The sequence below is a fragment of the Paenibacillus sp. FSL R5-0912 genome (assembly GCF_000758605.1).
Lineage (GTDB): Bacteria > Bacillota > Bacilli > Paenibacillales > Paenibacillaceae > Paenibacillus_AQ.
Genome location: NZ_CP009282.1, coordinates 6,688,378 through 6,803,720 on the forward strand (window position 1 = coordinate 6,688,378; position 115,343 = coordinate 6,803,720).

A 115,343-nucleotide genomic window follows, 5' to 3' on the forward strand; every position below is an offset into this window, starting at 1 on the left:
ACTTTGGTGATTCCCCGCATTTCCAGCAGAGCATTTGCCATGGGTCATCAACGCCTTTCAACTTGGGTGGTCTGCAAAAATAGGCAGCTGGAGTTCTCCCCAAGGGAAGAGCCTCCAACTGCAGAGCTGCATAAGCCAATTTCATTATATAAAGCTATCTTTGATCAATCGTCTTAAGGCTTCACGGCATTGCGGATCGCTTCGACTTCAGAGGTTTCCATGCCCATTGCATTGTCGACCGTAATTTCCTTGTTAATCAGCTTCTGCTTCACTTCTTCCACCTTGGCCTGCAGATCTGCCGGGAATACGTCTTTGTATATGTCATTCTCTGCAATCCCTACGCCGTCTTCAACGAAACCGAGCACATCGCGTTTGCCCATCTCAAGCGTCCCGTCCTGCAGTTTTTTCACTGCGCCGAGGATAGCCATATCGATCTTTTTAATCGCGGAAGTGACAATCAGGTTTGCCTTCTCACTATCGGTATCTTTCAGCAGCATCGCCTGGTCGGAATCGACACCGATGGCATACTTTGTCTTTTCCTTGGCTGCATCAAAGATTCCCAGTCCCGTACCGCCGGCTACGTTGAAAATAATATCCACACCAGAATTGTACTGGATCAGCGATAATTCCTTGCCTTTGGCAGGGTTCACGAAATCTCCGGCATAGGATACCGCTACCTTCACATCAGGATCAACATACTGCGCCCCCTGGATGTAACCCACCAGAAAGGCATTAATGCCGGGAATATCCATCCCGCCCAGGAAGCCGATTACGTTCTCCGGGTTGGCGTTTGGCATATCAGACTGGGTAGCAAGTGCCGCTGCCGCCCCTGCCAGGAATGAGACCTCATTGGTCGAATAGGACATGTTGTACATATTTTCAGGTGCTTCCTCGATGTCCGTATCATAGTTGATGAATTTTTTATCCGGATTCGCCTCTGCTGTTGCATTGAACATTTCCGTGATTTCCGAGCCGCCCGAGATGACAACATCCCAATCTTCGGCAGCGATATCATTAAAAGTTGGTTCCCACTTCGTCTTGTCGGCGCCCATTTCAACCACTTTCGTTTCCGCGCCGAGCTCGTCCTTCACTTTTTGCAGGCCGCTGTTCGCCGCATCAAAAAACGACTTGTCGCCTAGCGTTCCCGGAATAAGCAGCACAACCTTGAGCTTGTCCCCTGCAGCCGCCTCTCCGCCTTCAGCATTCGTTCCGGAGTTGACCGTATTTCCATTACCTGACGTGTTGTTTCCGCATGCAGTGACCAGTACCATAACCGTCATCAGTAATAAAGCGAGTATATTCTTTTTCATTTTCTAAGTTCACACCCCTGTTTGTAATAGATCAACGCTCATAAAATAGCATAAAGTTCCAATTACACGTTTTGTCTGACGGATAGCATCGGGCAGCATGAATAAAAGACTGTTGAAATTCTGAAAACAAGCAATTTACTTTGAAAAACAAACATTACATGTTACATTTCTCAAAAAAACCGCATAAATCCGAACAAGATGGCCAGTCCAGTTGAGAATCTTCGGTTTAATTGATAAGATCATAACAAAAGAAAAGATAAATATTTATATATTTTCGGTCATCTTTTTGTACGATTCGGCTAAATGACGATAAATGGAGGCTCATCATGGACCGTGTTCTATATATTGTAAATGCAGAGCATGAAGCAAATACGTATATCCCCCCGCATCAGCATGAATGTTTCGAGCTTGTGTATTATATCCATGGTCATGGGACCTGCAGCATTGGACCGCGCAGCTATCATTTCCGGCCCTTCACCTTTGGCCTGATTCCGGCGGGTTTCAAGCATGACGAGAATCATCAGCCCAGCCCGGAGGTGCTGTTCGTCGGCTTCCACTGCGGCAATCCGATTATCAATACGCTATCCGGCGTTTTTGACGATGATAAGGAACATACCGTACTGCAGACCCTGCAGCGGATGAATGCAGAATTCAAGCGCAAGCGTGACGGGTTCGCCGAGCTGCTGAATCTGCAAATGAGCGAAATTACCGTGTATCTGCAGCGGCTGCTCGCCGCCTCGGATTTCCATTCCCCGGCAGAGGATCAGATGCAGTATGTGCTGAATTATATGAATGAGCATTACCGCCATAAGCTCTCCGTGTCCTCTCTGGCAGAAATGTCCGGTTATAGCTACGACCGCTTCCGGCATCTGTTCAAGGAAAGATTTGGACATTCCCCGCACCGTTATCTTGTACTGAAGCGCCTGGATTATGCCAAATCTCTGCTGCTGCATACCCAAATGCATATTTCCGAGGTCTCTTCCGCTGCCGGATTCGTCAATGATGCCCAATTCTGCAATATGTTCAAAAGAGAGAGCGGACTCTCCCCGCGAACCTTCCGCATCAGAAGTAAGGTCATGTAATATAACATTAGTCATTTACTTTTTGCTTTTTTTCACTATAATGGAACTTAAGCTTACGTGATGATGACTTATACCGGCTGATCCCGATTATATCCAGATCCGCTGCCCCAATATAAGGTTTGCCCCATTTCTGTTCACAGAATGAAGGAAGCCGCGATTTAGAGAATCTTTTTTCTCTATGTCTGCGGCTTCTTTTTTTATTCCCTTTTTTGGAAGGTGCGCGAGTCAAGGCCCGCTGAAGCTTACAACGGCGAGCAGTTCAACAATGAACGAGGTGAAGGAGGTGCAGCCTGGATGGCATTCATGAATATGCGGCAATTGCTGGAGCACTGGGAACGCAGCGGCAGACTGCTGAAGGTCCGCAAGGAGGTGGACCCCAAGTTTGAGCTTGGGGCCGTGATTAAGGCCGTGAAGGGCAGACAGCCTATGGTCTTCCAGAAGGTAAAAGGCTATTCCGTCCCGATGGCAGCCGGTCTTGGCGGCTCCAAAGAGCTGCTCGCCGAGAGTATGGGCATGCAGCCGGAAGACTTGCTGCCACGGCTGATCGAGGCCGTTGTTCATCCGTTGCCTACGAAGAACCAGGAGCAGGCTCCGGTACACGACAACGTCATTACGAGCCGGATTAATCTGCGGGAGCTGTTTCCGGTCTGCACCTATAACGCCTTGGACAGCGGAGCTTATTATGTCTCCGGGGTGATGGTCGTCAAAGGCGCGGACGGGCAGAAGCGCTACACCTCCATCCGGCGGATGCAGCTGCTGGACGGCAACCGGACCAGCATCCTGATCTCCTCCCCTGAATTATTCCAGCAGTACAGGGAATTCGAGGAACGCGGCGAGCCGATGGAGGCGGCATTCATGTTCGGCATCGTCCCGGCCGTCGTGCTGGCTTCCCAGGTCAGCACCCACCTGTTCCATGCCGATAAGCTGGAGGTCGCCTCTGCCCTGCTCGGCCAGCCGCTTGCGGTCGTCCGCTGCAAGACGATCGATCTTGAAGTCCTGGCAGAAGCCGAGGTTGTGTTCGAGGGCCGGATTCTTCCCCGGGTCCGCGAACCGGAGGGTCCGTTCGGCGAACTCGGCGGTTACTACGGCCCGCGCACCGAGCAGCCGGTCGTCGAATTCTCCGCTGTCACCTACCGGAACAATCCGGTCTGGCAGACCATCCTCCCGGCCAGCTACGAAGAGAAGCTGCCGATGGCCATTGCACGCGAGATTGCCCTGCTGGGCTCCGTCCGCCAGGTCGTCCCCGGTGTTACAGACGTTCATATCACTATGGGCGGCGTCGGGCGCTACCATGCGGTCATCCGTATCCGAAAGGTACAGGAGGGCGACGGCAAAACCGCCCTGCTCGCCGCCTTCGCCAGCGACAAGGACCTCAAGCATGTGGTCGTTGTCGACGAGGACGTCAACCTGCTGGACCCGCTTGATGTGGAGTGGGCGATCGCCACCCGTGTCCAGGCTGACCTGGACACCTTCATTGTCACTGGAACAAAGGGTTCTCCGCTTGAGCCCTCGCACAACCTGCGCGGCGTCACCGCCAAAATGGGCATCGACGCCACCTTCCCGCTGGCTGAAGCGGAGCATTACCGGCGGACCTCCATCCCCGGCCAGGAGGAAATTGAACTGGCGAGTTATTTATAGACGATGAAGCCGGATCCATGGATACACAATTTAGCTTAGCAGGAGGTGGATTATGCAAGCGATCGGATTGATCGAGACCCGGGGACTAACTCCGGCCCTTGAAGCACTGGATGCGATGTGCAAGGCAGCAAATGTGAAGCTGGTCGATTTCAAGCGTGTCGGCTCCGGACTTATAACGGTTATCGTCGAAGGCGATGTCGCCGCAGTCCAGGCGGCCGTGGAGGCCGGTATCGCCGCTTATCCCCGGACGGGGGGACAGCTGATTTCCTCCAACGTTATCCCCCGGCCGCACCCGGATCTGGCGCGGATGCTGCTGTAGATGGATTGAATTATAGAACTATATGCATGCACCTAGACTATAGCTAAAAGTCAGCAAATCAGCGGTGACCGGAGCAAGCCTTGGTTATACGGACGGGTAGCAAGGACTGCAAGAAACGGTTCTGCCGCTGTATGTATACAGCCATGAGATACGCTGGCTATACAACTACACGTGGCACTCCACCCAAGGACTAACGCGTTACTCTGCGGCCCGCGGCCCGGCAGCGAAGCGAGCTAACTTAAGTACATCTGTGAGTACTGTGAGTACTACTGCAAGTACATCTATGAGTGCTACCTTCTAGCCGCTACTGTAAGTACGTCTGTAAGTACTGTGAGTACTACTGTAAGCACATCTGTAAGTACTGGCCAAAAAGTTGTACGTTTTACAACTTAGATACCCCGATACTAGGGAACTTGTAAGGATTGTTGTATGAAATACAACAATTCCCCGCTTAGCAGCTTGAATACGGGAGGAATGTTGCCTTTTATACAACAATTACGGATTACGCTCGATTTCACGAGGAGAATGTTGTATTTCGTGTAGGATTTTCGTTAGTGTCTTTAAAGTTTAGCTTGTACTGCACGCTATTTAGGACTCTTCATATGATTAGTGGACGTTTTTCCGTTTGGCAGCACTTCTCTGCGTGTGAACAACACGATCCCAAGTTGTCTGAAAAATTGTCTGAAGGAAACCTATACTGCGCGCATTAATACCTAGTTTAGGAGGTGATTTCCCTTGTCCAATTTCATGAAGAGCATTGTTGCCGAGGTTTTGGAGCGAAATCACCCTGCTGCTGCTGCTCTCACTTCCGTTACTTCACCCGTTACCGTTACTTCACCTGTTCCCGTCCTTGCTGAAGCTCCGGCACCGGCACCTTCTTCTGCTCCCATTCCCGTTCCGGCTTCTGCTCCCTCTCCCGTTCCGGCTTCGACTTCTGCTTCTGCTTCAGTCGGCCCTTCCTGTTCAGCGGGCAACTGGTCGGACTGCCTGGACACTTGCAGCAGTCCCGTGGATTGCCCGAAACCACCGGGCGGGATCAAGCGGATCAATTACCAGAAGGAGCAGGCCGGGAAGCGGCTCGCATTGTTTGGTCTGCCCGGTGATCCCGGCTCGACAGGGTCACCGGGGTCACCGGGATCATCAAGGTCACCGGTATCACGAGAATCACTAGGATCACACCAATCACACGGATTGCCCGGCGCATCCCCTACTCCAGCCCGGTTACCGGCTGCGGATGCGGCTGCACAGCTCCGCACCTCACATCTTTTTCAAGAGCAGCAGGCAGCATACCCAAATACGGCACGATCCCCGGCAGTCAATGTGCCTGGGGATCATCGGAGCTTTGCCGAACGGTATCTGTCCCCTCTGCTCTTGCGCACCCTGCCTGCCGGGAGCGGGCAGGCTTCGATTCCAACCGGTACTCAGCATTCGGGCACGAATTCAACCGGAGATATTCCCTGCCGGTCCGGCGGTATCCCGGGGGCTGGCCCCACCCGGACGATGGATTCACTGGCAGTGTCATATGACCGGAACACTGCTTCACCAGACATTCCAGTCCCCCTCATCCGGGATGGAACTATGGATGCCTGGCTATTCCCGGTAATCAGCAGCAGGCTCCGCACGCTGCTAGGCACTGCCGGCCGCAGCTACAGCTCGGCAGGCATACTAAGCGTTCCTCTCTGCCATCCGGGCCAGCTGTTCGCCGCAGAAGAACTGCTGGGCAGTGACCCTGCTCTGGAAGCAGATATCCAGTGGGGCGCCAGCGGCGGGAGCTTTGAGCTGAGGCTGTTCAGCAACGATTCCTTCAAACTGGACCGCTTGCTGATAGAGCTCACCGGAATCCTGCAGCGGGATTCCACCCGCCGGGTTCGGGTATACACGAGCCTGCAGCCCGGTCCGCTGCTTCGGCGGCATCTGGCTGCAGGCCAGCAGGAGGCCATTGCCGTAATCGATGCCGCCTCGCGCTGGAGCAGCATCGGCCTCGCGGAACAGCTGCTCGGCAGCTGCCCGGATGCAGGCCTCAGCCTCCGCGCCGAGCGCAGCTACTGCATAATCAGCGGAACCCCCGCTCAGATGGCAAGCGTGCTGCCAGGGTTCACACGCTTTGCTGACTAGCAGCAACTCTGAAAAAGCAATCCTGCCCTGTCGCCCAAGCATCTCTAAAGACTAAGCCCATTAATAACAAAGGAGGTGCCGGTGATGCAGGCACTCGGATTAATTGAGACTCTTGGATATACCACCGCCGTCTCCGCCGCAGATGCAGCCTTGAAAGCGGCGGATGTGCAGCTGATTGCGGTTGAGAAGGTTATCGGTGTCGGCGGTTCACTCGGCGTAACCATTCATTTAAGCGGTGATGTCGCTGCAGTCGGCGCTGCGGTGGATGCTGGCAAAGCGGCAGCCCAGCGGATAGGCACAGTCATTTCCGCCCATGTCATCGCCAAGACCCATGAAGATGTAAACAGCAAAATACTGGCCAGATTCCTTCCGGGCCTGCCCGCAGACTCCAAGACGACAGACGCCGGAACTACATCAGACGGAGCCAAATCTGCCGCATCTGCCATACTTGCCGAAGCTGATCAAACCGACCAAACCGGAACTGCCGGAAGTGCCAGTACCACTGCTCCGGATCTGCCAGAAATTGAATAAGCATTAACAATCAACCTATCTATCTGTCTGTCTATCTGTCTACCTATCTACCAATCTACCAATCTACCTACCTACCTAACTAACTATCTGTTCGTCTATCTATCCGTCCGCCTGTCTATCTGTCTTATCCACTTACTGCGTGTCTCGTTTCCGGCAGGGCATTTTTGAATTACAACTAAATTATTGGAGGTTTTTTATAATGGGAGAATCACTTGGATTAATCGAAACTAAAGGTCTGGTAGGCGCAATTGAAGCAGCCGATGCCATGGTGAAGGCAGCAAACGTGGAAATCTGCGGGTATGAAAAAATAGGCTTTGGTCTGGTCACGGTTATGGTACGCGGGGACGTAGGCGCCGTAAAAGCCGCTACGGATGCGGGAGCCGCCGCTGCCAAACGGGTCGGTGAACTGGTATCCGTTCATGTCATTCCCCGTCCGCACAGTGAAGTAGAACGTGCCTTGCTCTCTAAGGGTATTGAATAAATACTCCCATGGACAGCCGGCATAGTACAGTTGCAGAGAATGCCCTGCTGGGATTGTCATACCGCTCCAGAACGGCAGCGCTGAATGAGGAATATCCCCGGGTGCTGGTGCTGCTGGCCGGCCATTTCATTGGTATGGAGGAAGGTTACGCTGCGCTGCGGAGCTTAAGTACGGAGAAACTCAGGCTACGCTTATGGGCAGAAGATCAGCTGCTCGGGACAAATAACGCCGGAGAACTTGCACGCCAAACCGGAGTAGATGACCTGATCCACCCGGGGCAGGCCGATAAACTCTCCCCTGCCGATGCCGACGCCTTGTTGATCCCTGTTCTGTCGCTGTCATTCCTGTCCCGGCTCGTTCAGTTGGATACCGGGCATCCCTTCGTGAGACTGATTGTTGAGAACCTGTGTGCCGGCAAGCCCGTGGGCGCGCTTACTCTTGGAGCGGAGCCGGAGCATTACCGCTGGAGCGAGCAGGGTTTATCTCAGGCCAGTCCGCTGCTGAAAGAGAAAATGCGCAGCATGGTGACCGCAATATCCGGCTATGGGATCAGACTACTGGCACCGTCCGATGCCTTAAGCTGGCTGTCTGCAGGTTCTGCCCCGCTGAGGAGGCAGGTACTGACGGAGGAGGATATCATCGCAGCAGCCAAGCTGGGCAGAACCTCCATCACTCTGAACAGCCCGGCAGTAATTACTCCCCTGGCCAGGGACACCGCCCGGCAATATGGAATTGAGCTTAATCATGCAGGATTTGAATAGAAGAGGTGACCATCACATGAAGCTGGGAATCATTACTGGACACGTTGTGGCTACGCGAAAAGATGAGAATCTCGTCGGAGCCAAGCTGCTGATCGTACAGCCCATTCTCCCTGACGGGACGCCTGCCGGACAGCTGATTATTGCTGTCGACACCGTTGGCGCAGGCATCGGGGAGACCATTATCTATGCAGTGGGCAGCGTCGCTTCGAGGGCGTCAACGCATCCAAATGCCCCTATAGATGCCGCAATTGTCGGAATCGTAGATAGTGTGGATTGTCCCAGAGCAGGAGGATTGTAGATGATGCTGACTACCGATATCAAAGATGCGATTCAGCGGCGACGGATGATTGATGTGCTGCTATCCGGCCAGCTCCATGCCGACCTGGTGCTGAAGGGCGGCTATATTATCAACGTAATCACCCGGGAGATCTACCCCGGGGATGTAGCAATTAAAGGTGACCGGATTCTGCTTGTCGGCGAGGCTGATAAACTGATCGGTCCCTCCACAGTAGTAGAGGATATGCGCGGCAAATTCATCAGTCCGGGCTTCATCGATTCACATATGCATTTTGAAAGTGCAATGCTGACGGTTACTGAGTTCTCCAAGCTGTCGATTCCAACCGGAACAACCACGCTGGTGGCTGATCCCCATGAGATTGGCAATGTACTGGGCGTTCCCGGAATGAAGGCCATGATTGAAGAAGCGAAGACCTTGCCGAACCGCGTGCTGTTCACCGTCCCGTGCCTTACACCCGATGTGCCCGGCCTCGAGACCGCAGGCGCAGATATCGGCTCCAAGGATATGCAGGAACTGCTGAATGACGACCATGTTCAGGGAATCGGTGAACTGCAGGGGTTCAGCAATGTCCATCCTGTATACCGCAACGCTCCTTACCTGATCGATGATCTGCTCGCTTCCGTCTCCTATGCCAAGGCTATCGGCAAAAGCATTGAGGGCAACGCCCCCGGCCTGTTCGGCCAGGAGCTGGCTGCCCATATCATCTGCGGCGGAGGCCATATCTCCTGCCACGAGACAACAACCAAGGAAGAAATGATGGAGAAGCTGCGCTACGGGGTCAGTGTATTCATGCGCGAAGGCTCCTCGCAGCGCAATATGGCGGAGTGCATCCGGGCAATCACCGAGGAAGGTATGGATTCCCGGCGGGCCATTCTGGTCTCCGACGACATGGTGCCGGAGGATCTGCTGAAGCACGGCCATATGAATGATATCATCCGCCGGACGATTGCCGTCGGTATTGATCCGGTTGAGGCGATTCAGATGGCCACGATCAATCCGGCCACCCATTTCGGCTTCCAGGATATCGGCGTGCTGGCCCCAGGCAAGAAGGCCGATATCGCGGTCATCAGCGACCTGACGAACATGACCATTGCCGAAGTCTATATCAGCGGAGCCAAGGTTGCCAGTGATGGCGAGCTGACGCGAGAGATCCCCTCCTATATCTATCCAGACTCTGTCAAAAAGTCTGTGAAGCGCAAGCCGGTTAAGCTTGCTGACCTTCAGCTCTCCGCTGAAGGTGCCCAAGGAACCGTCCGGGTCCGCGTCATCGAGGTCATCCCCGACCAGAATCTGACCGGCTCCGGCATCTACACCGCTGCCGTGAAGGATGGCGTTGTGCAGCCCTCTGTCGAGAACGATCTGCTGCCCTTGCTTGTCGTAGAACGGCATGGCCGCAGCGGTAAGATCGGCAAAACCTTCGTCCGCGGCATGAAGCTGAAGGCCGGGGCCATTGCAGAGAGCGTGGCCCATGACACCCATAATATTATCGTCACCGGCACCAATTACGCCGATATGGTGACTGCGGTCAACCGGGTTATCGCGATGGACGGCGGCATCGCCATGATCGAAGGCGGCAAGGTGGTCGGCGATCTGCCGCTGCGCATTGGCGGACTGATGACCGATGAGCTGACCGGCAAAGAGATGAGCGCAAGAATTGCCGAGCTGCACCGGCTGGCCCGCGAGGAGCTGGGCTGTACACTGCATGTGCCGTTCATGCATCTCTCCTTCCTGTCGCTGGTCACCAGCCCGGCCTGGAAAATCACCGACGTTGGCCTGATCGACGCCGATGCCTTCACCGTGCTGCCGCCGCTCGCCTGAGCCCGCAGCCCTTGCGTCTGCCGTCAGGCTGAGTCTGCATCCTGCCGCTGCGCACGTCAGCCTCGCCTAACATCCGGAGCCGGTCAGCCGGTCATCAGTTACGCAACTAACTAATTCCCCTGTGAAAGGAGCACCTCTTATGGGCATTCAAGTGATAGATCTTTCCCAGGAAATCTACCAGGGAATGCCGGTCTTTCCGCCGCATCAGAAGACGATGATCTTCCCCAATATGAGTCACGAAGAGAGCCGCCGCAGGCTCGGCTTCGAGTTTGCCACGAACAATCTGCTGATTAACGAGCACGGCCCTACCCACAGCGATGCGATTTACGAATATGATCCGCATGGGCCGACGATTGATGAGATGCCGCTGGAGTATTTTTACGGACCGGCTGTCTGCCTGGACCTCTCCCATATTTCACCGGACGCCTACATTACCCGGCCTGATCTGGAACAGGCACTGCGCAAAGACCACCTCCATCTGGATAAAGGCGATATCGTCCTGCTGTACACTGGGCATTATAACCGTGCCTACGGCACTGAAGAATGGCTGACCCGCTATACCGGCCTGGATTATGAAGCGGCGGGATGGCTGGCGAAGCAGGGGATCATTAACATCGGCATTGATGCACCCTCCATCGACAATCCGCTGGACCCGCTATTTTCCGGCCACCTGATCTGCCGTGAGTACCGGATGACCAATACCGAGAATCTCTGCAATCTGCATCTGATCGCCCAGAAGCGTTTCCTGTATTTCGGACTTCCGCTCCGGATCCGCCGAGGCACCGGCTCCCCCATCCGTGCAGTCGCGGTATTCATAGAATAAACAGATTAGGCAGGTGAATGTACCATGACCACCGACAAGGTAATTGAAGAAATCCTGGTACCGGCTTACGAGGGAAGAAGTGCACGCGTACGCAAAGGCCAGACGCTCTACATCATCGATACCGAGGGCAAGCAGGTGGGCGATTTCGTCTGCTATAATGCTGAGGACCCTGACGAGCATGTGTCCCCTGTGCATATGAGATCATCGCTCAGCAGTATAAGGCTCAAGCCCGGCGACGGCCTCTACAGCAACCGCCGCAGACCGCTGATGCAGCTTACGAAGGATACCGTAGGGAAGCATGATTTCTTTTTCCCGGCGTGCGACTATTACCGTTATAAGATCGACTTCGGGCTGGAGGAGCATCCGAATTGCCATGACAACCTGCAGAAGGCACTGCACAAATATCAGCTGGGTCACAAGGAGCTGCCCGATCCCATTAACTGGTTCATGAACAATGCGCTGGATGAGAATCTCGACTACGTCATCGAAGAGCCGCTCTCCCGGCCCGGCGATTACGTTGCACTCCTGGCGCTGACCGATGTGATCGTCGCCCTCTCCTCCTGCTCGCAGGATCTGGCCCCGGTCAACGGCTTCAAGGTAACCCCGCTGATGATGCAGATTACCGAACCTGCTGCAGCCGTATATCCGCCGCACCGTGAGGCTCCCTACCGCTGACCATCCGCTTTCCCGGGTAGCTTTTGTACACAAATCTTGCATTTGTTCACTGCCGGATTATCAAGCCTGTTCACTGTTGTAATCTTGTTCCACTGTCCCGTTCATGCTATGAAGCTTATAATTGTTCTATGAACAATATAGACAGGACGGTATCGCCAGAGTACACAGTGAGACAGGGGGCTTTATATGAGACTGAACAAGATTGGTAATAAAAGAGCACTGTACAGCAGATTATTAGCCAGCATTACGCTTTGCGTCTCCTTAACTTTTCTTGTCTCCACCATCATCTATTACAACTATTATATCGGCGTGGAAAAGAAGCAGGCTTTCCAGTCGGACCTCGGTAACCTCACGCAGACCAGCAGGGAAGTCGTTAACATGACCGATGCTGCGCAATCGCTTTCTTTTCAAATATACCGCAACAGTACGATCTCCAAAATCGTTTTCTACGATAAGCCTGATATCTATGATGTCACGGCAGCCATGTCCGAGCTGGGCAATTATTTAAGCTCCATGCCTTATATTGAGTCCATATATGTCTATAATCCCAAAAGCGGACAGCTGTATATTGCCTCTTCCCACGGGCAGAACGGTGTCTTTACTGAGCAAGAGCTGGTAGACACCTCTATTCTTAATATCCTGGGCCATTATCAGGACTACAAGGCCTTCACACCGATTCCCAGAGTGTATTCCAATGGTGCGCGGGAGAATGACCAGGTTCGTGCTTATACTTTTTTGTGTCTGGATGCCATCGGCTGGGACCGGGCCATCAACTCTGCGGTAATCGTCAACATCTCTGCCCCCTGGATCAATAAGGAGATTACCAGTCCGATTAATTCTGCCAGCGCCACTTACATTCTGGACGATCAGGGGGCTTTCCTGTCCGGCAACAGCCTGCAGCAGCAGGAGCTCTCCCCTGAGGAAGCCGGATGGATCGAACAACGGATCAAAGGACAGGAGGCGGGTTATTTCATCGGGTCCTTCGGAGGCGTGAACTCGCTGATTTCTTATACTGCACCGGATGACTTAAGCTGGCAGTATGTACGGATTACGCCCTACGACATCATTACAGAGCAGACCAACAACATCCGCAACACCACCCTGCTCATTGCAGCACTTGTTCTGGTGGCCGGCATAGGCCTCTCCTGGATCATGTCCAGAAGCCTCTATCTGCCGATTGACCGGATTGTCAGCGAGATGAACATTCTTGAAACGGAGAAACGTGACAGCATGTTCATGATCCGGCAAAATACACTGCGTGATCTCATTCTCGGCCTCAAGCCGTTGCAGTCTATTCAGCAGGTAGAGAAGCTGCGCCAGCTTGGAATTCATTTCACCTTCAATGATGATTTCCGCCTGATCCTGCTAAGGATTGATCACTACAAAGAGTTCAGGGAAGCCCGCTCTTCCTACCTGCTGGCCTCGAAGTTTGCCATTATGAATATCGCTTCGGAAATTTGTGGCCAGACGTACCGCGTCGAGACTGTTGATATGAACGATGACGGCATCCTTGTGCTGCTGAACATTATCGATCCCGTGGAGTATACGGATACCGGGCTGATTGAGGCGCTGCTCCGGCAGATCCAGCAGGCTTGCTCCGATTATCTGAAGCTAAGTCTTACGCTTACCTACAGTCATATTGACCGTAACGCTGGCCAGCTGCACCAGCTCTACAAGCAAGTCCGGGAAGCGTCGAATCACCGCCTGTTCTACGGACATGGCTGTATTATTAACGCCCAGCACATATGCGCTCTTGAGTCCAGCACTTATCACTATCCCACCGACAAGGAAAAGAAACTGGCCGACGCGCTGCTCAGCGGTAAACTGGAGGACGCCGCCGAGCAGTTCAACAGCATTATCCGGGAGACGGAAGCCTTCCCCTTCCAGACGGTGCAGTTAACAGTATCCAGACTCAGCGTGACGGTCAGGGAAATCGCGAATACTGTGCAGAAACGTAACCGTTTACAAAATGACGGAATCAGCGGACTGCCTTGCCTGGAATCCATTGAGACCATTGAGGAGCTGGAGGAAGCCTTCTCCACTCTCTTCACTGCATTGCGCGAACAGCTGGACGAGAAGAAGAACTCCAAGCAGCATGATCTGATCTGCCAGATTAATAACAAGATTAACGAGAATTACATGAAGCCGAACCTAAGCCTCAACCAGATTGCCGATGAGCTCGATATGTCGCCGATCTATATCAGCCGCCTTTACAAGCAGCAGACCATGAACAGTATCGTCGATGTCATGCTGGAGGTGCGGATGCGCGAGGTATGCGCCCTGCTGGAGAATACCGACCTGCCGGTAACTACCATTGCCGAGCGCTGCGGTTTCACCAGCAGCTCTTATCTGCACCGGATGTTCAAGCGCAGCTTCGGTACGACGCCTACGGATTACCGGCGTTCGAAGAATGCTTAGATAGTTGACTCATTAATGTTCCGGGAGTTCGGGGGGTTCGGGTTATGCTGGCATTTACGGCAGTTCTGCTGTAGCAGTACTATTTCCAGCTCCTGTTCCTGTTCCCGCTTCCCTCGCGATTAGCCGCTAGAATGAAGCAAAATGCTGCATTTCATACAACAATCCCCGCTTAGCTGGCGCATATTGAGCTGGAATGTTGTATTTTGTACAAGATTAGTCTCCAGTACACGAAGACCCCTCCCGCTTTGGTGGTTGTTCTCACGCTTTGGTGGTTGTTCTCAGCTTTGGTGGATGTTCTCACGCTTTGGTGGAACACCAAGCCAGTCTCTAGCTACGCAGAGAACTCCCTCCGCTTTGGCCAGTCTCCATATACACGGAGACTGGCTTTTCTGCTCTCCTCCCCCATGGAAGACGGTGTCTAACGCGGCTTTTGCTCTTTGAGTGCTGTGTGCAGGTCTGGCTACCGCTTAAACAGCGGAGAAAACGGAATGAATGTGGAGAAGCGGCAGCGTTCGCCTTTGTGTCCGGATTTTCACCGCTAAGGTAAAAATAATAAAATCCGGACACAACAGCGATCGGAACATCATTCCGTTTTCGGAGCGTTCACCTGGCGCGCCTCCGTTGCACCTGCACCAGCCCCCTGCACTCGCACCTGCACCAGCCCTGCACTCGCACCTGCACCAGCCCTGCACTCGCACCTGTACCCTCACCTACCATCTGCACAACAAAAAGCCCCAAAAGCCGTTAGGCTTCCAGGGCACTCCTCTACTTGATTCCTTTTTCAGCAGTATAAGCATTCCACTGCTTCGTCCACTCCGCCTGAATCTTTTCAAGACCCGCCTGTTTGGCCTTCTGCATGAAGGTTTCCAGCCCTTTGTCTACATCATCCACGAGCCCGGCTTCCAGCGGGAACAGATATTGCTTCTCCACCTGCTCAAGTGCGGCTTTCTCCGCCTGATAGGAGGTGTAATCCTCTGCAAAGCCCAGGAACAGGTCTGGCTTCTGGATCTTGTCTAGCTCGTCAAAGATCGCCTTGACCCCGTCGAAGCCCTTGTCGAACAGCATGAATTCCGGATTTCTCCACGCCCAGCCGTTCATACCCTCACGAGTGAAGCCATTGGAAGTGCTGGTACCGACCAGCTTATAGTAACCGTCTTCTACAGTGTAGTTTTTGCCTTCAATGCCGTATTGCGTCAGCTGGTTATACCGTTTGTCCAGGACCATCTTCTGATAGAAGGCCAGCGCTCTTTCCGGGTTTTTGCTGCTCTTTGGAATGGCAAATCCATTATGAATCGGATGTACCGGTGTAGCGTAGCCTGTAGTTAAGCCGAATGGAGAATAAGCCAGCTCCCAATCCGGATGTGTGGTGCTGATCTTCATTTTCATATCATTGAACCGGTTAGGGTTGTCTCCGAACATGGTGGCCGCTTTACCGGAAGTAACCGGGTCCTGCATCGTATCCTTAATATTTAGCACGTTCTTCGGAATGAAGCCTTTGTCGGCCCAGCGCTTCATCGTTTTAAGCTCTTCTTTTTGCTCATCGGAGCCCCAGTAGGAGTAGACCGTTGTAGGAGATTCATATTTCACGCCCATACCGTAAGGCAGAGCGCCGATCATCTTGTTCAGCTCCGTATAAATGTAGTGCAGGTTATTGCCCACATCACTGTTTAGGGACATTGGCATCATATCCGGCTCATTTTTGGTGATGCCGTCCATATAGGCCTCATAGCTGGCCAAGTCCTTCGGCTCCGGAAGATTATATTTCTTGCGCAGATCCTCGCGGTAGACGAAACCGTTGGTTACATATTCTTTAAAAGTGGCAGGAACCGTATAGATTTTACCGTCTACCTTAACATCCCCCCACATGCTTTCAGGAACGAATTTCTGCAGCTCGGGAGCCGCCTTAGGCAGAAGGTCATCCAATGCCAGGAAGGCACCGCGCTTCGCATAGGATTGATACTGGGTCCAGTCCGCAGTGAAAATCAGATCAATGGCCTGGCCGGAGGACAGCAGCAGCTTGTATTTCTGATCCCAGTCCGTCCAGCTTGTATAATTGAACTTCACGGTTGCATTCAGCTCTTCCTCAGCCATCTTGTTGATCTCGGCCTGGATTGCCGGAAGATCCTTCGGAGCGTCGCCCAGCATGTAGAATTGCAGCTCCACCTTCTTCGAGGTGTCAATGCCGGTATCTGCTGCGGCTGTGGCTGCAGCACCGTCTGTTGCATCCGCAGTGTTGGTTGTATTTCCGTCTGTTCCAGCGCTGTTGGTATTGCCATTGCTATTGCCCCCGCCGCATCCCGCAAGAAGCGATAGAGCGAGCACACCAGTCGTAAGCGTTACCAGAGATTTTCTGCCTACTTTCTTTCTCATTAATGAACCCTCCTAAAAGTTTGGTAAGCGGTACAACTACGCTTCAGCTTCAAGTACAGCTGCTTCGGAAGCGTACACTTGATTGTGTAAGCTACTCTTTCCGTTGGCTTCACAACACTTACTGCGAAGGCATAATCCCGGGCCGGGTAAGCTTACTTCCATCCGTTTTGACTCTATGTTAGCCGAAATAACAGACTCATGATAATGGTACGTTCTGTCAAACGGTTCTAACCTTTTACAGCTCCGATCGTCAGGCCTTTCACGAAATAGCGCTGAATGAACGGATACAGGAACAGAATCGGTCCGGTAACGACAATGGCCATGGCCATCTTGGTAGATTCCGTAGGCAAGTCGCTGCCCAGGCTGACACCGGTACCTGCGCCCATGTTGGCGATGAAGGACGCCGAGTTAATTACATTGTACAAATGGAACTGCAGCTGATACTTATGCGGATCATTGATGAACAGCGAAGAGGAGAACCAGTCATTCCAGTAGGCCAGGGCGAGAAACAGACCGACTGTAGCGATGCCTGGCATCGACAGCTGAAGCACAATTCTCCAGTAGATTTTGAAATCTCCGGCACCGTCAATCTTGGCCGATTCGAACAGCTCCTCCGGAACGGCGGAACGGATAAAGTTCTTCATCAGGATAATCAGGAACGGGGTCATCAGCCCCGGAAAAATCAGCGCACCATAGGAATCGGTCAGATGCAGATATTTAGTGATCATAATATACCAAGGCACCAGCCCTCCTCCGAACAGGGTCGTGAAGTAAATATAGAATGAAAAGGTATTGCGGTATCTGAAATCCTTGCGGGCAAGTACATAACCGGCCATTGTCATAAAAAATAATCCCAGCGTGGTCCCTGTCACCGTAGTGAACAGTGTCACCCCATACGCACGCAGCACCTCATCGGGAAATGTAAACACCGTCTTGTACCCTTCCAGCGAGAACTGCGCCGGTATCAAATGATAGCCATCCTTGATGATCGATTCATTGGCCGTCAGGGAGGCGGAAATAATCAGCAGGAACGGAATCAGACAGGCTAGGGAGCCCAATATGATAACTGTGTAGGCTACTCCCTGCAGCAGCCTGGTATAGTGATCGTCTTTGATTTGCATGTTCGTTTTCTCCTTCCGCATCATGTTCAGCACATTCTAGAACAAGGCATATTCGTCATTTATTTTACGGATAATGTAGTTTACCGTCATAATTAGGAAGAACCCGAACAAGGATTGGTACAGACCGGCCGCCGTTGCCATCCCGACATCAAAGGTAACCTTGAGCGAACGGAACACGTACGTATCCAGAATATCTGTCGTATTGTAGAGCACCCCGTTGTTGCCGATCAGCTGGTAAAAGAGGTCAAACTGCCCCTTCATGATGCTTCCGAGCGAGAACAGCAGCAGCACGACAAAGGTGGATTTCAGCATCGGCACCGTGATATACCAGATGCGCTGAAAAATATGCGCTCCGTCAATTTTAGCTGCTTCATAATATTCATCGCTGATCCCTGTGATGGCCGCCAGGTAGATGACCATGCTGTAGCCGAGATTTTTCCACAGATAGAACAGGATAATCAGGAAGATCCAGATCACCGGATTATTGTAGACATCTACCGGATTGGCTCCGAATTGCGATAGCAGCGTATTCAGGAAACCGTTATCATAATTGAACACGTTATAGACAATAACGCTCAAAATAACGAAGGATACGAAATACGGCAGGAACATAATCGATTGGGTCAGCTTCTTGAACCATTTCACCCGCAGCTCGCTGAGCAGTATGGCACACACAATGGCCAGTATGTTGCCAAGCAGGATGAAAGCCAGATTGTAGCCGATCGTATTGAGCGTCAACTTCACCAGCGTGCCGGACTTCCACAGAAATTCAAAGTTCTTCAGGCCCACAAAGGGAGCATTGAACAGCCCCGAATTGAAATCAAATTGGGTAAATGCATAATACACCCCGACCATCGGAAAATACGAATTGACCAGGAAGAACAGCAGCGTCGGCAGCAGCATCAGAAAAAGAACACGATTATGAACCAGCTCATGCAGAAATCCCTTTTTTCTTTTCTTCCGGGCGCCGGATTCAGTGTGTGGTGACAGCAGTCCGCCCTGTTCCTTCACAGGAAGCTCAATGGCGAGCAGCATACTATTCTTGCGCTTGCGGTGTCTCAAAGTCTTCACTCTCCTATGCCTATATATAAGTTGCGGCGTCACTAACCCCCGAAGCCCTCCTTCCGGAAGACCTGTTGGCTTCGTCCAATGTATGACCTGAGTATAGAAGACACCTCCAGAAGTTGAACAGTGAACCTTACAGCTATTCCTGTATTTTATTGCCAACCCCAGGGTGTACATTTCATACTTTTGTGCAGTAACCGCAGCTTGAACGCAAATAAGCCCCCGGATTACTCTCCTTCAGGAGAAGAATCCGGGGGAATGGTGTGCGTACTGCCTCGCTTATATCATCAGATAACCCTTAAAGCTCTACCGAACATGCCACGTCCGGCTTCTCCTTCACTCCCTGCCGGCGCCCGGCAAACTGCGATTCGGCCTGACTCAGCACCTTCCGTTTCCGCCAGCGCAGCAGCACCAGTCCTCCTCTTGCCGCTTCATCGGCAATCATACAGCAGTAGATCCCCAGCAGCCCCCAGCCGGACGAAATTCCGAGCCAGTAGGAGCCGCCTACGCCAATCAGCGTCATGGAGATCATCGAGACCACCATGGTATAGCGGGTGTCGCCAATCGCATTAAGCGAGTTGCCTATGGCCATATTCAGCATTTTGCACGGCTGCAGCAGCAGATTAAGCGCCAGCAAGGATACGCCGATAGCGACAATCTCCGGATCGGCAGTGAAGAACCCGAGCAGCGACCGGCCGAACAAATACAATAGCAGCACATTGGCGCTGACGATGGCCAGCCCGATGTATAGTGTCCGGTATGCAGCACGATAGGCCTCCTGCGTCTGCTTGGCACCGAAGAGATAGGCGATCTGAATCTGCCCGGCCATGGCGATGGCATAACCCAGCGTGAAGCAGAAGGACTCCAGCGTGTTCAGATAGGTACGCGCAGCCAGCTCCTTGGCACCCAGCAGGGCGAGAAAAGAATAAATCACCAGCTGCGACAATACCCAGGAGGAGGAGTTCAGTCCCAGCGGCCAGCTGATCCTGACGATCTCCGCGAATAATTTGCGGTGGAAGGTCCGGAAATCCGGCAGCCTGATTCTGCGCTCAAAAGCGCTGCTGAACATATACAGCAGTACAGCCACACCGATCAGCCTGCTGATCATCGTGGAGACCGCAATGCCGCTTAGCCCCATCTCCGGCAGGCCGAACATGCCGAAGATCAGAATATAATTGAGCAGGATATGAATAACATTCACAGCCACTCCCGTATACATCGGCCCGCGCGTATTGCCTGTATTGCGGATTGCAGAGCCTAGAGAGGCAGTCATTCCAACCATGAACAATCCGCCGCCCACATAAGTGAGATAGACATGAGATAGCGGAATCAAATCTCCTGAAATGTGAAGCATCCGGGCAACCGGATCGGCATACAGAAACAAGCTGACACTGAAGGCAACCCCCAGGATAGTGCTTACGGTAACTCCCATGATCGCAATCGTACGCGCCTCTTCATTGCGGCCGGAGCCGAGCCGCTGCGCAATCAGTATACCTGCACCTCCGGCGAACGTGGTAAACAGTGTTATCAAAGCGCCAAATAACTGATTCGAAATGCCTACCACGGCAACGGCATCATCAGAGATCCGGCTGACCATGATAGTGTCCACTGTCCCGAGCAGCGTTTGCAGAAATATTTCAATAAATATTGGCCAGGCCAGCATCCACAGTCCGCTCTTCCCACCCATGGGTTTCATGGAATAAACCCTCCTCTGCCAATATGCGGCTGCTATAACCTGTGTAATCAAGCCTTGCAATTCAAGCTTGCTCGAAATAAATTATAGATGATATACTCTGGAAAATGTACCATATCTCAAACCTAAACTTTCAATAATCAAACCATCCTGCTGGAGGCTACCTAATGAATCCGCTCCTATTCCGCATTCCTCCCCTGCCGCATTATATTGCAAGCGGCTTCAATCACTACCCGCCCGGCTATCAGCATCCGAACCGCCAGCATATCAAAGTATTCGATCTGCTCGTCGTCCGGCAAGGCTGCCTGTACATCGGTGAAGAGGAGCGGCGGTTTACGGTGAAGGCAGGAGATGCCTTAATCCTTCGCCCGGACTGCCACCACTTCGGAACCGAGGGCTGCCGGGAGGAGACAGCCTATTATTGGCTTCATTTCCAAACCTTCCATGACTGGCCCGCACTACCCGGTTCCGCGCTGGATTACGGCAGCCCGAATGAGCCGGTTGGCGGCCTGCCCGCTTCGTTCTTCAATATCAGCTTCTTTAACCTCGCGCTGTCGCAATTCGTCACTCTGCTGCAGGCGGCCAAGGTAGAAGAACTGTTAGCCCAGCTGGGGCAGCTGCAAGCCACTGCCCACCTGGAATCGGTCCGCTTCCGGCAGCAGACTCTCTTCCAGGACATTCTGCAGCTGCTTGCTGCTTCCGTGAAGCCGGAGCAGCACAGCTCCCAGTCCACTGTATGCGCCGAACAGGCCGCCTCCTTTCTCCGCGCCCATTACCGCGAAGAGATCACTACGGCGATGCTCGGAGACAGCCTTAACTTTCATCCGGTCTATATTGCCCGCTGCATGAACAAGGCGTATGGCTATTCACCGATGGAATATCTGCTCCGTTACCGGATCGAGCAGAGCAAGCTGCTGCTGATGCAGACCAGCTTCCCTATCGCCCGAATTGCCGAAGAGGTCGGCTTCAACCAGGCGCCTTACTTCAGCTCCACCTTCATGAAGCTGGAGGGACTGTCACCGCGGGAGTACCGCCAGCGCTTCTCATGAGAACAGGCCATCAGCGGTTTCCTCCGCTGATGGCCTGTTTCACTGGTTAAGAATGTATATATTTCGGGGTCTCCGCATAGTACCTGAGTAATCATCGAAGCCAAAGTCCCACTTTGCGGGGTTATTTTACTAATGCTTACTCTGTCTCCGGCACCGCCGCAGTCATCCAGAACTCCCATTCCAGCTGCTGGTCCGCAGGTATCCGGTATTCCGGATGCACCGGCGCGCCCCAGCTGTCATCACCGCCGACACCCATTTGCTGCGCGGCAATGGTGACAACCGTGTAGTGCACCTTGGGCAGCTCATAAGGATGCGCTGCCTGCTCCAGCTCGAACGCTGTGTATGGCGACAGCGTACATTCCAGCGGCTCTCCCGCAGCCGCCTGAATCTGCAGCCCGCGGCCGCGCTCGTCCGTAATGCGTACCTGGCGTACGCCGGTACGGTTGCCGGACTCCTGCGGCACCAGATAAGGTGACGGCAGCTCCGTCACCTTACGCCGGAAACGTCCCAGACGCGCTCCAGACGCGCGGTCACTGTAATTCTCTTCCGGCCCGCGGGCATACCAGTCCGACTCTCCATAATCGGCGGACATCCGGAAGGACACGGCCACAACCGGTACATCCGGCAAGCCGGCTGTTCCGGTATAGACCATACGGACCCGCAGTTTGCCGTCTGCGTAGACCGTATATTCAATACGGGTCTTCAGCTCCCGGCTGATGCTGAATTCATAGTCAAAGCTCACCGTGGCCCGGTCCTTCCCGGTCTCAAGCCTTACCGCCACACAGCTGCGGGCAAGACTGGCCGCGAGCCAGCCGCCTGCGTGGTAAGCAAGCGCAGTTCCCTTATCATTGTCCGTGGTTGCCCGCCAGAACAGCGGAGCAGGCGGAGTAGCAATCATCTCGCGCCCCCCGTAGCAGAGCGACACCAGCGAACCTGCCTGCTTGGAGAACAGGGCAGTGAATCCGCGGCCGGTTACGCCAATATTCACGTCTCCTTCGATCACCCTGAACGCTCCGGCCGCAGGCAGCATCACATCCTCCTGATCCGCTGTAGATTCAGCCGCTTCAACCCGGAAGATGTATTCCCCGAAAGCTGTCTCGAATCCCGCCTCAGCCCACAGCTCCGCTTCCTTCAGCAGCAGGCTTGCCGCCAGCGTGTACTCTCCCGGAGCTCCTGACACCTGCGGCAGCGCAAGCGGAATCCGCGCCTCTGCCTGCGGCGCAACTGCAATCTCCTGCTGCCCCTTGAAGATCTGCCGCCCTTCCCGGTACAGCCGGAACTCCAGCCGTAGCCGCTCCGTCCCCTCGAACAGATTACCGTTGATGATCTTCACTGCATCCCGTTCAGGCATAATCCGGATGTTCTGGTAGAGGAACTTCACCTCCTGCATCTTCGGCGTCACGGTCCGGTCGGCGTAGACAATCCCGTTGCCGCAGAAGCTGTAATCCGTCGGCCGGTCATCAAAGTCACCGCCATAGGCCAGATATTCTTCTCCGTATCTGTCTTTGGCCACCAGCGCCTGGTCGATATAATCCCAGATGAAACCGCCCTGATACTGCGGATACCGGCTCTCCAGCTCGATGTATTTATGGAGCCCTCCTACCGAGTTGCCCATAGCATGCATATACTCGCAGCTGATGTATGGCTTATCCGGCTGACCTTCCAGGTATTCTGCAATATCCGCAGGCTTGGCGTACATCCGGCTCTCCATATCACTGGTGTCATTGTATTTACGGTTATGGAACACCCCTTCATAGTGCACCAGCCGCCCCGGATCGGTCTTGCGGAAATAATGGGACACATTCAGAATCACCTCACCTGCATACGATTCATTGCCGCAGGACCAGATGAGGATGGACGGATGGTTCTTATCGCGCTCCAGCATCGACATTGCACGGTCCATTACAATATCCTGCCACTCCGGCTGATCACCGGGAATGTTCCAGGACGGCTCAACCGCGCCCATCTTTTGCCACGAGCCATGGGATTCCAGATTCATCTCGTCAATCACATAGACACCGTACTCATCGCACAGCTCATACCAGAGCGTCTGATTCGGATAATGGGAGGTCCGCACAGCATTGATATTATTCTGCTTCAGGATGATGATGTCCTTAATCATGTCCTCTCTGGAGATGTTCCGTCCTCTGCGGCTGTTGAACTCATGACGGTTGACCCCTTTGAATATAATCCGTTTACCGTTCAGCAGCATCAGCTTGTCCTTCAGTTCGAACACGCGGAACCCCGCCCGCTGCACAATCGCCTCCACCAGTTCTCCGCGGCCATCGAATACAGAGATACAGACGCTATAGAGATACGGATTCTCTGCGCTCCACACCGATACCGTACCTGCCTCCAGGGTAAACGCCGCCTTACCAGCCGCAACCTGCCCCCCGGTTTCCGCCACAACGACTCCGGCCGCATCCTTCAACCCGATTTTCACAAAAGCGTCCGCCGCCGTTGCCATGCTAAGCTCAGCAGTTAACGTTCCCTCCTGGAAGGCAGCATCCAGCCCCGCGTGAATCCGCAGATCCTGCACATGGAGCTCCGGCACCGTATACAGATACACCTCGCGGAAGATACCCGAGAACCGCCAGAAATCCTGATCCTCCAGCCAGCTGCCCGTGCAGCGCTGATAGACCTCAACGGCCAGCTTGTTCACCCCCTCCTGCAAATAAGAGGTCAACTCAAACTCTGCAGGTGTGAAGCTGTCTTCACTGTAGCCGACGAATTGTCCATTAAGCCAGACATAACAAGCCGCCTCTACGCCCTGAAAAGAAATAAAGACCGGTCCGTTCTCCATATTCGCCGGAACTTCAAAATACTTCACATAACTCCCCACCGTATTGCTCTCCTCCGGAATCGCCGGCGGCCGCACAGCATCAAGCCCGTCCCAGGGATACATCGTATTGGCATATTGCGGCTTGCCGTACCCCTGAAGCTGGATATGACCGGGCACCTGAATGTCCCCCCAGCCTCTGGCATCATAATCCGCCTTATAGAAATCCTGAATCCGGCTGGCCGCATTCACCGCGTAGCTGAATTTCCAGTCTCCGTTCAGGGAATGACGCAGCTCCATTGGGACTTGTCGCTCCGCTTCCTCCATGGTCTTGTAATAACGATGGTCCGAATGCGCTTCCAATCGGTTCACCTTAAAAACCGAAACATCGCATAACCATTCCAGACTGGGCTCGTTGCTGAACATTATATTTTCCTCCTTATTGGTCTCTCACAATGATTTTGTTCTCTTCCATGATTCCCTTACCTTCTGCGTCAGCAGTTCCAGCTTCATTTTACCCAAGACCTTCGCAGGTTCATAGTGCAGGATCACAACTAAGGTGCACATAGCTGACTTTGAGGCATTTGACCCTGGCCTCTTACTGCATCTTAAGCTTTTAGCAGCCGCTAATGGAATAGCATATTTACCGTTTTTACTGGATTATTTATCTGTGTATTAAGAGGAACACCCTCCCATCCGCCTTCACGCAAAAAGCCCCAGCTGAGCGGCACCGCCGTACAGCATGGAGCTTTTATAGTATCAGGTTCAGTCTTTCAGTCTTTTAGCCTTTTATCCTTTTAGCCTTTTACAACAGCATTAACCTCTTTATACTCGGCCAGGGTCAGCACTTCTCCAAAAATCCCGATATCCCGCAGACCGGAAATATGCATCTCCTCATCCTTGGAGGCGCAGCAGTCGCTGATACACTTGACCTTGTAAGTGTGGTACATCGCGTCGGATGCCGTAGAGCGGACACAGACGTTGGTCCATACCCCAGTAACTACAACCGTATCAATCCCCTCCTCACGGAGAAAAAGATCCATATCCGTATAGCTGAAGGCGCTGTGTCTTCTTTTCTGCACGATATAATCGCCCTTATCCGGCTGCGGAGTCAGCTCGGCAATGAAATCCGATCCCCAGGTACCTTTGATCGCGTGCACCGGTCTTACCCTGAAGTCAGCATCATTCTGCCGGTGCGCCTCCTGCACGAAGATCACCTGAATATCATTCTCGTGGCTGAATTCGATCAGCTCTTGAATTGCTGGCACGATTCCCGCACCGTTCGGACAAGTCAGCGCTCCATCCGGATGGATGAAGTCATTCAGCATATCAATAATTACTACCGCGTGTTTAGCCATTATGCTCACTTCCCTCTCTTGATTTCCACTTCGTATCCCATCAGCCTTCTGCGCATTCCCCAACCTCTCCGATGCTACCGCCCTAGTATTTAAGCAAACGCGGAAGCTCGCTGATCGTCTGCCGTTTAACGAACTCGCCATAGCCCGGTTTACCGACCACACCAAGCTCGTCATCGTAGACTAATGTGCCTCTGACAATGGTTTTATCCACCTTGCCTTTCAGCTTCATTCCGTGGAACGGGGTGTATTTCGGTTTGCAGTGCATTTTATCTTTGTCGAGCGTCCATTCCTTCTCCAGATCGACAATCGTGAAGTCGGCATCGGTGCCGATTTCAAGGGCGCCCTTCTTCGGATACAGGCCATAATGGATGGCCGGATTCGTACACAGCAGCTCCACCAGGCGGGACAGGCTGAGTCTGCCTTTGTTGTAGCCTTCACTAATCATAATCGGCACCAGCGTTTCTACACCCGGAATCCCCGGGAAGGAAGTCCAGACATCCATGCCCGGCGCATCCTTTTCCGTAGCAATCTCATAAGGAGCATGGTCGGTAGCCATGAAGTCAATCGTTCCGTCCACCAGCCCCTGCCATAGCGCTTCATTATCTTCCGGACGGCGCAGCGGAGGTGCTATTTTGGCAAAAGTCCCAAACTCCGTCATCGCATCCACCGCATTCAGTGTAAGGTAATGCGGACAGGACTCCGCGGTCACCTTCACCCCTTTAAGCTTCGCTTCCTTGATCAGCTGATTGCCTGCCGCCGTACTCATATGCACGATATGCAAGCGGGCTCCTGTTTCCTCCGAGAAGCTGATACCCAGCTGGATCGCCGCTTTTTCCGCCAGAATCTTGCGCGCTTCAGCCCATGCCGGATAATCCATCCGTCCTTCCTTCTTCAGCTTCTGGGTATAGTAATCGCAGATGGCATAGTTCTCGGCATGAATTCCGATTGGCATTCCAGTTTCGGCTACAGCATAGAAGGCTTCGAGCATCTCAGGGTCCGTCACACGCGGGTAAGATGGTACAGACGGTGTCATATATACTTTAAAAGCAACAACGCCCTCAGCAGCCTGCTCCTTCACAATATCCAGCACATCATTGCGTACATCCTCGCCGGTAATCCCGCCCCACATGGCGTAGTCGACGATTCCTTTACCTTCGAGCGCATTTAGCTTGTTATGCAGGTTCTCCACCGAACGTACAGACGGTACGCTGCAGCAAGGCATATCGACTATCATCGTTACCCCGCCGGCCGCAGCGCTGCTGGTCCCTGTAACGAAGTCCTCACGGTGTGTGAACCCCGGATCATTAAAGTGGGTATGCGAATCAATGACCCCAGGCAGCACCAGTTTGCCCTGTGCATCAATAATCGTATCGGCCTCCGCGTCAATATCCTTGGCAAACCCCACGATAACGCCATTGTTCACCAGAATGTCCGTCAGCACCTGTCTGTCGCCTTGCGGAATACTCGCATTTTTAATGATCAGTTCATAACCCATCAGTACACACCTCTTCTTTATGATTTGGTTGAATCCTCACTCTGGCCGGACGGGACAAGATCAGCTCCACGCTTCTGTACACAACAAAAAACCCAGGGTACAAAAGGCACATAATAGTAAACACTGCCTCACACGGATTCCTCCGCACAGTGAAAAGCAATTCCTATCACGTACCTCCTGTAGCCTGGGGCAATTTACGGTCGCCTGGTCGAAACGCTCAAACCAAATTATTGAGCTTATACAAGAGCAAGAGCTTATTTGATTAGTCCATCTGATAAACAAGCAGCCCCGGCATTATCATGTTAATTAATATAACGTAATATCCGGAATCGGCATCCTTAAGTACCTTTATCATATCATCAAGAGGCTTCCCGTCAAGATTATAAACCGCATTGTCAAGAAATAGTCAATTTATATGTCACTTAACATTACATGAGCAGTCTTTGCATTCCATTTTCCTGGATATCCCGTTCTTTCTGCTGCCCTTCTATATACTCTATAAGCAACTAAGGATAACCCGGGAACCCGGTCTCCGCAAGGATTTCAACCCAGTATAAGGCCTTACTCTATTTATAATTCATCTCATTCTTATACCGGCTTTGCTACAGTTTTAAGTACTGGCTGCAGCATTTCCAATCCTTCATTGCAGCGACAATAATCATACGGCCCTACGGCTCAAGATTAGGGTCTGGCAGCCTTCGCTTCATTCTCCAGTGAGGCAAAATAAGCGATTTTGTGATCAACCTTTTGCGCAAAGCTCTGAAAGAATTTAATCTTCTCATCAATATGCACTTTATGCTCCTGCAGCAGTCTGCGCTGATCGGGCAAAGCACTTACCCCTTCTTTGGAAAGCGCAATGAATTGTTTGATATCGGCAATCGCCATCCCTGTATCCTTAAGACAGCAGATTAACGAAATTAACTCCAGATCCTCATCGTCAAAACACCGGTTTCCGTTAGCATCTCTTGCCACAACCGGCAATACGCCCTCCCGTTCGTAGTAACGCAGCGTATATTGGCTTAGTCCGCTTTTTTGTGCTATGGTTTTGATGCTGTATCCCATTATTGCAGCTCCCTTCTGTCAGCTGGTATCGGTTTCACCTCTTAAGGTAACACCATTTGGTTTCTATGAAAAGCCGCTCTATAAATCTATTGACTTACACCTAACTCTAAGGTCTAAGCTTAACACTGTACCTTCATTTAAGGAGTGAATAATTAATGGTAAAAAGAATTAATGTTGCTAATGGTGCGCTTGAGGTTGCTGAAATCTCCCTGGGCTGTATGCGGATTGCAGATCTGTCGCCACAAGAGGCCGATATACATATTCACAGCGCCCTGGAGGCTGGTATAGACTTCTTCGACCATGCTGATATTTATGCCGGGGGTAAAGCTGAAGAAGTGTTCGGCAACGTTCTGACCGCCAATCCCGGCATGCGGGATCGTATGATGATTCAGGCCAAATGCGGTATCCGCAACGGCTTCTTCGACTTCTCCAAAGAGCATATTGTAACTTCGGTTGAGAACAGCTTGAAGCGGTTACAGACCGATTATGTCGATGTACTTCTCCTCCACCGCCCTGACACGCTGATGGAGCCTGAAGAAGTAGCCGAAGCCTTCGATGAGCTGGAAAGCAGAGGTTTGGTTAAACACTTTGGCGTTAGTAACCAGAATCCCCTGCAGATTGAATTGCTCAAAAAGAACGTCAAGCAGCCCCTGCTGTTCAACCAGCTTCAGCTTAGCATTATGGTTACCGGCATGATTGACTCCGGCTTCAATGTCAACATGACCAACGCCGGTTCTGTAGTCCATGACGGAGGCATCCTGGAATACAGCCGTCTGCATGACATGACCATCCAGCCTTGGTCCCCGTTCCAATACGGTTTCTTTGAAGGCGTATTCCTCGGCAATGAGAAGTTCCCGGAGGTGAATGAAGTCATTAACCGTCTGGCTGCGGAAAAAGGTGTAGCAGATACCGCCATCGCAATCGCCTGGCTACTGAGACATCCGGCTAAGATGCAGCCGATTGTCGGTACCACCAACACTAAGCGTCTGCTGGATATCGCCAAAGCTTCCGATATAACCCTCAGCCGCCAGGAATGGTATGAGATCTACCGCGCGGCAGGGAATGTGCTTCCTTAACCAAGAAGGCAAAATGAAAACACCGCCAGCTTTAGACGAAAGAGGTCGGGACTGCCCCCCGTTCGTGAGACAGGGATCAAAACACCCTGCAAGTTCAAGCAGCCAGTCGCCGGAAATCCACCGGTGACTGGTTATTTAGTTTCGCCTGAATCCGAATTGAGTTATAGTAAGTGATGTAGTCTCGAACGGTCTGTTCAACGATTGCCGTCGTTGTACACATGAGATCTTCGAGGTAGAACGTTTCAGACTTTAGGGTGGAATGAAACGATTCGATGGGGGCATTATCGGCGGGCGTTCCCTTGCGGGACATGCTCATGGTAATGCCTTTTCCTTTGACTGCAGTCTGGTACATCTGAGACGTATATACACTGCCCTGGTCGCTATGAAGCAGCATATTTGCCCGTTTTGGAAGTTGATTCAGTGTATGCAACACTAAAGATGTGTCTTGCTTGTCCGCTATACTGTAAGCTACAATCTCCCCATTGTATAGGTCCAGAATGCTCGAGAGATACAACATCTTCCCTCCAAACGGTAAATAGGTAATGTCCGTGACGAGCTTTTGCAGATGCCCCTCTGCATGAAATTGCCGCTTCAGCAGATTTTCTGCTGGATGTGCTGGCTGCCCCGGGGCCTTACGTTTCTTCCTCCTTACACGGCATTGTAGCCCTTCACGCTGCATAATCTGTTGAACTCGTTTGTGGTTTATGGGTTCTTCTGCCCGAAGGAGTGCGGTGATTTTCCGGTACCCATATCGGAATTTATGCTGTACGCAAAGCTGCCTTATCTTCTCCGCTATAGACTCTGAAGGCTCGGTTTCTACTGCGGCTTTCCAGCGGTAGTATGTGGCTCTTGCAATCCCAAGCCATGCGCAAGCCTCTTTCACCGTTACTTCTTCTCGAATGGACTCGATCCAGGTAATAACGACTTGCGGTTCCACCTCCTTTCCAGTTCCCTGTACTTTTTTAGCACGTCTAGTTGCTGCTTTAAGAAACGATTCTCCGCCTTTACTCTTTCCAGCTCCGTAGAGTGTTCTGGACCTTTTCCGTAGCTGTACTGTTTGCCCACGGGCTGCTCCAGACGATGCACTTCGCCTTTTCGATACCACCTCATCCATGTCTTTAACTGTGTGTTATTCCGTATCCCTAGCTCCTCCATAACCTCTCTGACCGGAACTCCTGCCAACCTCATCTCAATGGCTTTCATTTTGATTTCTACCGGGTAACTCACTCTCGTTGCCAACGCAAAAACACCTCCAAGATTATCTCCCTATCTTACGACAGGGTTTCATTTTCTTGTAGGTGTTTTGATTTGTCTCACGTTATGGGGTCAGTCCCGTCTAAAGCCAGGCGGTGTTTTTTTTAACTACCTCGCAATTGGGCTTGCCTTTTTACCCATCATATAAATTCCAATCCAGGCAAACATTAATACTATCTGAGCTAGAACGACCAACCACAGTACTTCCGTGTAGCCTCCTATAAGGCAAAATATAGTATTAACCAGGGGGAACCCCAAGAACGTAAACATGATCGGAAAATCTTTTTTGGGAGTGATTGAATAATTCACCTTCCGGTCCCAGAACTTTAGGAAAGCTAATGCTAAAACTCCGATTGTAATTACAGAAAGTGCAATCAAATTCACCCATTGCATATTTGAGGTTCTTTCGAAGAACGGCCCCATATAATTAAAGAAGTTAGATAAAGGTGAGAACATACAAGCCAATGACGCAATTGCCGCCAGAAACGGATAAATGTAACCAACGGATTTACTGTAGCCTTTCTTTTTATGCCACCATTCACCAATTAGAATAAAGACTGTCCAATATCCCGCTATATAAATCCATCCTGTAAAATTCATCACAGGTTCCCCATAGATTTGAGGTTCACCGGCCAGCGGATAATACGTCCATCTTGCAATGCTTCCTTCCATGGTCTGAAATATCTGTTTAACGGCCACCGGATCCAATGAAAAGTCAAACACCATAGCGCTTAATCCCGTAATAAAGGGTTTAGTCCAGGACGGTATATTTACAGACTTTAGAACACGCAAAGTTGAATAAATGATCAGAAACTCAATTATAGGGACAGTAATAGGTATATTAAATAACATTAAAATACTCCGCCCATAGGCGTAGAAACCTTCCCCAAGAGATGACGCAGTAATTTCAAAAACAGCTGCGTAAAAAAACACAAAACCTATAAATTGCATTAGAACCGTTTTAGGATGTTCTTCCTTATCAAGGATATAGAAAACCATTAGAACAGCAGCAATTAATACCATAATATCTTGAATAATCCATACAGGGACTACAGTTATATCTCCCATATTTTACCTCCATTTAATTTAATTTGAATCGAACGTTCAAATAAATTATAATATCACCATGTTAGTAAAACAACAGGCTGTTCGTTTGAATTATGTTAGTTATCATACAAATCACATTAGTTTTGTTCATTTTTTATTTTATATGGGGAGGATATTATGGCAGACAAAAAAGCAGATCACAGAGTGAGATATACAAAAATGGTTATAAAAGAAAGCTTGTTGAAGCTTTTGACAGAACGGTCTATCAATAAAGTTACAGTGACCGACATTTGCAGCGAAGCAAACATTAATCGCAACACCTTTTATTCACACTATGCTAATCAGTTTGAGCTTCTTTCAACGATCGAGAATGATCTTTACGAAGAAATTAAGCAACTTGGGATTAATTCTTCTGACGTTAAAACTCCTGAAAAGCTATCTTATGAATTATGTAAATATATAAAAGCGAATAAAACGATTTGTGAGGTTCTGTTCTCAGAGCATGGCGATAAAGAATTATTAGAAAGAATCCTTTATATCAGTCACGATTTAACCATTGAGCGATGGAAGCAGGAATTAAAATATTTTGATCCACAATTATTTGAGTCTTGGTATACGTTTGCCGCTCATGGCAGTATAGCCATTATAAAAAAGTGGGTGAGTAGTGGTTTGAAGGAAAGCCCCAGTAAAGTTGCAGCTTTTATTGATAAAGCCACAGAGGCAGTATCCAAAGCATTTTATTCCGAAGAATTATAAATTATTTAAAATGAAGCGGACGCTCATTTTTGAGGGCCGCTTCTCTGCTCTTCTGCTGAAGACCAGGCAAGGGGATGGGACTTATGTCTGCTCCTCCAGTATTTTGGGGTCAGTAATAAGAAAAGTGATTCAGCATACCGATAAGTTCGAGAGCCTGGAGGTCAGAACATGGTTTTGGAAACGAAGCAAAGATGCGGCTTTTATCTCGACTCCTATGACCTGATTTATCAAGCCATTGCCAATCAGGATGGTCATAAAGCTGAGGAAGCTGTCCGTCTCCAGAACCGGTATTCGCAAGCAAGCGACACTCTGGTTCATGATCGTAGGAATTATTTTTATCGCAGCGAATTTGCGTGCTCCCCTCACATCGGTGGGACCATTGCTGTTCAGTCGTAATCGGGCGGAGTGACCTTGTATGTTGGAACTGCAATTCTGAGGTTTGCTATTCCCCTATGTAATGTATTACTTCCGAGCCTGATCAAACGGGAGTTTCCGCAGCAAATGGGTACTATGGACAGTGGGATATTCTGTTTCCCTGAATCTATGCGGGGCGGTAGCTTCCGGTATTAGTGTTCCCTTAGCTGTGGGGGCAGGCATGAGGTATCGTTGGTCTAGGTGCGGCTAGAAATCAATTTGTTGGTTCTGATAAAGATTGCCTGGATCTTGATAGTTCTACGCATAACTGGAGTAAGAGAATACAGCTCAAATAAAAAGAAAAAAGAGCCCACCAGAGAATATCTCTGATGAACTCTTTTAGCAGATACCGGCGAGAGGACTCGAACCTCCACGGTTTCCCACTCGATTTTGAGTCGAGCGCGTCTGCCATTCCGCCACGCCGGCATATACATATTATTTACAATTGATTCTAAAATAAAATGGAGGTGCCACCCAGATTTGAACTGGGGATAAAGCTTTTGCAGAGCTTTGCCTTACCACTTGGCTATGGCACCAAAAAATGGAGCGGACGACGGGAATCGAACCCGCGACCCTCGCCTTGGCAAGGCGATGCTCTACCGCTGAGCCACGTCCGCATATAATGGCTGGGGATATAGGAATCGAACCTATGAATGACGGAGTCAAAGTCCGTTGCCTTACCGCTTGGCTAATCCCCAACATTTGATTTAATAAAATGGGGCGACTGATGGGTCTCGAACCCACGAATGCCGGAACCACAATCCGGTGCGTTAACCCCTTCGCCACAGTCGCCATATGAAGCTTATTTAATTGCAATGCCTTATAACTCTTATAAAAGAAATGGGGCGACCGATGGGTCTCGAACCCACGAATGCCGGAACCACAATCCGGTGCGTTAACCACTTCGCCACGATCGCCATATTAAATTTTATAGGATATTACTTGGCAGGGGCAGCAGGAATTGAACCCACACCAACGGTTTTGGAGACCGTTGTTCTACCTTTAAACTATGCCCCTAAAAATGGTGGAGGCTGATGGATTCGAACCACCGAACACGTACGTGAGCAGATTTACAGTCTGATGCGTTTGGCCACTTCGCTAAGCCTCCGAGGATGGTGCCGGCGAGAGGACTTGAACCCCCAACCTACTGATTACAAGTCAGTTGCTCTACCAATTGAGCTACACCGGCGTATTAAGTTGTAAGAAATATGGTGGCGCGGGAGGGAATCGAACCCCCGACACAAGGATTTTCAGTCCTTTGCTCTACCGACTGAGCTACCGAGCCGAACATTTTTTCATAAAGATGGCGGAACCGACGGGATTCGAACCCGCGATCTCCTGCGTGACAGGCAGGCATGTTAGGCCAACTACACCACGGTTCCAAATTGGTTGCGGGGGCAGGATTTGAACCTGCGGCCTTCGGGTTATGAGCCCGACGAGCTACCGGGCTGCTCCACCCCGCGTCAATGTTAAAGATCTATTCTATTAAAAGATAGATGGTGGAGGCTGAGGGGTTCGAACCCCCGACCCTCTGCTTGTAAGGCAGATGCTCTCCCAGCTGAGCTAAGCCTCCATATATGACTCGTATGAGATACTCTCCACTCCGTTACGAGATTGCGATGTATTCCTTACGATGCCTATGCTTCAACGAACCCAGGGAATTCTCATCCCATTAATCGAAGAAGAAATTGGTGACTCGTATGGGATTCGAACCCATGTTACCTCCGTGAAAGGGAGGTGTCTTAACCCCTTGACCAACGAGCCATGCTGTTAACTACTTGTAAAGTAAAGCTACGGAGAGAGAGGGATTCGAACCCTCGAGACGCTTGTGGCGCCTACACGATTTCCAATCGTGCTCCTTCGGCCAAACTCGGACACCTCTCCAAATGGCTCCCCGAACAGGACTCGAACCTGTGACAACTCGATTAACAGTCGAGTGCTCTACCAACTGAGCTATCAGGGAATATACATATCAAGCTTGATCGCCTGAAAACTGAATCCGAAACGAATCTGCGCTCTAAGAAATTTGGATAAGCCCTCGACCGATTAGTATTGGTCAGCTCCATGCATTGCTGCACTTCCACCTCCAACCTATCTACCTCGTCGTCTTCAAGGGGTCTTACTAGTTGGGAAATCTCATCTTGAGGGGGGCTTCACGCTTAGATGCTTTCAGCGCTTATCCCGTCCGTACGTAGCTACTCAGCCATGCTCCTGGCGGAACAACTGATGCACCAGCGGTACGTCCATCCCGGTCCTCTCGTACTAAGGACAGCTCCTCTCAAATTTCCTGCGCCCACGACAGATAGGGACCGAACTGTCTCACGACGTTCTGAACCCAGCTCGCGTACCGCTTTAATGGGCGAACAGCCCAACCCTTGGGACCTACTTCAGCCCCAGGATGCGATGAGCCGACATCGAGGTGCCAAACCTCCCCGTCGATGTGGACTCTTGGGGGAGATAAGCCTGTTATCCCCAGGGTAGCTTTTATCCGTTGAGCGATGGCCCTTCCATGCGGTACCACCGGATCACTAAGTCCGACTTTCGTCCCTGCTCGACTTGTAGGTCTCGCAGTCAAGCTCCCTTATGCCTTTGCACTCTGCGAATGATTTCCAACCATTCTGAGGGAACCTTTGAACGCCTCCGTTACTCTTTAGGAGGCGACCGCCCCAGTCAAACTGCCCGCCTGACACGGTCCCCGTACCCGCTTAGGGTACCAGGTTAGAACCTAGATACGATCAGGGTGGTATCCCAACGGCGCCTCCGCAGAAGCTTGCGCTCCTGCCTCACCGGCTCCCACCTATCCTGTACAGATCGTACCCAAATTCAATATCAAGCTGCAGTAAAGCTCCATGGGGTCTTTCCGTCTTGTCGCGGGTAACCTGCATCTTCACAGGTATTAAAATTTCACCGGATCTCTCGTTGAGACAGCGCCCAAGTCGTTACGCCATTCGTGCGGGTCAGAATTTACCTGACAAGGAATTTCGCTACCTTAGGACCGTTATAGTTACGGCCGCCGTTTACTGGGGCTTCGGTTCACAGCTTCGGGTTGCCCCTAACCACTCCCCTTAACCTTCCAGCACCGGGCAGGCGTCAGCCCGTATACTTCGCCTTGCGGCTTCGCACAGACCTGTGTTTTTGCTAAACAGTCGCTTGGGCCTTTTCACTGCGGCCCCCTCGGGCTATTCACCCTACCGAGGCACCTCTTCTCCCGAAGTTACGAGGTCATTTTGCCGAGTTCCTTAACGAGAGTTCTTCCGCGCGCCTTAGAATTCTCTTCTCGCCTACCTGTGTCGGTTTGCGGTACGGGCACCTTCTCCTGGCTAGAGGCTTTTCTTGGCAGTGTGAGATCATGACCTTCGCTACTACAATTTTCGCTCCCCATCACAGCCCAGCCTTAATGATGTGCGGATTTGCCTACACATCAGCCTCACTGCTTAGACGGACACATCCATCAGTCCGCGTCACTACCCTCCTGCGTCACCCCATCGCTCATAGCGGATTACGGTGGTACAGTAATTTCAAACTGTTGTCCTTCGACTACGCCTTTCGGCCTCGCCTTAGGTCCCGACTTACCCTGAGCGGACGAGCCTTCCTCAGGAAACCTTGGGCTTTCGGCGGATCAGATTCTCACTGATCTTTTCGTTACTCATACCGGCATTCTCACTTGTATGCTGTCCAGCGCTCCTTACGGTACACCTTCAACCTACATACAACGCTCCCCTACCCCAGATGCAAAGCATCTAGCCATAGCTTCGGTGGTGTGTTTAGCCCCGTTACATTTTCGGCGCAGAGTCACTCGACCAGTGAGCTATTACGCACTCTTTCAATGGTGGCTGCTTCTAAGCCAACATCCTGGTTGTCTGTGCAACTCCACATCCTTTCCCACTTAACACACACTTGGGGACCTTAGCTGATGGTCTGGGCTGTTTCCCTTTTGACAATGGATCTTAGCACTCACTGTCTGACTCCCGGCAAGAAGTTAATGGCATTCGGAGTTTGACTGAGCTTGGTAACCCTTGCGGGCCCCGCACCCAATCAGTGCTCTACCTCCACCACTCCATTCACCGAGGCTAGCCCTAAAGCTATTTCGGGGAGAACCAGCTATCTCCGAGTTCGATTGGAATTTCTCCGCTACCCCCACCTCATCCCCGCATTTTTCAACATGCGTGGGTTCGGGCCTCCAGTGCGTGTTACCGCACCTTCACCCTGGACAGGGGTAGATCACACGGTTTCGGGTCTACGTCCACATACTCATTCGCCCTATTCAGACTCGCTTTCGCTGCGGCTCCGTCTTCTCGACTTAACCTTGCATGTTAAACGTAACTCGCCGGTTCATTCTACAAAAGGCACGCCATCACCCAGTAATAGGGCTCTGACTTTTTGTAAGCACACGGTTTCAGGTTCTATTTCACTCCCCTTCCGGGGTGCTTTTCACCTTTCCCTCACGGTACTGTTTCACTATCGGTCGCCAGGTAGTATTTAGCCTTAGCAGATGGTCCTGCTGGATTCATACGGGGTTTCACGTGCCCCGCACTACTCGGGATCCGTCTCGGAGAGAACACAGTTTAGGCTACAGGGCTTTTACCTCTATCGCGGGCCTTTCCAGACCTCTTCGCCTACCATATTCCTTTGTAACTCCATGTGAGACGTCCCACAACCCCAAGGGGCAAGCCCCTTGGTTTAGGCTGTTCCGCGTTCGCTCGCCGCTACTGACGGAATCACTATTGTTTTCTCTTCCTCAGGGTACTTAGATGTTTCAGTTCCCCTGGTCTGCCTCTGCGTATCCTATGTATTCAGATACGAGTAACTGCGAATTACCACAGCTGGGTTTCCCCATTCGGACACCCCCGGATCAAAGCTTGCTTACAGCTCCCCGAGGCAGTTTCGTTGTTCGCCACGTCCTTCGTCGGCTCCTGGCGCCTAGGCATCCTCCGTGTGCTCTTATTAGCTTAACCAATCGCTCCGGTATTGGCTCATTCGCTCATCTTGTTTTAAACAGCGCTTCCGGATGAATCCGTCCGCTAGTCTGTTTAAAGCCAAAAGTCGCTCATAATCCAAAACCATCGCTCAGCATGACTAATAACTATTTCAACTTGCTTACACAAGTTTCAGCTAAAAGATGTTCTAAAACGCAAATTCGTTTCGGTATCCAGTTTTCAAGGATCAAGGTGCTGAAATTTCGGTACAATCACGACTGTGATGTTCGAAAATTCAGACAGTTTAAAGATGAGAGTTTGAGCTCTCAAAACTGACCAACGAGTGAGTGTTTGAACCCTAAGGTTCGTTGTGGAAGCTTACGCTTCCGATTTGAATGTCACCGTTGCAGGTGACGATTCTCCATAGAAAGGAGGTGATCCAGCCGCACCTTCCGATACGGCTACCTTGTTACGACTTCACCCCAATCATCTACCCCACCTTCGGCGGCTGGCTCCCTTGCGGGTTACCCCACCGACTTCGGGTGTTGTAAACTCTCGTGGTGTGACGGGCGGTGTGTACAAGACCCGGGAACGTATTCACCGCGGCATGCTGATCCGCGATTACTAGCAATTCCGACTTCATGCAGGCGAGTTGCAGCCTGCAATCCGAACTGAGACCGGCTTTGCTGGGATTGGCTCCACCTCGCGGTTTCGCTTCCCGTTGTACCGGCCATTGTAGTACGTGTGTAGCCCAGGTCATAAGGGGCATGATGATTTGACGTCATCCCCACCTTCCTCCGGTTTGTCACCGGCAGTCACTCTAGAGTGCCCAGCTCGACCTGCTGGCAACTAAAGTCAAGGGTTGCGCTCGTTGCGGGACTTAACCCAACATCTCACGACACGAGCTGACGACAACCATGCACCACCTGTCTCCGATGCTCCGAAGAGGGGCACTATCTCTAATGCTTTCATCGGGATGTCAAGACCTGGTAAGGTTCTTCGCGTTGCTTCGAATTAAACCACATACTCCACTGCTTGTGCGGGTCCCCGTCAATTCCTTTGAGTTTCAGTCTTGCGACCGTACTCCCCAGGCGGAGTGCTTACTGTGTTAACTTCGGCACCAAGGGTATCGAAACCCCTAACACCTAGCACTCATCGTTTACGGCGTGGACTACCAGGGTATCTAATCCTGTTTGCTCCCCACGCTTTCGCGCCTCAGCGTCAGTTACAGCCCAGAAAGTCGCCTTCGCCACTGGTGTTCCTCCACATATCTACGCATTTCACCGCTACACGTGGAATTCCACTTTCCTCTTCTGTACTCAAGTCACCCAGTTTCCAGTGCGACCCCAGGTTGAGCCCAAGGTTTAAACACCAGACTTAAATGACCGCCTGCGCGCGCTTTACGCCCAATAATTCCGGACAACGCTTGCCCCCTACGTATTACCGCGGCTGCTGGCACGTAGTTAGCCGGGGCTTTCTTCTCAGGTACCGTCACTCCGGTAGCAGTTACTCTACCGGACGTTCTTCCCTGGCAACAGAGCTTTACGATCCGAAAACCTTCATCACTCACGCGGCATTGCTCCGTCAGGCTTTCGCCCATTGCGGAAGATTCCCTACTGCTGCCTCCCGTAGGAGTCTGGGCCGTGTCTCAGTCCCAGTGTGGCCGTTCACCCTCTCAGGTCGGCTACGCATCGTCGCCTTGGTGAGCCGTTACCCCACCAACTAGCTAATGCGCCGCAGGCCCATCCCCAAGTGGCAGATTGCTCCGCCTTTCATTCTCTCTTCAGGAGAGGAAAGAAATTATCCGGTATTAGCTACCGTTTCCGGTAGTTATCCCAGTCTTGAGGGCAGGTTGCCTACGTGTTACTCACCCGTCCGCCGCTAAATTCATTTAAAAGCAAGCTTTCAAATGAACTCCGCTCGACTTGCATGTATTAGGCATGCCGCCAGCGTTCGTCCTGAGCCAGGATCAAACTCTCCAAATTGGTTTTAGAAAGAGCGATTGCTCATTTTGAAACATCTGACGAGAATTTTCATTCTCTTTTTTGGATCTCGCCGAAGCGATCTCCCACTCACTCGTTGTTCAGTTTTCAAAGATCAATGTCTCATCTTTTGTCGCCGTTATTTGTTTCAGCAGCGACCTTTATAATATATCACAGCGCCCTCGTTTTAGTCAACCTTTTTTTTGATTTCTTTTTTTGGCTGATTTACGACTGCTTTGCAGCGCATCGTTATGTCAGAGGGACGAGTTATAATTTATCACATAAGTTGCGTCCTAGTCAACCCTAAATATTCCCCTCATTATCTGCGCTCATGCAGCAAGGAACAAATAAAAAAAGAGAGTACACTACCTCTCTCCATCCTCCTGCTTACTTTTTCTATTATAGGTCTATTCATGTCCGTGGACAGCCACCTAACTAAAGGGTATACCGAATTGCATGTCCGTCCCCGGCCTCTACAGCCCAAGAAGTAATTTCTCTAATTAATGAACGCGATACAAGCTTGCGCAGAACAAGCGGTAGCTCTGCCTGGAGCTGGCTCAGTCCTGAATGCTGCAGAAGTTCCTTGATACTCCAAGCCTCCTTGCGGCTGCTCAGGATATGGAGCAGCATGGCGCAACAATCCGCCATTTTTGACATTAACGCAAACTCGCAGGCCAGCAAAATCAGTTCGACTCTCTGCTCCAGCGTTTCTGTACTTACTGTCAGTTCTTCATATAACTTATGAACCGGAGAATTCAAATTTTTGACCTGTCCCCACACTGCGGGCTCCGGAAAATATCCGGCCTCGCTCACTTCAATACGTGCCCAATGATACAGAGCGATCAGCACGCAGTTATAAGCATCCATAGTACAGCCTGCTTCAAGGTAACGTTTCGACTTCACATACATATGTAGGAACCGGGAGAATTCCATAAACAATACCCGCTCTTTCAGCGGACCTTGGAACTGAATGAGTTCCTTCCGCATCTCCGCCAATATTCCCTTAGGGTCCCAGATCACCTCACCGGACATTAAACTGGTAAGGAGTTCATTATTGTCCCCTGCCATCACAGCGCGTTCCAAAGCAGATAGACCCACATGCACGGATTGCGTCCGCCGGTCCCCGGCAATGGTGTGGGTTATAATTCGCTCTGTCTCCTGTTCCTCATGCAGCATGAGCACCATCATATCAAAGTCATGCAGCAGCGCGCTCTGAAATGTATCATTGCCTCTTTGCCGCAAAGCAACGGCTCCAAGAACATTCTCATCAAATGTCTCCCCACTTAATAGGGTCAAATTGGACAGTTCCATACTTCCCTCCATCAAATTTGGCGATTTTGCATCCAGTCAGTTATAATTCTCTTTACATAAATGATATTCTACATATTCATGTCAGTTCCTCCTGGATAACCGAACTATATTTCAGTTAGGAGATAATACTCATGAAATTTAAATCGGCCAAAATCAACGCTTTTCGTACATGGGGACTGCTTCTTACGATGCTGGGTATGGGCCTTATGATTATGGGAACCGCAGGCATTGTATTCTGGGGGTCTGCAGGCAAGGTTGTCGCTGCTATCGGTCTCGTCATTGGTCTAATCTCCATGATGGCCAGTCTGGCCATCTACTTCTGGGCGGGCATGCTCTCAACCAGTGCTGTCCAGGTGGAATGTCCCGAATGCCATAAGCTGACCAAAATGCTTGGCAAAACGGACCGCTGTATGTTCTGTCACACCATCCTCACGATGGACCCTGCACAAGCCACAATTACCGCTGAAGAACTTGAAGTCCAGCAATTGAAGCAATAATCGAATTCATATGTCTTTACAGAAATAATCTCCTGCCGAATACAAACAAAAACGGGTGTCGTCCTCTACTGGACGACACCCGTTTTATATTTAATCCCCCTAAGCATTATTCAACAATCGCTTTGAGTGCTTCCCACGCTTCCGGATTGGCAAAGCTCCGATTCCATGAGGCTACCCCGCCAAGGCCGAAGGACTGCGCCAGATCGACTCTGGCTGCCAGCGAAACTTTATCCTCAATCCATATTTTGCGCAGAGCACCCTCTTCTTTGTATTCCACATAATTCTGTCCTGCTTCCTTATCAAGAACCGGTGTCAGCTTCTTCTCGGCAAGTATCTCCTGAACCGCATTCATACTGACGGCCTTGGAACTTACTTTGTTTTCACCTTTCTCGGTCTTCTCGGTCCAGATACGAGTGTACAATGGCACCCCCAGAATCAGCTTCTCGGCAGGCACTTCATCCTCTTCAATAATCCGGCTTATAGAATTCCTCACCCACGGCAGGGAAGCTACAGAACCGGCAACCGGACTGGCCGCCCAATGCTCATCGTAAGCCATCACAATCAGGAAATCCGACACGGCTCCAAGCGCCCGGCGATCCAGGAACAAGGACCACATTTCACTGTTTGATTTCGGTGTTACATCAATAGAGACAATCAGATTCCGGCTCTGTGCCATGGGCTTCAGTTCCCGCATGAACTGGGTTACATTAGGTCCGTCCTTGGTGTATACATTCTCAAAGTCGATATTAATACCGTCCAGGTTGTACAGATCCGCATACTTCAGCATTTGCACAATTGTATTCATCCGTCTGTCATACGTGGATAGTGCCTCCGTAGTCAGGTCTGCCTCAAAGCTGTTGCTGAGCAGTCCCCATACCTCCATGCCCTGGGTGTGAGCCCACTCTACATAGGCGCTGTCAGCCTGGCTGCGTACATTACCATTAACATCGATAATGCTGAACCAGGTTGGACTAACCACATTAATTCCTGGCAAATCAGCAAATTTCGCAGGATTCGGCTTGCGTTCGTAGACTGCCTCCCAGAACATATTAACGGGCTTTCCTTTCCAGCTGCGTTCGGCACGGGTAGGAGCCACAGGCTGCTGCACTACTGTCCTATTCCCGTCTGCTAGAATATCGTCCGCCTTGACGAAGCCTGTATATCCGCTCTCCAGCTGCACATACAGCCAGCCTTTGATGTCTGAATTCCAGATTCTCACTGTGGCTCCCGGCGGCATATCAGCAAGGATTGGCGCATGTACGGAGTCTCCGCTGCGGAGCGCTTTGGTCCGTCCGCCTTCCTTACCCTTCACTTTGCCTAACGGCACCGTTTCGCCGGCAGTCATTAACAGAACGGCACCGGTACTGCTATCCTCGTCTACCTCAAAGCCATATAAGTCCTCCAGTGTATCTGCCGGAAGATATGTCACCCCATCCTTCTCTTCAGGCGCAAGACGAAGCTGCAGGGGCTCATTGTTCAAACTTGCTGCTGTTGAATCCTCCTGCATATATAAAAGACTGCTGTCTGTCGACAGAATCACAGACTTGCTCTTTTCCTCGTAACGGATAGATGAATCTACGTATTCCTGTAATAGCGGCAGTGGTAATAGCAGGCTGTCCCCTGTACCTGAGGCTGAGTATCCGGTAAGCTCTCCCTTAACAAAAACAGGCTTCTCCAGCCCCTTCCAATCCGGATCCAGATGCTGACGGTTCGGTAATACATAATAAACAACCCAAAAGGCTGCGGCAGCTATAATGACAAGTCCCAATAAGCGGCGAAAAAGACTTCCACGCTTTTTGACGCGTCTTTGTCTCTGTCTTCTGTCCAATATATATCCTCCAAACAGTATGATAAATTTATAATCAGATAGCACTTCTGTTAAGTATACGACATCGCGGCCCTATTGGTTGCGCCAAACTGCTGGAAGCTTTGTATTTTTGTAACAGCTCCATAGAAAAAAGCGTGTACAATCCGCATTCGGATTCTACACGCCTGCAATTCCATATCTTAGTGCTGCTTCTCGTTGCAGCATTTGCAAACACCATACAGTTCCATACGTAATCCATGAATCTTAAAGCCTGTAGCCAATTCGGCACGCTCCTCTACCTCATGGAGAGAAGAATAGCTGAAATCCTCAATCTTACCGCATTCCTGGCAGATGACATGATAATGATCAGACACATTGGCATCGAAACGGCTGGAATTATCACCGTAGGTCAGCTCGCGGACCATACCCGCTTCTATAAACATCTTAAGATTGTTATACACCGTTGCCACACTCATACTGGGAAACTGAGGCTCAAGCGCTCGGTAAATATCGTCTGCCGTAGGATGATTCATCGCTTCCATCAGGTACGTAAGAATCGCATGACGCTGAGGCGTAATACGGACACCGGTTGTCTTCAGTTGCTCCAATGCATGCTGTACGCCACTACCCATCCATGCCACCGCCTTTAATTATACAACTTAATAATAACTCTAATGTAATTGTAAGACCGGGCTTTCAATGTTGTCAACGAAGTCCTTACATTATATTTATTATTATATAATAAAAATTACTTAATTCAATATTTGCTCACATTTAGATTGCTGTTTCCATCCACACGAAGCTTGAACTCACCCGTTCCGCTCTGGCCGGAGAGGTTTTTTTTGTCGATTACAAGTCCCGGCAGGTCCGTTACAATATCCCCGTACCCGCTTGAGCCCTCCACCGTATAATTACCCGTAAGCGGCAAGTAGAGATCGATATCTCCGACAGCACTGTAGATATCCCAGTCTCCGCCGAAGTCGTTCGAACGAATGTTGATTCTGCCATTCAAAGATTCGGCATGCAGCTTCGATCTGGCTCCGGCTACCTCCACATTGCCGTTCTTCGTGGACAGATCCAGCGCATCTCCGCTATCCGTTGCCGATATATTACCAACTGCCGATGAGAGCTTCAGAGCCCCGCTAACCTCCCAGGCCCCCATATCACCACCGCTTGTAGTCAGTTCAACACTCCCCTGTACGTTTCTGGCGCGTACTGCTCCATTGAGGGTTTTACCTTTTACATTGCCGTAAATACGGTGCAGAATAAGTTCCCCGTTCCCTGTCTCCAGAGAAATATCTGAAATAGCCTCCACGTTCTGCAGAGTAATACCGCCGTTCATCGTACGGACCCCCAGATCAAACCGGCGGTCCTCGGGGAGGGAAATGTCCAGATCTATCCGCGGCTGGCGTTTGCCGGATTCACCGTACGCCTTCCCCTGGGGAGTGATCTTGATCGTCGTGTCTTCTGTCACATCGACAAAAGACTGATCCGCTATGGATTCGGCAAGTACGCCGTCCAACTGATCCACCCAGACTGTTGCTGTAATCTCAATATCCTCCACTGGAGCCCGGTGGATCAGAATATCTCCGTTAATCGCATCAATGTTGATTCCAGACGTATTCAGTTCAACTGGAACAATAAGCGGAGCCTTCTCATAACGGCTTCCTTCAGCTTCTCCATAATCAACTGCCGCTACAGTCAAATTAAGACTAACCCGGTTCCACAGATGCAGATAATGCTCCTGCTCCGTTACGATAAATACGCATGCCGAGAGCAGGATAGCCGAGAACAGTCCGCGCAGGTCCATACGGGCTCTGGCAATAGTAGCATTCTGGCTGCGGCGGCGGGAAAAGAAGTGAATTAACAAATACTCCGCTCCCCATAATACCGGAATGACAGGCCACCATTTCAGCAGCAGCATCATATAATCTGTTCCTTCACGCCAATCCACGAGCAACAGAACTCCGACAGCAATCAGTACTGCGGATGCAGTGTATCTGCCCACACGCCGGCTCCGCCGTTCCTTGCTCAGACGTGCGCCTGAGTCCTTAGCAATCTCCCGTACACCCAGCAGCAGGCCCAGAATCATCAGCAGAACCGCTACGGTTGCACCAGCGGAGTTCTCAATGAACACTTGAAGCCAGGGCGGCTTCTGGCGGAAGAGGAAGAGCAGTGTCCCGCCAAAGAGCAGCAGCAGACCAAAGGAAACCCCCGGCTCGCTGATTCTCACCCGGCGCCCTGCATTCTTCGCAGAATCCTTCATATCCGATAGTTCAGGGTCATGCTCTTCAGGGAAGCGCAATATCCGGTCTGCAGACTGGAGCACATCGAACACATTATAGAAGTACAATGCCGGGATCAGGAGCGCCAGCAAAATTAGAAGCGGTACATTGATCTGCATCCCGATAGATGAGAAGTACAGTAGCGCTACAATATCCAGCAGAATAAGAAAAATAAACGAAATTCCTTTACGGAGCAGCCCGAGATACAGATGTCCCATGCCGGGAATAACTGCAGCCAGCAGGCCGGCTATAAATTTGCGTTTGCGGGGACGCCGCTTTTGGCGGGGAGGGATATAAGGGGCCTTAGGTTCTCCGCCAGCTTCAGCTTCCTGCAAATCAGCTTCCTTCTCTTCATCCTGCACGGGATTATTCTCATGATCATGTTGACCTGAATTCATCTCGGCACTCCTCCTTTCAGAACGTTTGCTCCGCTTCTCATTCAATCCTGCCGCTCCGGTGAAATTCTATCAGCTCCACACCCGGAGCTACCTCTTCAACACCTGCAGGAATAAACCCGTGTTTGGTGTAGAGCGTTACTGCCGGAATATTCAGCTTCCCCGTTGATACGATAAACTGTTCCATTTCCCCATAACGGGCAAAGATAAATTCTAACATTCTGCCCGCCACCCCTTGGCGAAAATGATCCGGACTTACCATCATGCGTGTAACGGTCAGCTTACCGGGAGCCTCTTCCATCACTGCAACAGCCCCCATGAGCTCCTCATTGTCGTCGAGACAGCCGTAGAAGTCCTCTTTAACCCGGCTCAGCATGTCTCTCGTCTCCAGCAGCGGCGGAATATCACGGAACCCTATGATCTCCGCTTCCAGGCGGTACGCCTTATGCTGAAGACTCCAGAGCTCATCCAGCGTTATCTCATCCTGCAGATCCAGCTTCACTATTGTATCCATCCGTACAGTCCCCTTATATACTGCAGAGGGCCTGCCGTTGCCGACAAGCCCTGTGCTCATGATTCTATGACTTATTACCCAATCTATTACCCAAAAGCAGTCCCTAGCTGTTCAATACGTCAGCGAGCAGTGTGTTAACAAGACCGGGGTTTGCTTTTCCTTTGCTTTCTTTCATAACCTGGCCCACGAGGAAGCCGATCGCTTGTTTCTTGCCGGCCTTGTAGTCTTCGACAGATTGCGGATTAGCAGCGATCACATCCTGGACAATTTTTTTGATTGCCCCTTCATCACTGATCTGGACCAGCCCCTGCTCTTCAACAATAACTGTCGGCAGCTTACCGCTTTCCAGCATTTCTTTGAAGACGGTCTTGGCAATTTTGCTGCTGATGGTTCCGCCTGCGATCAGGCCGATCATCTCACCCAGCCCCTGCGGCGTAATCTTCACCTGGGATAATTCCAGATTATTGCTATTTAAATATCCCAGCAGGTCTCCCATCATCCAGTTAGCGACAGCTTTGGCATCCTGGGTGTAGGCCAGACTGCCCTCAAAGAAATCAGCGAGCGGTTTGGATGAGGTAAGCACTCCGGCATCATAGGGAGTCAGGCCAAATTCTTCACTGTAACGGGCCTGCCGGGCATCCGGAAGCTCCGGAATGGTGGCACGGATCTGTTCCTTCCAAGACTCGCTAATATGCAGCACGATAAGATCCGGATCCGGGAAATAACGGTAGTCATGCGCTTCTTCTTTACCGCGCATAGACAAGGTCTTGCCTCCAGCTTCATCCCAGCGGCGGGTCTCCTGCACAACGATCCCCCCGTCGTCCAGAATCTCGCCTTGACGGAACTGCTCATACTCCAAACCTCGGAGTACGCCGCGGAAGGAGTTCATGTTCTTCAGCTCTGCCCGGATGCCGAATTCCTCCTGGCCTTCCGGCCGCAGGCTGATATTGGCATCGCAGCGCATCGAGCCCTCTTCCATCTTCACATCGGATACATCGCAGTACTGCATAATGGCGCGGATTTTCTCCAGATAAGCACGCGCCTCTTCGGGCGAACGCAGATCAGGCTCTGAGACAATCTCAATAAGCGGAGTACCCACCCGGTTGAAGTCAACCAATGAAGCAAATCCACCGTCCACATGAGTCAGCTTACCGGCATCTTCCTCCAGATGAAGACGGGTGATCCCGATCCGTTTGGTCTCTCCATTCACTTCAATATCAATCCAGCCGTTCAGGCCGATAGGCTGGTCAAATTGCGAAATCTGGTAGGCCTTCGGGGAATCGGGGTAAAAATAGTTTTTGCGGTCGAATTTGCTGACATCGCCAATCGTACAGTTAAGCGCCATTGCGGCTTTCATCGCGTACTCTACGGCCTGGCGGTTAAGAACCGGCAATACACCGGGGTGGCCGAGACAGACCGGACAGGTATGTGTATTGGGCGGAGCGCCGAATTCTGTGGAGCACCCGCAGAAGATTTTGGACTTGGTATGAAGCTCCACATGAACTTCCAGCCCAATGACCGTTTCATATTTAGACATAGATAATCTCATCCCTTAAAAGTTTTGTGGGCATATACTTCAAACTGGCAGCTACAATTGGGGGCGGGCCTTGTGATGCTCTGTATGTTGTTCAAAGGCATGCGCAACGCGCAGTACCGTACTCTCGTCAAACTCCTTGCCGATAATCTGCAAGCCGACAGGCAGGCCTTCCGCGAAGCCGCAAGGGATGCTGATGGCAGGAATACCGGCCAGACTGACAGGAATGGTAAGGATATCATTCAGATACATGGTTAGCGGATCTTCAGTCTGCGAGCCCAGCTTAAAGGCTGTCGTAGGCGCAGTCGGACCGATTACGACATCATATTTCTTGAACACTTCATCAAAATCCTGCTTAATCAGCGTGCGGACCTTCTGTGCCTTCAAATAGTAAGCATCATAATATCCGGAGCTCAGTGCATAGGTACCCAGCATAATCCGCCGCTTGACTTCAGGGCCGAAGCCTTGACTGCGGGAGTTATGGTACAGGTCAAGCAAACCTCCGCCATTGTCTACACGAACCCCATAGCGGACGCCGTCAAAACGGGCCAGGTTAGAGGAAGCCTCCGAAGAGGAGAGCAGATAATAAGCGGCTACGGCATATTCAGTATGCGGAAGAGAAACTTCTTCCCACACGGCGCCAAGACCTTCAAGTACTTTAAGCGCTGACAGCACAGATTCGCGGACCGATGCATCTACGCCTTCGCCGATGTATTCCTTCGGCACTGCAATACGCAAACCGGAGATATCGCCGGTCAGCGAGCTCAGGTAATCCGGAATGCTGACCTTGGCCGAGGTGGAATCCTGGGCGTCATAGCCTGCAATCGCCTGCAGTACATACGCGGAATCCTCAACGGTCCGGGTAATCGGGCCAATCTGATCCAGTGAGGAAGCAAATGCCACCAGACCGTAACGCGACACTAACCCGTACGTTGGCTTAAGGCCGACCACTCCGCAATAGGAAGCCGGCTGGCGGATCGAGCCCCCGGTGTCGGAGCCGAGGGTGAAGAACACTTCTCCGGCCGCAACCGCCGCTGCCGAACCACCACTCGAACCGCCGGGAACACGCTCCAAATCCCATGGATTACGCACAGCGCCGAAGCTGGAATTCTCATTCGAGCCGCCCATGGCGAACTCGTCCATGTTCAGCTTGCCGATCGTTACCGCATCGGCCTGGCGCAGCTTGGAAACTACCGTGGCATCGTAAACCGGCTGGAAATTGGTCAGGAACTGGCTGGCACAGGTGGTGCGCAGACCTTTGGTGACAATATTATCCTTGATTCCGGCAGGAAGTCCGAACAGCAGACCGCGCGCGGCTCCGGTAACCATCTTGTCGTCTAGTGCACGTGCTTGATCACGGGCACCCTCTTCATTCAGTGTCAAAAAAGCATGAACCTTACTGTCATGCTCCGCAATGGCAGAAAGCGACGCTTCCGTCAGCTCACTGACCGAGACCGCTTTACTGTGCAGCATGTTATGTACTTCAGGTAATCGATATTGAAACAGGCTCAACTTGCTTCCTCCTCTCAGGCTTTAGTTATTCCAGAACAGCGGGAACCTTGAAATGTCCTTCTTCATCTTCCGGCGCGTTAAGCAGTGCTGCCTCCTGGGACAGGCTCTCCTTCACCACATCGTCACGCATCACATTGCTGACCTGTAGCACATGAGTGGTCGGCTCTACATTCTCCGTGTCAAGCTCATTCAATTTCTCGGCATATTGTAAAATAGCATTCATTTGTTCGGTGAAGGTAGCCTCTTCTTCCGGGCTTAATTGCAGGCGGGCCAGCTTGGCCACATGCTGCACATCTTTGACGGTGATGCTCATAATGAATATCCCTCCTGTTTAAAGGGCTAAAGCGCCCGGATAACGTTTTTAATTATATTGTAGACGGCCTTACAATTCAATGCGCTTGTCGATGGAGGGCGATATATGAGGTGCAGGCCGGGTGGCGGTGGGTGCGAATAAGGCGGGAACGGTGTGCTGGGACGGTGCGGCGGAGCAGAGTGCCGAATAGCGGGATCGCGGGGAACATTGGAGTTGAAAAAGTATGGATCCGGGGATATGAGGGGCACTAATGCTCCTCATTTGCCTCCTACGGGTAACGCACAGGATAATCAGTGGGATTTTCCCCTTTGATTTTCCCGCAACGCTAACTATCAGCGGAATCAGTGGGGTTCCTGGAATATCATAATTTCCTAAATAACAAAACAAAAAGCCGGCTTTCGCCGGCTCTACTTAAATCCAAGCGCGAAGATTCACCTGTTTGATGAAATCCGCCTGGGACAAACTTTCTTTGGATGTTGTCTCCAGCTCTTCCGCTTCAACTTCCTCACCGTTCATCAGATGATGGAACAGCTTCTCGTTGTACGTCGATAGAGCATAATCTATCAAAGCTTCGTGCGTGGCTCTTTCAGCTTCTAGTACCAGCAATTGCTCTTCGGCCTCAATATCCTCTGCCGTAACATAGAAATTTCTATTGGCCTCGGGAACACGAATGACATAATCAAACGCATTATCTGGATTGCGGTCGTAAGCAATTAGGTAGCCGTAGTCTCCGATAGGAAGACTCTGCTCAAAAGCGTCCGCGACAATGACAATCTTCTCTCCTAAACGCAGCATCGTCCTACCTCCTGACCAAAATCTATCATGGTTCTGCTTGTTTCAACAGTCTACTAAAAAAAGATAGAGCTGTCCAGCCGCAGGAGAGTAGTCCGATGATTTTTCTGTGAAAATACGTCTGGCACTGCGATAAACGCACGGCCTACGCGGCGCACCCAGTCCAATTGTGTTCGGTTTTTCGATTACATTTGGCCTACGCGGCGCACCCAGTCCAATTGTGTTCGGTTTTTCGATTACATTTGGCCTACGCGGCGCACCCAGTCCAATTGTGTTCGGTTTTTCGATTACATTTGGCCTACGCGGCGCACCCAGTCCAATTGTGTTCGGTTTTTCGATTACATTTGGCCTACGCGGTGCACCCAGTCCAATTGTGTTCGGTTTTTCGATTACATTTGGCTTACGTGGCTTACCCAGTCCAATTGTGTTCGGTTTTTCGATTACATTCGGCTTAAGCGGCGTACCCAGTCCAATTGTGTTCGGTTTTTCGATTACATTTGGCCTACGCGGTGCACCCAGTCCAATTGTGTTCGGTTTTTCGATTACATTTGGCTTACGTGGCTTACCCAGTCCAATTGTGTTCGGTTTTCCGTTAAAATATGTTAAATAAATGAAAAGACGATGTTCTGTTTTTTAGCCACGCTGCTCATTTTCATGCTGGAGTTGTGCCTTGAAAGACATGTTTGTTTTCGCAGAAAATACTCTGAAAATTCTTGAAAACGTGCTATTCTATTGCAATTTTATCAATTCGGCAATTTATTCCTACGAATGAGCAGCGAAGCTCCTGCAATACAAGCAACGATTAACAGCACTGCTGAGATCATCGGCCCGCCGGTTACGCTGCCTTCTGCAAGCAAGCCGGCAGACATTCCGGGCAGAGCGGCAGGCAACCAGGCAGTCCTGGAAGGCAGCAGGCTGTGGGCGAGACTCATCCCCGCAGCCAGCAGGAGAGCAAACCCGGCAGCAGCAGGTCCGCGCAGCCAGGCGCTGAAGAGCAGCGTAAGTGACACCGCACACAGCAGCCAGAGTGCATAGAGTCCGGAAGCCGCCGCAACTGTGCCCCAGGCCAAGCTCCCCATAAGCTGCACTGTATAATAAGCCGCCCCCGCTACCCCCAGTACCAGTGCAATTACCAGCACTGTAAAATTTGCCGCCCATTTGGCAACAACGATCGATACCGGTGAAACAGGTCTGGCCATCAGCAGCTCGGCTGTCCCGCTGCTCCGCTCGCCGGCCAGGCTGTTCATTGTCCCCAGCGTCAGAATCAGGATGCCAATCGTGCCGTATTGGCCCAGAGCCTGGGCCATTACCGCAGCAGCACCAGGCATCTCGTAGCTGTCCATAAACCCTGCCGGGACATTTGATGAGGCTGCCAGTATATCAGCCATATAAAAGGTGACTAGCGGCTGCATGATGCCTAGAATAATGAACACTACAGGTATCCAGATCAGCTTATAGCTGCGCACTGCCTCCAGCATCTCTCTCGAATACAGGGCCCAGAGCTTGCTCATGTTCCCACCACTTTCATAAACAGATCCTCCAGCGTTGAAGAACCTGCTTCAAATTGCAGCAGCGGAATATCCAGCCCTGCTGCTTCCTGCAGAATCATCCGGCGCGCGAGCCCGACATCGCTTACGTTAAAGACTGCCCTGCCGTCCGAAATACTTGCTTCTTCAATAAAGGCTTTGTGCCTAAGCTCCTCCAGCCACCGGACAGCCTTGTCTTCCTTCGCTATGGTTATTCTGATAACCGGAAGACTGTACTCCGCCCGGAGACGGGCCAAGGTCCCCTGCACAGCTATAGCTCCCCGGTTCATTAATATGACGTCATCACATATCTCTTCCGCATCATGCAGCACATGGGTGGAGAAAATCACAGTTGTCTCTTCCCGGATGTCCCGCAGCAGCTCCATCACTTCCCGGCGCCCTATAGGATCAAGCGCGGAGACAGGCTCATCAAGCAATAGCAGACGCGGGCGGTGCACTAAGGCCTGGGCCAGCCCCAGGCGCTGCTTCATACCGCCGGAATATCCGCCGATCCGGCGGCGCGCTGCAGAACTAAGCCCCACGCGCTCCAGCACTGCGCCCGACACCGCCGCAGCTTCTTTGGCGGCCATGCCGCTAAGCTTGGCGGCAAAGATCATATATTCGAGACCGCTCATCCAGCTGTAAAAAGCCGGAGACTGCGGCAGATAACCAAGCTGCCGGCGGTAATCCGTTCCGGGAGGAGCGCCGCCAAAGGAGATGCTCCCGCCGGTAGGCGGCAGAAGACCGGCAAGCATGCGCAGTGTAGTGGTTTTGCCGGCTCCATTGGGTCCCAGTAAAGCGACACAACGCCCGGCTTCGGCCCCGAAGCTGATGCCGTCCACGGAGGGATGTCCGCCAAAGCTTTTGCGGAGATTCGTAACTTCAAGCAGCGGCATCAGAGTTCTTTCCTTCCCAGTGTGAAATAAGCTATACTTCCTAGCAGGTTGCCAAATACCAGGAGCAGCACCCACATCCATTTGGGCCCGCGAACCTTATCTGTCCTGGCCAGCGAGATCAGACCCACAACCGCCAGCAGAACCTGCAGCGCCAGCAGCGGCGCAATCAACCCCCAATCCACTTTATCCATCTGTACACCCTCCATACTCCAGTTTGCTATTCTGAGACCGCCTTCCCTGTCCGCCTTCAGCGCTTCTGCCCGGCCTTCCGCCTGCCCGGGAGAACTACAAACAGCAGATAACACAAAGCCGGTGACGGGAAACCGGTAAGGCCCCAAATTCCCCAGAACCAGGCCATTCTGCCCTTCCCTCTGCCCTGAGCATTACGGAACAGCCAAGTCCCCTGCAGCATCAGTACAGCAGCTATACAAAGCCACAGCCACAAAGGCGCCTTCTGCAATTCACTCACTCTTCAGCATCCTCCCGTCCCAGCCTGATCCGTGCTACTCCCAGACTGCCAAGTGCTGCCAGCGGAAATAGCGCCTGCAAGCCCCAAAACAGTGCCGGGGCAGAGTTTAGAATAGACAGCACTACGCTGAGCAGGAGTAGAGCCACCAGAGAGAATATCAGCAGTTCCTTGCGCTGCCGCTTCACTCGGCGGATTGCTTCTGCCGCAATAAGCTGCTCCAGCTCCGGCAAGGAGGGAGGCGCCACATCGTCGTAATGCTGATCCAGAATCTCCAGTTCTGCTGACAGCTTATTCAGCAGCTCTTCATCACTGTTAAACCTCATCCTCGTCCAGCTCCTTTCGCAGTTGATTCAATCCGGCTGCTACCCTTGATTTGGCCGTGCCGGAAGGGATCTGCAGCATCTGGCCGATTTCATCATAGCCGTATCCGTAATAATGCTTCAGCAGTACAGCCATTCTGTGGGCAGTAGACAGGCGGGATAAGGCATCAAGCACTTCACTCCACTCCATATTCCGGCTCTCAAACCTCCAGCGGATACTGCGGCTCCCCTGCTCCTCAGTCTGCTCCTTCTGCCACTTCAACTCACGCTTCCACCGCCGCTTGCGGTCGATGTAGAGCCGGCTGGCAATCGTTATCAGCCATGAAGAAAATGCAGAGGTTCCATTGTAACTCCCCATCTTCTCCAAGCATCTGACCATTGTATCCTGAGCCAGCTCTTCCGCAAGTGAAGGGTCCATTGTAGCTTTAATCAGATACTTGTACAGGAAGGGATAATGCTCCCGCAGCAGCATAGCTGTTGCCTTGGCATCCCCCTGCTGCGCCAGTCTGATCTTCTCCAGCGTCCCGTCGCCCATAGTCCCTCCTCTTTCTCTTCCTCACCTCTGTAATACGATTATGTATTGTAGATCGTTCATTCAGGGTCAGAATTATTCTGCAATTCCCACAGCCTGCGCCTCCATGGCTGGACGGCTCCCTTGCCTCTGGGGAAGCGCCAGAATAGAGAGATCTTATTATCCCCATTCTCTGCAGCATACTCTACGGAATTCTGCTCCGCCACACCTTCCCCGTCTAGTCTCAATTCCCCATAGTCCAGTTGGTGATGCATATCTTCCTTCATCTGCTTCCTCCCATGAAATTAAAGACATATAGACAAAAAAAAGAACGCAAACCGGGATTATTCCACAGTCTGCGTGCTTCGCGAGGTAAATGTTACATTTAATTAACATTATTGTAGCAACTCTGTATCTTTTTGTCCATGTCTAATTTCCCGAATTATGTCATAACCGGCATAAACACGTCGTTACATAGGAACGTATGGGTTATTTAGCTTCTCAAACCCGATAGAGGTGCGCGGACCATGTCCTGGAAATACCCTCACTTCTTCATCCAGCCGGTACAGCTTACCGCGGATCGAATCAAACAGATCACGTTCTCTGCCGCCGGGAAGATCGGTGCGTCCTACTCCCATTTTGAACAATACATCACCGGAGAACAGATCATTTCCGCACAGGAAGCTGACACTCCCCGGAGAGTGTCCAGGCGTATGCAGCACCCGGAAGGTTAAACCGAGCAGCTTCAGAATCTGGCCTTCCGCCAAATCGTATTCAGCCGGATCTGTACTGACCGGAGGAGATGATTCGGGCCACATCAGCGAGCCGTTCAGCTTGGGACTGCCCAGCCACTCACTCTCCAGAGCATGTATATACACTGGGGATTTCTTGGCCTTACGGACCTCATCCAGTCCGGCAATATGATCAAAGTGGGCGTGAGTCAGCAGGATAGCCTCTATTTCCATACCTTCAGCAGCACGGAGAAGGGCAGCCGGATTGGCACCGGGATCAATAATCACACCTTTGGCAGGGTCGGCTCCTGTCAGCAGATAAGCGTTCGTCTGAAGTGGTCCAAGATTATAAGACCTTATATTAAGCATCGGCATTAGAATCCGGAGATCAGACTGCGCAGCTCTTTGGCAATAACCGCGTGTGATTCCGTTCCTTCTCCGTAGGCTTGGCCCATGGCTTTGCGCACTTCGGTGATTTTGCCCTCATAATCCGCAGCCTCGCGGTCCGGGTTCTCCTGTTTGAACTCTCTCATCAGTGACTGTACATGCTCCGGACGCGGTCCCCAATGGCCCAGCACATAGCCGCCGGTATCGGCAAAAATCACGATTGGAACCGAACGTCCACCCATGGTCAGGAAGTTATCCATAACATCCTGATTCTCTTCCAGAATCAGCACTTCAGTCTTAATGCCTGCCGTCTCCAGGATGCGGAACACCACAGGGACATTACGAACCACATCTCCGCACCAGTCAGCAGCCAGAATCAGTACCCGCAGATCATCCCGGTGATTCAGGCTCTCGAAATATTCCCGGTCACTCTCATCTGCCCAGGCAAACTTCTCATACCAGGATTCAAAAGCCTGCTGGTTCTTCGTCATGCCTTCCACGAACTGGCGGGGCGTCAATCCCTGACCAAATTTAGAAGCAACATTCTGTTTCATACTGCACTACCCTTCTTCTTGGATTTGTACCACTTGAACAGGAAATACAGAACAATAACCGCAAGTGCGGCAAGAATGATTTCATGCGTATACTTAGCTGCGACTTCATCAATAGTCTGCCATTTATCGCCGAGAGTATATCCGAGATATACAAACAGTGCACTCCATGGAATAACAGCCAGCGTGGTCAGCATAGTGAACTTACCCAGCGGCATGCGCGAAATACCAGCGGGAACAGAGATCGCATGACGGACAACCGGGATAAAACGGGCGGTGAAGATTACGCCGGTCCCGTATTTCTGGAACCATTCTTCAGAATGGTCAATATGCTTCTTTTTGATAAAAATATACTTGCCGTACTTCTCCAGCACCGGTCTGCCGCCATAACGGCCGATCCAATACACAAAAATCTGGGCGACTACCCCGCCAATTGTACCAAACAAAACCGCGCCAAAAAAATTAATATCTCCCTGCGAGACCAGATAGCCGCCAAAAGCCAATACAATCTCACTTGGTATGACTTCAATCATCAGGCCAATCATTATTCCGAAGTAACCCAAACTCTGAATCCATTCAAATAATTGCGAAATCAGTTCAGATATAAAATGCAACTGCAGCTCTCCTTCCGTGTGTTGCGTAATCAGCCTGGCATTCTGCAGGCAGAATCCTAAGCCTCGTCCGCTCTATGTATCCAGCTTCTCTTAGCCTATTCTAGCATATGCGGGCTTACGACTTCTACTTATGGAAAATGGACATTCGGTTCTCTGCTATAGAAAAGCAGGTATTCCAGCATTGACAAAGTGTGGAATAAAGATCTATTATGCATTTAGATAATTACCTAAATATTGAAAGGGGCTGCGGAGTTGAATGAATCCTTCAAGGCGCTGGCCGATCCGACCCGGAGGCAGATTCTCCGCCTGCTGCGGGAAAAGGATAGGACGGCCGGGGAAATTGCCGATTTTTTCAATATGTCCAAACCCAGCATCTCCCATCATCTAAATGCATTGAAGCATGCGGGACTGGTGCAGGACGAACGGAAAGGCCAGTTTATTCTCTATTCGCTGGACTCCACCGTGCTCGAAGAGGTGCTGGGCTGGTTCCTGGAATTGACGGGTACGGGTAAGGCCGGTACGGAGAGTAAAGCAGTTGCGGATGAACCGGCTGAAGATTCGTTAGGCTTAAAAGGCGCAGGTTCAAAGGGGACCAGGGGACGGGAGCGATATTTTGACACGGAGGGTGAATCAAGATGAAGGATTTCCAATGGAAATGGCAGGACACACTGATTGTAATTCTGGGATTGTTCTCGCTCGGCTATGCACTGTTGAATTACGGCAAGCTGCCGGATCAGCTTCCTGCCCAGTTCAGCATTACAGGCAAGGTTAACACTTACTGGAGCAAGGGCTCCCTCATTGCTTTTTTCTCCTTCATGGGACTGATCTTCCCAATAGCCATGCAGTTTATGCGTACAATTGATCCCAAAAGAGAGAACTACACTAAGTTTCAAAGCGCTTATAAAATGATCCGCCTGGCAGTGGGCATCATATGCGATGCTGCACTTGTGCTGTCGGTCACACAAGGTCTGGATGAGCAATTTGCCGCCGGGAAGTGGGCTACTGTGAGTATTGGGCTGCTGTTTATAGTGATTGGAAACTTCATGCCGCAGATCAGGGATAATTATTTCACGGGTGTCCGAACACCCTGGACGCTGGCTAACCCTGCGGTGTGGCGGAAGACCCACCGTCTGTCCGGAATGATGTGGGTGATTGGCGGACTGCTGATTGCACTGGGGGCTTTTATGCCAAAAGTGCTGTCGGTCAGCATGATCATCACTGCCCTGGTTATCGCCATTATCGTGCCTTATGTGTATTCGTGGCTGATCTCGCGGAAGATCAAGGTCTGAAGCTGGCCGCCGCACTGCACCGAGATTCGGAAGAACGCTACTGGAGATGCACATCTAATGAATTCAGCCGACTGAGTGCCTGCTTAGTGCTTCAGTGTTCAGCCGGTCACTAACTTCTTCGGCTCATCCTGTATGGCTAGCGCCTGCAGAGCTCTCAGCCGAAGGTAAACCCCTTCGGCTTGTTCATTGATCCCGAAGCCGCGGTCATTATGCCGCCGGCCTGCGCTATGCTCCCTGCCGGCAAGCAGGCTGTATTGCCGCAGCAGTTCCAGTCCGGCAGCTGCGCTGTCTGCAGCCCTCTGCCTGTTCCCTTCCGCCAATCCGCGTTCGGCCATTTTAAGCATCCCTTCAATCGCCGCCAGTCTTTTGGCGGCGTTAAATATGTCGGCCTTCAGGCTGCGGCGGACCCAGTACAAGGCCTCTCCCGGATCGCGGCCTTGCAGATAACGCTCTGCAAGTTCCCAGTGCAGAGCAGCATCTCCGGGGGAGAATTGCATACTGCTCTGCAGCAGGTCCATTCCCTGCTCCTCTGGAAGCAGCCGTGATAATGCGGCCGCCGTCTGCGGCTCTCTTGGATTCCACGCCAGCGATTGCCGCAGCAGCACAGTTTGTGCGGCAGGATCAGTGCTTGTACGGGCAGCCTGCTTATACAAAGCAGCCCCCCTCATCGCCTGATAGGATAGGATGCTTAGCATGAAGGTCAAGGCGCAGAGAACAGCGATTCCTGCATACGGCCATGATCGACGCAGCCGTGTAAGGATGGCGGTACCCTCCGCAACTTGCCGAGCTATGGTTTCTGCAAGAGCCCATGCAGGCAGCAGCAGGAGCAGCATCCATATCAATCCGTAGCTCCAGTCAAAATCAACTGCGCTATGCAGGATGATGACAAGCAGAGGCGGAAGCAGCCTAGGTGACGCCTTGAAGACGAGCCAGCCTGCGGCCAGCAGCAGCAGGAGGACAGCAGCCAGACCGGCTGTCCCCAGATTGAGCAGGATGTCGAGATAACCGCTGTGCACCTGGCTGCCTACATAGGGGCGGGACTGGGCGGCGAGGTACGAATGCCGCCAGGTCTCGCCCCCGCGCCCCAGCCAGGGCGCCTCTGCCGCGAGCTTCCAGGCATCGCGGTAGAAGAGTCCGCGCGCGGCGGCCGTCGGGGACGGCCCCGTGATCCGCGCGCGTACCTGCAGCAGGACGGCGCTGGCGGCCGCCGTCCAGGCCACCGCCGCCAGCGCCAGCATGGCGGCGCGGTGCCAGCCCGCCGCGCGGCAGCTGCGGCGGTGCAGCCATAGGCCGGCCAGCAGCGCGCCGGCCCAGAGCCCGGCCAGCAGCAGCAGGCCGGGCAAGGGCTCTGCCGCCAGCCCGGTACGGGCCAGCTGGCGGTACAGGAGCGCCGCGGCGGCCACAGGCGCGGCGCCGGCAAGCAGAAGCGGCGCGGACAGCTGCCGCTTCCAGAGCAGGGCTGCGGCGCCGGCGGAGGCCGCAGCCAGCCATGCGCCGCGCGACTCGCTGAGCAGCAGCGCGGCGGCGTACGGGAACAGCGGCAGCAGGCGCGCCGCTGTCCGCCGTAGCTCTGCGGACCAGCCCAGTGCACGGCCCACTCTGCCAGCTATAGCGGTCTCACCCGCTCTGCTTCCCGCTCCACCCTCCGCTTCACCGCTGGCTATGTTCTCCTGCTCCGCTCTGCTTACCGCTCCACCCCCCCCTTCACCACTAGCTATGTTCTCCTGCTCCGCTCTGCTTATCGCTCCACCCCCCCCTTCACCGCTGGCTATGTTCTCCTGCTCAGCCCGGTTTACTGCTCCACGGGATGCTTCCACCTCTCCCTCTGCGCAATCTTCTCCACTCACGGTTCCCGAAGGACCGGTCAGCCTGAAGCCATAAGCAGCAGCAAATAGCCGCTCCAGCAGAAACACAGCCATCACCGCGCCAAAGGCATTCGGATACTGAAGCAGTCCGGCCAGCCGGGCACCGGTAGCACTGACCTCAGGTGACTGGCTGTAGGCTACCGCGTAAGGAACCGGCAGGCCACCGCATACCGCCAATAAGGCAGACAGGCTGATCACTAGACCCAGTAGATGCCAGACCGCTGCAAGAAGAGTTCCTCCCCGGCGGTTTCCCGCCACAAGTACAGCGAAGAGAGCAAAACTGGTGTAAAATCCCCAGCGCAGCAATTCATTCAATGTTCCCTGCGAGGATAGGGGGCCACGGAATGCATGAATAGCGTAAAGAATACAGATAACAATGCAGCAGCCCGGCAACAACCATACAATCGCCCTCAACCTCGTAACTCTACTCATACTGCCATCCAACATACGGCCACTCCCGGACACTGCCTCATCTGCAGCCTGCGTTACAGCAATCTTCCCGGCATTATCTGTCACCAACTGCCCACTTCCGGCTAATCTCTCAGTTTTAGCTATATCTCCCTTTACGTCCCCTCCAGGTAGCGCCCGCACGGTCTCCGTTTTCCCCGCCGGCACCCCCTGCGGCTTTAGCCGCTTTTCCCATCCGGAGGCGGCATACAGGACAACTCCTCCTAGGGTGAGAACTCCGCACAGCGCAAACCATACGGTCAGGAAGAGATACATTTCCTTGGCAAAAAAGAATCCTCGCAGCACACAGGCCGCACCGCCCGCTGCTATCAACGCCAAACTGCAAGCCAGAGTGACCGCCATTCCTCTGTACTGCTGAAACCGATTTATCCGCATTTCTAAATCCCCTATTCCTATTGTTGCTTACAGTCTTCCCATATCTATAGCAATGCAAAAGAAAGTCGCTATATGAACCACACTTAAGTCTAAGATTGGGGAAATAAACGCTTAAGAGCTGGTAGTCAAGCGGGATTATTCGAAATGTTGTAAGTATTACAACTTTGATTCAGGTATAGCCGGGAGTTTGTACAACAATTCCCGATTAGAGGCGGCATAATGAAAGAATTGTTGTATTTGATGCAAGATTCTAATTCAGGGCATCACAGATGGCCCTACAAAAGTACGAAAACAGCACTAAAATAGCACTAACAATACGAATTCACTACAGATGCGCTACAGCAGCATCACAATATCACAGTTAGCACTACATCAGCACTACATCAGCACTCCATCAGCGTCTACAGCAGCACCACAGCTGCACTCCATTAACACCACAGCAGCACCTTAATAGCGGCCGAAGCTTCCAATAGCAATCCCAAGTGGAAACGGCTTTGCTGTCTTTTGAACGGTAACGGTTCAGCGAGAAATAGAAGGATAAGTTATCAAGTGCAACTTATAATTTCTTATATTTGCACAAAAACAGCCGCCCCCCGCAGGAAGCAGCCGTTCTGTCACACTTTGAACTATTAAGCTGATTAATTAAGCTCCGCATTTCCCACGGGCAGCAGATCAGAGCAGACGCGCTCCAGATAAGGCTTGGCACCGAGAAAATCGCGGAACGCGGTGTACTCGCGCCATTTGGCGGCGTTGTCGCCGCTGTCGCTCCGCACGGCACGGATTAGAATGTTCTTCGGTGTATGCTCCATGTCGATGAATTCCAGCAGCTGGCTGCGGTAACCCATCAGATCGAGCAGCTTGGCCCGGATTGCATCCGTGGCCAGTGCCGAGAAGCGTTCCTTCAGGATTCCGTGTGACAGCAGCGGACTCAGCACATCGCTCTGCACCTGGGCGAACAGCTCATGCTGGCAGCAAGGCACCGAGAGGATGACCGATGCGCCCCAGCGTACTGCCTTCTCGAGAGCGGCATCTGTCGCTGTATCACAGGCATGCAGGGTAACAACCATATCCACCTGGTCCAGTTCATTATAGTCAGCGATATCACCGACCAGGAACCGGAGGCGGTCGTAGCCCAGCTTGGCAGCGAGGGCACCACAGTGCGCAATGACATCCGCCTTCAGATCAAGACCGACTATTTTCAGCTCCCGCTGCTCACGGACGGCCAGATAGTGGTACAACGCAAAGGTCAAATAGGATTTGCCGCAGCCAAAATCAACAATCGTCAGCGGACGGCCTGCCGGAAGATCACTGAGCACATCCTGGACCATCTCCAGGAACCGGTTGATCTGGCGGAACTTATCATATTTCTTAGCCAGCACTTTGCCTTCGCTGTTCATGATGCCAAGCTCCACGAGAAACGGCACCGGTTCTCCTTCGTCCAGAACATATTGCTTCCGGCGGTTATGCGCCAGGTCCGGTGCCTCCTGTTTGCTGGCAGACTTGGTCAGAATGGACACCTTGTATTTTTTGCTGATCAGCACCTGGTAGTCGGCACTGGCGGTACAGAGCAGGCCTTGGCGGAAGGTCTCTCTCAGCAGAGTCAGCATTTCTTCAGCGGCATCCTCTGCCGGAATATTGCGGTGTTCGACCTTGGGGCCGATATAGTAGGCGAACTGATAGTGCAGCTTGCCCTTTAATTCAACAGGTTTGATCTGCACTTTGCTGTAGGTGACCCCACCCTTGCTGCGCAGCTGGCTTAGCGTAGCCGTAATCAGCGTACGGCCGGTAATCACTTGATCGATCAATGCTTTCAAAGATTCCACTGGGTACATCTCACTTTCGAATTTATAAATGGAGCACGCTGTCTCCTGAATATCGTTATATTATAGCATTAACCGTAAGCTTGCTCCATTCTTCCCCGCCTTGCTGCACTTCCTCCAGAGGAAGTCCCCCCTGGGCCAACAGCTCCGGACTCAACAGCAGCAGCCGTCCGTACAGCTCCCTGCCCTCCGCCGCAACATCCTCCCCTTGCTCCCATAGCCGGTACAGGCTGTTCTCCGCTTTGGCGTAATGTCCCAGGGATTCCTGGTAGGCCATCAGCAGCCGCTCTGTTTTGGCCGGGAGGCGGTAAGGCTCTACTTCCTCTAATAGCTCCTTGATATCGCCCGTCATGTTCAGCAGCTCACGGTCGGCACCATGCAGATCCGCATACAAAAACAGATGCAAGGACCGCATCTCCCTGAAGAGGGCTTGATCCTGATCCCCTTTTGCCGCGTAAATACCGCCTTCCTCCTTCAGCAGCCGGGCTACCCCTTGCAGCTTATCGGACTCCAGCACACCGCCGAGACGAAACATATCAATAATGTCCTCTACGGACAGCGAATTGAGCAGACGGGAATTTATGCGGAAATGCCGCATCAGCAGCTCGTCCACTTCCCACAGGGCTTCTGTTGTTTTTTTATCCTGCTTCAAGGTCATTACCTTGGCAACCATTGCCGTCATATCCTCGATCATGCGTACGATATAATCTCTCCGGAACATGCTTGCTCACCCTTTCGCCTTTGAAATCATCTTAAACCATTCCACCCGCCTGCGCCACCTGGCATAACCCCTGTCCTTCAGCCAACACTTGTTATCACTGCTACTGATTGTTCTTGACATAAAACTGGGGCTCAAATACAATACAAACAACCAATCTGGAATCCAGATCATACTGTTACACAGATCGATTATAGGAGGAAACGTGATGTCACAACCCGCCGACCCCGGGCAAAGCCCGCCGGAAGCAGTTGCTTCAAGCTATTCTCAACTGGAAGAAAACGTGCAGCCTTTGAAGGTCACCCCGGAACAGGATAAGCTGCTGGAAAGCGCCTTGCGGATTAAGATCATGCATACGCTGGCGGGGGAACCCCTCACGTCCAAGCAGGTTGCAAGGAAGCTGAACAAGACACCGGGGAACATCCACTACCACATCGTCAAGCTCTATGAGGGCGGGCTTCTGGAGCTTGTCCGCACCGAAGTGGCGGGAGGTATCATCCAGAAATTCTACCGCTCCAAGGGGACGATGTTCCGCTCGGAACAGCTTAGCGGCTTCCACTTCCGCAAAGAAGACCAGGTGGAGCATTTCATCACCAGACTTACCCTCTCTCCTCCGGAGCTTGCGAAATTCCATCAGGAGATGCTGAAGCTGATCACTGCCTGGGAATCTAAGGTTACTGCCGGCGACGAGTATGGTGTTGAAATCGTGATGGGCCGCCTGCAGTCTGCAGAGCCTGTTCCGGAGCCGAATACAGATGCGGAGGTACAGGAGTAGATGAATACCGCCGCTCCTTCCGGACAGGAAAGGCGCAATCCGCTGCAGGGTTTCGCTGCTCCTTTTGTCCGTTCACGCGCCTTTCCCTATCTGTGGCTGGGACATTTAATTTCATTCCTCGGCAGCTCGGTGACGATGGTCATCCTGCCCGTCCTCGTCTATTCACTGACCGGATCAACCACCACGATGGGTCTGGTCATGGCCGCTTACATGCTGCCGAATGTGATCATGCTTCCGGTATCCGGACATATCGTGGACCGTTACGACCGTGTGCGGATTATGATGCTGGCGGATATTGCCCGCTTTGCCGTGATGATGATCACGGCAGTCTTGGCCCTGACCGGAATACTCAGTATCCCGCTGCTCTATATCCTGGTAGCCTTCTATGGTCTGCTCGATGGTCTATTCCAGCCTGCCTATGCTGCAGTCCGGGCCACAGTATTCACTCCGGACATACGCGTGGCTGCGAATTCTCTGACCCAAATCACTACCCAGTCCGTACGCCTGATCGGCCCCGCACTGGGCGGTCTGCTGATCACTCACCTGTCCGCAGGTGTCGGCTTCGGACTGGATGCATTCACTTATCTGATCTCCCTAGTATGCCTTGTCTACCTGCGCAGGGTGCTGATTGTCAAATTGCAGCCCGGACCCGCCGCAGATTCCGCGGCCTCTGTTCTGCCGGATACTGAAGCCCCGGATACTCCTAACTGGAAAGAGGATTTCATCGAGGGAATCTCCGTTCTGCGCAGCCACCCTTGGCTGTGGATTACGATTCTGGCCTTCTGCTTCATCAACATCTGCTACGCGGGGATCAGCAGCGTCCTTCTTCCCTGGCTCTTCAAGGTCCATCACGGCTGGCCTCCTTATGTCTACGGGCTTGCCGTTACCTTCTCCGGAGTAGGCGCAATTATCGCCGGCTTGCTGTTCGGACTGCGGCCGAAATGGAAGAACCGCGGCATTATGGCTTATGGCGGTGCTATGCTGGGGGGTGTGGCTCTGCTGCTCATGCCGTTTGCGGGTACTCCGGCTGCAGCCATCGGTTTCTTTGCCCTTGAAGGCTTCGGGCTGATGATCTTCGGACTGATCTGGGAGATCAGCCTGCAGGAGCTGGTCCCGAAGGAAGCCTTCGGACGGGTAGCCAGTCTCGATTTATTCGGTTCCTTCGCCCTGCTGCCGGTCGGTTACATCTTTGTCGGCTGGCTGGCCGACCTGATTGGCGGGGTTCCGACCATAATTATTTTCTCTACTCTGGGACTGACCTGTGTCGCTCTCGTGCTCAGTGTTCCGGCTATCCGTAAATTTCAATAAAAGCCGCTGCGCGGCCAATACAAAGAGGCAGCACTCCGCCATCCGGCGGGTGCTGCCTCTTTGTATGCTATAAGAATTACTTCTGCACAGGCGTGTGTACGAAATCCTTAATAATCTGCGACAAATGCTCCGGGGCCTCAAACATGCTCATATGGCCCACTCCTGATATTGTCACCTTGGTAATATTCGGATTGTCCGAGGTGAAGGTCCGTTCTGGAGTCACCTTCGAATCCTCCGCTCCGGCTACCAGCAGCACCGGCAGCGCGGTTGCCGAGATGACATCCCTGCGGTCCGGACGCTCACGCATGGCCATGGCTGCCCCTGCGGCACCTTGCGGAGGGGTCTTATAGCCTATCTCCTTGGCGCGTTCCAGAAGCTGCGGTGCTGCACCAGGAGCAAAGAGCCCAGGCACCAGCTGGTCTACAAAAGCAAAGATGCCTTCATTCTGGATAGTACTCACGCTTTTCAGCCGGTTCTCCCTCGCTTCCTCACTGTCCGGATAGCCGGAGGAATGAATCAATCCGAAGCCCTTCAGCCTGGAGGCATGGCGCTGGGCAAACGACAAAGTAATGTAGCCTCCCAGGGAATGTCCAAGCAAATAACACTCAGGAATCTCCAGGGCATTCAGCAGTGAAAGAACATCATCGGCCATCTGTTCGATCGTGTAGGCTCCGAGCGGAGCATCTGAAGATCCGTGCCCGCGCAAATCAGGGGCAATGACCCGGTAATTGGCGATTAAGCCAGGAATCACCTTCTCAAAGTATTCCGAGCTCCCGCAGAATCCATGCAGCAGAACAATGACATCACCTTTACCTTGATCACTGTAACAAATGTTGCTTCCTTCGCATCGAACATTTTCCATGGCTGCTTCCTTCTTTCTATGTAGTATCCGGTTGAAGACCGCGGCTTGTCTTTATTATTAAGCTAGATCAGGTACCTTTGAAACGCTCTCAGCCCGTGAGCCCGAAACCCTGGGCGGCAGCACGGGCAATCTGGTCGGCCATAACGATTACCCGGTGAAGCGGTGTGGTCTGCAGCGTACGATAAGGCCGGGGACTGTTCACATCGACAATCGCTGCCAGACTGTAGTTTCCGACTGCGGGCAGCAGCAGTCCGACAGACTGTGCCGGACGAAGCGGCTCCGCAGCCGCAAAGTAATACCCTAGAGCAGCAGGCGGCCCCAGGCAGGCATCCACAGCGATAATAATCTGCCCTTCCGGAATCTCTGCTATCCGCTGGATCAGATTATCTGCATCGCAGGGTGCCGGCAGCGTACCGGTAACATGGGGGAACCCATATTCCAGCAGACGGCTGCCTGTCAGCGGCCCCAGAGCATCACCAGTGGAGCGGTCCGTTCCGATGCACAGAAAGGTCAGCTGCTCTGCCGGATGCAAGGCGGCGATCTCCCGGAAGAAAGAAGCCAGCCCGTCAGCATCCATTTTGCGGCGTTTCCTACTCTCTTCTTCTCTGATTGCCAAAGACTTCTCTCCCCCTCTTTCTATTGCCTGCGAATTATTCCCTCTAATTTAACATGTTTTCTGTGATCCAGACAAAAAAATGGTCTTTCCCTATCCAAACATGATAAAATACTTGAACTGTGCAAGATGGACTTAAGAATGCAATGGAGCATACCTTAAGTTCATTCTATATCACTTAGAGAGGACTGTTATACCCCATGGATTTATCGAAACCAAGCCAGGAAAATGTTGAGTATATGATCGAGGGTATCAAGAACAAGCTGAAAATGGCCAGCGCTGCGGCTATGCAGGCCTCGGCTTTTTCGGTGGAGCATTATGAGGATATTCAGGATATTTATGAGGTTGCCATGGGCAGCGACAGGCTCAGCATCTCACAGGTGGAGGCGATTGTCTCCGAACTTGGACGCTTACGCAAGAAATAAACCGGCCAGCCGGCATGATAAAAGCCCTTCTCTCCGACCCGTCCGTAGGAATGGACCGGGAAGCTGAAGGGCTTTTGTGCGTTGATGCTCGGTTTAGGAAGGTCTGCACCTGTCATTTACGGCAGATCAATCAGGATGAACTCTGCATCTCCGCCATTGCTTGTCCCTTTAATGGTCAGATCACAGCTCTTGCGGATACGCGCCGCATCTCCCTGCTGAAGCTGAAACACGCCGTCTGAGCAGCTAATCTCCAGATTCCCGGAAATCAGATAAATATGAGTGCGCCGCTCCTCTTGCTGCGGGTAATGCAGCTCCCGGTTCGTCTGCAGAAGGGACAAATAGACCGTAACATCCTCGCCCAGCTTAAGCGCTCCCTTGTCCGCTGATCCGGAAGCAACCGGAAGCAGGTTGTTCAGCTTAAGCTCGTCCGGAAAGAATCTCGCGTCCCACCTCGGCGTCATTCCCGGACGGTCCGGCAGCAGCCAGATTTGCAAGAAACGCACATTCGAGCTTAGGGACGGGTTCGTCTCCGAATGATTGATGCCTGTACCCGCGCTCATCATCTGTACACTGCCGGCCTGCAGATCCGCATGATTTCCAAGATCATCCTGATGCTTCAGGACTCCGGAAACTACATAAGTAATAATCTCCAGATCATGATGCGGATGCTCATGCATGCCTTGCTCCGGCTTCAATTCATTGTCGTTATGGGCCAGCAGTGCGCCAAAGTGGGCATTGCTGGGGTCATCGTAATCTCCAAATGAAAAGCTGAATTCACTGTGTATCCATTCTCTAGTCGAAGTATGACGCTCTGCTGCTGTGACTACTTTAATCATAAACTTTGCACCTCCATAGATGTTGGAACCTTCTCCATATCTTAACCAGGGGATAAATGCTCCTTATATGAGATGTGTATAGGCACTGTGATTTAGTATCTCTTACCCCCTTCCTTTCTTCATCAATCAAGCGTTTGTAAAGCCGTAAATATAGCCGTTTATATATAGAAAAGATCCTCTATTGCCTGGATTCTTCCCTATACTCCGTCAATCTTTCCCATGCTCACCAACTGTTTCAGTATATACCCCTACGTTTATATACGAAGTAAGATACTTCAGGCTATCCTGAATTTGAATGACGGCAGGCAGCATAGCTGCCGGAGTTCAAATCATAATAATCTAATGAGGAGTGATTGGTGATGAACAAGGCAGAAACGGAATATCCAGTAGAAAGCGGCGGCACATTTTTCAAGGGAATTTTCATAGGTGGTCTGCTTGGGGCTGCGGCGGCACTGTTGTTCGCACCGAAACCGGGCCGTGAAATGCGCAGTGATTTGTCGGACAAGCTCTCGATTGCCACTGACAAAACCAAAGAGGTTGCAGGAGCCGTAACAGACAAGACCAAAACACTGGCAACTACAGTCAGCGAAAAAGCGACTGATCTGGCAGGTACAGTATCTGCTAAAGCCTCCGACATCTTCACAACGGTCAGCGACAGCAAACAACAAATTGCTGCTACATTGTCGGAAACAGGCAAGAAGATTGGTGAAACCGTAAGCGAAGCCTCGAAGGATGTGGCCGGTGATGTTAAAGACGCTTCCAAGGATGTCTCGAATGAAGCTAAAGAGGCTTCCAAAGACATAGCTGATGAAGCTAAGGATGCTAAAGAGGAAGTTAAATCCTCTTACAAGTCCACTTATTAAAAAACGGCGATATACGGCCTATTTGAGGCAGTACAAGAGAGCAGCCAGCTCGCCGTAGCTGGCTGCTCTCTATTTATGCATGCCTTTTTTGGGCGTATAAGTCCACACTAAGCCCGAAATGAATTATACCCTCATACACTCAATAAAGCCTGTTCCAGGCTATAGAAAGCAGGTACGCCTTATGGGAGAAGCGGACAGCAGAACTAATGCTTATGAGGTTGATGAGCATCCCTTCGAGCTGCGGCATGAGGTCAAACGCTTGAATGCACGGCTCGACAAAATCGCAGATTCACTCGAAAAATCCGAATTCAAGGATATCCTGGAAAATTATACGGACCCCAAGAAGCGGATCATTACCAATCTGATGGCTGGCGTATCCAGAGGCCTGGGGCTTTCCCTTGGTACGTTCGTGATCCTCGGTTTACTGGGCTATATTCTTAGTTTGTTTCTTGATGTGCCAGTTATCGGGGAATATCTTGGAGAAATCAAAAAATATATTGATGCCAACAGCTAGATAGATCTCCCGCTCACCCCTCCTGCAGCCTACTCCCGCCAGAATAGCCTGCAGGAGGGGTGTTGCACGTTGAACCGCGGGGAATTAATCCTGCCCATAGCAAAACAAGCCCTATCCCCGGCGGGGAAGGGCTTGTCCTGCTATTCAATATATTGGCATACCACTTAGCTTAATAAGAAGAATTAGCCATAATCTGCTTCAGCTTCTCGGTAGCACGCTTCTGTATGCGGGAAACACTCATCTGCGATACCCCGAGCTTCTGGGCGATGGCACGCTGTGACTGGCCATCCTGGAATGCCAGCAGCAGTACCTGCTGCTCCTGCTCCTTCAGCTGTCCCAGAGCCTGCTGGAGATCCATGCGTTTCTCCACAGTCTCATAGTCATTGGCGTCAGAGCTGATCAATTCGCCGAGTGTAGCACCCGTCTCTTCCTGTGAGAGCGGTGAATCGAGCGAGACATAATGATAACATTCCCTGCCGGCCAGTACTTCCACAGTTTCTTCCACAGTAAGATCCAGATAATGGGCAATTTCTTCCACCGCAGGGGAACGTTCCAATCGAATGGTAAGTTCATCAATGGCCTGCTGCACAAGTGCGCCTTTTTCTTTGATCCGTCTTGGAACCTGTATGTACCAGGATTTATCACGCAGGAAATTCTTCATATGTCCGATCATGCTTTTCATCGCATAGGGCTCAAAAGGTATACCCAGGCTAATATCATATTGCTGCAACAGCCGGATTAGCGCCATTTGTCCCACTTGATACAGATCTTCATAGAGATCTGGACGGTTACGGGCAATTTTGCCGGCTGCCATCTTCACCATAGGCTCGTATTTACGGATGAGCACTGTAGCTATTTCATTGTCTTTCGTCTGCTGGTATTCCCAGATCAGGCTTACTGCTTCATTCATGGACTCTGGGGGAGTCACTTTGTCGTTCATACTTTCTCCTCGCTGTAATTAAGCCGCTTAGTCAGGGTAACGACTGTCCCTTTCCCTGCTTCGCTGACGACGCTAACGTCATCCATAAGCGCCTGCATTAAATAAAATCCCAGTCCGCCCACCTGAACATCATTCAGCTCCTTGTCATGCAGCGTCATACGTTCATCAGACGAATCCAACCCGTCAAAGCTCTCCCCCTCATCTTTGACAGTAATGGACAAAGCACTTGATCCTACTTCAAAGATTACATCAACCAAACCGTCTTCCTGCCCGTAAGCATAAAGCACGGAGTTGTTACAGGCTTCCGAGACTGCTACCTTCATATCCTCAATATCTTCATAAGTGAAACCCATCTTAGAGGCAATGCCATATAAATTAAGTCTGACGATATCGACATATTCTGCACTGGCGGGTAACTGAAGAACTACTTTTTGCACGTCATCACTCATCCTTAGTTCGATCCTTTCCTAGTGGGAATTCTCTTGGGGGGCAAAAAACTTGGAAATGCCGGTCATATCAAACAACTTCTGTATTTGTGGAGGAACTTCCTCAACGGCAAATTTAACTTCCATTCCGTGTCTTGCTTTGAGAATCGACAACAAAATCCCGATGCCTGTGCTGTCAATATATCTCAAGTCCTTAAGATTAATCACGAGATCAAGCCCTGTATCTCCTACCAGCGGTTCCATGACCAGACGGAAATCAGGAGCTACAGACAAATCGAGCTCTCCAATCAGATAAACGGTGCATACTGTGCCTTCTGTTTCGGTTTTTGCGTGGAACTTTTCACTTTTATGTGTATTCATAGACAACTCTCCTGATAAATGTTTTCTTTACCAATAACCCTAATGGTACTCTGTTGAAACAACTATTGGGACTTAACGGCTGTGGTAATTACTGGATCTTGCATTAAAAAGTGAGGTGTTCCGCTGGGCAGCGGGGTTATCCTTGACAGAATACCTGGAAATAATCTGCTTGATGCTGCTAAGCTTGAGCGGTTTGCTGATATAGCCATCCATTCCGGCAGCGGTACATCGATTCTGGATGCCCTCCATGACATTCGCAGTCATGGCAATAATAATTGTCTTGTCCGGGGAACCGCCGCTGTCCTCGCGAATCCTGGAGGTCGCTGTAAGCCCGTCCATCACCGGCATCTGCAGATCCATGAATATAAAATCGTAAGCAGAGTTCCGGGCCATCTCTACAGCCTGGCTCCCATCCTCGGCAACCTCGGCATTATAGCCCAGCTTGTCCAGCATGCTTACCATCAGGCGTTGGTTGATCGGATGGTCATCCACGACAAGCACCTTGCTGCGCCAATGCCGGTCAACCACTTTCCCCGCACTCTGCTCCTCCTGGCAGTTGTCTGCCAGTTCATCCTCCGGGACAGCTACCTTTATCGTGAATACGAATGTAGCTCCCTTCTCTTCCATCGATTCCACACGGATATCTCCGCCCATCATCCCAACAAGCGACTTACAGATAGCGAGCCCCAGGCCCGTCCCTCCGTATTTGCGGGTCATGGATGAATCAAGCTGAGAGAAGGGCTGGAACAGCCGGTCACATTTCTCCGGTGAAATTCCAATGCCTGTATCTTTCACTGTAAATTCCACTACCAATTTATTATCCGCTGTAGGCACGCTGGACGCAACCAAATATACGCCGCCCTGGTTGGTAAACTTGACCGCATTGGCCACCAGATTAATTAATACCTGGCGCAAACGGGCCATATCCCCGTAAATAAGCTTGGGCAGCTTCTGATCGATGAAATAGGCCAGCTCCAGATTCTTTTTGCCTGCTTCCGCAGAAAATAAGCTGAACACCTCCTGGATGGTGGTTTGTAGCTCAAACAACTGCTCTTCCATTTCCATTTTGCCTGATTCCATCTTGGTGAAATCAAGGATATCGTTAATGACTGTAATCAGGGTATCTGCACTTTTGCGGATGATCTCCGTATATTCCTTCTGCTCAGGAGCAAGCTCCGTCTCCATCAGAAGATCGATCATACCCACTACCCCGTTCATTGGCGTACGGATCTCATGGCTCATCATCGCGAGGAATTCGGTCTTGGCATTAGCGGCAATCTCCGCCTCTTCCTTGGCTTTGACCAGCTCCCCGTTAATCCGCTCGAGTTCCTGCGTCTTCTGCTGCAGCAGCATAGACTGAAGCTGCTGCTTCTTGCTGGTCAGATACATGTTAACAAAGCCTTCGATCTTGGACTTGAGAATCTGTGGAATAAATGGTTTGACCATATAATCAATGGCACCGGCAGAATAACCCGCGAACAGATGCTCCGCCTCCTTGCTGTTGGCAGAGATAAAAATGATCGGAATATCCTTGGTTTTCTCTCTGGCTTTGATTAATTTGGCGGTTTCGATTCCGTCCATACCCGGCATCTGAACGTCCAGTACGATAACTGCAAATTCATATCTTAATAAGCACCGCAGTGCTTCTTCACCAGAATTGGCTTTGACAAGCTTGTAATGCTGACTCTCAAGCACTGCTTCCAGTGCCAGCAGATTCTCGGGACGGTCGTCAACCAGCAGTATATGAATCGGTTCCTGAACCCCCATAGGCCCTCCTTACCCGCTACTTATTCTTGCGGTATATTTTTTCCACCCTGTCCAAAGCTTCGTAGCTGTCACTGTATTTCGTGAAATGAATGGATTCCTTGGAACCAAGGACCAGCACTCCGAACCGGCTGAGACTTTCGTGGAATAAGCCATGAACATGATCGCGGAGCTCATCGTTGAAATAGATCATTACGTTGCGGCAGAAAATAACATTAAATTCATTAAATGAAGTATCTGTCGCCAGATTATGCTCGGCAAAAATAATATTCTTGCGCAAGTAAGGCTGCAGAATCACTGAATTATACTTCGCAGTGTAGTATTCCGAGAACGCGCGTGTACCGCCCGCCTCCAGATAATTCTTGGTATATTGCTTCATCTTCCCGATCTCATACACGCCTTCTTTGGCCTGCTGCAGGGAACGGGCGTTCATATCCGTTGCATAAATCCGCGCCTTGTCGTAAAGCCCTTCCTCATGCAGCATAATAGCCATGGAATATACCTCTTCGCCTGTGGAACAGCCGGCATGCCAGATCCGGATATACGGATAGGTCCGCAGCAGGGGGACCACCTTCTGCCGGAAGGTCAGGAAGAGTCCCGGATCGCGGAACATTTCCGTTACAGGGATCGAAAGACTGTATACAAACCGTTCAAAGCAGGCACGGTCATGCAGCACTTTCTCCTGCAGGGCGGATATGCTGGGCACATTCTCGGCATGGACATGATGCCAGATGCGCCGTTTCAATGAAGGCAGCGCATAATTCCTGAAGTCATATCCATATAGACGGTGTACCCCGCTAAGAAGCAGCTCAATTTCAATCTGTTCAAGCTCCTGTTTGCTCCCTGCCTGAATAGCCTGCTCCTCATATCCGCGTTCCATAGCTGTCATTGTTATCAATACTCCCTTGCCTAAGCCTTATTTACGGACTCGTTCCAAATGGTACTGTATAGCTATTACCCCGAAATCGCCCTTACGAATACAACCAGACACGCATTAATGAAAGAAGCTGATCTGTACTGATCGGTTTCTTCATATAATCGGAGGCTCCGGCCTCAATACACTTCGCCCGGTCCTCCTTCATCGCCTTGGCCGTAAGTGCAATAATCGGCAATTTCTGGTACTGCGGCATTTGCCGGATACGCCGCATCGCTTCGTAGCCGTCCATTTCCGGCATCATCATATCCATCAGCACCAGATCAAAATCCGTATGCTCCACCAGCATATCAATGGCCTCCCGCCCATTCTCGGCGAACTTCACTTCCATATGATATCCTTCAAGAACACTGGAGAGGGCAAAGACGTTTCGGATGTCATCATCGACGAGCAATATTTTTTTGCCGTCGAACAATTCTTCTTTATTGTGCAGCTTTTGCAGAATTTTACGCTTATCCTCCGGAAGATTAGCCTCTACCCGGTGCAGGAACAGCGTAGTTTCATCCAGCAGCCGTTCCGGCGAGCGGACATCCTTGATAATGATCGATTCCGCATATTTACGCAGCTGCGTCTCTTCTTTGCTGTCCAGATCTTTACCCGTATAAATAATGATCGGCAGATCATTCAACTCTTCATCATCCCGGATCTGATCCAGCAGCTCGAATCCGGTCATATCCTCCAGCATAAGATCGAGGACCATACAGTCATACCTCTGCTTGCGCAGCTCGCCCAGGGCTTCATGGCCGGTGGAAACCGCAGTAATGGCTACATCATCATGCCCGATAAGCTCCATGATGGACCGGCGCTGGATATCATCATCTTCTACAATGAGCAGATGCTTAAGCGTGCTGGCGGTGTAGTTCTCAATTTGCGAGAATGCCCGGTCCAGCGCTTCGCGAGAAGAAGGCTTTCTTAAGTAGGCCATCGCGCCCATCATGAGGCCCTGCTTAATCTCGTCGTTCACGGAGATCACGTGCACAGGAATATGCCGGGTCTGGGAAGCACCCTTGAGTTCCCTGAGTATTGACCAGCCGTCCATGACCGGCAGCTGGATATCGAGAATAATCGCGTCAGGCAGATAGGTCTTGGCCATCTGCAGGCCGGTATCTCCCTGAAGAGCCACCAGTCCCTTGAAGCCGCGGCCGCGGGCCATGCCGAGCAGTATTTTGGCAAAGCTCTCGTCATCTTCGATAATGAGCAGAACCTTGTCGCCGGCAGTAAGCGATTCGCGGTCGTCTTCAACAATAACCGGCACGAGGGGCGTAGGTGCCACATTGCCGGTTTCATTCCATGTACGTTCGTCCCGGTACTCTTCAAGCGTCGCCGCATCCCGTGCGGCGGCGGCTTCTGCCACTCCCGGCAGCAGGCTGTAATTCCCTTTGACCGGCAGATACAAGGTGAAGATGCTTCCTTGTCCTTCGCGCGATTCCAGTCCAATTGCCCCGCCCATCAGACGGGCAAGCTCGCGGCTGATCGACAGCCCGAGACCTGTGCCCCCATACTTGCGGCTAGTTGTCCCGTCGACCTGCTGGAAGGCCTCAAAGACTATATCCATCTTGTCGGACGGGATGCCGATTCCGCTGTCCTTGACAGACATTGCAATGTATTCATATTCATGCGGCAGATAGGAAGGCAGCTGCTTGGTATCCGCCCGGCTGACAGAGAACTCCACATGTCCTTCACTGGTGAATTTGAACGCATTAGACAAGAGATTGCGGAGCACCTGCTTCAGTCTGTGGCTGTCCGTGAACACATGGTCCGGCAGTGGCTCCTCGAAGGATAAGCGCAGCGACAGCCCCTTCTGACTGGCCAGCGGCGCAAAGTTCTGCTTCACGAAGATCTTTAGCTCTGTAAGCGGAATCTCTTCGTAATTAAGCTCCATTTTGCCGGCATCCACCTTGGACAGATCGAGAATCTCATCTATCATCTTGAGCAGGTCCGCACCTGACATATAGATGGTATGGGCGAATTCCACCTGCTTGTCGCTCAGATTCCCTTCTTTATTCTCCGTAAGAAGCTGGGACAGGATTAACAGGCTGTTCAGCGGCGTCCGCAGCTCATGAGACATATTCGCCAGGAACTCGGATTTGTATTTGCTGGTCACCGCAAGCTGCATCGCCTGCTTCTCAAGCTGGACGCGGGCATGCTCAATCTCATCCTTCTTCTCTTCAACCTCCTGCACCTGCTCCTGCAGAGCACTGGTCTTGGCGAGCAGCTCCGTATTATAATGCTCCAGTTCTCCCTGCTGCCGCTGCAGCAGCTCCTCGGAACGCTTCAGCGCATCCGTCTGTTCCTCCAGATTCTCGTTGGAACGGCGGAGTTCTTCCTGCTGGGTCTGCAGTTCCTCTGACTGGCATTGCAGCTCTTCGGTAAGCGCCTGCGATTCCCGCAGCAGCTCTTCAACGTCAAGCCTGCGGCTGATATTATTCAGAATGATGCCCAGATTATTCGAAAGCTGATGAAGCAGCTCATTCTGCAGCACCGAGAAAGGAGTAAAGGAAGCGAATTCCACTACCCCCATTAGCTCATCTTCAAATAAAAGCGGATGAATAGAAATGTAACTCGGATGTGATTCCCCGAATCCGGAGGAGACGGAAATATAGTTATCCGGCGCCTCTGTCAGATTGATCGGCAGCTTGTCCAAGGCGCTTTGTCCGACCAGCCCCTGACCGATTTCGAAGCTCTCCTTCGGTGTGACGCCTTCCTCACCGGCATAGAAAGCGCTGCTGACCAGCAGGTTCGGATTGTTCTGATCCTTCAAATATACAGCACCGTACTGGGCTCCCAGCACAGGCGTGAACTCACTGATAAAGGTCTGTGACACCTGTTCCAGTGAGCTGACGCCACGCAGCAGCTCCGTTACCCGGGCTATGTTCGCGTTCAGCCAAGCCTGGTCACTCTGCGCCTGGGCATAGGACTTTTCAAGCTGCTGCTTCTGCTCAATATCCTCAGCCATCTCCTGGAACACGCGGGCTACATCACCAATCTCATCTTTGGATTTGACCTTGATCCGCCGGATCGCCCGCATCTTGCCGTTGCCGAAGCTGGTAATCATCATGGATACTACACTTAGACCGCGCGTAATACTCGGGATGACCCATAGGATCACCCCGAGCCCCAGCAGCAGTCCCACAATCATAATCAGGGTCACTATCTGAATCGAACGTTCGGATGCCTCCTTGGCTATGGCGGTCTCATCAGTCATCCGGAAGGCATTATAATCGGAAAGTGCATTCAGACTGTTCAGTACCTCGTTCTGGATATCTTGTCCTTCTGCATTACGGTAAGTATTAGCATTCTGGAAGTAGCCGGCAGTCAGCATCTCCAGCACTTTACTCTGATAATTCTTATACGCAGAATAAGAAGCCTCAATCTGCGATAACAGCTGCAATTCTTCTGTGGTATTCATGGAGTCCTGCATATTCTTCAGATGCTCCTCAGCTTTGAGCACCTTGCTGTTAATTTCCGCCTTCTGGGCATCCACAGAAAGTGTGTCCGCGTTAAGCATCGAGGTGGTTAAGATCCGCGCCATATCATTCACTTCACCGCGAAGCCCTGAAGAGGAGCGGCCTTTGCTGTACCTCTCCTGGAAGCTGTCAAGCTGTCCGCTCATATAATGAAGCCGGTCATACCCGATCATGGTAAGAGCCAGCATAATGGCCAGCATGGCACTGAAGCCGATTAGCAGTTTTGCCTTTATTTTCATTCCCTATCTTTTCCTTTCTTCAGCGAAATCCATACCAGACACTTATCGTCATCGCGTTCCTGATTCACAGGCTCATTCAGGAAAGCAGTGCGCATAACCTCTTCCTGCCAGTCGTGGCCTGCATTCAAATGCCCGACCATGAATTCGAGCTGCTCGGCCTGCTCTCCCTGGGCCATCTCCAGCAAGCCGTCTGTAAACAGCACCAGATGGCCTTCTTCCTCATAGCTGAGGCTCTGCGGCTGGATATCAATCCGGTCAAACAGCCCGACCGGGTGGCAGTTGCTCTCCAGCAGAACGGGAGTTTTAGCCTCTCCTTCGAAGAGCAGCGCCGGCGGGTGCCCGGCATTCACATAATCAATCCGCTTCATCCGTGTATCAATAACGAGATAAATTGCCGTGAAGTAATACTGGACCAGCTGCTTCTCAATGTAGAGCTGATTGAAGCGTCTGTTAAGTTCTTGAATAACCTTCTCCGGCTCAACATAGGTAGTCACGGTATCCTTCAATACCGAGGCCAGGAACATACAGAACAGCGATGAAGAGATCCCGTGTCCCATCATATCCAGCAGAATGACAGCATAACGCCCGTCACCCAGCGGATACCAGGCGTATAAATCACCGGCCAGCTCAAAGGACGGCTGAAAAATGGCATGCACCTCAAACGTTTCATCGGTAAGCGGCAAGCTGAGTACTGCATTCTGCACTAAAGCAGCAAGCTTCAACTCATCCTGGATGCGCTGATCCCGCTCCTTATGCCAATCTTTCTCGCGTTTCAGCCGCAGGGCCAGACGGATGCGGGCCATCAGCTCTACCTTATTAATCGGTTTCGTAACATAATCTACGGCACCTGCATCCAGTGCTTCTGCAAGCTTCTTGGAATCTCCCACAGCGGTGACCATAATAATGGGAATGTCCTTCAGATGCTCATATTGCTGAACCACACGGCAGGCCTCAATCCCGTCCATCTCCGGCATCATCATATCCAGCAGTATCAAATCCACATCCGACTGCTTAGGTTGCTTCTCATCCGCGCCAGAACCCACGCCAAGCAGCTTCAACATATCTTTAGCGGACGAAGCCGTTATAAAATTCCGGTAATCTTCTTTTTTCAGGATTTCACGGATAATGATTACATTGGTCGGATTATCATCTACAATTAAAATTCTCAAGCTTCCTCACCTCACACGAATAGTATTAGGACCGTAAATCCTGTAATTCTATCACTCTATCATACGATATTTGAACAGCCTGTTTCCATATAGCAAGATATTGGAAGAGAATCAGGCCCTCGTCTTCAACAAAGTAACCTCCAGTCCCACTGCTTGCAGTGGGGCTGGAGGTTACGCTATTGGACTATAGAGGTCACAGAAGGCTGACCGGCAATTATTTCGGATTTCTTTTGGCGATAACGAGAACTTTGCCTAAATCGAGCTCCTTCTCGTAAAAAGCCGCTTCCGCGCTACTAAAGCCGAGCGAAGTAATCTTAAACCGGAGAGCATCGCCGCGTGAACGGAAAAGGTTAGCAATCGCACCAAATAACCCTTCTTCGCTGAGCCCGACCTCATTCACGTCTGCAGCATCCACGATACGGCCTTCACGGTTTTCATCGTGACTGATCACGTAGAGGTCATCTCTTGTATAGCCGGTGCTACGCAGCCGATTCACTTCTTCTATCGCCTGAACACCATTCTCCAGCAACTTGGCATATGCCTGTGTACCGATTGAATCCATGAAATCACTCTCCTTGTATTGTTTAAGAGGGCAACGCAGGTAAAAGATGACTGAGCATTCATTAACCTTAATTGCCGCTCTTGAAACAGCCTCAGAAAGAATTTCCGTCAAATAAATCAATACCCTCCCATTCTCCGGTGTTCATATTACGGTAGACTTTGAGCGCTGCACTTCCTCTAATATATACATCGCCGTCCTCGGCTTCAAAATCCGGTGCCCCCAATGTCTCCTGCAGGCTGGCAGTCACCGGATTCAGTTCCTGACCGTTAAGATTCAGGCCGAACTGTTCTGCCTGGGAAGGTGAAGCATGCACATAGAGGACAAAGCCCTCACAAACACCGGCGGAGACGTCAGCGTATTGATATTCCAGGCAATCTCCCCAAGGGTCCGGAGTAATCTGAGGCGGGATACCTTTGGTCTGCAGCAGCGCTTCCTCCGGCATATACAGGGTGACCCCGGCCAGAGACTCGAAACTGCTTATGTAGGGAACTGTATTGACACTATGCTCAAAGGCGAGCATTACCGGCGGTTGTTGCACGGTTGCCGAAGAAGCGGCAGGGACAGTCTCAGCTTGCGGCGGAATGGTGATAAAGGGAGAAAGCAGACTAAGCAAAAGAATAACGATTTTCATGTAAACTCCCGCCTCTCATAAGCTGAATTGCCCTTGGCCTGAACCCTGCGCTACTTAACCTGATTAATGGCGGAACTTCTGCCAGATGGCGGCTGCAGCATCCACGCCCTTAAGCGCTGTTGCTATTTTACCCTTGGACTTGCTTTCGTTTACCGCTTCATAGGATTGAATAGTTCTTTCTTCGGACGGAGTAAGCGGAACTTCTGCAATAGATACGGATTTGGCCTTATCCTTCAGTTCACGTGATTTGCGGAATTTCTCAATGACGGTTACCGATACCTGCTTCACGGTCAGTGTCAGTTCATTCATCACATCACCGAGGTTCTTCACAGAATCGACAATAGGATCAATCTTCTGAATTTTGCCCTGAACATCGGCAGTGATATCATTGGCATGTCTGACCGTTGTTTTCACTTCATACGTAAGCTCATCAATGGTCTTTTGTACTTCCTGCAGAGTCTGACTGACCTTGTCGAGGGATTCCTTCGCTGATTTCAAGGTTTTAATTAAGAAGAATACGAGGACTGCGAATGCAACAGCAACTAGTGCTACGCTAAGTTCAATGATCATTTCCATAACCCCTTCCGAATGTCTTATAATGTCGTTTGGCTCTGTCTGATACTGCATAGTTACCCTTACGGAATTAGGCCGAAACAAATTGTCAAGCGCCTTAAAGACCATCCCCTTCTGTTTGTTTCAAAATGATAGGCACCGTTTAAACAATGACTACATCACCACACAGAAAGGATGACATCTCATGTTAAGATGGTCAGTAATTCTGCTGGTAGTTGCTCTGATTGCCGGTATCTTCGGTTTCTTCAATATCGTGGCGGCCGCTGTAGGCATTGCCAAAGTATTGTTCTACATCTTCCTTATTCTCTTCGTTGTTTCGCTCTTTATGGGACGAAGAGGACGATCAATGTAGTCATTCATTCCGCTAACCCCAACCCAAGCAATGCTGTAGAGCCCGAGGCTTCCACGAGAAGCCCGGGCTTATTTCCATATCTGCACATTATTCCCCTTGATATATCCTATTCACCCTTCAGAAAGTATAGGCCTTTCCTCTCAGGATGTCACTTGTCCTCAGAATCAGAAATACAAGGCTCCCTGGAATAAAACAAAAAATATTTAATCCCGATGTTTGGTTCATTACATACACTTTATGTTTACATGCTTATTAGCACAGCACGAACATGTTAAAGTACACTACTAAACCAAAATCAGGAGGAATCATCGATGAAAAAATTAGCCAGCTTAACAGTAGCAATGGGTCTTATGGCTTCCATAGCAGCAACCGCTTCAGCTGCTGAAGTAACAGGTACCACTACCACTACTCCTACTTCTGATGCAGCAGTGTCTGTAACCGGAAGTACATACATGGAGCCATTCGACACTGTAATCACACCAGCAGACATCAAACTAGCGACTCCTCAGATTATCCTAACCAAGATCACTGCTTTCCACCTTTCCGTGGGCAGCATGGCTCCTATCGGCTGGCTGGGTGCGCAGACTGTCGACACTACAGGTGTAATCATGACCGATACTTGGGGCAATGAGTGGAGAGAAGTATATACTTGGCTGGGCAAAGCTTGGCTCAAGGTTCCTGCATCCGCTTATATAATTACTCCATAAATACTTAACGATAAGCGAAGTCATAACAGCTGATGTGCTACCTTTGCTATGACTTCGCAGTTGGTTATACTCAAGAGGCCCATGGACCTTAGTCCTGACGGCCTTTTTGCTGTGTTTAAACGGAAAAGGGGTTATCCTTTCAGTAGAAGAATCTACTGAAAGGATAACCCCACAAAACATCCGCCCTAGTTCGTTTACCCGTCACAAACTTGTACTACTGCCGCTTCATGCTCTCTATATCTATTGTTATATTAGCGGATGACCGAGCCTCCATAAAGGAAACGATTCATCCAAGAAGCGCTTAATTTGTCTACTCTTACACCGCCGGAAGATACGGAATACGTCTGTAATAACTGCCCGTCCCCCAAATACATCGCTACATGCGTAATTCTTGCTGCAGACTTGTCGATCCCCGCATAGGCGGAAGCCGAGCTTCCTTTATAATCCATGAAGAACATCAAATCACCGCGTTTCAACCCAGAAATGTCCGTTACTACATTACTATTCTGCTTCACCCAGTCTCCCTGCTGACGGGAGTCGGCAGGCAGCTTCAGATTTGCTGCATCCATGAAGATCTGGCGGATGAAATCCGAGCAGTCGAACGTGCTGGTATCACTCCGGCTGGACCCGTACTCATACGGTGTACCGAGGTAGCCCATGCCTGCCGCAATTACACTTTCAATCACAGCAGCCTGCGGCGGAGCCGTAGGTACTGGCGTTGGCGTAGGTGTTGGCACCGGTGTCGGTATAGGTGTCGGAGCAGGTGCCGCCGTTGCTTCAATGTATTGATCCGCAGAGCTTGTATATCCGGTTGTACCGTTAGCTGTTCTTACTTTGTACCAATAGCTATTGGTTTCTTCCATGATTGTTACCTGGTCATTCTTGTATAGGTATCCCAGCACTTTACCGCTTGTGGAAGGTGTCTCCCGAAGACGGACTGTGGACTGGATGACTGCTGTTTGTACTGCAGGTGTAGCCACCGGAGCCGTAATCACACTGATGTATTGGTCTCCCGCACTGGTATAACCGATCTCGCCGTCTGAAGTTCTGACTTTGTACCAATAGCTGTTAGTCTCTTCCAGGATCGTTACCTGTTCTCCCTTACTGAGGTACTTCAATACCTTACCGCTGGTAGAAGGAGTCGTGCGCAGGCGGACCGAGGATTGAATTACACCTGTCTGTACCGCTGGCGCAGCCAAAGACGAAATGTCAGAAGCCGATGCAGCGAAGGACTGCTGAGGACTTAACACTCCCAAGGATAATGCCAGTGTTGCTGAGACCAATAACGATGCTGCCAGTTTCTTATGTGATACGATCATAGCGTTCCCCCGCTTAGCGTATTGAGAATTCAACAACGGCGCGCGCTACGTTTGTTGCTTTCTGCCCTCATTATAGGCTTACCCGGGATTTGGAACATGCTCCAAATTTCACAAATAACCTTTCCATCTTATGGTAACATCCAGGTCTATAGTCTCGATTTCTCCTTGGATTTGGTGGAAATTACAGCTAACTAGGAGAAATTAAGGAATGTTAATCTTTGGGTTCAACGTGAACCTGCACATTCATGATGTTATGCAGCTTGCTCATCCGCTCTTCGATGGAGTCACTGATGGCATGGCCCTCCATTACCGTCATCTGTGCATTCACTTGTACCACTACATCAACCAGCACATGATTGCCATGAACCCGGGCTTTCAAATCCTTAATGCCCTCCACACCCGGTGTCCGGGCAATGGTGCTGCGCAGATCAAGCAGTTTATCTTCGTCAAAGCCGTCAGTCAGCCGGTAAGTGGAGTCGCGGAATATATCCCAGGCCGTCTTGGAGATCAGCAGTCCTACCGCAACAGCAGCAGCTGAATCGATCCAAGGAAGGCCGAACTGGGCTCCGACAATTCCTACAGCAGCTCCGATACTAACCATGGCATCCGAGAAATTATCCTTGGCTGCAGCCATCAGCGCGTTGTTGTTAATCTGCTTCGCCAAACGCTTGTTATATATATATACCCCCATCATGGCTACGGCACACACCAGGGCAACTCCCGCCGACCAGAGCTGCGGCGTTGCCTTCGCCCCTTCAAACAAGGATCGCACTGCTTCCACAATAACCTGGATGCCGACCATCGCCATGATAAAAGAAGCCATTAGCGCAGCAACCGTCTCGGCCCGGAAATGCCCGTAGGTATGATCTGAATCCGGCGGCTTCCGTGAGATGCGCAGACCAATCAGCACGGCCAGTGAAGCAACAATATCGGTCAGATTGTTAAAGCCGTCTGCCAGGAGAGCGCTGGAAGCGAACAAGTAGCCGCAGACCAGCTTGAAAGCAGACAAGACCAGATAAGCGACAATACTGACCAGTGCGCCTTTTTCTCCTTTGCGTATATCTTCATAAATATCGGCCATCCCTGCTACCCCCTGTCAATCTCCATCCTTGTCACATAAATACAGGAAAACTTTCTTTGAGTTATTCTTGCCCTTGTGGCAGCATTTAAAAACAATTAGAATAAGGAAAAGGACTTGCTGCCTAAGGGGGTTAACATAATGAGCGAGAACAATGATAAACCAAAAATTAATTTGGCCGAGGCGATCCGCCAGAAGCTTGAACAGAAGAAACAGCATGCTTCAGGTAAACCGGGTTCAACTTTTCAAGCCGGTTCCGCGAAACCGCTGAAAAGCCAGAACAATAAGAAGCCAAACAATCAGCGCCGTCGTACAGGCGGATCCTAGGCTTCTTACACTCTTATATGTGAACATAAACGGCTGCGTTATCCCTTCCGGGACGACGCAGCCGTTTTCGTATGAACTCATTACCGTTCATCCTACCACTATCTAGTTCTTAAGCCTCTACAGGATACATGCGTGCACGCATTTCCTTAATTTCCGGATTCTCCAGATATTCATCATAGCTCATCGAGCGGTCGATGACACCAGCCGGTGTAATTTCAATAATGCGGTTGGCGATTGTCTGGATAAACTGATGGTCATGGGAAGTGAACAGGATAGTGCCGTCAAAGTCGATCAGGCCGTTATTGAGCGCTGTGATCGATTCCAGATCCAAGTGGTTGGTTGGCTCATCGAACACGAGCACATTCGCCCCGTTCAGCATCATCTTGGCCAGCATGCAGCGGACCTTCTCGCCCCCGGACAGTACGCTCGCCTTCTTCAGCGCTTCTTCACCGGCAAATAGCATCCGGCCCAGGAATCCGCGCAGGAAAGTTTCATCCTGATCCTTGGAATACTGACGCAGCCATTCTACCAGATTCATGTTCACACCGTCGAAATAACTCGAGTTATCCTTAGGGAAATAAGCCTGGGTTGTTGTAACGCCCCAGGTATATTCACCGGCATCCGCTTCCTTCTCGCCCATTAGGACATCGAACAGCAGTGATTTCGGCTGGGAGTATGGACCTACAAAAGCAATTTTATCGCCCTTGTTCACGACAAAGCTGACTTCATCCAGCAGCTGCTCACCGTCAACCGACTTGCTCAGTCCGCTGACCGTAAGCAGCTGTTTGCCGGCTTCACGTTCAGGCTTGAAGTTCAGGAACGGATATTTACGGTTGGAGGGACGGATATCGTCCAGTGTAATCTTCTCCAGCTGCTTCTTACGGGAAGTAGCCTGTTTCGATTTGGAAGCATTAGCCGAGAAGCGCTGGATAAAAGCTTGCAGCTCCTTCATCTTGTCTTCCTTCTTCTTGTTCGAGTCGCGCTGCAGGGCCTGGGCCAGTTGGCTGGACTCGTACCAGAAGTCATAGTTGCCGACGTACATCTGGATTTTGCCGAAATCGATATCTGCAATATGCGTGCAGACCTTGTTCAGGAAGTGACGGTCATGGGATACCACGATAACGGTGCCTTCGTAGTCCATAAGGAAGTTCTCCAGCCAGCCGATGGATTCAAGATCCAAATGGTTGGTAGGCTCATCGAGCAGCAGGTTGTTCGGACGTCCGAACAGGGCTTGCGCCAGGAGTACCCGGACCTTTTCGTTGCCGCTGAGTTCGGCCATTTTCTTGTCATGCATTTCGCGCATAATACCAAGTCCGATCAGCATCGCAGCAGCATCCGGCTCTGCATCCCAGCCGTTCAGTTCAGCGAATTCGCCTTCCAGCTCACCGGCGCGAAGTCCGTCAGCTTCCGTGAAGTCGCTCTTGGCATACAGGGAATCCTTCTCCTTCATGATCTCATAAAGGCGGGTATGGCCCATAATTACCGTTTCCAGTACCAGGAATTCGTCATACTCGAAATGGTTCTGTTTCAGTATAGCCAGACGTTCACCGGGTGTAATATGCACATCGCCGATGTTGGCTTCGATCTCTCCGGACAGGATCTTTAGAAAGGTCGATTTGCCGGCGCCGTTCGCGCCAATCAGACCATAGCAGTTGCCGGGTGTGAATTTTATGTTTACGTCCTCAAATAGTGCGCGTTTTCCGTAGCGGAGTGTTACGCCGCTTGTGCTAATCATTAAGCATTACCATCCTTTTCACTTAGGGTTCCGGCTCATTATAGCATAAAATCAAGGCAAATGGCCCGTAATTGTAGCCCTTTAAGGGGCATCTTTGCCCTTTTCCAGGCAAATATCTTATCAAGTGGAAACAACTTTGCCGTCCTTTTAAGGAAGGCACCGTTTCAGCGAGAAATAGAAGGATAAGTTATTGTGTGAAACATATAATTTCTTATATTTTTAAGTAGAAGGGTTATGCGGGCCTCCTACCGGTCAGCCGCCGGCAGTTATTGTCCGGGCGGGCGCTCTTCGGGATGCACTACCAGTGTTTCCCCATAACCTAATGTACGGATACGTTCCTCGCTGATCCCTTGTGCAACACGCGCCAGCTCCATTCGGTCCAGCGCTTCGCGCGCGGTGTCATCAGCCAGCCGGAACGTCCCGAAATGCATCGGAATCATGATCTCTGCCCCTACATCCAGAAATGCCTGCACAGCCTCCTCGGGATTCACATGCTGGGAGTTCATGAACCACTCCGGCTCATAGGCCCCGATGGGCATCAGTGCGACATGCAGCTTAAAGCGGCTGCCAATCTCCTTGAAGCCCGGGAAGAAGCCGCTGTCTCCGGCAAAATACAGATTCGGCGGAAGCTTGCGCTGCCCCTTGCCCTCATCACCCTCCGGATGCTTCCGCGGGTCCGCCGGCTGCAGCACATAACCGCCCCAGTGCGAAGAATTCGTATCAAACGGTGTCCGCCGGGTCCAGTGCTGGGTCGGGACAAAGGTCAGCTTGACGGCACCGAGCGTAAGCTCCTGCCACCACTGCATCTCCAGGCAGTCCGTGAATCCTTTGCGGAGCATTTTGCGCTTGAGTCCTTCCGGGACCACAAGGGTCGTCGTACCTGCCCGGTACAATTTGCGGATGGAAGCGATGTGCAGATGATCATAATGCGAATGGGAAATCAGAATAAGGTCTATCGGCGGCATATCGCCAAGGGGTATGCCCGGCTGCCCGATCCGCTTCTCAAACCCCAGTCTGCGCGCCCAGATCGGGTCCGTAATGATATTAAGCCCTTCATATTGCAGAAAAAAAGTGGAGTGCCCGATCCACGTAATCGTTGTTTCCAGCCGGTTCCCGGCCAGATAACTCAGCTGCGGCGGATGATTCGGCACCTTATAGGTGTAATCCTTCTTCTTCCTGCGGCGTTCCTCGCGCCATTGACGGAATTCCTTAAGCGTTTTATCGGTACTTACATTATCGATGTTGTTGTAGCGTATTTTAGCCATGGTTGAAACCACTCCTTATAACCGCTCTGCCGGATCTCTCTGGTGCGGCAAATCAGATACTCTTAACTATAGGGTTCCACAGAGCTATTTGCAAAATCACAGAGGTGTGCAGGTGTGCGTACATGAGTGTACCGATGTGTAATGCCACCCCTTACAAATGTTACCCATTTGGCCCAAACGGAAACGTCAGTGTGAAATAGAGGAGTAACAAATCTGCCGCTGACAGCGGTTATGAATCAGCAAATCTGGAGGCAACAGCGGCCACAAGTCCAAATGTACACCGCAGTAATGACTGGGCTGGAAGTTATTAACTTATGTATATCTTATCTATTCTAATATTTTAAATTTTAGCGGGTTTAGACCTATGCCCTTTTGTGTTCCACCGCTGAAATGATGTAAAATGCGGGTAAAGCGCACGGTGCTTATGCCACTTATCAAAGAGGAGCTGACGTATGAAGATTACCTTTATTGAACCGACTCCGAGTCCAAATACGATGAAGCTTCACCTGGACGAAACCCTTACACCCGGCATCCGCCGGACCTACACGCCGGAAAGCCGGCGCTCTGCCCCTTCCTGGGCGCAGGATATGCTGGAAATCCCGGGCGTCACCAGTATCTATCACGCTGCCGATTTCGCCGCCCTGGAACGCAAGGGCAGTGCTGATTGGGCCGCTATTCTCCGCGAGGTCCAGAACCGCTTCGGCGCGGACGGCCTCGCCGCCGATTTCAGCCTGGAGGATGAGAACGCCGGCGCCCATTTCGGGGAAGCCCAGGTGTTCGTGCAGATGTTCCGCGCGATCCCGATTCAGATCCGCGTCAAGACCGGCGCGAAGGAGGAGCGCATCGCGTTGTCGAGCCGCTTCACGCAGGCGGTGACCGATGTGGCCAGCGCCGTGCTGATCAAGGAGCGCAAGCTCACCGATTACGGCGTACGCTACGGCGAGCCGCCGGACATTGCGCGCGAGGTCGAGCAGGAGCTGGAGGCGGCGTATCCGCAGGAACGCCTCGACTCCCTCGTGCAGCAGGCGATCGCGCACGGGGCTGCCGGCGAGTTCGTCGAGCAGCGGCACAAGAAGGAGCAGGCCGAGCTGCTGCGAGACCTGCATGATGAGGACTGGCGCGTACGCTACGCCGCGCTGGAGGATCTGGCGCCGAGCGAGCAGCTCCTGCCGGAGCTGCGCACGGCGCTGCATGACCCCAAGCTGCATATCCGCAGATTGGCGGTCGTGTACCTTGGCGACATCCGCACGCCAGGGGCGATGGAGCTGCTCTATGAGGCGATGCAGGACAGCGCCCCCGCCGTCCGGCGCACCGCCGGCGACACGCTGTCCGACATCGGCGACCCGGCAGCGACGCCGGTGATGACGGCGTCGCTGAGTGACGCCAGCAAGCTGGTGCGCTGGCGGGCGGCACGCTTCCTGTATGAGGTAGGGACAGCCGAAGCCCAGGAGGCGCTGACGGTTGCAGCCGATGATCCTGAATTCGAGGTAGGGCTGCAGGCTAAGATGGCGCTGGAGCGGATTCTGTCCGGCGAAGAGGCCGCGGGCACCGTCTGGCAGCAGATGTCGGAGCGCCGGCGGACCTGACGTCAACCTGCCGTATTTTGTCATTGCCTGCGAGGCAAAGTTGCATTATACTGATTCCTGTTGTTCATATCGTTACAAGATAGCCTCATCATACCTAGGATGAGGTAGAGGTCGCGGATATAAAGAGTACGCGCGTGGAGATGCCTAAGAGCCATCTATGATACGTGCCGAAAGGAATATCCGCCGAAATCCGGGCTGCTGCTCTTAGTTTAGCAGCGCGGATTGGGGCCGTCAGCCGAAAGGCGCGGAACTGTCACCGTGTACTTGCCTGCCAGGAAACTGCGGGAATTGCACCGTGTTGCGCTATCTTAACAGGGAGTATGATGCGGAGCCTATAATCAGGAAACCGCAGCGTCCGTCTGCGGTTTTTTTGTGTGCATAACGCTAAGCAGAAAACACAGGGCCAAGCAGGCTGCAGCAACTCCCCGCTGTGAACCGAACCAACAACTTAAAGGGAGTGTCCTATTCATGCAAGCGAAGCAAGAGAAGCAGCCGGCTGCACAGGCGGGTAACGCCAATACTCCGGGCCTGCGCAAAACATTCAAAGCAAGACATCTGACCATGATCGCCCTGGGCGGTTCCATCGGAACCGGGCTGTTCTTGGCCAGCGGCGGTGCGATCGCCTCCTCAGGTCCGGGCGGAGCACTGCTTGCCTATACCGCAGTCGGCATTATGGTCTATTTCCTGATGACCAGCCTCGGTGAGCTGGCTACCTATTTGCCGGATTCCGGTTCTTTCAGCACGTACGGAACCCGGTTTGTCAGCCCCGCCTTCGGCTTCGCCATCGGCTGGAACTTCTGGTACAACTGGGCGGTAACGATAGCAGCGGAACTATCGGCTGCTACCGTCATTATTAAATACTGGTTCCCGGACAGCCCTTCCATGCTCTGGAGCCTGTTGTTCCTGCTGATCATGTTCGGCCTGAACTTCCTCTCCTCGCGCGGTTATGGCGAGTCGGAATATTGGTTTGCCATCATTAAAATCATCACCGTCATTGTCTTCCTCGTTGTCGGTGTCCTTATGATCTTCGGTATTATGGGCGGTAAAGCGGTGGGATTCAGCAACTTCCAGCTGGGAGGCAGTTCGTTCCATGGCGGCTTCTTCGCCTTCGTCGGCGTCTTCATGGCCGCCGGATTCTCCTTCCAGGGGACAGAGCTGGTCGGGGTCGCTGCGGGAGAGAGTGAGAATCCCCGCAAGAATGTACCGGTGGCCATCCGCCAGGTATTCTGGCGCATCCTTATCTTCTATATTTTCGCCATTCTCGTAATCGGTCTGCTCATTCCTTATACCAATCCCGATCTGCTCCGCGGCGGGATCGATGATATCGGTGTCAGCCCGTTCACGATCGTCTTTAACAAAGCCGGACTGGCAATTGCGGCTTCCGTAATGAACGCCGTCATCCTCAGCTCCGTGCTGTCTGCCGGTAATTCCGGGATGTACGCCTCTACACGTGTCCTGTACGCCATGGCGAAGGACGGCATGGCTCCTCGTGCCCTTGGCAAGCTGAACCGCAGAGGCGTGCCTGTAGGCGCACTGCTCGTGACCACAGCTGTCGGCATGCTGGCCTTCCTCGCCTCCTTCTTCGGAGACGGCGCGGTTTACAACTGGCTGCTGAACGCCTCCGGGATGTGCGGCTTCATCAACTGGCTCGGGATTGCCGTCTGTCATTACCGCTTCCGCCGCGCCTTCGTCAAGCAGGGGCATTCGCTGGATGAACTGCCTTACCGGGCGAAATGGTTCCCGTTTGGTCCGCTGTTTGCCTTCGCCCTCTGCATGGTGGCCGTATTCGGCCAGAACATGGGCGCCTTCACCGGATCCAAGATCGACTGGTACGGCATTCTGGTCTCTTATGTCAGCGTACCTCTGTTCCTCCTGATCTGGCTGGGCTACGGCTGGTTCCGCAAGAGCAGCATTGTCCCGCTGGACAAATGTGATCTGAGCACTCACGCAGAGTAACTCTTTGCAGGTCATATATTCAAGCGCCAAGCCTATATACAACAATTGGAAACGGCTACGCCGTCCTTTAAAGGACGGCGTATTTCAGCGAGAAATAGAAGGTTAAGTTAACATGTGAGCCATATAATTTCTTATATTTTGAACAAAATCACCCTTACGGGTGAAGCAAGCTGAGGGCTTGTGCGGCTTATGCGACCTGTCTCGCATCCTTGGAAATCAAGGGCACTAATGCTCCTCATTCCCTCCTTTGGCCAACGTGTGGCGGAATTAGTGGGATTTATCCCTTTGAATTTTCACCAGACTACTTCTGGCGGATTCAGTGCAAAGACCGGTTTCGACCACATCATCGTGGTCTGAACCGGTCTTTTTTTGCGTCAGGAGATTAAGTTAAGTATGCTTTTGTACTGAAGAACGTCCCCTTGGAGCTGTTGGTTATGCCCAGGTTGTGATTGTCTCAACCGGCAGGCGGTAGGAAGGGTAACCTTCTTTGGCTGCTTTCCCTATCGAGATCAGCATGACCGGCTGGAACCGGTCTTTGTCCAGGCCAAAAGCTTCAGCAATCTTGTCCTTCTCATAACCGGCCATCGGGTTGGTGTCATATCCATGGGCCCGGGCAACAAGCATCAGCTGCATCGAAATAAGCCCCGAGTCAATCAGATTCACATCACGCAGCTCGGATGCAGATATTCCCGCATAATAAGGCTTCACTTGTTGCAGCTGTATATCCTTGACGTCGCTCGGCATGTAACCAAGCTCCACCGATTTTCCGAAAATCTCGTCTATATATTCAACATTCTTTGCATCGTAAAATACCGCAATAACTGCCGAGGAAGTCAGAGCTTGCGTTTGGTTGAAGGAGGCCAGCGGTGCAAGTTTTTCTTTGCCTTCCGCACTGTCAATAACAAGGAAACGCCATGGCTGCATGTTAATGGCAGACGGTGCACGGGAGGCTTCCGCCAGAATCTCGGTCATTTCCTCCCGGCTGATTTTCACTTCAGGATCATAGGCCTTCACGGAACGGCGCTCCAGAACGATTTCATTGAAATCGTTGGTTGTATGGTATTTCCCGGTCATTGTACTCATGTTGATTTCTCTCCTTTATTTATAGGTTTATCTTCACTACAAGAATTCTAAACTATGAAGTATACTTTATAGCAAGAGGGAAAAACGGGGGGATTTAACATGAAGATTAGTGAAGTCGCAAAAATTGTTGACCTGCCTATATCAACCATCCGGTACTATGAGAAAATGGGCATTATCACGGATGAATATATCCTCAGGGAAGAGAACAATTACCGGAATTATGATGTAGAGATCATTCGTCACTTGGGTGTTGTGAAAAATTGTTTAGCTGTCGGTTTTTCAATTAATGATATCAGATCCATGATCTCTAAAAATGGAATCTCCAAAGAAGAACAAACACGTATTATCAAAGCTAAAATAGCAGATATTGAAGCTGCAAAAAAAAACCTTGAGGATTCCAAGCAATCTCTTTATGACCTTCTTGAACAGGATATAACGTGCGAGGACGGGTTCGGAAAGTACTCTTGAGCGCTTCCGGCGTTTATCCGGAATTACAACAAGCAGGGATGTCCCGCAGCCTATCGGCGCGGCAGACATCCCTGTTTGTTTGCTGTCCTGATGTAATTTTTATTTTGGGGGCAAGCTAACACATATTCACAATCTGTAATCTAAGGAGACAGCCATGAAAAAAATTTGGATCACCGCTCTGCTGGCGCTTCTCTTCACCCTTAACAGCCCGGTGAGTTCAGCCGCTCCTGAGTATGCTAAATGGGGTATCGTAGCTGTGAAAGCAGCGCAGCAGAAATACAATGCCGAGGTTATTGATTATAAGCATGTAGGCCGTACTCAAATAAAGCCAACGCTTGCGGAGGAGAAATTCAAGCTGTGGATCCGGAGCAAAGACGGCCGGGAATTCGGCATATTCGTTATGGTCCGCTTTGACCCGTCAGACGATCAGCTTCAAACCATTCTTTTCTCGGAGACGGATCAATGGAGATAAAGCTATACTGTATCCCTTTCAGTACTCTTATTTCCAAGTCACATACACCTTAAGGTCCCCTGTATTCTCAAAAGGTGAACTGTTGAATGCCAGATTATCCAGCCCTATTTCATAGAGGACCTGCAGGTCCTGCCTCAGCAGCTTCTCACTGCCCCGGTATCGGAATAGCAGTGAGAACTGGCCTGAATCCGCCGCCTGCTGCGCAAGCTTTTTCAAGTCTGCCGCCGAAGCGATCACTTGATCCTCCTCATACAGCCTGTAATCCAGAACCTCCTGCAGCTTCTTGTATCCGTCTGTCCCCTGTCCGCCCCGGCTGACCAGCTGTGACAGTGTCTGGGCATAACCGGTTGAAGCAGCCGGATACGTCTTGGTCCAGCTGTGGTCACGGCGCATCTGGGCATCCGTTCTCATGTAATACACCGTACTGATCCCGCCCTCCGGACTAGGCTCCGGATCATCCCAGGTCGTATCGAGATGATACCAGAGTCCATCCAGATGCACGAGATTCCAGGCATGCGACTGGGCAACGCCCCCCTCGGGCCTCGCCGTACCCTCCACAATTCTATTCGGGATACCCGCTCCCAGCAGCAGCTTATAGGTCAGCAGGGAATACCCCTGACATACCGCACTGCCCGTCTGAAGTCCTTCATACGCCGTATATTTACTGTATGAATTATCATATTGCAAATGCAGCACCACCCAGTCGTGGATGACTTTGACTTTCTGATGGCTGCTCATCCCCGGTGTAATTAATTCCTGCAGAACAGCCTTCACCTGCTTGTTAACATATGCTGTCTGCTGCAGCGTCTCCCGGTACTCCACCTGAACCGTCACATTGGCAGAGCGTGTGCTCCCCCGGTAAGAAAACGCATAGCTGTCAATAATATAATAGAGGTACGGATCGCTCCCCATCGCCTGATCGATGGCCGTCTGCACCTGGCTCTTCAGCTTATTGGTCTTGCCCTGATAAGTGAAGGTAATTGTCTCCCTGCGGTTGCTCATCGCCCCGGTCAGCTTCTGTGTCATCTCATTGACAGAATGCAGCACCACAGAATCAGCAGCAGCATAGGCATGCTCATACCCCCAGTATGTTGCGGGAGGGATAGCAGCAAAAACCAGCATGCCGCAAATCACGGTCTTCATCAGCGATATACGTCTCTTCCCCATAGCCTTCAAGTGCCTCCTGCAATCTATATAATGGATGATTAGCCGTTTACTCTATAGTAAATGCCGGAAATCCCCTGTATACAACTCCAACCCCCGAAACCTTTGAACCTGAACCTGAGATACCTGCTATATTCCTTATTATCGGCCCGGCACACCCGGCGCATAAGTACCCGCCCCATAAATATTATCATGACAAGCACTGGTGGGCGGGTGAGTGGGTGGGGGGCTGGCGGCGGAGTGTGCCGGGGCAGGCAGAATGCTCAGGAGGTATGCGGGCGTGAAAATGGATCATTAAAAAGCCGCTGCCTCCCGGTCCATCTCCGGGAAGCAGCGGCTTCGTCTGCACTTATCTATGAATTGTATCCGGCGGCAAAAGCCTACACTTAAGCGTTCGCGTCACGTTCACTGCTTACAGCCTAGATCGTCACAAGATATGTCACGCCTGCCTTAACCTCAATGGCGGTATCTACTACCTGCGCGCTGCCGTCAGGAAGCAGCAGCTTCAGCGATTGCGCATAGCTGAGACGCAGCCTCCCATCGTACTTCGCTGTGATCCGGGCGGATATCAGCATTCCATCCTGCCAGTCCATGTCAACCACATAGCCGCCGCGTGCCTTCAGGCCGCTAATCCGGCCGTTCTTCCAGGCTCCGGGCAGCGCCGGAAGCAGCGCAAGGTCACCCAGATGACTCTGCAGCAGCATTTCCGCAATCCCCGCGGCAGCGCCGAAATTACCGTCAATCTGAAACGGCGGATGCGCGTCGAACAGATTCGGATAGACCGAACGGGTTAACAGCGTACGGACAAAGCCATAAGCCGACTCGCCGTCCTCCAGCCGGGCATACAGATTAATCAGCCAGGCGCAGCTCCAGCCGGTGTGACCGCCGCCGGAAGCGATCCGCTTCTGAAGCGATATACGGCTCGCCTCCAGCAGCTCCGGTGTATCCCGTTTGTTGATCCGGTTGCCCGGATAGAGACTGTATAAGTGCGACACATGACGGTGTCCCGGCTCGGATTCAGTGAAGTCATAGATCCACTCCTGCAACCGCCCGTCCTCAGCAATCTTCAGCGGTGACAGACGGGAGAGCGTCTTCTCCAATTCAGCCTGGAACTCCGGGTCCACGCCGAGAATCCGTGCAGCCTGCAGGCAGTGCTGCATTAATTCATTGATCAGGCTCATATCCATAGCCGAGCCCATGGATATGCTGCTGGCTCTGCCGTCTTCTGTTACAAAACGGTTCTCCGGTGAAGTAGACGGGCTAGTCACCAGTTGGCCGTCCGGCCCTTCCACCAGCCAGTCCAGGCAGAATAGCGCCGCTCCCTTCATCAACGGATATGCCGTCGTCTCCAGATAAACGGCATCCGGCGTAAATTCGTAATGCTCCCACAGGTGGCGGGATAACCAGACGCCGCCCATTGGCCAGAAGGCCCAGCTAGCATCTCCGCCGGAAGGGTTAGATGCTTTCCACAAATCGACATTGTGATGCGCTACCCACCCGCGTGCCCCGTAATGAATGGCAGCCGTTCTGGCCCCTGTCTCACTGAGCTCCTTGATCAGCTCAATTAACGGCTCATGAAATTCACTGAGATTACAGACCTCTGCCAGCCAGTAATTCATCTGCGTATTAATATTGGTCGTATAATTGCTGTTCCATGGCGGCTGTACATGATTATTCCAGATGCCCTGCAGATTGGCGGCCTGCGTTCCGGCCCGCGAGCTGCCCATCAGCAGATAGCGGCCATATTGGAACAGCAGCGCTTCCAGTGCCGGGTCCTCCTGGCCGTTCTTATAGGCGGCCAGACGTTCATCGGTCGGCAGGTTGTCCGCTTCATGACCGCCCAGATCCAGATCCATGCGGCGGAATACCGCCTGATGATCTGCTGTATGCCGTCTCCGCAGCTCCTCATAGGACTTGTCCGCAGCAGCGGTCAGCCTGCTTGCACACACCTCCGCAGGGCTTACAATAACTGCGGCCCCCTTCGCCGCTCCGGCTTTCTTATGGCTTGCTCTGGAACGCACCTCTTCATAATCTGTGCCGGCCGCAAGCAGCAGCAGTACACGATCAGCGCCGGATATGACAAGCCTGCCATCCGAATGCCGGATGCTTCCCCCGGTTACCTGCACCTGCAAGTGCAGCTCGAAGGCAATTCCGAGACCATCCTCATAGCGAACCGCCACCGGATGATCCTGATGATAATTGTCGGAAATATGCGACGGGGAGCGGCCTTGGAGCACCAGCTCTTGCGCGCCTCCCGGGCTGACCGTATGCTTCAGCTGGCTGCTGAGAGCAAGCTCAAGCTGAAGTCCGCCCGGCTGCTCACTTGTGAGGTGAACGACACCTACCTTGTCCGGAGCACTGATAAAGACTTCCCGGGTAAATGCCCCCTGCTCATTCTGATACCTCACCTTGGCAATCCCGCTGTCCAGATCCAGTTCACGTTCATATGACGTGCAGTTCTCTACGCCAGCCTGCTCCAGCAGCAGATCACCCAGCGGCATATACGCCTGGGCATTCACTCCAAGCATATGCGCGTTGACCATATCCTCAGCTTCACCATATTTGCCGGAGGATACCAGCTCCCGTACCTTCTTCAAATACCGCAGGGCTTCATAGTTGTTCGTGTCCCGCGGAAATCCCGACCACAGGGTATCTTCATTCCACTGGATCTGTTCTTTGGAGGTTCCGCCAAACACCATGGCGCCCAAGTTCCCGTTCCCGAGCGGCAGCGCTTCTTCCCAGACTGCCGCCGGCTGGCCGTACTTTAATTTCCACGGGTGATGCCTGTTGTTATCCATTCTATTCTCGCCCTCCGTCATAGTATCTGAGTACGGCAAAAGGCCCTGACCTAAGTCGGGCCTTCGCTGTATGGAATGACCTACATCCAATTATTGATTAGAATGTTTTACCAGTCCACAGGGTTACTCTCTTTTTCACGAGCTCTGTGAATTCTTTTTCCATATCCTGAGCGCCTGCTTTGTCCAGCTCTGCCAGGAAGGCGTCATACACTTTATCGAAGTCTGCCGGTTTCGACAGGATGGCTTCAGGAATACGTTTGCGGATGATATCCTGTGTCTTCTTGAAGATTACCTGATATTTGCCGTCAGTTGGAACCGGCAGGTTGTACAGGGCGCCTGTTTCTTTGATCGGGAATTCATCTTCTTTAGGGAACAGATCTTTCCATGTAGTAGCCTTGTATCCTGCAAGTGATTCCTTCTCAGCATCGGAGTAAGAAGCTACGATCTGTTCCGGGAAGCTTGTAGTGTAGTAGTTGTCAGTGGAATCCTTCACACCATCACCGTAACGTGCACCAAAGATAAGGTACTGGCCAATCCCGGTTTTTTTCTGGGTGTTTGCGGTATCGTTAGCTAATCCGTCGCTGATTTCAGGAAGAACTTCGCGTTTACCATCTGCATTTACAGTGTAGTGCGTGCCTTCAATACCCCAGGCTCTAAGAATCTGACCTTCATCGGAAGACATCCAGTCCAGCCATTTGATGATCCGGACAGGGTCTTTGGCTGCAGTAGTGATCGCAAGACCGTAGCCGTCGATACCTGTCTGCATGAAGGAATGATCTTTATACTCATCGGATAGGGTTACAGGGAAGTGACCGTAAGTATATTCGTCTTTACCGGCTGCTTTCAGAGCATTCTCACCATCGGAATATTCCCATTCCTGCGAGATCAGGCCGAGTACACGGCCGCTGGCGACTTTAGCTTTGTATTGATCGTCTTTTTGTACGAAGGTATCCTTATCAAGCAGACCCTGAGCGTACATTCCGTTCAACCAGCGGAAATATTCTTTTTCAGCCGGACGTTTGTAGTGCAGCTGTGCTTCATAGGTTTCAGGATCTACATAATACTCGCCATCATCCGGTGCACCTGTTGTAGTGAAAGCCGGGTTTGTAACTGTGATCATGATTTTCCAGTCATCAGCGTTCAGCGTCAGCGGAATGGTAGGCTGACCGTCGGTTTCCGGATGCAGAGCCACATAATCCTTAAGCACTTTCTCATAATCTGCCAGTGTTTTGACTTCAGGATAGCCTAGCTCCTTCAATACGCGGTGTTGAATTTCAAATCCGCCTGTAGCATCGAAGGCTTGTTGGCCTACACCCATATTCGTAGGAATCTGATAGATCGCTTGGTCATCCAGGCTATATTTCAGACGGCCCATGTTTTCGCCGTAGACCTTCTTGAGGTTCGGAGCATATTTATCAATCAGTTCCGTCATATCAATAACCAGGCCGGCATCCACCAGGGTGCTCAGATTTCCTTTGGCGAAGATCAGATCAGGTACGTCGCCGCTGGCAGCCATCATCGGGATTTTTTGGTCGCCGCCGCCGCTGCCTACATCAAATTCAGCGTCAATAGTTACACCTGTTTTTTCAGTAATGGCTTTACCGACTTCATCCTGCATTTTGTTCCAGTTCGGACTGGCGTCACCGCCGAAGAATGAGATCGTAAACGGAGAGGTATCTAATGCGGTATCATCTGCTGCTGTATTAGTTGCTGCAGGTGTATTTCCTGTGTTGTTAGAAGTCGTGTTATTGGCCGCATTATTGTTATTGCCTCCACAACCGGCGATCAGCATAGAGCTCATAAGCATGAGTGTAAAGATTGTTTTGGTACTCTTGCGATTCATTGTATATCCCCCTTATTAGTATGTTTCATCTATGCATATCAGGACAGACCTGAATATACCATTGTTAACGCTTGCAAAACTACTATAAATATAAATTCCACTATTTAACAATAACCCTGGAGTTGGATAGCCGCCTGATCCTGCACTGAACCAGGCAGCTGTTCCATTTCAATCTATTAGCAGGCTTACGCTTTAACTGCACCTAGCGTCATACCGCCAACGAAGTACTTTTGCAGGAACGGATATACAACCAGAATAGGTACAGTTACGACAATCGTAATCGCCATCTTGATCGATTCAGGTGAAATCTGCGCCATCTGCCGCGCCATATCGTTGGCATTCACCATGCCGCTGCCCTGATTGGTAGACGACAATACCTTCATAAGTTCATACTGCAGTGTAGTCAAATGCGGCTTGTTACCGTTATACAGATACGTTGTGAACCATTCATTCCATTGGCCAACGGCCAGGAACAGCGCGATGGTTGCCAGTACCGGTTTACAAAGCGGCAGGATGATCTTATAGAAAATCATAAAGTCATTCGCCCCGTCCAGCTTGGCAGATTCCTGAAGAGCAAAGGGAAGCCCATCCATAAAGGAACGGATAATGAAGACGTTAAATGCAGAAACCATACCCGGAAGGATGTAAATCCAGAACGTTCCGATCAGATTCAAATCTTTCATCAGAATGTACATAGGCACCATACCGCCGGAGAAATACATCGTCATGGCCAGGAAAGTTGAGATGAATTTTCTCGCTCTGAATTCCGGGCGGCTGAGCGTAAAGGCCAGCATGGAAGCACTGATCAGACCCAGAAGTGTACCTGAAAGGGTACGCAGAATGGATATCTTGAAGCCCTGAATCAGGCCGGTATAGCTGAAGATCCGCTGATAATTCTCAAGCGTCCAGGCTCTCGGGAAGATATAGATGCCGCCCCGAACGGTATCTGTAGATTCATTGAAAGAAATCGCCAGTACGTTCAGGAAGGGATACAACGTCACAATCATGATTAAGGTAAGAGCAGTGTACAGAAAGATGTCGAATGCACGTTCACCTTTCGTCATTTGAAATGCTTTGCCACCCATTTATGGTCCCCTCCTTACATAATGCTTTCTTTAGTGAATTTCTTCATCAGACCGTTAGCCGTGAACAGCAGGATTACACTGACTACTGAGGTGAACATGCTTATTGCAGTACCATAAGAGAACCGCATGATCTGAATACCATACTTAAGCGCATACAAATCCAGCACTTCCGAATAATCGGTGACCAGGTTGTTCTGCAGCTGGAACTGTTTCTCGAAGCCGATACCGATCAGGTGGCCGATATTCATAATGAGCAGCACCATCACGGTTGAACGGATACCCGGCAAAGTAATATTGAACACTTGCTTAATTCTTCCCGCACCATCCACTTTTGCCGCTTCGTACAGCTCTTTATCAATCCCTGTAATCGCTGCCAAATAGATGATTGCACCCCAGCCTGTTTCTTTCCATATATCGGATGCAGTTAAAATCCCCCAGAAATATTTACCTTGGGCCATGAACTGGATCGGCTCATCAGTGATATGAAGCCACATCAGCAAATCGTTCACGATTCCGCCGTCGATTGCGAGTGTCTTGTAGACAATCCCGCCTACAACGACCCAGGAGACAAAGTGAGGCAGATAAGATACCGTTTGAACCGTTCTCTTGAAAATACTCCCCCGCAGCTCATTGAGCATAACGGCAAACGTAATTGGAACCACGAAGCCAAAGATCAGTCCGAGTACGCTCATTGACAGGGTATTTCTTAATACGAGATAGAAACGTTCGTCATGGAACAACTCCTTGAAGTTATCCAGTCCGACCCACTTCTGTTCGCCGAATGACTTAGCCGGCTTATAATTTTGGAATGCCATCAACCATCCCCATATGGGCACATAGCTGAAAATAAATACCCAGATCACGAATGGAAGAGACATCAGATATAAGTACTTTTGCTGCAGTACGCTTTTCCAAAATCCACTATTCCGTTTCGCAGGTGGGCGGGGGGTTACGCTTTCATTTGCTGTAACACCGTTTTCAGTGAGCGCTTTCACGATCATTATTCCCCCTTCGTTCTTATAGTCTTATCTTACCGCAGCACTCCGGGAGAGAATACCCAACAGATTTCACGTAAAATCCTGTCTAAATTAGAGATTCTCCCAGGCCGCGCTGCTTAAGACTTGAACTCGCTTTCAACGGGAATAGAAAACGCTATCTCGGTACCTTCTCCTGATCGGCTTGTAATTCTCAGACCATGCTCCTCTCCGTAATATAGAGTCAGCCTCTGATGCACATTGCGCAGGCCGATCCGTCCCCGTTCCTCTTCCTCCACTTTGCTAATCACATCTACGATCTCGGACAGCCTTTCCTCTATCATGCCGATGCCGTCATCTGTCACAAGCACCTGAACCTCCTGATTCTCATCCAGGGTTATACTGACGCTGACATGAACGGTACCTTGCTTATTCTCCAGCCCGTGGACTACGGAATTCTCTACGAGCGGCTGGATAATGAGCGGCGGGATCATAACTTCAGCTGTTCTAGGGTCAAACTTAATCTCATACTCCAGCCTGTCCTCATACCGGAATTTCTGGATCTCCAGATAAGAACGGATCATCTCTACTTCTTCCTTGATCGGTGCCCGTTCGCGGCCTACTTCGAGGTTCTTGCGCATAAGCTTACCAAGCAGTCTGACGATGTTCGCAATCTCCTTCTCGCCCTTAAGATGCGCATTCATGCGGATCGATTCCAGTGCGTTGAATAGGAAATGCGGATGGATCTGGCTCGCCATCATCTTTAATTTGATCTCCCGCTGGGCGATCTCCAGAGCGCTGTTCTTCTCATTGCTCTCAATAACCTGGGTGATCAGCCGGTTAATACTTGCCACCATGTAATTGAATTGCCGCGACAGCTGGCCGATCTCATCCGTGCCGTCAATCCGGGAGACGATATTCAGATTGCCAAGGGCTACCTGATTCAGCTGGCGGCTCAGGCGCAGCAGACGGTTGGTGGTCAGCAGGGAGATGGTGTATACAAACACAAGGGCAACCAGCAGCACCCCAATAACGATCAGGAGGCCCAGCTTACTGACATTATTGGCATCGCTCAGAATGCTTTTCGTTTCAAATATAGAGATAATCTTCAGCTTGCTGCTGCTCAGCTCAGGAGACATTTCATCAATAATGACGTAAGAATCCTTGCCCTTCACCCTGGTTTTGAGCACACCCTTGGACTGCAATTGCACATCGACGCCAATGTCAAAATCATCGACTGTGCTGCCTACAAGCTGCGGATCATTGGCCGACACAATATAACCCTGCTCATCGATGATTAACGTATCAAACGGCTCCTGGTAGAGCATCTGATTCAGTTCGTCCTGAGAAACCTGTACCATCAGTATTCCGGATTTACCGGATTCCCGGTAGTATACCTGACGGATCAGGCTGAGCTTGTTGATCGTTCCTTTGGGGCTGTTGAAATATTTTTCCTTGTCGGAAATGTACATCCAGTAAATCTCTCCGCTCTGCATGGCCTTCTTGTACCAGGCTCTGGACTCCAGCTCCGGAGTCAATGGTGCAATCGACATATCATCCACCAGGCTCGGATTATCAATGAAAAAACGGATATTGGAAATTTCTCGGTACCGCAGAACAAATACTCGGATATCCGTGTAACTCAAATAAGCCTTTGTAAGCGCCAGTGCATCCGGGTAATGCGTAGTGACCAGCCGCTCAAGCTCCTCGTCAAAATAGAGCAGATTAGAAATATCCGTAGGAACACGCAGCTTGCTGGACAATTGGCTTTTGATCTTCTCCACGTTGTTGGTGGCCTGATCAATCGCTCTGTTCAAGGCTCCCTCACGAAAATAGCTTGTAAGAATAATACCAACAATCAGCACAGGTATCATGACGACAATAATGTAGAAAAAAATCAGCTTATATTTCAGCTTCATATTATTGATCATTCGCACCAGCTTCTTAATAACACTTCCCCCTTCCGTTCAATGGAAAACAGGCTGCTCCCTTATCCTCTGCAGATAGGGAACAGCCTGTATATCATAAGCCTCACGCTGAACGTTCGGCAAGTTCACAGTTCTAACCGCCCATACTGCTCGCGGGCCTGCCCGGCAGCCGGGGTATTAATTCTCTTTGCGGTAGGCCGACGGAGACACTCCGACATATTTGCGGAACTTGGCATTAAAATAATCGGAGTTCATATAACCGACCCGTTCTGCAACCTCATAGACCTTCATGCCTTGGGTCAGGAACTGCTTGGCTTTCTCAATTCTGACTTTATCCAGATACGTGTTGAAGTGTTCTCCCACCTGATTCTTGAACATCTTGCCCAGATACGCGCTATTATAGTTGAAAATTTCGGAAAGCGAGCCCAGCTTCAAATTCTCATTATAGCGGCGCTGGATCAGGTCCGTGATCCGCTTGATTTCATCTCCGCGCCCGCCGCTGCCGATCAGCCCGGAAATTTGCTCCATATAAGCTGATACCAGCTGCTCCACATCATGCAGGTTAGCGCTGCTGTACATTTCACCCATAGGCGAGGCTTGACCGGCAATCAGTGCACGGATGTCCGGATTCGCTGCCTCCAGGCGGGCAATGGTACTGCTGACAATCCGCATCAGGTTATCCTTGATATAAGCTTCTTCGCGCCGGGCATGAACCAGCTGGCGGACAATTTGCCCTATAAGCCCGCGGGCCACCTCACCGCTTCCGGCCTCAACAGCAAGCAGCAGCTGTACCTCCACATCCCGCTCCGGGTCCGGCTCCTCCTCGAATTCTCCCGTCCTCTTCACGGGTTCATTCCAGTTATCCGGCTTCCCGCTTAGCAGCGTGTCCTTCTGCCCGAAAAAAGACTCGTCCAGCCGGCTACGTGCTGTGGCGAACGACAGGAACGCCTCTTCCGGGCTGCCTGCTGCACCGCCTGCTGCCGCCTGAAACTCCAGTCCTTCCTTCGCTGTAATCGAATGCAGCTCCTGCCATAGCGACTCCCGGGCACTGTCATTTGCAAGCGGTTCCTTCAAAAGAATCCCCATATACGGGGGAAGCGTGAAGAATAAGCCGCGCTCTTCCTCTTCCAGCCAATGCCGCTCCATCAGGCTCTTCACCTGTTCCTCACGGCTGTCTCCTCCTTTGTTAAGCCCTTTCAATTCCAGCAATATCACTTCGCAGCTGCATCCTTCGAGACCCAGCTGAGCCGCAGCCTCTGCGGGGGCCTCTCCGCCTTCCTTCGGCTGCAGCAGCTCGCGCAGCAGCACTTCGGTGGTCTTTGCCGGCTCCCCTGACTGCCATTCGATTATCTGTTCTTCCAGGCTTATCTTCTCACGCAGCTCCTGCAGGTAGGTGATCAATTCCTCCTCATCGACCGGCTTAAGCAAATAACCGTCGATATGGTAGGCAATCGCCCGTTTGGCATATTCAAAGTCAGCATAGCCGCTAAGAATCAGCACATGGCAGTTAGGGCTCTCTTTGCGGAGCTCGGAGATCAGTTCCAGACCGTCCATCCCGGGCATGCGGATATCTGCAATCACAAGGCCGGGCGCGAGCGCCTTGAACTTATCCAGTGCTTCGTATCCGTTCGCCGCCGTCGCCACTACGGTATAGCCCTCTTCTTCCCAGGGAATCAGCGTCCGCATCCCTTCTCTTAGCTTGGGCTCATCATCTACAATCAGTACTTTGATCAATATGGGTTCACCCCCTTATTTAAAAAGAAAACAGCTGCCACCCTGAAAGGAATGGCAGACATTAAGTGCTGGATATAAAACTTTATTAATTGAATAGAGCTATCTCCAATGGAGATTCCGGCGTAACTGCACACTCTCATCTTCTTATTGTCTTTAAATACTCAAAATTATACAGGTGGTTATTTAACTCTTTATGTGATTGTTTATATTTTACACTAAATTATTTACGATACAAAGCCAGCTTCTCATTCAGCCCGCGGGTCTGGCTGTACACTTCCTGGTACAAGGCGAAGATGCCGTCGTAGATTGCAGCCTGCTCTGCATTAGGAGTGTAGGTTTCAGCCGGACGGATGAAGGCTTCCGCGCACGCTCCCAGCGATTCAAACCAGCCGGCACCGTAAGCAGCCAGCATCGCCGCGCCCATCGCCGGACCTTGCTCACTCTCCAGCTTGATGATCGAAGCGCCGAAGATATCAGCCTGCATCTGCAGCCAGGCTTCATTCTTGGCGCCGCCGCCGATCGCCACCACCTCGGTGATCTCTTTGCCGGATTCGCGTACAATCTCAATCGATTCACGCAGCGAGAAGGTGATGCCTTCCAGCACAGCGCGTGTAAAGTAGGGCAGTGTATGGCCGGAATCCATGCCGATGAAGCTGCCGCGGATGTTCGCATCCGGATGCGGTGTACGTTCTCCGCTGATATACGGTGTGAACAAGAGGCCGCTGCTGCCGGCCGGGATATCATTAACGCCGTGAAGCAATTCGTCGAAGCTCTTCTCGGCGGCAAAGGTCTCCTTGAACCAGGTCAGACTGTGGCCCGCCGCCAGGGTAACGCCCATGATATAGAAGGCATCCTGCTCACTGTGATTGAAGAAATGGACTTTGCCTTCGAGGTTAAGATCCTTGTTGCTCTCATAAGACAACACGACTCCGGAAGTCCCGATGCTGCACATCGTCCGGCCTTCACCCAGAATTCCGGCACCGAGTGCGCCGCAGGCATTGTCTGCACCACCGGCGAACACCTTGGTAGAAGGCAGCAATCCGGAAGCTTCGGCAATCTCCGGAAGCAGCGTTCCGGTCTGCTCGAAGGATTCCACAAGTCTAGGGCAGATAGAGAGCGGCAGACCGAAGGCTTCGGCAATCTCCGGGCTCCACTCCTTGGAGCCTACGTCGAGCAGCAGGGTTCCGGCTGCGTCTGAATAATCCATAGCATAGTCACCGGTCAGGCGGTAACGCACATAATCCTTCGGCAGCAGGAACAGCTCAGCCTGCGACATTACCTCTGGCTCGTTCTCTTGAACCCATAGAATCTTCGGAAGCGTGAAGCCTTCCAGCGCGCGGTTTCTGGCAATTTCGATCAGCTTGCCGCCAAGCGTCTTCTCAATCTTGCGGCACTGGGCTGTTGTGCGTGTATCGTTCCACAGGATCGCCGGACGCAGAGCCTTGCCTTCGCCGTCAACCAGCACCAGTCCATGCATTTGACCGGAGAAGCTGATTCCATCGACTTGCGAAGAATCTACACCGGATACCTCCATCAGCCGTTTCAGGCTGACGATCGTTCCTTTAACCCAGTCCTCGGGATTCTGCTCACTCCAGTTCGGCTGGGGTCTGCTAAGCGGGTAAGCCTCAGAGTGCTCGAACGCTACTTTGCCCTGGGGATCTACCAGTACAGTCTTCACTGCGCTGGTTCCGAGATCGACACCGATTACATATTTCATAGTTATCCTCCTAAAAGTTATATGAAGCATTACTTCTATTGGAACATCTCCGCAATATAACTCGCCTCGTAAGCATAATCTTAAGTTTTGCGAGCTTCTGCTTCCTGAATTCACTTCAAGCAAAACTCGCTTCGTAAGCATCTGCTTAATTATATGAAGCATTAACCCTCTTACTGAAGCCTGTGCATTGCACAAAATACATCCATAGAGCCATTCTCCGCCGTGCACATCTTTTCTCCACCAATAAAAGGGGGCTGCCGAAGAATGCTCTCTTCAGCAACCCCCGTTGCGTTTATCCTCTGATGAATCTGCGGCAGTCACCGCAGACCCGGTACAGTCTTATTCAGCAGTCAGGATGTACTGGTTAAGTGTAGCTCTCAGCAATTCCTGGCGTCCGGACTTGTTCGGACGCGGGTTCTCGTTGTTCAGCGCATAGTCAGCAAGCGAAGCAAGTGTCGCTTTGCCGGATACGATGTCAGCGCCAATGCCTTCATTGAAGCTGCTGTAACGCTCAGCAATGAAGTTCTCGAATACGCCGTCTTCCAGCAGCTTCGCAGCTACCTTCAGGCCCTTAGCGTAGATGTCCATACCGGAGATGTGTGCCAGGAACAGATCCTCAGGCTCGAAGGAAGGACGGCGTACTTTGGAGTCAAAGTTGATTCCGCCTTTGCCCAGACCATCGTTCTTCAGTACTTCGTACAGAGTCAGAGTAGAATCGTAGATGCTTGCAGGGAATTCATCGGTATCCCAGCCGAGCAATGGATCGCCCTGGTTCGCATCAAGCGATCCCAGCATGCCGTTGATACGGGCTACGTGCAGCTCATGCTCGAAGGTATGGCCGGCCAGTGTAGCATGGTTAGCTTCAAGGTTCAGCTTGAAGTGCTTATCCAGGTTGTACTTCTGCAGGAATGCGATACAGGTTGCTGCATCGAAGTCATATTGGTGTTTGGTAGGCTCTTTCGGTTTAGGCTCGATCAGGAACTGGCCTTCGAAGCCGATTTCCTTAGCATAATCAACAGCCATGCTGAACAGACGGGCAATGTTGTCTTGCTCAAGGCTCATATTTGTATTCAGCAGTGTTTCGTAGCCTTCACGGCCGCCCCAGAATACATAGTTGTCAGCGCCCAGACGTTTACCCACTTCCAGACCTTTCTTCACCTGTGCAGCAGCGTGTGCGAACACATCAGCGTTGCAAGTGGAGCCTGCACCGTGCATGTAGCGCGGGTTGGTGAACATATTGGCCGTGTTCCACAGCAATTTTTTGCCGGAAGCCTTCATGCCTTGTTCAAGGATATCTACGATTGTATCGATGTTGCTGTAGAACTCACGCAAGGACGCGCCTTCTGGAGCGATGTCCACATCATGGAAGCAGTAGTACTGCAGATCCATCTTCTCCATGAACTCAAATGCTGCTTCTGCACGGGCCTTGGCCTTGTCCAGTGTGCTCAGCTTGTCCCAAGCGCGGACTGCTGTTTCAGCGCCGAAGGGATCGGAACCGCCAGCGGTTAATGTATGCCAATATGCCATTGCAAATTTCAAGTGCTCTTCCATAGTTTTGCCGGCAACGATTTCTTTAGGGTTGTAGAATTTGAATGCGTAAGGGTTAGTGGAACGGCTTCCCTCGTAAGAGATCTTGCTCACTGTTTCAAAATAAGCCATTTGTAAAATCCTCCTCGATATTTTGCTTCGCCCGCAAGCGTTTACAGCAACATCTTAACACATCTTTCGGACTTTGTATATTGGTTAAACAAAGTTTTTGAGAATTTTTATTTTGTCTGTTTTTTATCCTGTCCCGGCAGAGCAGCCACTCTCTTCTCCCTTTATTTTCACTATATGATGCTGAACATAAAGTACCCTCCGGCAGTGCAGCCTATGCGTATAACTGTAATTCCCCCGCCTCCCCCGGACGTTAATCTAGTTGCTTTTTGCCGCTCTTCATTCTAGACTAAATGGCATACCTTCTCCGCGTAAACGCTGCCTCAAGGCTTATTGCATTACGTATGCGGGAAAACCGAAACCTATAAGCTCTGCCCTGATTGAGTGCCTTCCTCATTTATGTGCCGTACTCAGCAGGCCGGATCGTCTTATATTTCAAAAAAGGAAGTGTGCTTCTTGAAAGTTACCGGTGATCAGGCGCTGGTCAAAAAAATTAACAAATCGATTATTTTACATACGATCCGCATGCAGTCCCCCGTCTCCCGGGCCAAGGTGTCCGAGATGACAGGTCTTAACAAAGCTACGGTCTCCAATCTAGTCGCCGAGCTCTGCGGGCAGGAGCTGGTTACCGAAGCCGGTCCCGGAGAATCCAGCGGGGGACGCAAACCGCTTATGCTGCATTTCAACGAAATGGCCGGAAGCGTTATCGGGATCGAACTGCGTGTTAAACAGCTTAAGGCCGTGCTCTGCAATCTGGGAGGCGGCATTCTTCATGAACGGGATTGTGCGCTGGCAGCCCACGACTTCCCTTATGTACTGGGGCAGATGCAGCAGATGATCTCGGAGCTGATTGCCGAGGCGCCTCCTTCACCCTATGGCCTCGTCGGCATCGGAGTCGGCGTGCCGGGAATGGTGGATGAACACGGAGTCGTGCTGTTTGCGCCCAACCTTGGCTGGGAAATGGTCGATCTGCGGTCGATTCTGGAAAGCGCCTTCGCGGTTCCGGTCACCATTGACAATGAAGCCAATGCCGGGGCACAAGGGGAGCTGAACTTCGGGGCGGCGCGGGATGTGCGCCATCTGCTGTACATCAGTGCAGGCTCGGGGATCGGGTCCGGAATCATCATCGGCGGAGAGTTGTATAAGGGCGCACGCGGATACGCCGGGGAGACCGGGCATATGACGATTGAGGCGGAAGGCAAGCCCTGCAGCTGCGGCAGCCGGGGCTGCTGGGAGCTCTATGCTTCGGAGAAAACGTACGATAATCCCGGCCTTTCCCTGCCTGCCCGTACCACGACCGAACTGGTGGCGTATGCGCTGGAGGGGCAGCCGGATACCCTGCAGCACTTTAGCTCCATCGGGGAATATCTGGGCATCGGGGTCACTAATCTGATCAACAGCTTCAATCCGGAGCTGATTGTCATTGGGGGAGCTCTGTCTGAAGCTGAACCGTGGCTGGGCGAGCCGCTGCGCCGGGTAGTAGCCGAGCGTACGCTTCCTTACCACAAGCAGCAGCTTGAGATCACCTTCTCCAGGCTGGGCAGCCGCGGAACGATGATTGGCGCAGGCTTTTCTGCAGTCATGCACTTTCTCGGCAATATCCGGGTAACCCTATAGAAGGATGATTTCAGCGTAAAACATATAAGCTCTTATATTTTCGTAAAATTGCCGCATTTGCAGCAGCATTTCCTGCACTAAAAGGAATAGCAATCCTATATAATAAGGATATACGTGTGACATTTGTCACCATACCCCTTTTTCTGAAATGGAGAGAGCGTCCATGACCTATGTTGATACGTCAGATATTTCAGCGAAGATGTTCATCACCGTGCTGCTGCTGCTGCTTGTTATCGCCCCACTCATCAGCCTTGGCGTCCTGCGCCTGTTCCAATCGAGGAAGAAATCCGGATTCATGCTTATTAGCAGCGGTATTGCCGTATATGCTGTTTTTCAAATTGTCATGTCGTTTACTCATACTTAGCCTAGCGGCCTCCAAACGGGGTTCATGCTTGCAAGACAGCGGTATCCTGTATCTCCTTCATGTATCTGTTTTAGCAGGAAATACAAAAAGCAGCCTGGATTCAATGACTGCTTTTTGATATATCCGTTGTTCCCCGGGTGCGCAGTACACACTCAAACCGCTCAACCCTGGATATTTTTCTCCCAGACTGTGAATCTCAAACCCTGCCTTGCTATAAAAGCCCACCGCATCCTGATCCGTATCTGCCCTGATCAGCTCTACCTGCTCCCATCCGGCAATTTCTGCGATCATATTGCTGCCAAGTGTCCGTCCGCGCCAACTCTTCTGTACAGCCAGATGTCTGATCTCCACCTCATGTGCAGCAGCGCAGCTGATTCCGGTGATTCCGGCCAATTCCCCGTTAACTCTCTGGTCATCCGGCCACATACATTCTGCAAGCAGGCTCTTCACCGCATCGCTGTCCCAGTAATTCTTTAAGCTGATTAACAATTTCCCTTCTCCTCTAAGTTCAGGACAACGAAAAAACCGCCTCCGGAGGGAAGCGGCTAATATATTCTCCTTAAGTCCGGCCAGCTATTCCTTAAATCGTAGCCAAAGCCTTGTCGAACTTGGTTTTGTTCATGCCGACGATTTTGAACTCACCGATAACCGTAATAGGAACAGCTCTCATGCCCATATCCCATACCTGCTGCGCATAATCATCGTTCTGCTCGATGTTGCGCTCTTCGTAGGCTACACCTTTATCGTTCAGGAAGCTCTTCACCTGACGGCAATGCGGACAATTGGTTGAAGTGTAAACAATTACATTCTCCATAGTATGATCTCCTCCTAATTTGTAAGTATAAGAATCTGTGATCTATTGTAGCACCGGAGTGCCTTCTATTCCAAATGGAATCTTACAGAATAACCGCGCTGTGCTCCAGGCTCTCGATATATTTCTCGGCATCCATCGCCGCCATACAGCCGCTGCCTGCAGCCGTAATCGCTTGTCTGTAACGGGTATCCTGCACGTCACCGCAAGCAAACACGCCGGGAATATTCGTCTCAGAGGTTCCGAGATTTGACACAATGTAGCCGCTAGCATCCGTAGTGATTTGTCCGCCCAGGAAAGAAGTATTGGGATGATGGCCGACAGCTACGAATACACCGCTGGCTTCAATGAATTCTTCTTCACCGGTCTCATTGTTAATCACCTTCAGGCCAGTCACACCTTTGTCTCCGGCAATAACTTCAACAGGCGTACGGTTGAGTCCCCAGGTAACTTTGGCATTGTCGCGTACACGATCCTGCATAATCTTGGAGGCCCGCAGCTCTTCGCGACGGTGCACCAGGGTTACTTTTGACGCGAATCTTGTCAGGAAGCCCGCTTCCTCCAGCGCCGAATCGCCGCCGCCGACAACCACGATTTCTTTGCCGCGGAAGAAGAATCCGTCACAGGTTGCGCAAGTGCTGACACCGCGTCCGATATTATCCTGCTCCCCGGGAATCCCGAGATATTTCGCTGTAGCGCCGGTGGAAATAATCAATGTATCTGTAACCAGTGTGCCCATGCCTTCAACATTCAGCTTGAACGGACGTTCGCCCAGCTCTACACTGTTCACCCAGCCGGTAACGAACTGTGCTCCGAAACGTTCAGCCTGCTTGCGCATATTGTCCATCAGATCCGGACCCAAAATGCCTTCCGGGAATCCTGGGAAGTTCTCGATCTCTGTTGTAGTTGTAAGCTGTCCGCCTGGCTGCGGACCTTCGATAACGAGCGGGTTCAGGTTCGCCCGGGCCAAGTATATGGCAGCCGTCAATCCGGCCGGTCCAGTACCTACAATAATTGATTTGTACATGATTATATCCTCCTTGAGATGGACGGCAAAGACGCCATTTCTTAATTAAAATTATTATAATGTAGTATTTATTATGATCATCTCAAGGGAAGTTGTCAATATGCCAGACACGGTGAAAACGCACCTATTTTGTGAACAATTCAATTTTAAGCAATTAAATATTTGGCAGGGCCGGATAAACGGTCTTTCTGGCTTTTTTTAGCGCAACAGACGCAGTCCGTTAAGGATTACAAGAATGGTGCTGCCCTCATGGCCCACCACGCCAAACGGCAACGCAATCCCCTGTACAAAGTTGCTGATCATCAGTGTGGCGATTACGGCCACAGCAAAAATCATATTCTGCTTCACAATCCGCTGCGTACGGCGGGCCAGGGCAATCGTAGAAGCAATCTCCTCGATATTATCGTTCATCAGCACCACATCGGCAATCTCCAGCGCGGCTCCGCTGCCTTTCATGCCCATTCCCATACCTACTGTTGCTGTAGCCAGCGCAGGCGCATCATTAACACCGTCACCCACCATAATCACATGGCCGTATTGTTCACGAAGTGCTTTGATATGCGATACCTTATCTTCTGGCAAAAGACCGGCGAATACCAGGTCCACTCCGGTCTTCCCGGCAATCACCTGTGCGGTGGCCTCACGGTCCCCGGTAAGCATCGCTACCTTAATGCCCAGCTCCTGCAGCTTACGTACGGCTGTCTCCGCCTGGGAACGTACGGTATCCTGCAGCGCAATCATTCCGGCAATGGTATCACCGGCGAGAATCAGCGATACTGTCTTCCCTTCCTGCTCCAGCTCGCTGCGCAACGCTCTCCAGTATTCCGAATCCCCCTGCGGTGCAGTACCGTGCACTTCATCCAGCAGATTGGACTTGCCGATCCGCCACAGGCGGCCGTTAATGGTCCCCTCAATGCCCCAGCCGGTAACCGATTTGCTCTCTTCGATGGTGAGCAGCTCTACCTGCTCGGCTTCAGCAAGCGCAACAATGGCTTCCGCGAGCGGATGGCCGGACAGCTTCTCAATCGAAGCACTGACGGCCAGCAGCTCTTCACGTCCATACCCTTCTCCGGCGATGAAATCCGTGACCTGCGGAACCCCTTCCGTCAATGTGCCTGTTTTGTCAAAAGCAACTACAGAGGTGCGTGCCATATTTTCCAGATGGACACCGCCTTTGAAGAGAATCCCTTTGCGCGCACTCTTCGAGATGGCCGACAGCATGGCCGGCATAATGGAGGATACGAGTGCACACGGAGAAGCCACTACCAGGAAGACCATTGCTTTATAGAAGGTATTGCTCCAGCTCCAGTCCAGCAGAAACGGCGGCAAAGTGATCAACAAGGCCGTTGCGGCTACTACTACGCGGGCATAGACGGATTCCAGCCGTTTGATAAAACGCTGCGAATCCGGCACCTCATTCTCTGCTTCTTCAACCATCCGGATGATCTTGGCGAACAAGGTATTCTCTGCCGATTTGGTAACTTCAATATATAGCGGGCCTTCGCCATTGACTGTACCGGCGAAAACTTCACTTCCGGCTGCCTTATCTACGGGAAGCGATTCTCCGGTAATGGACGCCTGATTGACGGAGGATTCCCCACGGCATACCTTGCCGTCAGCTGGGATAAGCTCCCCGGGACGGACCAGCAGCAGATCTCCGATGGCCAGCAGATCAATCGCCACCTCATTCATTGCCCCCTGCTCAATGCGTACTGCCGTGGCAGGTTTGAGCGCCAGCAGCGAGGAGATATCCTTCTTACTGCGCTCCATCGTGTAACTCTCCAGCGCCCCGCTCAGCGCAAAGATGAAGATTAGCATCGCGCCTTCATTCCAGTAACCGATGGAAGCTGCGCCGAGAGCCGCGGCAATCATCAGCAGATTGACATCCAGATCGCGTTCCTTGACCAGCGTCTCCACGCCTTCCTTCGCCTTGATCCAGCCGCCTATTGAATAGGAGATCACATAGAGAATAACGGATATCGTCTCAGACCAGCCGCTGGCGGCCCAGGCGATCAGCATCATCAGCCCGCTTCCGAGCGCTGCCTGCATTTCGGCATTTGAGATCATAGCCAGCGGATCGAAGCGGCGCGGCTCCGGCGTCCGCGGCTGCTTAGCGCCTCCTTGACGCGCGATCGATTTAGGCATTTCTTTCGAGGTTGAATGCATGATAAATCACCTTCCTGATTGTATTTGTATAAGAGCACACTTGAGAATGAGAGCCAGAATGAGAACCATTATGACCCGACTGAGAATGAGAGCAGAATGAGAACCATTATGACTCGACTGAGAATGAGAGCAGAATGAGAACCATTATGACCCGACTGAGAATGAGAGCCATTATTAAGACCCTTAAAATGACACATGCTGCCCCGGCTTAGCCGGGACAGCATGTTAAATGAGAATGATAATCATTGTTGCGATAATGCAACTATATTTCCTCTGTGCAACTTATAGCTATACTATATCACGCCCAGCGGAAAAGTAAACCCACAAACAAGCCTGTTATTTCGGGAGGGTTGGCCTCCACCTTGGGCAAAGCCCGCACGCCTGTTGGGGGATGTTAGAGAAGTTGAGAGAAGTTGAGAGAAGTTGAGAGAAGTTGAGAGAAGTTGAGAGAAGTTGAGAGGGGTTGGGAGGAGTTTGCGGAAATTATGGAGGCTGCAGAGAATGGCGTTGGTAGTGCGAGCGAAAGGTGTGTGGAGTTTGCATAAGCCGGCTGCTGTGTTCTGTTATGAGAGTCCGCCCATATGATGCTATATAGAGTGAACTTAAGTATCTGACTTGCTGCATGGGCGGAACCTTCGGGTAACAAGGGGTTCACCCATCGGCTGGCCATCACTCTTAGGTTCAGCTTATATAAGTGGAAAAACGTATCTTAATTCGGACGAATGGAGTGATTTCAAGCAAGCAATTGGAAAAAAGGCATTTAATTCGGTTCATTTACCTTCATGTAGCTCATACGCAGCGATTTAAGTGCTGTTTATCCAACTGCTGTTTTAGCAGACGCTCTTCGTTCATCAGCAAGTGGAGAAAATCCAACTATTTCCGGCCGCCGCAGCATCCCGTGACGGAGAATTTGAGGATAATTGCTTTTTCGAGGGATAAAAATATGCCCCGCCATAATTCTAATGGTGCAGCTGGCGGGACACTTTTGAGTATGCATTAAGCTCTGCCTACAACTATAGTAGAACCTCCACTTTCACCGAGCTACGATCCGGATAGACAGGCACTACCGTACCTGCCAGCAATTCACCGTCAACACGGATTTCCTTGACGCCTGTGCAGACACTGCTCTCGTTCTTCACAGTAATCTCATACAAGCAGCCGCGGAATCTCCGGTAAACAGAGAAGCCCTCCCAGGAAGACGGGATGCACGGGTTAACCGACAGTCCGCCAATAACGGGCTTAATGCCCATAATATACTGCGTAGCGGCTATATACATCCACGCAGCAGTTCCGGTCAGCCAGGATACATTCGCCAGCCCGAATCTGTCGGATTCCGGTCCGAACAGGTTGGAGGCATAGACATAAGGTTCCGCTTTATAGCGCCATAATCCGGCTTGTTCCATCGCAATATTAGGAATCAGCTGGCGGTAATATTTGTAGGCTTGATCTCCTCTGCCCAGCATGCATTCTGCAATAATCGCCCAGGTGTTGGCGTGGCAAAAGACGGCCCCGTTCTCTCCTGTCCCCTTGTTGTAATTGGTCAGCGGATCTGCGGGATCGGGGAAGTTGGTAATGGACGGGTGCAGCTTCTTAATGCCAAGCTCCGTATCCAGAATGTCGCGAA

Annotated in this window: 99 protein-coding genes, 16 tRNA genes, 2 rRNA genes, 2 pseudogenes and 2 riboswitches (2 of these 121 only partly in view); of the genes and pseudogenes, 35 read left to right on the plus strand and 84 right to left on the minus strand. The window is 51.5% G+C overall.

The features are described from left to right. Both R50912_RS28185 and R50912_RS28190 read right to left on the minus strand, forming a co-directional pair. Positions 1-41: the beginning of an ABC transporter ATP-binding protein gene (locus R50912_RS28185; protein ID WP_042239637.1), read on the minus strand. The gene continues 1,522 nt to the left of window position 1, outside the view; the window shows 41 of its 1,563 coding nt (coding positions 1-41); the start codon lies at positions 39-41; its stop codon lies beyond the left edge, outside the window. Between the two features lie 132 nt (positions 42-173). Continuing rightward, positions 174-1,310, minus strand: coding sequence for a BMP family ABC transporter substrate-binding protein (locus R50912_RS28190; RefSeq protein ID WP_042239639.1), 1,137 nt, complete (start codon positions 1,308-1,310; stop codon positions 174-176). 326 nt (positions 1,311-1,636) lie between these two features. On the opposite strand from R50912_RS28190, the gene R50912_RS28195 reads away from it, so the two are divergent. The 12 genes from R50912_RS28195 to R50912_RS28255 all read left to right on the plus strand — a co-directional run bounded on the left by R50912_RS28195 (position 1,637) and on the right by R50912_RS28255 (position 14,269). Continuing rightward, positions 1,637-2,392, plus strand: coding sequence for a helix-turn-helix domain-containing protein (locus R50912_RS28195; RefSeq protein WP_042239640.1), 756 nt, complete (start codon positions 1,637-1,639; stop codon positions 2,390-2,392). A gap of 294 nt (positions 2,393-2,686) precedes the next feature. Then, positions 2,687-4,030 carry a UbiD family decarboxylase gene (locus tag R50912_RS28200; protein ID WP_042239642.1) on the plus strand — a complete coding sequence of 448 codons (1,344 nt, stop codon included), beginning with the start codon at positions 2,687-2,689 and terminating at the stop codon, positions 4,028-4,030. 52 nt (positions 4,031-4,082) lie between these two features. After that, positions 4,083-4,349, plus strand: a complete 267-nt coding sequence (locus tag R50912_RS28205) for a BMC domain-containing protein (protein ID WP_042139963.1) — start codon at positions 4,083-4,085, stop codon at positions 4,347-4,349. Positions 4,350-5,084: 735 nt separating this feature from the next. After that, complete coding sequence (locus R50912_RS28215; RefSeq protein WP_156123384.1) at positions 5,085-6,464, plus strand: hypothetical protein; 1,380 nt, start codon at positions 5,085-5,087, stop codon at positions 6,462-6,464. Positions 6,465-6,548: 84 nt separating this feature from the next. Continuing rightward, positions 6,549-6,995, plus strand: coding sequence for a BMC domain-containing protein (locus tag R50912_RS36300; RefSeq protein WP_081956697.1), 447 nt, complete (start codon positions 6,549-6,551; stop codon positions 6,993-6,995). 199 nt (positions 6,996-7,194) lie between these two features. Continuing rightward, positions 7,195-7,476, plus strand: coding sequence for a BMC domain-containing protein (locus R50912_RS28225; protein ID WP_019908484.1), 282 nt, complete (start codon positions 7,195-7,197; stop codon positions 7,474-7,476). 8 nt (positions 7,477-7,484) lie between these two features. After that, complete coding sequence (locus R50912_RS28230; RefSeq protein ID WP_042239646.1) at positions 7,485-8,237, plus strand: hypothetical protein; 753 nt, start codon at positions 7,485-7,487, stop codon at positions 8,235-8,237. 16 nt (positions 8,238-8,253) lie between these two features. Further along, a complete protein-coding gene (locus R50912_RS28235; protein WP_042239647.1) occupies positions 8,254-8,535 on the plus strand; it encodes a EutN/CcmL family microcompartment protein in 282 nt (93 codons plus the stop codon). Continuing rightward, on the plus strand, positions 8,536-10,353 hold the full coding sequence (ade, locus tag R50912_RS28240; RefSeq protein ID WP_231637728.1) for an adenine deaminase: 1,818 nt from the start codon (positions 8,536-8,538) through the stop codon (positions 10,351-10,353). It begins immediately after the preceding gene. 139 nt (positions 10,354-10,492) lie between these two features. Next, positions 10,493-11,176 (plus strand): cyclase family protein, encoded by a 684-nt coding sequence (locus R50912_RS28245; protein ID WP_042239649.1) that lies wholly within the window; start codon positions 10,493-10,495, stop codon positions 11,174-11,176. A gap of 24 nt (positions 11,177-11,200) precedes the next feature. Then, entirely contained in the window at positions 11,201-11,851 is a 651-nt protein-coding gene (locus R50912_RS28250; protein WP_042239651.1) for a DUF1989 domain-containing protein, read from the plus strand. Positions 11,852-12,037: 186 nt separating this feature from the next. After that, positions 12,038-14,269, plus strand: coding sequence for an AraC family transcriptional regulator (locus R50912_RS28255; RefSeq protein WP_042239653.1), 2,232 nt, complete (start codon positions 12,038-12,040; stop codon positions 14,267-14,269). 765 nt (positions 14,270-15,034) lie between these two features. On the opposite strand, the gene R50912_RS28260 is transcribed toward R50912_RS28255, so the two are convergent. From R50912_RS28260 to R50912_RS28275, 4 genes are all read right to left on the minus strand, one after another. Further along, positions 15,035-16,639, minus strand: a complete 1,605-nt coding sequence (locus R50912_RS28260) for an extracellular solute-binding protein (RefSeq protein WP_042239655.1) — start codon at positions 16,637-16,639, stop codon at positions 15,035-15,037. A gap of 227 nt (positions 16,640-16,866) precedes the next feature. Beyond that, positions 16,867-17,760, minus strand: a complete 894-nt coding sequence (locus tag R50912_RS28265) for a carbohydrate ABC transporter permease (RefSeq protein WP_042239657.1) — start codon at positions 17,758-17,760, stop codon at positions 16,867-16,869. Positions 17,761-17,796: 36 nt separating this feature from the next. After that, complete coding sequence (locus tag R50912_RS28270; protein WP_231637928.1) at positions 17,797-18,663, minus strand: ABC transporter permease; 867 nt, start codon at positions 18,661-18,663, stop codon at positions 17,797-17,799. Between the two features lie 460 nt (positions 18,664-19,123). Next, entirely contained in the window at positions 19,124-20,521 is a 1,398-nt protein-coding gene (locus R50912_RS28275) for an MATE family efflux transporter (protein WP_042239659.1), read from the minus strand. Positions 20,522-20,685: 164 nt separating this feature from the next. Here R50912_RS28275 and R50912_RS28280 point away from each other — a divergent pair, with 164 nt between their 5' ends. Continuing rightward, on the plus strand, positions 20,686-21,567 hold the full coding sequence (locus R50912_RS28280; protein WP_042239660.1) for a helix-turn-helix transcriptional regulator: 882 nt from the start codon (positions 20,686-20,688) through the stop codon (positions 21,565-21,567). A gap of 136 nt (positions 21,568-21,703) precedes the next feature. Here the strand turns inward: R50912_RS28280 and R50912_RS28285 are convergent, their stop codons facing one another. The 4 genes from R50912_RS28285 to R50912_RS28300 form a co-directional block, all read right to left on the minus strand. Then, the gene (locus tag R50912_RS28285) at positions 21,704-24,772 is read right to left on the minus strand and encodes a beta-galactosidase, LacZ type (RefSeq protein WP_042239664.1); all 3,069 of its coding nucleotides are present in this window, start codon (positions 24,770-24,772) and stop codon (positions 21,704-21,706) included. Positions 24,773-25,143: 371 nt separating this feature from the next. Then, the gene (locus R50912_RS28290; RefSeq protein ID WP_042239665.1) at positions 25,144-25,704 is read right to left on the minus strand and encodes a cysteine hydrolase family protein; all 561 of its coding nucleotides are present in this window, start codon (positions 25,702-25,704) and stop codon (positions 25,144-25,146) included. Between the two features lie 82 nt (positions 25,705-25,786). Next, positions 25,787-27,199 (minus strand): allantoinase AllB, encoded by a 1,413-nt coding sequence (allB, locus tag R50912_RS28295; RefSeq protein ID WP_042239666.1) that lies wholly within the window; start codon positions 27,197-27,199, stop codon positions 25,787-25,789. 160 nt (positions 27,200-27,359) lie between these two features. After that, a riboswitch (purine riboswitch) is annotated at positions 27,360-27,463 on the minus strand. 417 nt (positions 27,464-27,880) lie between these two features. Next, positions 27,881-28,261 carry a MerR family transcriptional regulator gene (locus R50912_RS28300; RefSeq protein ID WP_042239667.1) on the minus strand — a complete coding sequence of 127 codons (381 nt, stop codon included), beginning with the start codon at positions 28,259-28,261 and terminating at the stop codon, positions 27,881-27,883. Positions 28,262-28,416: 155 nt separating this feature from the next. Here R50912_RS28300 and R50912_RS28305 point away from each other — a divergent pair, with 155 nt between their 5' ends. Further along, the gene (locus R50912_RS28305; protein WP_042239669.1) at positions 28,417-29,337 is read left to right on the plus strand and encodes an aldo/keto reductase; all 921 of its coding nucleotides are present in this window, start codon (positions 28,417-28,419) and stop codon (positions 29,335-29,337) included. A gap of 94 nt (positions 29,338-29,431) precedes the next feature. Here R50912_RS28305 and R50912_RS28310 read toward each other — a convergent pair. Both R50912_RS28310 and R50912_RS28320 read right to left on the minus strand, forming a co-directional pair. Then, a protein-coding gene (locus tag R50912_RS28310) for an IS3 family transposase (RefSeq protein WP_156123389.1) occupies positions 29,432-30,576 on the minus strand; the annotation gives its coding sequence in 2 pieces (ribosomal slippage) (positions 29,432-30,303 and positions 30,303-30,576; 1,146 coding nt in all). Between the two features lie 123 nt (positions 30,577-30,699). After that, entirely contained in the window at positions 30,700-31,659 is a 960-nt protein-coding gene (locus R50912_RS28320; RefSeq protein WP_042239674.1) for a carotenoid biosynthesis protein, read from the minus strand. A 156-nt stretch (positions 31,660-31,815) separates the two neighbouring features. Between R50912_RS28320 and R50912_RS28325 the strand changes: the two genes are divergently transcribed. From R50912_RS28325 to R50912_RS35380, 3 genes and pseudogenes are all read left to right on the plus strand, one after another. After that, the gene (locus tag R50912_RS28325) at positions 31,816-32,394 is read left to right on the plus strand and encodes a TetR/AcrR family transcriptional regulator (protein WP_197072998.1); all 579 of its coding nucleotides are present in this window, start codon (positions 31,816-31,818) and stop codon (positions 32,392-32,394) included. A 168-nt stretch (positions 32,395-32,562) separates the two neighbouring features. Then, positions 32,563-32,790: a hypothetical protein gene (locus tag R50912_RS36525; protein ID WP_042239677.1), complete on the plus strand. Its 228-nt coding sequence runs from the start codon at positions 32,563-32,565 to the stop codon at positions 32,788-32,790. Beyond that, a pseudogene (locus R50912_RS35380) lies at positions 32,711-33,001 on the plus strand (MFS transporter); the annotation flags it as partial. The gene R50912_RS36525 and the pseudogene R50912_RS35380, both read left to right, overlap by 80 nt. Before the next feature lie 154 nt (positions 33,002-33,155). Here R50912_RS35380 and R50912_RS28335 read toward each other — a convergent pair. From R50912_RS28335 to R50912_RS28425, 19 genes are all read right to left on the minus strand, one after another. Next, positions 33,156-33,234, minus strand: a tRNA-Leu gene (locus R50912_RS28335). A gap of 36 nt (positions 33,235-33,270) precedes the next feature. Then, a tRNA-Cys gene (locus tag R50912_RS28340) sits at positions 33,271-33,344 on the minus strand. A 6-nt stretch (positions 33,345-33,350) separates the two neighbouring features. Continuing rightward, positions 33,351-33,425 (minus strand) — tRNA-Gly (locus R50912_RS28345). 6 nt (positions 33,426-33,431) lie between these two features. Continuing rightward, positions 33,432-33,506 (minus strand) — tRNA-Gln (locus R50912_RS28350). Between the two features lie 18 nt (positions 33,507-33,524). Beyond that, a tRNA-His gene (locus tag R50912_RS28355) sits at positions 33,525-33,600 on the minus strand. A gap of 49 nt (positions 33,601-33,649) precedes the next feature. Next, positions 33,650-33,725 (minus strand) — tRNA-His (locus R50912_RS28360). Between the two features lie 26 nt (positions 33,726-33,751). Beyond that, a tRNA-Trp gene (locus R50912_RS28365) sits at positions 33,752-33,825 on the minus strand. 5 nt (positions 33,826-33,830) lie between these two features. Beyond that, a tRNA-Tyr gene (locus R50912_RS28370) sits at positions 33,831-33,916 on the minus strand. 5 nt (positions 33,917-33,921) lie between these two features. Continuing rightward, positions 33,922-33,997, minus strand: a tRNA-Thr gene (locus tag R50912_RS28375). A gap of 20 nt (positions 33,998-34,017) precedes the next feature. Further along, a tRNA-Phe gene (locus tag R50912_RS28380) sits at positions 34,018-34,093 on the minus strand. A 19-nt stretch (positions 34,094-34,112) separates the two neighbouring features. Beyond that, a tRNA-Asp gene (locus tag R50912_RS28385) sits at positions 34,113-34,190 on the minus strand. Between the two features lie 4 nt (positions 34,191-34,194). Continuing rightward, positions 34,195-34,271, minus strand: a tRNA-Met gene (locus tag R50912_RS28390). Between the two features lie 34 nt (positions 34,272-34,305). Then, a tRNA-Val gene (locus R50912_RS28395) sits at positions 34,306-34,381 on the minus strand. A gap of 116 nt (positions 34,382-34,497) precedes the next feature. Next, positions 34,498-34,572, minus strand: a tRNA-Glu gene (locus R50912_RS28400). 30 nt (positions 34,573-34,602) lie between these two features. Next, a tRNA-Ser gene (locus R50912_RS28405) sits at positions 34,603-34,692 on the minus strand. A gap of 3 nt (positions 34,693-34,695) precedes the next feature. Continuing rightward, positions 34,696-34,771, minus strand: a tRNA-Asn gene (locus tag R50912_RS28410). A 63-nt stretch (positions 34,772-34,834) separates the two neighbouring features. Further along, positions 34,835-37,763: ribosomal RNA gene (locus tag R50912_RS28415) — 23S ribosomal RNA — on the minus strand. Positions 37,764-38,151: 388 nt separating this feature from the next. Beyond that, a 16S ribosomal RNA gene (locus tag R50912_RS28420) occupies positions 38,152-39,709 on the minus strand. The 16S and 23S rRNA genes sit together here with 16 tRNA genes alongside, the layout of an rRNA operon. Before the next feature lie 432 nt (positions 39,710-40,141). Then, entirely contained in the window at positions 40,142-41,017 is an 876-nt protein-coding gene (locus R50912_RS28425) for a nucleotidyltransferase-like protein (RefSeq protein ID WP_042239683.1), read from the minus strand. A gap of 131 nt (positions 41,018-41,148) precedes the next feature. Between R50912_RS28425 and R50912_RS28430 the strand changes: the two genes are divergently transcribed. Continuing rightward, positions 41,149-41,514: a DUF2614 family zinc ribbon-containing protein gene (locus R50912_RS28430; protein ID WP_039310396.1), complete on the plus strand. Its 366-nt coding sequence runs from the start codon at positions 41,149-41,151 to the stop codon at positions 41,512-41,514. A gap of 106 nt (positions 41,515-41,620) precedes the next feature. Here R50912_RS28430 and R50912_RS28435 read toward each other — a convergent pair whose 3' ends face one another. The 8 genes from R50912_RS28435 to R50912_RS28470 form a co-directional block, all read right to left on the minus strand. Further along, positions 41,621-43,342: a glycosyl hydrolase family 18 protein gene (locus tag R50912_RS28435; RefSeq protein ID WP_042239685.1), complete on the minus strand. Its 1,722-nt coding sequence runs from the start codon at positions 43,340-43,342 to the stop codon at positions 41,621-41,623. Between the two features lie 179 nt (positions 43,343-43,521). Continuing rightward, positions 43,522-43,953, minus strand: a complete 432-nt coding sequence (locus R50912_RS28440; RefSeq protein WP_039310392.1) for a Fur family transcriptional regulator — start codon at positions 43,951-43,953, stop codon at positions 43,522-43,524. A 125-nt stretch (positions 43,954-44,078) separates the two neighbouring features. Next, positions 44,079-46,004 carry a DUF4097 family beta strand repeat-containing protein gene (locus tag R50912_RS28445; RefSeq protein ID WP_231637729.1) on the minus strand — a complete coding sequence of 642 codons (1,926 nt, stop codon included), beginning with the start codon at positions 46,002-46,004 and terminating at the stop codon, positions 44,079-44,081. A gap of 37 nt (positions 46,005-46,041) precedes the next feature. Beyond that, positions 46,042-46,515: a GNAT family N-acetyltransferase gene (locus tag R50912_RS28450; protein WP_042239687.1), complete on the minus strand. Its 474-nt coding sequence runs from the start codon at positions 46,513-46,515 to the stop codon at positions 46,042-46,044. Positions 46,516-46,618: 103 nt separating this feature from the next. Then, positions 46,619-48,064, minus strand: a complete 1,446-nt coding sequence (gene gatB, locus R50912_RS28455; protein ID WP_042239689.1) for an Asp-tRNA(Asn)/Glu-tRNA(Gln) amidotransferase subunit GatB — start codon at positions 48,062-48,064, stop codon at positions 46,619-46,621. A 39-nt stretch (positions 48,065-48,103) separates the two neighbouring features. Then, complete coding sequence (gatA, locus tag R50912_RS28460; RefSeq protein WP_042239691.1) at positions 48,104-49,561, minus strand: Asp-tRNA(Asn)/Glu-tRNA(Gln) amidotransferase subunit GatA; 1,458 nt, start codon at positions 49,559-49,561, stop codon at positions 48,104-48,106. A gap of 25 nt (positions 49,562-49,586) precedes the next feature. Then, positions 49,587-49,874: an Asp-tRNA(Asn)/Glu-tRNA(Gln) amidotransferase subunit GatC gene (gene gatC / locus R50912_RS28465; protein ID WP_042239693.1), complete on the minus strand. Its 288-nt coding sequence runs from the start codon at positions 49,872-49,874 to the stop codon at positions 49,587-49,589. Positions 49,875-50,285: 411 nt separating this feature from the next. Next, the gene (locus R50912_RS28470; protein WP_039303101.1) at positions 50,286-50,669 is read right to left on the minus strand and encodes a hypothetical protein; all 384 of its coding nucleotides are present in this window, start codon (positions 50,667-50,669) and stop codon (positions 50,286-50,288) included. Between the two features lie 166 nt (positions 50,670-50,835). On the opposite strand from R50912_RS28470, the gene R50912_RS35385 reads away from it, so the two are divergent. Further along, a complete protein-coding gene (locus R50912_RS35385) occupies positions 50,836-51,276 on the plus strand; it encodes a hypothetical protein (RefSeq protein ID WP_156123391.1) in 441 nt (146 codons plus the stop codon). A gap of 133 nt (positions 51,277-51,409) precedes the next feature. On the opposite strand, the gene R50912_RS28475 is transcribed toward R50912_RS35385, so the two are convergent. The 10 genes from R50912_RS28475 to R50912_RS28520 form a co-directional block, all read right to left on the minus strand. Beyond that, the gene (locus tag R50912_RS28475; protein WP_042239695.1) at positions 51,410-52,177 is read right to left on the minus strand and encodes an ABC transporter permease subunit; all 768 of its coding nucleotides are present in this window, start codon (positions 52,175-52,177) and stop codon (positions 51,410-51,412) included. Next, positions 52,174-53,088, minus strand: a complete 915-nt coding sequence (locus tag R50912_RS28480) for an ABC transporter ATP-binding protein (protein WP_042239696.1) — start codon at positions 53,086-53,088, stop codon at positions 52,174-52,176. The genes R50912_RS28475 and R50912_RS28480 overlap by 4 nt, the downstream gene beginning before the upstream one ends. Further along, positions 53,088-53,279, minus strand: coding sequence for a PLD nuclease N-terminal domain-containing protein (locus tag R50912_RS28485; RefSeq protein ID WP_081956699.1), 192 nt, complete (start codon positions 53,277-53,279; stop codon positions 53,088-53,090). The genes R50912_RS28480 and R50912_RS28485 overlap by 1 nt, the downstream gene beginning before the upstream one ends. 56 nt (positions 53,280-53,335) lie before the next feature. Continuing rightward, the gene (locus R50912_RS28490) at positions 53,336-53,557 is read right to left on the minus strand and encodes a hypothetical protein (protein ID WP_039303111.1); all 222 of its coding nucleotides are present in this window, start codon (positions 53,555-53,557) and stop codon (positions 53,336-53,338) included. Then, positions 53,554-53,880: a YxlC family protein gene (locus R50912_RS28495; protein ID WP_042239699.1), complete on the minus strand. Its 327-nt coding sequence runs from the start codon at positions 53,878-53,880 to the stop codon at positions 53,554-53,556. Before R50912_RS28495 ends, R50912_RS28490 begins: the two co-directional genes overlap by 4 nt. Beyond that, complete coding sequence (gene sigY / locus R50912_RS28500; RefSeq protein ID WP_042239700.1) at positions 53,870-54,412, minus strand: RNA polymerase sigma factor SigY; 543 nt, start codon at positions 54,410-54,412, stop codon at positions 53,870-53,872. Before sigY ends, R50912_RS28495 begins: the two co-directional genes overlap by 11 nt. A gap of 56 nt (positions 54,413-54,468) precedes the next feature. Further along, positions 54,469-54,675, minus strand: a complete 207-nt coding sequence (locus R50912_RS28505; RefSeq protein WP_042239701.1) for a hypothetical protein — start codon at positions 54,673-54,675, stop codon at positions 54,469-54,471. Positions 54,676-54,858: 183 nt separating this feature from the next. Next, a complete protein-coding gene (locus R50912_RS28510) occupies positions 54,859-55,488 on the minus strand; it encodes an MBL fold metallo-hydrolase (protein ID WP_042243516.1) in 630 nt (209 codons plus the stop codon). A gap of 5 nt (positions 55,489-55,493) precedes the next feature. Continuing rightward, positions 55,494-56,060, minus strand: coding sequence for a thioredoxin family protein (locus R50912_RS28515; RefSeq protein ID WP_039303121.1), 567 nt, complete (start codon positions 56,058-56,060; stop codon positions 55,494-55,496). Next, positions 56,057-56,671, minus strand: coding sequence for an undecaprenyl phosphate transporter UptA (locus R50912_RS28520; protein ID WP_042239702.1), 615 nt, complete (start codon positions 56,669-56,671; stop codon positions 56,057-56,059). The genes R50912_RS28515 and R50912_RS28520 overlap by 4 nt, the downstream gene beginning before the upstream one ends. A 252-nt stretch (positions 56,672-56,923) precedes the next feature. On the opposite strand from R50912_RS28520, the pseudogene R50912_RS28525 reads away from it, so the two are divergent. After that, positions 56,924-57,190, plus strand: a pseudogene (locus R50912_RS28525) (autorepressor SdpR family transcription factor); the annotation flags it as partial. Positions 57,191-57,306: 116 nt separating this feature from the next. After that, positions 57,307-57,960, plus strand: a complete 654-nt coding sequence (locus R50912_RS28530; RefSeq protein ID WP_042239703.1) for an SdpI family protein — start codon at positions 57,307-57,309, stop codon at positions 57,958-57,960. 98 nt (positions 57,961-58,058) lie between these two features. On the opposite strand, the gene R50912_RS33660 is transcribed toward R50912_RS28530, so the two are convergent. The 3 genes from R50912_RS33660 to R50912_RS28545 form a co-directional block, all read right to left on the minus strand. Beyond that, positions 58,059-60,140 carry an O-antigen ligase family protein gene (locus tag R50912_RS33660; RefSeq protein ID WP_231637730.1) on the minus strand — a complete coding sequence of 694 codons (2,082 nt, stop codon included), beginning with the start codon at positions 60,138-60,140 and terminating at the stop codon, positions 58,059-58,061. A 1,166-nt stretch (positions 60,141-61,306) separates the two neighbouring features. Next, on the minus strand, positions 61,307-62,500 hold the full coding sequence (locus R50912_RS28540) for a class I SAM-dependent methyltransferase (RefSeq protein WP_042239705.1): 1,194 nt from the start codon (positions 62,498-62,500) through the stop codon (positions 61,307-61,309). Between the two features lie 46 nt (positions 62,501-62,546). Beyond that, positions 62,547-63,209: a DUF6483 family protein gene (locus R50912_RS28545; protein WP_042239709.1), complete on the minus strand. Its 663-nt coding sequence runs from the start codon at positions 63,207-63,209 to the stop codon at positions 62,547-62,549. 205 nt (positions 63,210-63,414) lie between these two features. On the opposite strand from R50912_RS28545, the gene R50912_RS28550 reads away from it, so the two are divergent. Beyond that, complete coding sequence (locus R50912_RS28550; RefSeq protein ID WP_052416742.1) at positions 63,415-63,981, plus strand: ArsR/SmtB family transcription factor; 567 nt, start codon at positions 63,415-63,417, stop codon at positions 63,979-63,981. Further along, positions 63,982-65,289, plus strand: coding sequence for an MFS transporter (locus tag R50912_RS28555; RefSeq protein ID WP_052416743.1), 1,308 nt, complete (start codon positions 63,982-63,984; stop codon positions 65,287-65,289). 76 nt (positions 65,290-65,365) lie between these two features. On the opposite strand, the gene R50912_RS28560 is transcribed toward R50912_RS28555, so the two are convergent. Both R50912_RS28560 and yyaC read right to left on the minus strand, forming a co-directional pair. After that, positions 65,366-66,151, minus strand: coding sequence for an alpha/beta fold hydrolase (locus R50912_RS28560; protein ID WP_042239710.1), 786 nt, complete (start codon positions 66,149-66,151; stop codon positions 65,366-65,368). 88 nt (positions 66,152-66,239) lie between these two features. Beyond that, positions 66,240-66,767 carry a spore protease YyaC gene (yyaC, locus tag R50912_RS28565; RefSeq protein ID WP_039309245.1) on the minus strand — a complete coding sequence of 176 codons (528 nt, stop codon included), beginning with the start codon at positions 66,765-66,767 and terminating at the stop codon, positions 66,240-66,242. A 197-nt stretch (positions 66,768-66,964) separates the two neighbouring features. On the opposite strand from yyaC, the gene R50912_RS28570 reads away from it, so the two are divergent. Beyond that, on the plus strand, positions 66,965-67,189 hold the full coding sequence (locus tag R50912_RS28570; protein ID WP_042239711.1) for a DUF1128 domain-containing protein: 225 nt from the start codon (positions 66,965-66,967) through the stop codon (positions 67,187-67,189). A gap of 116 nt (positions 67,190-67,305) precedes the next feature. Here the strand turns inward: R50912_RS28570 and R50912_RS28575 are convergent, their stop codons facing one another. After that, positions 67,306-68,025, minus strand: a complete 720-nt coding sequence (locus tag R50912_RS28575; protein ID WP_042239712.1) for a pirin family protein — start codon at positions 68,023-68,025, stop codon at positions 67,306-67,308. Between the two features lie 359 nt (positions 68,026-68,384). Here R50912_RS28575 and R50912_RS28580 point away from each other — a divergent pair, with 359 nt between their 5' ends. Continuing rightward, a complete protein-coding gene (locus R50912_RS28580) occupies positions 68,385-68,888 on the plus strand; it encodes a YtxH domain-containing protein (protein WP_042239713.1) in 504 nt (167 codons plus the stop codon). A gap of 181 nt (positions 68,889-69,069) precedes the next feature. Continuing rightward, complete coding sequence (locus tag R50912_RS28585; protein WP_042239714.1) at positions 69,070-69,402, plus strand: DUF5665 domain-containing protein; 333 nt, start codon at positions 69,070-69,072, stop codon at positions 69,400-69,402. Positions 69,403-69,571: 169 nt separating this feature from the next. Here the strand turns inward: R50912_RS28585 and R50912_RS28590 are convergent, their stop codons facing one another. The 10 genes from R50912_RS28590 to R50912_RS28635 form a co-directional block, all read right to left on the minus strand. After that, complete coding sequence (locus R50912_RS28590; protein WP_039309251.1) at positions 69,572-70,342, minus strand: sigma-70 family RNA polymerase sigma factor; 771 nt, start codon at positions 70,340-70,342, stop codon at positions 69,572-69,574. Beyond that, entirely contained in the window at positions 70,339-70,791 is a 453-nt protein-coding gene (rsbW, locus tag R50912_RS28595) for an anti-sigma B factor RsbW (protein ID WP_042239715.1), read from the minus strand. The genes R50912_RS28590 and rsbW overlap by 4 nt, the downstream gene beginning before the upstream one ends. An 18-nt stretch (positions 70,792-70,809) precedes the next feature. Beyond that, positions 70,810-71,148 carry an STAS domain-containing protein gene (locus R50912_RS28600; protein WP_039309255.1) on the minus strand — a complete coding sequence of 113 codons (339 nt, stop codon included), beginning with the start codon at positions 71,146-71,148 and terminating at the stop codon, positions 70,810-70,812. A gap of 72 nt (positions 71,149-71,220) precedes the next feature. Next, on the minus strand, positions 71,221-72,915 hold the full coding sequence (locus tag R50912_RS28605) for a response regulator (protein WP_042239716.1): 1,695 nt from the start codon (positions 72,913-72,915) through the stop codon (positions 71,221-71,223). Between the two features lie 16 nt (positions 72,916-72,931). Beyond that, a complete protein-coding gene (locus R50912_RS28610; protein ID WP_039309260.1) occupies positions 72,932-73,801 on the minus strand; it encodes a CheR family methyltransferase in 870 nt (289 codons plus the stop codon). Positions 73,802-73,883: 82 nt separating this feature from the next. Next, positions 73,884-77,552, minus strand: a complete 3,669-nt coding sequence (locus R50912_RS28615) for a response regulator (RefSeq protein ID WP_042239717.1) — start codon at positions 77,550-77,552, stop codon at positions 73,884-73,886. Continuing rightward, positions 77,549-78,721: a SpoIIE family protein phosphatase gene (locus R50912_RS28620; RefSeq protein ID WP_042239718.1), complete on the minus strand. Its 1,173-nt coding sequence runs from the start codon at positions 78,719-78,721 to the stop codon at positions 77,549-77,551. The genes R50912_RS28615 and R50912_RS28620 overlap by 4 nt, the downstream gene beginning before the upstream one ends. A 214-nt stretch (positions 78,722-78,935) precedes the next feature. Beyond that, on the minus strand, positions 78,936-79,283 hold the full coding sequence (locus R50912_RS28625; protein WP_042239719.1) for a YflT domain-containing protein: 348 nt from the start codon (positions 79,281-79,283) through the stop codon (positions 78,936-78,938). A gap of 91 nt (positions 79,284-79,374) precedes the next feature. Beyond that, entirely contained in the window at positions 79,375-79,914 is a 540-nt protein-coding gene (locus tag R50912_RS33665; RefSeq protein WP_052416744.1) for a hypothetical protein, read from the minus strand. Positions 79,915-79,977: 63 nt separating this feature from the next. Beyond that, on the minus strand, positions 79,978-80,484 hold the full coding sequence (locus tag R50912_RS28635) for a DUF948 domain-containing protein (protein WP_039309267.1): 507 nt from the start codon (positions 80,482-80,484) through the stop codon (positions 79,978-79,980). Positions 80,485-80,671: 187 nt separating this feature from the next. Between R50912_RS28635 and R50912_RS34585 the strand changes: the two genes are divergently transcribed. Next, positions 80,672-80,839 (plus strand): DUF1328 domain-containing protein, encoded by a 168-nt coding sequence (locus R50912_RS34585; protein WP_039309270.1) that lies wholly within the window; start codon positions 80,672-80,674, stop codon positions 80,837-80,839. Positions 80,840-81,150: 311 nt separating this feature from the next. Next, positions 81,151-81,546, plus strand: coding sequence for a hypothetical protein (locus R50912_RS28645; RefSeq protein WP_042239720.1), 396 nt, complete (start codon positions 81,151-81,153; stop codon positions 81,544-81,546). A gap of 251 nt (positions 81,547-81,797) precedes the next feature. On the opposite strand, the gene R50912_RS28650 is transcribed toward R50912_RS28645, so the two are convergent. Both R50912_RS28650 and R50912_RS28655 read right to left on the minus strand, forming a co-directional pair. Continuing rightward, the gene (locus tag R50912_RS28650; protein WP_042239721.1) at positions 81,798-82,865 is read right to left on the minus strand and encodes a C40 family peptidase; all 1,068 of its coding nucleotides are present in this window, start codon (positions 82,863-82,865) and stop codon (positions 81,798-81,800) included. 211 nt (positions 82,866-83,076) lie between these two features. Continuing rightward, a complete protein-coding gene (locus R50912_RS28655) occupies positions 83,077-83,946 on the minus strand; it encodes a cation diffusion facilitator family transporter (protein ID WP_042239722.1) in 870 nt (289 codons plus the stop codon). Between the two features lie 138 nt (positions 83,947-84,084). Here R50912_RS28655 and R50912_RS28660 point away from each other — a divergent pair, with 138 nt between their 5' ends. Beyond that, a complete protein-coding gene (locus R50912_RS28660; RefSeq protein ID WP_039309279.1) occupies positions 84,085-84,270 on the plus strand; it encodes a hypothetical protein in 186 nt (61 codons plus the stop codon). Positions 84,271-84,379: 109 nt separating this feature from the next. Here the strand turns inward: R50912_RS28660 and R50912_RS28665 are convergent, their stop codons facing one another. Beyond that, a complete protein-coding gene (locus tag R50912_RS28665; RefSeq protein ID WP_039309280.1) occupies positions 84,380-86,005 on the minus strand; it encodes an ABC-F family ATP-binding cassette domain-containing protein in 1,626 nt (541 codons plus the stop codon). Positions 86,006-86,271: 266 nt separating this feature from the next. Further along, complete coding sequence (locus R50912_RS28670) at positions 86,272-87,270, minus strand: MBL fold metallo-hydrolase (protein ID WP_042239725.1); 999 nt, start codon at positions 87,268-87,270, stop codon at positions 86,272-86,274. A gap of 452 nt (positions 87,271-87,722) precedes the next feature. Between R50912_RS28670 and R50912_RS28675 the strand changes: the two genes are divergently transcribed. Together R50912_RS28675 and R50912_RS28680 are read left to right on the plus strand one after the other, a co-directional pair. After that, complete coding sequence (locus R50912_RS28675; RefSeq protein WP_042239726.1) at positions 87,723-88,856, plus strand: conserved virulence factor C family protein; 1,134 nt, start codon at positions 87,723-87,725, stop codon at positions 88,854-88,856. Positions 88,857-88,953: 97 nt separating this feature from the next. After that, a riboswitch (Lysine riboswitch) is annotated at positions 88,954-89,170 on the plus strand. Positions 89,171-89,324: 154 nt separating this feature from the next. After that, the gene (locus tag R50912_RS28680; protein WP_042239728.1) at positions 89,325-90,812 is read left to right on the plus strand and encodes an amino acid permease; all 1,488 of its coding nucleotides are present in this window, start codon (positions 89,325-89,327) and stop codon (positions 90,810-90,812) included. A gap of 432 nt (positions 90,813-91,244) precedes the next feature. Here R50912_RS28680 and R50912_RS28685 read toward each other — a convergent pair whose 3' ends face one another. After that, complete coding sequence (locus R50912_RS28685) at positions 91,245-91,895, minus strand: nitroreductase family protein (RefSeq protein WP_042239733.1); 651 nt, start codon at positions 91,893-91,895, stop codon at positions 91,245-91,247. A gap of 99 nt (positions 91,896-91,994) precedes the next feature. On the opposite strand from R50912_RS28685, the gene R50912_RS28690 reads away from it, so the two are divergent. Next, a complete protein-coding gene (locus R50912_RS28690; protein WP_042239735.1) occupies positions 91,995-92,363 on the plus strand; it encodes a helix-turn-helix domain-containing protein in 369 nt (122 codons plus the stop codon). A 154-nt stretch (positions 92,364-92,517) separates the two neighbouring features. After that, positions 92,518-92,835, plus strand: a complete 318-nt coding sequence (locus tag R50912_RS28695) for a DUF3889 domain-containing protein (protein ID WP_042239737.1) — start codon at positions 92,518-92,520, stop codon at positions 92,833-92,835. Positions 92,836-92,862: 27 nt separating this feature from the next. Here the strand turns inward: R50912_RS28695 and R50912_RS28700 are convergent, their stop codons facing one another. The 9 genes from R50912_RS28700 to xylA form a co-directional block, all read right to left on the minus strand. After that, positions 92,863-94,002, minus strand: coding sequence for a transglutaminase domain-containing protein (locus tag R50912_RS28700; protein WP_042239739.1), 1,140 nt, complete (start codon positions 94,000-94,002; stop codon positions 92,863-92,865). A gap of 416 nt (positions 94,003-94,418) precedes the next feature. Then, positions 94,419-96,797, minus strand: a complete 2,379-nt coding sequence (locus tag R50912_RS28705) for a glycoside hydrolase family 95 protein (protein ID WP_052416745.1) — start codon at positions 96,795-96,797, stop codon at positions 94,419-94,421. Positions 96,798-96,894: 97 nt separating this feature from the next. Then, a complete protein-coding gene (locus R50912_RS28710; protein ID WP_042239741.1) occupies positions 96,895-98,640 on the minus strand; it encodes an ABC transporter substrate-binding protein in 1,746 nt (581 codons plus the stop codon). Between the two features lie 185 nt (positions 98,641-98,825). Next, entirely contained in the window at positions 98,826-99,725 is a 900-nt protein-coding gene (locus R50912_RS28715) for a carbohydrate ABC transporter permease (protein WP_042239743.1), read from the minus strand. A 14-nt stretch (positions 99,726-99,739) separates the two neighbouring features. Next, on the minus strand, positions 99,740-100,726 hold the full coding sequence (locus R50912_RS28720; protein WP_081956700.1) for an ABC transporter permease: 987 nt from the start codon (positions 100,724-100,726) through the stop codon (positions 99,740-99,742). A 113-nt stretch (positions 100,727-100,839) separates the two neighbouring features. Next, positions 100,840-102,630 (minus strand): sensor histidine kinase, encoded by a 1,791-nt coding sequence (locus R50912_RS28725; protein WP_042239745.1) that lies wholly within the window; start codon positions 102,628-102,630, stop codon positions 100,840-100,842. A 174-nt stretch (positions 102,631-102,804) separates the two neighbouring features. Then, the gene (locus R50912_RS28730; RefSeq protein ID WP_042239747.1) at positions 102,805-104,361 is read right to left on the minus strand and encodes a response regulator transcription factor; all 1,557 of its coding nucleotides are present in this window, start codon (positions 104,359-104,361) and stop codon (positions 102,805-102,807) included. A gap of 220 nt (positions 104,362-104,581) precedes the next feature. After that, positions 104,582-106,078, minus strand: a complete 1,497-nt coding sequence (xylB, locus tag R50912_RS28735) for a xylulokinase (protein ID WP_042239748.1) — start codon at positions 106,076-106,078, stop codon at positions 104,582-104,584. Between the two features lie 339 nt (positions 106,079-106,417). Then, positions 106,418-107,737 carry a xylose isomerase gene (xylA, locus tag R50912_RS28740; RefSeq protein ID WP_042239750.1) on the minus strand — a complete coding sequence of 440 codons (1,320 nt, stop codon included), beginning with the start codon at positions 107,735-107,737 and terminating at the stop codon, positions 106,418-106,420. 453 nt (positions 107,738-108,190) lie between these two features. Between xylA and R50912_RS28745 the strand changes: the two genes are divergently transcribed. Together R50912_RS28745 and R50912_RS28750 are read left to right on the plus strand one after the other, a co-directional pair. Next, on the plus strand, positions 108,191-109,351 hold the full coding sequence (locus R50912_RS28745; RefSeq protein WP_042239752.1) for an ROK family transcriptional regulator: 1,161 nt from the start codon (positions 108,191-108,193) through the stop codon (positions 109,349-109,351). A gap of 163 nt (positions 109,352-109,514) precedes the next feature. After that, positions 109,515-109,715, plus strand: a complete 201-nt coding sequence (locus R50912_RS28750; protein ID WP_042239753.1) for a hypothetical protein — start codon at positions 109,515-109,517, stop codon at positions 109,713-109,715. 57 nt (positions 109,716-109,772) lie between these two features. On the opposite strand, the gene R50912_RS28755 is transcribed toward R50912_RS28750, so the two are convergent. The 5 genes from R50912_RS28755 to R50912_RS28775 form a co-directional block, all read right to left on the minus strand. Further along, positions 109,773-110,204 (minus strand): GNAT family N-acetyltransferase, encoded by a 432-nt coding sequence (locus tag R50912_RS28755; protein ID WP_052416746.1) that lies wholly within the window; start codon positions 110,202-110,204, stop codon positions 109,773-109,775. Between the two features lie 91 nt (positions 110,205-110,295). Beyond that, entirely contained in the window at positions 110,296-110,529 is a 234-nt protein-coding gene (locus tag R50912_RS28760; protein ID WP_039308604.1) for a glutaredoxin family protein, read from the minus strand. 82 nt (positions 110,530-110,611) lie between these two features. Beyond that, the gene (gene trxB / locus R50912_RS28765) at positions 110,612-111,553 is read right to left on the minus strand and encodes a thioredoxin-disulfide reductase (RefSeq protein WP_042239756.1); all 942 of its coding nucleotides are present in this window, start codon (positions 111,551-111,553) and stop codon (positions 110,612-110,614) included. Positions 111,554-111,751: 198 nt separating this feature from the next. Beyond that, a complete protein-coding gene (locus R50912_RS28770) occupies positions 111,752-113,719 on the minus strand; it encodes a heavy metal translocating P-type ATPase (RefSeq protein ID WP_042239758.1) in 1,968 nt (655 codons plus the stop codon). Between the two features lie 1,013 nt (positions 113,720-114,732). Further along, positions 114,733-115,343: the end of a GH36-type glycosyl hydrolase domain-containing protein gene (locus R50912_RS28775; RefSeq protein WP_042239760.1), read on the minus strand. It continues 1,864 nt past the right edge of the window; only the last 611 of its 2,475 coding nucleotides appear in the window; its start codon lies beyond the right edge, outside the window; it ends in the stop codon at positions 114,733-114,735.

Bases quoted from the DNA above. Each gene is read 5' to 3' on its own strand.
- R50912_RS28245 (WP_042239649.1), top strand. From the start codon at position 10,493: ATGGGCATTCAAGTGATAGATCTTTCCCAGGAAATCTACCAGGGAATG.
- R50912_RS28265 (WP_042239657.1), bottom strand. From the start codon at position 17,760: ATGCAAATCAAAGACGATCACTATACCAGGCTGCTGCAGGGAGTAGCC.
- R50912_RS28300 (WP_042239667.1), bottom strand. From the start codon at position 28,261: ATGGGATACAGCATCAAAACCATAGCACAAAAAAGCGGACTAAGCCAA.
- R50912_RS28250 (WP_042239651.1), top strand. From the start codon at position 11,201: ATGACCACCGACAAGGTAATTGAAGAAATCCTGGTACCGGCTTACGAG.
- gatC (WP_042239693.1), bottom strand. From the start codon at position 49,874: ATGAGCATCACCGTCAAAGATGTGCAGCATGTGGCCAAGCTGGCCCGC.
- R50912_RS28325 (WP_197072998.1), top strand. From the start codon at position 31,816: ATGGCAGACAAAAAAGCAGATCACAGAGTGAGATATACAAAAATGGTT.
- R50912_RS28440 (WP_039310392.1), bottom strand. From the start codon at position 43,953: ATGGGTAGTGGCGTACAGCATGCATTGGAGCAACTGAAGACAACCGGT.
- gatB (WP_042239689.1), bottom strand. From the start codon at position 48,064: ATGAGATTATCTATGTCTAAATATGAAACGGTCATTGGGCTGGAAGTT.
- R50912_RS28485 (WP_081956699.1), bottom strand. From the start codon at position 53,279: ATGGATAAAGTGGATTGGGGGTTGATTGCGCCGCTGCTGGCGCTGCAG.
- R50912_RS28705 (WP_052416745.1), bottom strand. From the start codon at position 96,797: ATGGATAACAACAGGCATCACCCGTGGAAATTAAAGTACGGCCAGCCG.
- R50912_RS28450 (WP_042239687.1), bottom strand. From the start codon at position 46,515: ATGGATACAATAGTGAAGCTGGATCTGCAGGATGAGATAACGCTGGAT.
- R50912_RS28650 (WP_042239721.1), bottom strand. From the start codon at position 82,865: ATGATCGTATCACATAAGAAACTGGCAGCATCGTTATTGGTCTCAGCA.
- R50912_RS36300 (WP_081956697.1), top strand. From the start codon at position 6,549: ATGCAGGCACTCGGATTAATTGAGACTCTTGGATATACCACCGCCGTC.
- R50912_RS33665 (WP_052416744.1), bottom strand. From the start codon at position 79,914: ATGAAAATCGTTATTCTTTTGCTTAGTCTGCTTTCTCCCTTTATCACC.
- R50912_RS28495 (WP_042239699.1), bottom strand. From the start codon at position 53,880: ATGAGGTTTAACAGTGATGAAGAGCTGCTGAATAAGCTGTCAGCAGAA.
- R50912_RS28555 (WP_052416743.1), top strand. From the start codon at position 63,982: ATGAATACCGCCGCTCCTTCCGGACAGGAAAGGCGCAATCCGCTGCAG.
- R50912_RS28475 (WP_042239695.1), bottom strand. From the start codon at position 52,177: ATGAGCAAGCTCTGGGCCCTGTATTCGAGAGAGATGCTGGAGGCAGTG.
- R50912_RS28715 (WP_042239743.1), bottom strand. From the start codon at position 99,725: ATGGGTGGCAAAGCATTTCAAATGACGAAAGGTGAACGTGCATTCGAC.
- R50912_RS28590 (WP_039309251.1), bottom strand. From the start codon at position 70,342: ATGAACGACAAAGTGACTCCCCCAGAGTCCATGAATGAAGCAGTAAGC.
- R50912_RS28305 (WP_042239669.1), top strand. From the start codon at position 28,417: ATGGTAAAAAGAATTAATGTTGCTAATGGTGCGCTTGAGGTTGCTGAA.
- R50912_RS28585 (WP_042239714.1), top strand. From the start codon at position 69,070: ATGGGAGAAGCGGACAGCAGAACTAATGCTTATGAGGTTGATGAGCAT.
- R50912_RS28275 (WP_042239659.1), bottom strand. From the start codon at position 20,521: ATGAAACCCATGGGTGGGAAGAGCGGACTGTGGATGCTGGCCTGGCCA.
- R50912_RS28470 (WP_039303101.1), bottom strand. From the start codon at position 50,669: ATGCTGCGTTTAGGAGAGAAGATTGTCATTGTCGCGGACGCTTTTGAG.
- R50912_RS28750 (WP_042239753.1), top strand. From the start codon at position 109,515: ATGACCTATGTTGATACGTCAGATATTTCAGCGAAGATGTTCATCACC.
- R50912_RS28425 (WP_042239683.1), bottom strand. From the start codon at position 41,017: ATGGAACTGTCCAATTTGACCCTATTAAGTGGGGAGACATTTGATGAG.
- R50912_RS28560 (WP_042239710.1), bottom strand. From the start codon at position 66,151: ATGGAAAATGTTCGATGCGAAGGAAGCAACATTTGTTACAGTGATCAA.
- R50912_RS28710 (WP_042239741.1), bottom strand. From the start codon at position 98,640: ATGAATCGCAAGAGTACCAAAACAATCTTTACACTCATGCTTATGAGC.
- R50912_RS28550 (WP_052416742.1), top strand. From the start codon at position 63,415: ATGTCACAACCCGCCGACCCCGGGCAAAGCCCGCCGGAAGCAGTTGCT.
- R50912_RS28270 (WP_231637928.1), bottom strand. From the start codon at position 18,663: ATGCTGCTGCCGACGCTGCTGTTCTTCCTGGTCAATTCGTATTTTCCG.
- R50912_RS28770 (WP_042239758.1), bottom strand. From the start codon at position 113,719: ATGCATTCAACCTCGAAAGAAATGCCTAAATCGATCGCGCGTCAAGGA.
- R50912_RS28430 (WP_039310396.1), top strand. From the start codon at position 41,149: ATGAAATTTAAATCGGCCAAAATCAACGCTTTTCGTACATGGGGACTG.
- R50912_RS28505 (WP_042239701.1), bottom strand. From the start codon at position 54,675: ATGAAGGAAGATATGCATCACCAACTGGACTATGGGGAATTGAGACTA.
- R50912_RS28685 (WP_042239733.1), bottom strand. From the start codon at position 91,895: ATGAGTACAATGACCGGGAAATACCATACAACCAACGATTTCAATGAA.
- allB (WP_042239666.1), bottom strand. From the start codon at position 27,199: ATGGGTTATGAACTGATCATTAAAAATGCGAGTATTCCGCAAGGCGAC.
- R50912_RS28510 (WP_042243516.1), bottom strand. From the start codon at position 55,488: ATGCTTAATATAAGGTCTTATAATCTTGGACCACTTCAGACGAACGCT.
- R50912_RS28605 (WP_042239716.1), bottom strand. From the start codon at position 72,915: ATGGGGGTTCAGGAACCGATTCATATACTGCTGGTTGACGACCGTCCC.
- R50912_RS28660 (WP_039309279.1), top strand. From the start codon at position 84,085: ATGAGCGAGAACAATGATAAACCAAAAATTAATTTGGCCGAGGCGATC.
- R50912_RS28665 (WP_039309280.1), bottom strand. From the start codon at position 86,005: ATGATTAGCACAAGCGGCGTAACACTCCGCTACGGAAAACGCGCACTA.
- R50912_RS28695 (WP_042239737.1), top strand. From the start codon at position 92,518: ATGAAAAAAATTTGGATCACCGCTCTGCTGGCGCTTCTCTTCACCCTT.
- R50912_RS28615 (WP_042239717.1), bottom strand. From the start codon at position 77,552: ATGAAAATAAAGGCAAAACTGCTAATCGGCTTCAGTGCCATGCTGGCC.
- R50912_RS28190 (WP_042239639.1), bottom strand. From the start codon at position 1,310: ATGAAAAAGAATATACTCGCTTTATTACTGATGACGGTTATGGTACTG.
- trxB (WP_042239756.1), bottom strand. From the start codon at position 111,553: ATGTACAAATCAATTATTGTAGGTACTGGACCGGCCGGATTGACGGCT.
- R50912_RS28635 (WP_039309267.1), bottom strand. From the start codon at position 80,484: ATGATCATTGAACTTAGCGTAGCACTAGTTGCTGTTGCATTCGCAGTC.
- xylA (WP_042239750.1), bottom strand. From the start codon at position 107,737: ATGGCTTATTTTGAAACAGTGAGCAAGATCTCTTACGAGGGAAGCCGT.
- R50912_RS28625 (WP_042239719.1), bottom strand. From the start codon at position 79,283: ATGGATTCAATCGGTACACAGGCATATGCCAAGTTGCTGGAGAATGGT.
- R50912_RS28530 (WP_042239703.1), top strand. From the start codon at position 57,307: ATGAAGGATTTCCAATGGAAATGGCAGGACACACTGATTGTAATTCTG.
- R50912_RS28320 (WP_042239674.1), bottom strand. From the start codon at position 31,659: ATGGGAGATATAACTGTAGTCCCTGTATGGATTATTCAAGATATTATG.
- R50912_RS28515 (WP_039303121.1), bottom strand. From the start codon at position 56,060: ATGAAACAGAATGTTGCTTCTAAATTTGGTCAGGGATTGACGCCCCGC.
- R50912_RS28445 (WP_231637729.1), bottom strand. From the start codon at position 46,004: ATGAATTCAGGTCAACATGATCATGAGAATAATCCCGTGCAGGATGAA.
- rsbW (WP_042239715.1), bottom strand. From the start codon at position 70,791: ATGAGTGATGACGTGCAAAAAGTAGTTCTTCAGTTACCCGCCAGTGCA.
- R50912_RS28200 (WP_042239642.1), top strand. From the start codon at position 2,687: ATGGCATTCATGAATATGCGGCAATTGCTGGAGCACTGGGAACGCAGC.
- R50912_RS28690 (WP_042239735.1), top strand. From the start codon at position 91,995: ATGAAGATTAGTGAAGTCGCAAAAATTGTTGACCTGCCTATATCAACC.
- R50912_RS28225 (WP_019908484.1), top strand. From the start codon at position 7,195: ATGGGAGAATCACTTGGATTAATCGAAACTAAAGGTCTGGTAGGCGCA.
- R50912_RS28700 (WP_042239739.1), bottom strand. From the start codon at position 94,002: ATGGGGAAGAGACGTATATCGCTGATGAAGACCGTGATTTGCGGCATG.
- R50912_RS28570 (WP_042239711.1), top strand. From the start codon at position 66,965: ATGGATTTATCGAAACCAAGCCAGGAAAATGTTGAGTATATGATCGAG.
- R50912_RS28645 (WP_042239720.1), top strand. From the start codon at position 81,151: ATGAAAAAATTAGCCAGCTTAACAGTAGCAATGGGTCTTATGGCTTCC.
- R50912_RS28195 (WP_042239640.1), top strand. From the start codon at position 1,637: ATGGACCGTGTTCTATATATTGTAAATGCAGAGCATGAAGCAAATACG.
- R50912_RS28230 (WP_042239646.1), top strand. From the start codon at position 7,485: ATGGACAGCCGGCATAGTACAGTTGCAGAGAATGCCCTGCTGGGATTG.
- R50912_RS36525 (WP_042239677.1), top strand. From the start codon at position 32,563: ATGGTTTTGGAAACGAAGCAAAGATGCGGCTTTTATCTCGACTCCTAT.
- R50912_RS28725 (WP_042239745.1), bottom strand. From the start codon at position 102,630: ATGATCAATAATATGAAGCTGAAATATAAGCTGATTTTTTTCTACATT.
- R50912_RS28610 (WP_039309260.1), bottom strand. From the start codon at position 73,801: ATGACAGCTATGGAACGCGGATATGAGGAGCAGGCTATTCAGGCAGGG.
- R50912_RS28480 (WP_042239696.1), bottom strand. From the start codon at position 53,088: ATGCCGCTGCTTGAAGTTACGAATCTCCGCAAAAGCTTTGGCGGACAT.
- R50912_RS28540 (WP_042239705.1), bottom strand. From the start codon at position 62,500: ATGTACCCAGTGGAATCTTTGAAAGCATTGATCGATCAAGTGATTACC.
- R50912_RS28680 (WP_042239728.1), top strand. From the start codon at position 89,325: ATGCAAGCGAAGCAAGAGAAGCAGCCGGCTGCACAGGCGGGTAACGCC.
- R50912_RS28675 (WP_042239726.1), top strand. From the start codon at position 87,723: ATGAAGATTACCTTTATTGAACCGACTCCGAGTCCAAATACGATGAAG.
- R50912_RS28720 (WP_081956700.1), bottom strand. From the start codon at position 100,726: ATGATCGTGAAAGCGCTCACTGAAAACGGTGTTACAGCAAATGAAAGC.
- R50912_RS28285 (WP_042239664.1), bottom strand. From the start codon at position 24,772: ATGTTCAGCAACGAGCCCAGTCTGGAATGGTTATGCGATGTTTCGGTT.
- R50912_RS28545 (WP_042239709.1), bottom strand. From the start codon at position 63,209: ATGTTCCGGAGAGATTATATCGTACGCATGATCGAGGATATGACGGCA.
- R50912_RS28205 (WP_042139963.1), top strand. From the start codon at position 4,083: ATGCAAGCGATCGGATTGATCGAGACCCGGGGACTAACTCCGGCCCTT.
- R50912_RS28760 (WP_039308604.1), bottom strand. From the start codon at position 110,529: ATGGAGAATGTAATTGTTTACACTTCAACCAATTGTCCGCATTGCCGT.
- R50912_RS28655 (WP_042239722.1), bottom strand. From the start codon at position 83,946: ATGGCCGATATTTATGAAGATATACGCAAAGGAGAAAAAGGCGCACTG.
- ade (WP_231637728.1), top strand. From the start codon at position 8,536: ATGATGCTGACTACCGATATCAAAGATGCGATTCAGCGGCGACGGATG.
- R50912_RS28575 (WP_042239712.1), bottom strand. From the start codon at position 68,025: ATGATTAAAGTAGTCACAGCAGCAGAGCGTCATACTTCGACTAGAGAA.
- R50912_RS28235 (WP_042239647.1), top strand. From the start codon at position 8,254: ATGAAGCTGGGAATCATTACTGGACACGTTGTGGCTACGCGAAAAGAT.
- R50912_RS28255 (WP_042239653.1), top strand. From the start codon at position 12,038: ATGAGACTGAACAAGATTGGTAATAAAAGAGCACTGTACAGCAGATTA.
- R50912_RS28290 (WP_042239665.1), bottom strand. From the start codon at position 25,704: ATGGCTAAACACGCGGTAGTAATTATTGATATGCTGAATGACTTCATC.
- R50912_RS28670 (WP_042239725.1), bottom strand. From the start codon at position 87,270: ATGGCTAAAATACGCTACAACAACATCGATAATGTAAGTACCGATAAA.
- R50912_RS28580 (WP_042239713.1), top strand. From the start codon at position 68,385: ATGAACAAGGCAGAAACGGAATATCCAGTAGAAAGCGGCGGCACATTT.
- sigY (WP_042239700.1), bottom strand. From the start codon at position 54,412: ATGGGCGACGGGACGCTGGAGAAGATCAGACTGGCGCAGCAGGGGGAT.
- R50912_RS28260 (WP_042239655.1), bottom strand. From the start codon at position 16,639: ATGAGAAAGAAAGTAGGCAGAAAATCTCTGGTAACGCTTACGACTGGT.
- R50912_RS34585 (WP_039309270.1), top strand. From the start codon at position 80,672: ATGTTAAGATGGTCAGTAATTCTGCTGGTAGTTGCTCTGATTGCCGGT.
- R50912_RS28280 (WP_042239660.1), top strand. From the start codon at position 20,686: ATGAATCCGCTCCTATTCCGCATTCCTCCCCTGCCGCATTATATTGCA.
- xylB (WP_042239748.1), bottom strand. From the start codon at position 106,078: ATGAAATATGTAATCGGTGTCGATCTCGGAACCAGCGCAGTGAAGACT.
- R50912_RS28600 (WP_039309255.1), bottom strand. From the start codon at position 71,148: ATGAATACACATAAAAGTGAAAAGTTCCACGCAAAAACCGAAACAGAA.